The sequence below is a fragment of the Mycoplasmopsis gallinacea genome, from assembly GCF_012220205.1.
Taxonomy (GTDB): Bacteria; Bacillota_I; Bacilli_A; order Mycoplasmatales; family Metamycoplasmataceae; genus Mycoplasmopsis; species Mycoplasmopsis gallinacea_A.
The window spans coordinates 1-115,343 of record NZ_CP047225.1 but is presented as its reverse complement, the minus strand read 5'-3'; the positions used below and the strand labels follow the sequence as shown (position 1 = coordinate 115,343).

General features: G+C 30.0%; 90 protein-coding genes, 2 tRNA genes, 4 rRNA genes and 1 riboswitch (1 of these 97 running past the window's edge). Of the genes, 68 read left to right on the top strand and 28 right to left on the bottom strand.

Annotated elements, in window-relative coordinates; genetic code table 4:
* From GOQ20_RS00480 to GOQ20_RS00465, 4 genes are all read left to right on the top strand, one after another.
* Positions 1-1,256, top strand: partial view of a M17 family metallopeptidase gene (locus GOQ20_RS00480; RefSeq protein WP_167844970.1) — the 3' portion only. It extends 121 nt beyond the left edge of the window; the window shows 1,256 of its 1,377 coding nt (coding positions 122-1,377); its start codon lies off the left edge, out of view; its stop codon occupies positions 1,254-1,256.
* Positions 1,257-1,395: 139 nt separating this feature from the next.
* Positions 1,396-2,181 (top strand): hypothetical protein, encoded by a 786-nt coding sequence (locus tag GOQ20_RS00475; protein ID WP_167844969.1) that lies wholly within the window; start codon positions 1,396-1,398, stop codon positions 2,179-2,181.
* A 458-nt stretch (positions 2,182-2,639) separates the two neighbouring features.
* Positions 2,640-2,978: a hypothetical protein gene (locus GOQ20_RS00470; protein WP_129620242.1), complete on the top strand. Its 339-nt coding sequence runs from the start codon at positions 2,640-2,642 to the stop codon at positions 2,976-2,978.
* A gap of 29 nt (positions 2,979-3,007) precedes the next feature.
* The gene (locus GOQ20_RS00465) at positions 3,008-3,805 is read left to right on the top strand and encodes a hypothetical protein (RefSeq protein WP_167844968.1); all 798 of its coding nucleotides are present in this window, start codon (positions 3,008-3,010) and stop codon (positions 3,803-3,805) included.
* A gap of 69 nt (positions 3,806-3,874) precedes the next feature.
* Here the strand turns inward: GOQ20_RS00465 and GOQ20_RS00460 are convergent, their stop codons facing one another.
* Positions 3,875-5,248, bottom strand: coding sequence for a dihydrolipoyl dehydrogenase family protein (locus GOQ20_RS00460; protein ID WP_167844967.1), 1,374 nt, complete (start codon positions 5,246-5,248; stop codon positions 3,875-3,877).
* Between the two features lie 293 nt (positions 5,249-5,541).
* Between GOQ20_RS00460 and GOQ20_RS00455 the strand changes: the two genes are divergently transcribed.
* From GOQ20_RS00455 to deoC, 18 genes are all read left to right on the top strand, one after another.
* Complete coding sequence (locus GOQ20_RS00455) at positions 5,542-6,186, top strand: hypothetical protein (RefSeq protein ID WP_167844966.1); 645 nt, start codon at positions 5,542-5,544, stop codon at positions 6,184-6,186.
* A gap of 241 nt (positions 6,187-6,427) precedes the next feature.
* Entirely contained in the window at positions 6,428-6,838 is a 411-nt protein-coding gene (rpsL, locus tag GOQ20_RS00450; RefSeq protein ID WP_129620238.1) for a 30S ribosomal protein S12, read from the top strand.
* Between the two features lie 63 nt (positions 6,839-6,901).
* Positions 6,902-7,372, top strand: a complete 471-nt coding sequence (gene rpsG / locus GOQ20_RS00445; RefSeq protein ID WP_129620237.1) for a 30S ribosomal protein S7 — start codon at positions 6,902-6,904, stop codon at positions 7,370-7,372.
* Between the two features lie 14 nt (positions 7,373-7,386).
* Complete coding sequence (gene fusA, locus GOQ20_RS00440) at positions 7,387-9,477, top strand: elongation factor G (protein ID WP_167844965.1); 2,091 nt, start codon at positions 7,387-7,389, stop codon at positions 9,475-9,477.
* Between the two features lie 634 nt (positions 9,478-10,111).
* Positions 10,112-11,758, top strand: a complete 1,647-nt coding sequence (locus GOQ20_RS00435; RefSeq protein WP_167844964.1) for a hypothetical protein — start codon at positions 10,112-10,114, stop codon at positions 11,756-11,758.
* A gap of 1 nt (position 11,759) precedes the next feature.
* Positions 11,760-12,380: a hypothetical protein gene (locus GOQ20_RS00430; RefSeq protein WP_233091224.1), complete on the top strand. Its 621-nt coding sequence runs from the start codon at positions 11,760-11,762 to the stop codon at positions 12,378-12,380.
* 29 nt (positions 12,381-12,409) lie between these two features.
* Complete coding sequence (locus GOQ20_RS00425) at positions 12,410-14,626, top strand: ATP-binding cassette domain-containing protein (protein ID WP_167844962.1); 2,217 nt, start codon at positions 12,410-12,412, stop codon at positions 14,624-14,626.
* The gene (gene lepB, locus GOQ20_RS00420) at positions 14,592-15,059 is read left to right on the top strand and encodes a signal peptidase I (RefSeq protein ID WP_233091223.1); all 468 of its coding nucleotides are present in this window, start codon (positions 14,592-14,594) and stop codon (positions 15,057-15,059) included. The genes GOQ20_RS00425 and lepB overlap by 35 nt, the downstream gene beginning before the upstream one ends.
* Positions 15,060-15,459: 400 nt before the next feature.
* Positions 15,460-15,626, top strand: a riboswitch (Lysine riboswitch).
* Between the two features lie 101 nt (positions 15,627-15,727).
* A complete protein-coding gene (gene pepF / locus GOQ20_RS00415) occupies positions 15,728-17,560 on the top strand; it encodes an oligoendopeptidase F (protein ID WP_167844961.1) in 1,833 nt (610 codons plus the stop codon).
* Positions 17,561-17,597: 37 nt separating this feature from the next.
* On the top strand, positions 17,598-20,477 hold the full coding sequence (locus GOQ20_RS00410; RefSeq protein ID WP_167844960.1) for an OppA family ABC transporter substrate-binding lipoprotein: 2,880 nt from the start codon (positions 17,598-17,600) through the stop codon (positions 20,475-20,477).
* Positions 20,478-20,548: 71 nt separating this feature from the next.
* Positions 20,549-21,706, top strand: coding sequence for an ABC transporter permease (locus GOQ20_RS00405; protein ID WP_167844959.1), 1,158 nt, complete (start codon positions 20,549-20,551; stop codon positions 21,704-21,706).
* On the top strand, positions 21,706-23,130 hold the full coding sequence (locus GOQ20_RS00400) for an ABC transporter permease (RefSeq protein WP_167844958.1): 1,425 nt from the start codon (positions 21,706-21,708) through the stop codon (positions 23,128-23,130). Before GOQ20_RS00405 ends, GOQ20_RS00400 begins: the two co-directional genes overlap by 1 nt.
* Positions 23,096-24,196: an ABC transporter ATP-binding protein gene (locus GOQ20_RS00395; protein ID WP_371864741.1), complete on the top strand. Its 1,101-nt coding sequence runs from the start codon at positions 23,096-23,098 to the stop codon at positions 24,194-24,196. The genes GOQ20_RS00400 and GOQ20_RS00395 overlap by 35 nt, the downstream gene beginning before the upstream one ends.
* Complete coding sequence (locus GOQ20_RS00390) at positions 24,183-26,639, top strand: ATP-binding cassette domain-containing protein (RefSeq protein WP_167844956.1); 2,457 nt, start codon at positions 24,183-24,185, stop codon at positions 26,637-26,639. The genes GOQ20_RS00395 and GOQ20_RS00390 overlap by 14 nt, the downstream gene beginning before the upstream one ends.
* A 5-nt stretch (positions 26,640-26,644) precedes the next feature.
* Positions 26,645-27,091: a hypothetical protein gene (locus tag GOQ20_RS00385; RefSeq protein WP_167844955.1), complete on the top strand. Its 447-nt coding sequence runs from the start codon at positions 26,645-26,647 to the stop codon at positions 27,089-27,091.
* A gap of 215 nt (positions 27,092-27,306) precedes the next feature.
* Entirely contained in the window at positions 27,307-28,008 is a 702-nt protein-coding gene (deoD, locus tag GOQ20_RS00380) for a purine-nucleoside phosphorylase (RefSeq protein ID WP_167844954.1), read from the top strand.
* Between the two features lies 1 nt (position 28,009).
* Entirely contained in the window at positions 28,010-29,305 is a 1,296-nt protein-coding gene (locus GOQ20_RS00375) for a pyrimidine-nucleoside phosphorylase (RefSeq protein WP_167844953.1), read from the top strand.
* 15 nt (positions 29,306-29,320) lie between these two features.
* Positions 29,321-29,983, top strand: coding sequence for a deoxyribose-phosphate aldolase (gene deoC, locus GOQ20_RS00370; protein WP_167844952.1), 663 nt, complete (start codon positions 29,321-29,323; stop codon positions 29,981-29,983).
* Positions 29,984-30,204: 221 nt separating this feature from the next.
* On the opposite strand, the gene GOQ20_RS00365 is transcribed toward deoC, so the two are convergent.
* Positions 30,205-30,447 carry a hypothetical protein gene (locus tag GOQ20_RS00365; protein ID WP_167844951.1) on the bottom strand — a complete coding sequence of 81 codons (243 nt, stop codon included), beginning with the start codon at positions 30,445-30,447 and terminating at the stop codon, positions 30,205-30,207.
* A gap of 64 nt (positions 30,448-30,511) precedes the next feature.
* Here GOQ20_RS00365 and GOQ20_RS00360 point away from each other — a divergent pair, with 64 nt between their 5' ends.
* From GOQ20_RS00360 to GOQ20_RS00290, 15 genes are all read left to right on the top strand, one after another.
* Positions 30,512-30,781, top strand: coding sequence for a hypothetical protein (locus GOQ20_RS00360; protein WP_167844950.1), 270 nt, complete (start codon positions 30,512-30,514; stop codon positions 30,779-30,781).
* Positions 30,782-31,034: 253 nt separating this feature from the next.
* Positions 31,035-31,523 (top strand): hypothetical protein, encoded by a 489-nt coding sequence (locus GOQ20_RS00355; RefSeq protein WP_167844949.1) that lies wholly within the window; start codon positions 31,035-31,037, stop codon positions 31,521-31,523.
* A gap of 222 nt (positions 31,524-31,745) precedes the next feature.
* Positions 31,746-33,164 (top strand): preprotein translocase subunit SecY, encoded by a 1,419-nt coding sequence (gene secY / locus GOQ20_RS00350; protein WP_167844948.1) that lies wholly within the window; start codon positions 31,746-31,748, stop codon positions 33,162-33,164.
* Positions 33,158-33,814, top strand: coding sequence for an adenylate kinase family protein (locus GOQ20_RS00345; RefSeq protein ID WP_167844947.1), 657 nt, complete (start codon positions 33,158-33,160; stop codon positions 33,812-33,814). The genes secY and GOQ20_RS00345 overlap by 7 nt, the downstream gene beginning before the upstream one ends.
* Positions 33,815-33,865: 51 nt before the next feature.
* On the top strand, positions 33,866-34,615 hold the full coding sequence (map, locus tag GOQ20_RS00340; protein ID WP_167844946.1) for a type I methionyl aminopeptidase: 750 nt from the start codon (positions 33,866-33,868) through the stop codon (positions 34,613-34,615).
* A gap of 2 nt (positions 34,616-34,617) precedes the next feature.
* Positions 34,618-34,833 (top strand): translation initiation factor IF-1, encoded by a 216-nt coding sequence (gene infA / locus GOQ20_RS00335; protein ID WP_129620220.1) that lies wholly within the window; start codon positions 34,618-34,620, stop codon positions 34,831-34,833.
* A gap of 11 nt (positions 34,834-34,844) precedes the next feature.
* A complete protein-coding gene (gene rpmJ / locus GOQ20_RS00330; RefSeq protein ID WP_129620659.1) occupies positions 34,845-34,958 on the top strand; it encodes a 50S ribosomal protein L36 in 114 nt (37 codons plus the stop codon).
* Between the two features lie 12 nt (positions 34,959-34,970).
* Positions 34,971-35,339, top strand: coding sequence for a 30S ribosomal protein S13 (gene rpsM, locus GOQ20_RS00325; RefSeq protein WP_167844945.1), 369 nt, complete (start codon positions 34,971-34,973; stop codon positions 35,337-35,339).
* Positions 35,340-35,341: 2 nt separating this feature from the next.
* A complete protein-coding gene (gene rpsK / locus GOQ20_RS00320; protein ID WP_129620218.1) occupies positions 35,342-35,731 on the top strand; it encodes a 30S ribosomal protein S11 in 390 nt (129 codons plus the stop codon).
* 23 nt (positions 35,732-35,754) lie between these two features.
* Positions 35,755-36,765 (top strand): DNA-directed RNA polymerase subunit alpha, encoded by a 1,011-nt coding sequence (locus GOQ20_RS00315; RefSeq protein ID WP_167844944.1) that lies wholly within the window; start codon positions 35,755-35,757, stop codon positions 36,763-36,765.
* Between the two features lie 4 nt (positions 36,766-36,769).
* Positions 36,770-37,129 carry a 50S ribosomal protein L17 gene (rplQ, locus tag GOQ20_RS00310; RefSeq protein ID WP_129620216.1) on the top strand — a complete coding sequence of 120 codons (360 nt, stop codon included), beginning with the start codon at positions 36,770-36,772 and terminating at the stop codon, positions 37,127-37,129.
* Positions 37,130-37,264: 135 nt separating this feature from the next.
* Positions 37,265-38,341 carry a peptide chain release factor 1 gene (prfA, locus tag GOQ20_RS00305; protein WP_167844943.1) on the top strand — a complete coding sequence of 359 codons (1,077 nt, stop codon included), beginning with the start codon at positions 37,265-37,267 and terminating at the stop codon, positions 38,339-38,341.
* Position 38,342: 1 nt separating this feature from the next.
* Positions 38,343-39,062: a peptide chain release factor N(5)-glutamine methyltransferase gene (gene prmC / locus GOQ20_RS00300; RefSeq protein ID WP_167844942.1), complete on the top strand. Its 720-nt coding sequence runs from the start codon at positions 38,343-38,345 to the stop codon at positions 39,060-39,062.
* Between the two features lie 10 nt (positions 39,063-39,072).
* Positions 39,073-39,146 (top strand) — tRNA-Trp (locus GOQ20_RS00295).
* A gap of 135 nt (positions 39,147-39,281) precedes the next feature.
* The gene (locus tag GOQ20_RS00290; RefSeq protein ID WP_167844941.1) at positions 39,282-39,584 is read left to right on the top strand and encodes a thioredoxin family protein; all 303 of its coding nucleotides are present in this window, start codon (positions 39,282-39,284) and stop codon (positions 39,582-39,584) included.
* Positions 39,585-39,797: 213 nt separating this feature from the next.
* Here the strand turns inward: GOQ20_RS00290 and GOQ20_RS00285 are convergent.
* From GOQ20_RS00285 to GOQ20_RS00255, 7 genes are all read right to left on the bottom strand, one after another.
* A tRNA-Thr gene (locus GOQ20_RS00285) sits at positions 39,798-39,873 on the bottom strand.
* Between the two features lie 45 nt (positions 39,874-39,918).
* Entirely contained in the window at positions 39,919-40,650 is a 732-nt protein-coding gene (locus GOQ20_RS00280; RefSeq protein WP_167844940.1) for a class I SAM-dependent methyltransferase, read from the bottom strand.
* Positions 40,651-40,715: 65 nt separating this feature from the next.
* Entirely contained in the window at positions 40,716-41,837 is a 1,122-nt protein-coding gene (dnaJ, locus tag GOQ20_RS00275) for a molecular chaperone DnaJ (RefSeq protein ID WP_167844939.1), read from the bottom strand.
* A 52-nt stretch (positions 41,838-41,889) separates the two neighbouring features.
* Positions 41,890-42,747 carry a ribosome biogenesis GTPase YlqF gene (ylqF, locus tag GOQ20_RS00270; protein WP_167844938.1) on the bottom strand — a complete coding sequence of 286 codons (858 nt, stop codon included), beginning with the start codon at positions 42,745-42,747 and terminating at the stop codon, positions 41,890-41,892.
* On the bottom strand, positions 42,734-43,015 hold the full coding sequence (locus GOQ20_RS00265) for a DivIVA domain-containing protein (protein WP_167844937.1): 282 nt from the start codon (positions 43,013-43,015) through the stop codon (positions 42,734-42,736). The genes ylqF and GOQ20_RS00265 overlap by 14 nt, the downstream gene beginning before the upstream one ends.
* Before the next feature lie 2 nt (positions 43,016-43,017).
* A complete protein-coding gene (locus tag GOQ20_RS00260) occupies positions 43,018-43,743 on the bottom strand; it encodes a TrmH family RNA methyltransferase (RefSeq protein ID WP_167844936.1) in 726 nt (241 codons plus the stop codon).
* A complete protein-coding gene (locus tag GOQ20_RS00255) occupies positions 43,721-44,263 on the bottom strand; it encodes a tRNA (cytidine(34)-2'-O)-methyltransferase (protein ID WP_167844935.1) in 543 nt (180 codons plus the stop codon). Before GOQ20_RS00255 ends, GOQ20_RS00260 begins: the two co-directional genes overlap by 23 nt.
* Positions 44,264-44,384: 121 nt before the next feature.
* Between GOQ20_RS00255 and rpsP the strand changes: the two genes are divergently transcribed.
* Genes rpsP through rplS form a run of 3 tightly spaced genes read left to right on the top strand, consistent with a single transcriptional unit; the run spans position 44,385 to position 45,663 of the window.
* Positions 44,385-44,633 carry a 30S ribosomal protein S16 gene (rpsP, locus tag GOQ20_RS00250; RefSeq protein ID WP_129620197.1) on the top strand — a complete coding sequence of 83 codons (249 nt, stop codon included), beginning with the start codon at positions 44,385-44,387 and terminating at the stop codon, positions 44,631-44,633.
* A gap of 6 nt (positions 44,634-44,639) precedes the next feature.
* A complete protein-coding gene (gene trmD, locus GOQ20_RS00245; protein ID WP_167844934.1) occupies positions 44,640-45,323 on the top strand; it encodes a tRNA (guanosine(37)-N1)-methyltransferase TrmD in 684 nt (227 codons plus the stop codon).
* Positions 45,313-45,663 (top strand): 50S ribosomal protein L19, encoded by a 351-nt coding sequence (gene rplS, locus GOQ20_RS00240; RefSeq protein ID WP_129620195.1) that lies wholly within the window; start codon positions 45,313-45,315, stop codon positions 45,661-45,663. The genes trmD and rplS overlap by 11 nt, the downstream gene beginning before the upstream one ends.
* A gap of 51 nt (positions 45,664-45,714) precedes the next feature.
* On the opposite strand, the gene ligA is transcribed toward rplS, so the two are convergent.
* Positions 45,715-47,688 (bottom strand): NAD-dependent DNA ligase LigA, encoded by a 1,974-nt coding sequence (gene ligA / locus GOQ20_RS00235; RefSeq protein WP_187468894.1) that lies wholly within the window; start codon positions 47,686-47,688, stop codon positions 45,715-45,717.
* 313 nt (positions 47,689-48,001) lie between these two features.
* Here ligA and GOQ20_RS00230 point away from each other — a divergent pair, with 313 nt between their 5' ends.
* Both GOQ20_RS00230 and GOQ20_RS00225 read left to right on the top strand, forming a co-directional pair.
* Positions 48,002-51,145 carry a GA module-containing protein gene (locus GOQ20_RS00230; RefSeq protein WP_167844932.1) on the top strand — a complete coding sequence of 1,048 codons (3,144 nt, stop codon included), beginning with the start codon at positions 48,002-48,004 and terminating at the stop codon, positions 51,143-51,145.
* Positions 51,146-51,231: 86 nt separating this feature from the next.
* Positions 51,232-52,374, top strand: a complete 1,143-nt coding sequence (locus GOQ20_RS00225) for a trigger factor-related chaperone (RefSeq protein ID WP_167844931.1) — start codon at positions 51,232-51,234, stop codon at positions 52,372-52,374.
* A 24-nt stretch (positions 52,375-52,398) separates the two neighbouring features.
* Here the strand turns inward: GOQ20_RS00225 and ychF are convergent, their stop codons facing one another.
* The gene (gene ychF, locus GOQ20_RS00220; protein WP_167844930.1) at positions 52,399-53,499 is read right to left on the bottom strand and encodes a redox-regulated ATPase YchF; all 1,101 of its coding nucleotides are present in this window, start codon (positions 53,497-53,499) and stop codon (positions 52,399-52,401) included.
* Between the two features lie 151 nt (positions 53,500-53,650).
* On the opposite strand from ychF, the gene GOQ20_RS00215 reads away from it, so the two are divergent.
* The gene (locus tag GOQ20_RS00215; protein ID WP_167844929.1) at positions 53,651-55,597 is read left to right on the top strand and encodes a DNA topoisomerase subunit B; all 1,947 of its coding nucleotides are present in this window, start codon (positions 53,651-53,653) and stop codon (positions 55,595-55,597) included.
* 92 nt (positions 55,598-55,689) lie between these two features.
* Here GOQ20_RS00215 and GOQ20_RS00210 read toward each other — a convergent pair whose 3' ends face one another.
* The 6 genes from GOQ20_RS00210 to GOQ20_RS00185 form a co-directional block, all read right to left on the bottom strand.
* Positions 55,690-56,973: a hypothetical protein gene (locus GOQ20_RS00210; protein ID WP_167844928.1), complete on the bottom strand. Its 1,284-nt coding sequence runs from the start codon at positions 56,971-56,973 to the stop codon at positions 55,690-55,692.
* Positions 56,974-56,980: 7 nt separating this feature from the next.
* Positions 56,981-58,444, bottom strand: coding sequence for a hypothetical protein (locus GOQ20_RS00205; RefSeq protein WP_167844927.1), 1,464 nt, complete (start codon positions 58,442-58,444; stop codon positions 56,981-56,983).
* 21 nt (positions 58,445-58,465) lie between these two features.
* Positions 58,466-59,743: a hypothetical protein gene (locus GOQ20_RS00200; RefSeq protein ID WP_167844926.1), complete on the bottom strand. Its 1,278-nt coding sequence runs from the start codon at positions 59,741-59,743 to the stop codon at positions 58,466-58,468.
* Between the two features lie 9 nt (positions 59,744-59,752).
* On the bottom strand, positions 59,753-61,219 hold the full coding sequence (locus tag GOQ20_RS00195; protein ID WP_167844925.1) for a variable surface lipoprotein: 1,467 nt from the start codon (positions 61,217-61,219) through the stop codon (positions 59,753-59,755).
* 2 nt (positions 61,220-61,221) lie between these two features.
* Positions 61,222-63,291: a S8 family serine peptidase gene (locus GOQ20_RS00190; RefSeq protein ID WP_167844924.1), complete on the bottom strand. Its 2,070-nt coding sequence runs from the start codon at positions 63,289-63,291 to the stop codon at positions 61,222-61,224.
* A gap of 501 nt (positions 63,292-63,792) precedes the next feature.
* Positions 63,793-65,436 carry a hypothetical protein gene (locus tag GOQ20_RS00185; RefSeq protein WP_167844923.1) on the bottom strand — a complete coding sequence of 548 codons (1,644 nt, stop codon included), beginning with the start codon at positions 65,434-65,436 and terminating at the stop codon, positions 63,793-63,795.
* A 139-nt stretch (positions 65,437-65,575) separates the two neighbouring features.
* Here GOQ20_RS00185 and GOQ20_RS00180 point away from each other — a divergent pair, with 139 nt between their 5' ends.
* The 5 genes from GOQ20_RS00180 to GOQ20_RS00160 are packed head-to-tail and all read left to right on the top strand — an operon-like array spanning position 65,576 to position 70,272.
* Entirely contained in the window at positions 65,576-66,004 is a 429-nt protein-coding gene (locus GOQ20_RS00180; RefSeq protein ID WP_167844922.1) for a ribosome assembly cofactor RimP, read from the top strand.
* 8 nt (positions 66,005-66,012) lie between these two features.
* On the top strand, positions 66,013-67,692 hold the full coding sequence (locus GOQ20_RS00175) for a NusA N-terminal domain-containing protein (protein WP_167844921.1): 1,680 nt from the start codon (positions 66,013-66,015) through the stop codon (positions 67,690-67,692).
* Positions 67,685-67,978: a YlxR family protein gene (locus GOQ20_RS00170; protein ID WP_233091222.1), complete on the top strand. Its 294-nt coding sequence runs from the start codon at positions 67,685-67,687 to the stop codon at positions 67,976-67,978. Before GOQ20_RS00175 ends, GOQ20_RS00170 begins: the two co-directional genes overlap by 8 nt.
* Positions 67,953-69,752, top strand: a complete 1,800-nt coding sequence (gene infB, locus GOQ20_RS00165; RefSeq protein WP_167844919.1) for a translation initiation factor IF-2 — start codon at positions 67,953-67,955, stop codon at positions 69,750-69,752. Before GOQ20_RS00170 ends, infB begins: the two co-directional genes overlap by 26 nt.
* 10 nt (positions 69,753-69,762) lie before the next feature.
* Positions 69,763-70,272, top strand: a complete 510-nt coding sequence (locus GOQ20_RS00160; protein ID WP_167845584.1) for an adenine phosphoribosyltransferase — start codon at positions 69,763-69,765, stop codon at positions 70,270-70,272.
* 27 nt (positions 70,273-70,299) lie between these two features.
* Here GOQ20_RS00160 and GOQ20_RS00155 read toward each other — a convergent pair whose 3' ends face one another.
* The 5 genes from GOQ20_RS00155 to metK all read right to left on the bottom strand — a co-directional run bounded on the left by GOQ20_RS00155 (position 70,300) and on the right by metK (position 75,417).
* On the bottom strand, positions 70,300-70,998 hold the full coding sequence (locus GOQ20_RS00155) for a ribonuclease HIII (RefSeq protein ID WP_167844918.1): 699 nt from the start codon (positions 70,996-70,998) through the stop codon (positions 70,300-70,302).
* Positions 70,998-71,903: a Cof-type HAD-IIB family hydrolase gene (locus GOQ20_RS00150; RefSeq protein WP_167844917.1), complete on the bottom strand. Its 906-nt coding sequence runs from the start codon at positions 71,901-71,903 to the stop codon at positions 70,998-71,000. Before GOQ20_RS00150 ends, GOQ20_RS00155 begins: the two co-directional genes overlap by 1 nt.
* Positions 71,904-72,305: 402 nt before the next feature.
* Entirely contained in the window at positions 72,306-73,193 is an 888-nt protein-coding gene (locus tag GOQ20_RS00145) for a MurR/RpiR family transcriptional regulator (protein WP_167844916.1), read from the bottom strand.
* 50 nt (positions 73,194-73,243) lie between these two features.
* Complete coding sequence (locus GOQ20_RS00140; protein ID WP_167844915.1) at positions 73,244-74,221, bottom strand: aspartate--ammonia ligase; 978 nt, start codon at positions 74,219-74,221, stop codon at positions 73,244-73,246.
* A 59-nt stretch (positions 74,222-74,280) separates the two neighbouring features.
* Positions 74,281-75,417: a methionine adenosyltransferase gene (gene metK, locus GOQ20_RS00135; RefSeq protein ID WP_167844914.1), complete on the bottom strand. Its 1,137-nt coding sequence runs from the start codon at positions 75,415-75,417 to the stop codon at positions 74,281-74,283.
* A 569-nt stretch (positions 75,418-75,986) separates the two neighbouring features.
* Here metK and GOQ20_RS00130 point away from each other — a divergent pair.
* Together GOQ20_RS00130 and GOQ20_RS00125 are read left to right on the top strand one after the other, a co-directional pair.
* Positions 75,987-77,633: a hypothetical protein gene (locus GOQ20_RS00130; RefSeq protein ID WP_167844913.1), complete on the top strand. Its 1,647-nt coding sequence runs from the start codon at positions 75,987-75,989 to the stop codon at positions 77,631-77,633.
* Positions 77,608-78,798 (top strand): MnuA family membrane nuclease, encoded by a 1,191-nt coding sequence (locus GOQ20_RS00125; RefSeq protein ID WP_167844912.1) that lies wholly within the window; start codon positions 77,608-77,610, stop codon positions 78,796-78,798. Before GOQ20_RS00130 ends, GOQ20_RS00125 begins: the two co-directional genes overlap by 26 nt.
* Before the next feature lie 173 nt (positions 78,799-78,971).
* On the opposite strand, the gene GOQ20_RS00120 is transcribed toward GOQ20_RS00125, so the two are convergent.
* The 4 genes from GOQ20_RS00120 to GOQ20_RS00105 all read right to left on the bottom strand — a co-directional run bounded on the left by GOQ20_RS00120 (position 78,972) and on the right by GOQ20_RS00105 (position 85,412).
* Positions 78,972-80,519: an ABC transporter ATP-binding protein/permease gene (locus GOQ20_RS00120; RefSeq protein WP_167844911.1), complete on the bottom strand. Its 1,548-nt coding sequence runs from the start codon at positions 80,517-80,519 to the stop codon at positions 78,972-78,974.
* Positions 80,506-82,026: an ABC transporter ATP-binding protein gene (locus tag GOQ20_RS00115; RefSeq protein ID WP_167844910.1), complete on the bottom strand. Its 1,521-nt coding sequence runs from the start codon at positions 82,024-82,026 to the stop codon at positions 80,506-80,508. The genes GOQ20_RS00120 and GOQ20_RS00115 overlap by 14 nt, the downstream gene beginning before the upstream one ends.
* A 480-nt stretch (positions 82,027-82,506) precedes the next feature.
* Positions 82,507-83,217 carry a DUF402 domain-containing protein gene (locus GOQ20_RS00110; RefSeq protein WP_167844909.1) on the bottom strand — a complete coding sequence of 237 codons (711 nt, stop codon included), beginning with the start codon at positions 83,215-83,217 and terminating at the stop codon, positions 82,507-82,509.
* 17 nt (positions 83,218-83,234) lie between these two features.
* Entirely contained in the window at positions 83,235-85,412 is a 2,178-nt protein-coding gene (locus GOQ20_RS00105) for an MYPU_1760 family metalloprotease (protein ID WP_167844908.1), read from the bottom strand.
* 175 nt (positions 85,413-85,587) lie between these two features.
* Here GOQ20_RS00105 and GOQ20_RS00100 point away from each other — a divergent pair, with 175 nt between their 5' ends.
* The 7 genes from GOQ20_RS00100 (at position 85,588) to pyk (ending at position 91,930) form a co-directional block, all read left to right on the top strand.
* Positions 85,588-85,803, top strand: coding sequence for an MAG6790 family protein (locus tag GOQ20_RS00100; RefSeq protein WP_129620170.1), 216 nt, complete (start codon positions 85,588-85,590; stop codon positions 85,801-85,803).
* A gap of 182 nt (positions 85,804-85,985) precedes the next feature.
* Positions 85,986-86,942, top strand: a complete 957-nt coding sequence (locus GOQ20_RS00095) for a phosphate acetyltransferase (RefSeq protein WP_167844907.1) — start codon at positions 85,986-85,988, stop codon at positions 86,940-86,942.
* Positions 86,943-86,945: 3 nt separating this feature from the next.
* Complete coding sequence (locus GOQ20_RS00090) at positions 86,946-88,145, top strand: acetate/propionate family kinase (protein WP_167844906.1); 1,200 nt, start codon at positions 86,946-86,948, stop codon at positions 88,143-88,145.
* Positions 88,132-88,569, top strand: a complete 438-nt coding sequence (gene coaD, locus GOQ20_RS00085; protein ID WP_167844905.1) for a pantetheine-phosphate adenylyltransferase — start codon at positions 88,132-88,134, stop codon at positions 88,567-88,569. The genes GOQ20_RS00090 and coaD overlap by 14 nt, the downstream gene beginning before the upstream one ends.
* Positions 88,562-89,146, top strand: coding sequence for a ribosome biogenesis GTP-binding protein YihA/YsxC (gene yihA / locus GOQ20_RS00080; RefSeq protein ID WP_167844904.1), 585 nt, complete (start codon positions 88,562-88,564; stop codon positions 89,144-89,146). Before coaD ends, yihA begins: the two co-directional genes overlap by 8 nt.
* Positions 89,139-90,353 (top strand): MAG1430 family protein, encoded by a 1,215-nt coding sequence (locus GOQ20_RS00075; RefSeq protein ID WP_167844903.1) that lies wholly within the window; start codon positions 89,139-89,141, stop codon positions 90,351-90,353. The genes yihA and GOQ20_RS00075 overlap by 8 nt, the downstream gene beginning before the upstream one ends.
* Before the next feature lie 143 nt (positions 90,354-90,496).
* Positions 90,497-91,930 carry a pyruvate kinase gene (gene pyk, locus GOQ20_RS00070; protein ID WP_167844902.1) on the top strand — a complete coding sequence of 478 codons (1,434 nt, stop codon included), beginning with the start codon at positions 90,497-90,499 and terminating at the stop codon, positions 91,928-91,930.
* A gap of 95 nt (positions 91,931-92,025) precedes the next feature.
* On the opposite strand, the gene GOQ20_RS00065 is transcribed toward pyk, so the two are convergent.
* Positions 92,026-92,580, bottom strand: coding sequence for an inorganic diphosphatase (locus GOQ20_RS00065; RefSeq protein ID WP_167844901.1), 555 nt, complete (start codon positions 92,578-92,580; stop codon positions 92,026-92,028).
* 47 nt (positions 92,581-92,627) lie between these two features.
* Here GOQ20_RS00065 and GOQ20_RS00060 point away from each other — a divergent pair, with 47 nt between their 5' ends.
* The 5 genes from GOQ20_RS00060 (at position 92,628) to GOQ20_RS00040 (ending at position 100,722) form a co-directional block, all read left to right on the top strand.
* Entirely contained in the window at positions 92,628-92,981 is a 354-nt protein-coding gene (locus GOQ20_RS00060) for a hypothetical protein (RefSeq protein ID WP_167844900.1), read from the top strand.
* A 169-nt stretch (positions 92,982-93,150) separates the two neighbouring features.
* Entirely contained in the window at positions 93,151-95,595 is a 2,445-nt protein-coding gene (locus tag GOQ20_RS00055) for a PTS transporter subunit IIABC (protein WP_167844899.1), read from the top strand.
* A gap of 111 nt (positions 95,596-95,706) precedes the next feature.
* A complete protein-coding gene (locus GOQ20_RS00050; RefSeq protein WP_167844898.1) occupies positions 95,707-97,827 on the top strand; it encodes an MIP family Ig-specific serine endopeptidase in 2,121 nt (706 codons plus the stop codon).
* 23 nt (positions 97,828-97,850) lie between these two features.
* Positions 97,851-98,600 carry a nuclease-related domain-containing protein gene (locus GOQ20_RS00045; protein ID WP_167844897.1) on the top strand — a complete coding sequence of 250 codons (750 nt, stop codon included), beginning with the start codon at positions 97,851-97,853 and terminating at the stop codon, positions 98,598-98,600.
* Position 98,601: 1 nt separating this feature from the next.
* Positions 98,602-100,722, top strand: coding sequence for a Tex-like N-terminal domain-containing protein (locus GOQ20_RS00040; RefSeq protein ID WP_167844896.1), 2,121 nt, complete (start codon positions 98,602-98,604; stop codon positions 100,720-100,722).
* A 50-nt stretch (positions 100,723-100,772) separates the two neighbouring features.
* Here the strand turns inward: GOQ20_RS00040 and GOQ20_RS00035 are convergent, their stop codons facing one another.
* Positions 100,773-101,780, bottom strand: coding sequence for a hypothetical protein (locus tag GOQ20_RS00035; RefSeq protein ID WP_167844895.1), 1,008 nt, complete (start codon positions 101,778-101,780; stop codon positions 100,773-100,775).
* Positions 101,781-101,998: 218 nt separating this feature from the next.
* Between GOQ20_RS00035 and GOQ20_RS00030 the strand changes: the two genes are divergently transcribed.
* The 6 genes from GOQ20_RS00030 (at position 101,999) to GOQ20_RS00005 (ending at position 115,274) form a co-directional block, all read left to right on the top strand.
* On the top strand, positions 101,999-103,006 hold the full coding sequence (locus tag GOQ20_RS00030; RefSeq protein WP_167844894.1) for an ECF transporter S component: 1,008 nt from the start codon (positions 101,999-102,001) through the stop codon (positions 103,004-103,006).
* Between the two features lie 11 nt (positions 103,007-103,017).
* Positions 103,018-105,417 carry an MAG1360 family OppF-related protein gene (locus tag GOQ20_RS00025; protein ID WP_167844893.1) on the top strand — a complete coding sequence of 800 codons (2,400 nt, stop codon included), beginning with the start codon at positions 103,018-103,020 and terminating at the stop codon, positions 105,415-105,417.
* 245 nt (positions 105,418-105,662) lie between these two features.
* A 16S ribosomal RNA gene (locus GOQ20_RS00020) occupies positions 105,663-107,172 on the top strand.
* A gap of 287 nt (positions 107,173-107,459) precedes the next feature.
* Positions 107,460-110,345 (top strand): 23S ribosomal RNA (locus GOQ20_RS00015).
* 247 nt (positions 110,346-110,592) lie between these two features.
* Positions 110,593-112,102, top strand: a 16S ribosomal RNA gene (locus GOQ20_RS00010).
* 286 nt (positions 112,103-112,388) lie between these two features.
* Positions 112,389-115,274, top strand: a 23S ribosomal RNA gene (locus GOQ20_RS00005).
* Together the 16S and 23S rRNA genes form the textbook arrangement of a ribosomal RNA operon.
* Positions 115,275-115,343: the final 69 nt, after the last annotated feature.

Genomic DNA, 115,343 nt, shown 5'->3' with positions numbered 1-115,343 from the left:
ATAATCTTGCTTATCTTTTTGTTAAAAAAGACAAGCAATCTCTTTTTGAGCTTCATCAATTAATTAAAGATACATTTGGCGAAACAAATTATGATTTTGACCTTGATTTTGCTTCATTTGTGAAACATTTTAAACAAGAAGAGATCTTAAGAGCTTTAATTTCTAAAATCTACTTTGCTAAGGCAAATCTTTTTAAAAAATCAATCGATATTGATAATAAAAAAGATGAAGACCAAAAAGAAAAAGCTCTAAATTTAGTGCTCGGAGATTCTTATGAAGCTTTAATTGAGCAAGCTAATAAGTACGTAATTATTGCAGAACAAGTAAATAAAACAAGAAATTTACAAATCATGCCTGAAAATTTCTTAAACTCAGAAATGCTTGCAACTAAAATTGCTGAAGATTTTAGTGGAATTGAAAATCTTAAAGTAACTATTTTAACTAAAAAAGAAATTCAAGATTTAGGAATGAATTTACTTTTATCAGTAAATAAAGGATCAACACATGAACCTAGAGTGGTTATTGTTGAATATAAAGGAAATCCTGAAAATACTGAAAGTGTAAGCATTGTAGGTAAAGGAATTACTTTTGATACTGGTGGAGTTAATACTAAAGGATATCATATGGAAGGTATGAAATATGATATGTCTGGATCTGTAATTGCAGCTTATGCAGTTAAATCACTTGCTCTTTTAAAAGCAAAAGTAAATGCAAGCGCAATTATGTGCATTACAGATAATAGAATTAATAATGACGCTTCACTTCCTGAAAACGTGTATAAATCAATGTCAGGAAAATGAGTTGAAGTTGTTGATACCGATGCTGAAGGTAGATTAGTGCTCGCTGATGGACTTTACTATGCAGCTTCAATTTTAAAACCTTCAACAATTGTTGATGTTGCAACTTTAACAGGTTCAATTTTAGTTTCACTTGGAAACACTTATTCAGGTATTTTTACTGAAAATGATGCAAAATACTCAAAATTTGAAGCAGCTTCAAAATTAGCCCAAGAAAAAGTTTGAAGAATGCCAATGCATGAAGATTTTAACAAAGGAAATAAAGGTTCAAAAGTTGCAGATTTAGCTTCTTGAAGTTCAACTGTTAAACAAGATAGTTCACAAGCTGCAATGTTTTTAAAAGAATTTACTAACGGAATCGATTTTATTCACTGTGATGTTGCTGGAACTGCTGATAAATCTGGTGAGCCACAAGGTGAATTAGTTGCTACTTTAGTTGAGTTTTGCTCAAACCAATAATCCTATTTTTAATCATTAAAAGTATTTTTAAAGCAGAACATTTATTATCGATGTTCTGCTTTAATTTAATTATTTATTTATTTCATAGAAATATTAATTATCAATATAATTAATTTATCAAAAACATAAAGGAGTATATATGAGTATTGAATTACAAATTACTTTGGTTTTGTTATCTATATTATCAATATTTCCAGCAGAAAATCTTTTTTGATTTAAATATGTAAAAAACATGCGTTTTCAATGAATTCTTTTTCAACTTAATAAAAAGTTGCAAGAACTAGACTTAAAGAAAATTAAAGTAGAAATAAATACTTTATTTAAAAATGGGTGAGAAGACTTAAATAAAGAAGTAAATAAACTCAACAAACTTTTAATTATATTTATTACAAATTTAATTGTTTCAATAGTCTGCGGATCTGTTTCAATTGCGCTATTTTCAGTTTATTTAAAAGATGGCACAACTCTTAAGTGAGCTTTTTACTTCATCCTTTCTATTTTTTTAATTGGTTATTTTTTAGAATTAATTATTGTAATCTTTGTTTTATTTAAAAATTTACAGACAATTAAAAAAAATAATCAGTTAATTGAAAAACAAAAATTTTCAGGAGCATCCTTGTGCTTTGATAAGGAATATAAAGTGCAACTTTTAGATAGAGATGCAAAAGACTATGTTTTATTTGACAAGAAAATTTATTTTCCTTTTGCATCACATAACTGACTATTAGTTGAAAACGGTTCTAAAAAGAAAAAAATTAAAATATCAATTCCTAACATAATTAAACTTTTAAATAATGATCTTGAAAGATCAAAAATGTATTCATACCTTATTTTGTGAGGGATTCATTTACCAGATACAAGTTTCTTTAGAGAAAATTATCAAGATATATATCAAGACTTTATTAACAAATATGAGCAAAATTAAGAAAGGAACAAAAAGCAAAATATAGCATGAACATAACTGTACTTTTATATTTTTTATTATCAATAATTTCTTATAAATTGCTCATCTTTTCCTTTAGATTGAGAATGGACAAAACATTACCTTTCATGACTGTATTTAATGTCATTTATAAAAAAATTATTCTATTAGCAAATAACAATACAAGTTATAAAACAAACTTTATATTTATGAAAGCTTGAAATTTAATTAGATTTAACTTATTAAGGCAAAACAAAATCATTTACTCATCATTTTTATTAAGTTGATTTTGGGTCATATTTGTTACCATAATTTTTATTTTATCTTTCACTAAAATAGAGTTTTTTAGTGAGCAACTGTTATTAAATGGAATATTATTTGGAATGATTTTGTTTTTCCATTTTGTTCTTTTTCCTTTATGTTATCTTGTATTTTGAACTCAAAAAAGAAAAATTGAAAATGTGGATAAATTTTTAAACACATTAGAATTTTCTAATGATGGTTTATTTTTTGACAAGCAATATAAAGAAACAACCGATTTTTTCACTGATGACTTTATTGAATTTAAGTGAAAGCCGTATATGTCAAGATTTTACTTTAAACCAATTAAAGTTGATATAAAAGATTTTTCAGAAGGCTTTTATGGGGATAAATTCACTAATTTGTGACTCACATATTTTGCAGTTTGAGGCATCCATTTAGATATAGATGGAGTAAAAAATAATAATTATGAGCACGTTTATCAACAATTTGTAAATACATTTGCAAGTGAATTAGAAAGACAAAATATAAAATATTAAATTTTATTTTTATTCAAGAAAGGAGACTTATGAACTTTTATGCAATGATGACATTATTAGTTATTACAGGTATACTCTCTTGTTCATGAACATGACTTTACTCGGGAAAATTTCAAAGAAAATCATTTTTCCAATTCACTTTAAATCCTATTTACAAAAGGATAAAGTGAATTAATGAACAAAAATTTAACAGAGCAATTAATTATTTATTTAAAGACGCAATTGATGATCTAAAAAAAGAGATTAGATCTATGAATAAAATGGTCTTGATATTAAATATAATTCAATTTGTAAACATTATTTGTTTAACAACTATTCACTTTGCTATTTTAAAAAAATATCCTCAAGAAGAGCTCCAAGTCGTTTTTGTATACTATGAGTTCTTTGATGTTTTTCTCCTGATTTCAATTATAGCTTTTGCAGTTTTTTCAATTTGATTATTTAAGAATTTATTTAAAATGAAAAGAATTGAAGCATGAACTAAAAACTTAAAATTTACTAGATATGAATTATCTTTTGATAAAGAATACATTGCAAATGACGAAGATTTAAGTAACAAAGGATTTTCATTTTACCGTGGAAAATTTTATCTCATGGCAAATAAATATCAATGAATGGTAATTCCATACTTTGAGAAAGTCAAGGGTGGAGGAGGCAAAATCAGAATATCAAGCGCCAATCTCAAAAGACTTTTTGGAGATGATCAAGAAAAAGCTAAAAAATACTCATATTTATTCTTTTGAGGTTCTCACCTAAAAGATACAAAACTTTATAACAAGGATTTTGAGATTATTTACCAAGATTTTATGAACCAATTTCCAATGTAATTTGCACTTATAAGTTCAAAATTAGAATTTAAAAATTGTAGGAACTTCACCTACAATTTTTAAATTAAATTAAGATAAAACATCATTAAGCGCTTCTGTAAAGTTCGGATGCACATAAATAAAATCTTTTAAGTCACTAGCTTTAATTTTATATTTAATTGCTACTGAAAGCAAGTTAATAATTTCATGAGCTTCATAATTGAAGACAATAGCACCTATAATATAACCTTCTTTGTCCACAAGTACTTTGTAGTATCCTTCGGTTTCTCTAATAACATGAGCTTTTGGAATTTTTAATGAAGGCAAGTATTTTAATGTATATTCAATTCCTTTTGCCTTGGCTTCTTTTTCGTTAAGCCCTGCTCTAGCGTATGTTGGATCAATAAAAGATGCAAAAGGAACATATTTACGATCATCTTTAGTATAAGAAGTTTCTAAATTAGCAAGTTGTGGATAAATGATCCGTGAATCATCAAGAGAAATATAAGTAAATTGATATCCACCTTTAACATCACCAGCTACATAAACATTTTTGTTTGTAGTTTGAAGTAAGTTATTACTAATAATAATTCCTCTTTCATTTATCTGAATATTAGCTTTTTCTAAACTAAGTCCCTCAGTGTTTGGTCTACGACCAATAGCAACTAATATTTTGTCAAAAACAGCTTCTTTGATTTGGTCATTTTGGCTATAAACTACTTTGGTTTTGTTATTTTTTAAATCAACAAATTTAATTAAATCGATATCAAAGTCAATTTTCACTCCTCTTTTAGTTAAGCTTTCTTTAATAGCATCTGCATCACTTTGATCTTCTGAAGGTAAAAACATATTACCTTTTTGGAAAATTTGAACATTAGAACCAAAGTAATTAAAAATTGAAGCAAATTCAAGTCCAATAAACCCGGCTCCAATTACCAAAATGTCTTTTGGTAATTCATCAAGCTCTAAAAGTTGTTCGCTAGTTAAAATGTTTTTAGATTCAGATCCTTCAATTGATAATTTATTTGGAGTAGCTCCGGTGTTAATTAAAATCTTTTTAGCTTCTAAAATAATTTCTTGATTATCATGTTTTCTAACTTTGATACTATTCTCACTTTCAAACGAAGCATCTCCAAGATATAAATCAACATTAAGGTTATTTTTCAAAATGTCAAAATTAACTTTGTTTAATTTTTTGACAAGATTTTTCTTATGTTCCATAGCTTTTTTGAAAAAAGCATTATTAACTTCATGATTATTTTCAATTCCAAGACTGCGCATTTGAGAAACTACTTTTGCATCATGAACTAATGATTTAGTTGGTAAGCAACCTACATTAATGCAAGTTCCGCCATACATTTTAGGATCTTTTTCAATTAGGGCAATTTTTTGTCCTTGAGAACCTAACTTATTAGCTAGTGTTTTACCTGCTTTACCTCAACCAATAACAATTAAATCATACATATTAAAACTCCTTTATTTTTGCAATAATTACAATTTTACCCTAAAAAAGAGCAAAAAATGTACTTTTTACTTTTTTTATCTATTTTGAGAACTTTCAAAAAATAATTTTTTACTCACTATTAACCTTATATATCGAAAGGGTAAAATTAATGATAAAAAAGAATTACTAAAAATGGAAATTTCCAATTTTTAGTTCTTTAATATATTTTTTTAAAGCGATTTTTTAAATTAATAATATAATATTATGATTTGTTTTTTTAAAAATTCATATTAACAAATAAGAAAGGATCAAAATGTATAAATTTGAAACAGACAAATCTTTTATAAAAAAAGCACGCTCATTTTCATCTGAAATGCTTACAGAGATGGAAAAAATTTTAAGAAATAAATACAAAATAAATTCACAATTCTTTCTTGTAGGAAGTGGTGCTAGAAATTTAATAACAGTGAATGAAGATGGAAAAATTGACTTAGATTACAATTTAAACATTATTTCTTGTCAAGATTGAAAAAACGTAAAGAAAATTAAAGAAGATGTTAGAAATGCATTTAATAAAGTTTTACAAAAAAGAGATTTAAAAACTGTTAACGACTCAACAAGTGCTTTAACAACAAAACCAATGAAATTCTCACAACATGAAAGAGAATGAAGTATCGATTTATGTATTGTAACTAAATCAAGTACTGGAGATTGATTAAGGTTAATTCACCAAAAAACATCAAACCCTAAAAACGATACATATATTTGAAATGAAACAAAAAATTCAAGTGATTACAAAAAGAAAATAAAACAAATTAAGGAAACCAAAGGCGGTTGAGAAAAATTGAGACAAAATTACTTGAACAAGAAAAATTTTTATTTAAAAAGAAATGATCATTCACACAAATCATTTATTTGCCTTATTGAAGCAATAAATGAATTTCAAAAAATTAAATAGCTAAATATTGTTCTTTCAAAATGCTTTTTATAGGTAGTAAAAAAGATAATTTTATTTAAAATATGCCCTATTTATAGGGTTGTTTTTAATTTTTTTATTAAGTAAAAGTATTCATTATTTTCCCTATAAAAAAATTTAAAAAAATGCGATACACACGGGTATGTTGTTGTATAATAATATGGCTATCTAATACAATAGCTGTTTTTACAAGATTTATTATTTATAGAAAGGATGTATTAAAATGCCAACAATTAATCAATTGGTTACAAATGGTCGTACATCTAAGACAAGAAAGCAAAACGCTCCTGCTCTTAGTTTAAGTTACAACTCATTAATTAAAAAAGCTAAAAAAATGGCATCACCATTCAAACGTGGTGTATGTACTCGTGTTGCAACAATGACACCTAAAAAACCTAACTCAGCTTTACGTAAATATGCTCGTGTTAAGTTATCAAACGGAATGGAAGTTACAGCATATATTCCAGGAGAAGGACACAACCTTCAAGAACACTCTGTTGTTTTAATCCGTGGAGGACGTGTTAAAGATTTACCTGGGGTTAGATACCACATCGTTCGTGGAACACAAGATGCTGCCGGAGTTGCTAAACGTCAACAAGGACGTAGTCTTTACGGTGCTAAAAAAGCTAAATAATCAAAGCATAATTTAAATTATTAATTTACAAAAAACACAAATATTCAAAATAGGAGGACAAATATGTCAAGAAAGAAAAGCGCGCCTATCCGTGAAGTATTAGCAGATCCAGTTTTTAACTCTGTAATTGTTACAAAATTAATTAACACAATTATGCTTGACGGAAAAAAATCAATTGCTCAAGATATCTTATATTCAGCATTTGAAATTGTTAAAGAAAAAACACAAAAAGATCCAATGGAAGTTTTCAACTTAGCTATTGAAAACGTTACTCCACAACTTGAAATTAGAACAAGAAGAATCGGAGGAACAAACTACCAAGTTCCTACAGAAGTTTCTCCTCGTAGAAAACAAGCATTATCACTTAGATGATTAGTTCAATATGCTCGTTTAAGAAACGAAAAAACAATGGATGTTCGTTTAGCTAACGAAATCATCGATGCATCAAACAAAACAGGTGGAGCAATCAAAAAACGTGAAGATACACACAAAATGGCTGAAGCTAACCGTGCATTCGCACACTTCAGATGATAATTTAGGGTTTTATTATGGCTAGAGATTATCAATTAAAAGATTACCGTAACATCGGAATTATGGCCCACATTGATGCAGGGAAAACTACTACTACAGAAAGAATTTTATTCCACACAGGTAAAATTCACAAAATTGGTGAAACACACGACGGAGCTAGTCAAATGGACTGAATGGCTCAAGAACAAGAACGTGGAATCACAATTACTTCAGCTGCTACAACAGCATTCTGAAAAGGAAAAAGAATTAACATTATCGATACACCAGGACACGTTGACTTTACAGTTGAGGTTGAACGTTCATTACGTGTATTAGATGGTGCTGTTGCTGTTTTAGATGCTCAATCAGGAGTTGAGCCTCAAACAGAAACTGTTTGAAGACAAGCGACAAACTACAAAGTTCCACGTATTGTTTATGTAAACAAAATGGATAAAGCTGGTGCTGACTTTGCAGCTTCAGTTGCTTCAGTTAAAAGCCGTTTAGGTGGAAATGCAGTTGCTATCCAATGACCAATTGGTGCTGAATCAGATTTCAAAGGGCTTGTAGATCTTGTTACATTACAAGCTTACACATACAACGGAGAAGCTCAAGAAGAAGAATTTCCAACAGAAATTCCTGCTGATTTAAAAGATATTGTTGTTGAAAAACGTCAAGAACTTTTAGAAGCAGTTGCTAACTTTGACGAAGAACTTATGATGAGAGTTCTTGAAGGTGAAGAAATTTCTGAAGAAGAATTTAAAGATGCAATTAGAAAAGCTACTTTAACTTCAGAGTTCTTCCCAGTTGTTTGTGGTACATCATTCAAAAACAAAGGTGTTAAGAAAATGATCGACGCTGTTGTTGATTACCTTCCATCACCAATTGATGTTCCAGCAATTAAAGCTCACTTAGGTGATGAAGAAGTTAGTGTTGAAGCTACAGATGATGGGGACTTTGCTGCTCTTGCATTCAAAGTTATGAATGACCCATACGTAGGAAGCTTAACATTCTTCCGTGTATACCGTGGAGTTTTAGAAAAAGGAAGCTACGTATACAACTCAACAAAAGAACAAAAAGAACGTATTGGACGTTTATTACAAATGCACGCAAACAGCCGTGTGGAAATTGATGAATGTCGTGCAGGAGATATCGCAGCTGCTGTTGGACTTAAATATACAACAACAGGTGATACTCTTATTGCTGAAAAAACACCTAAAATTGTTCTTGAAAAAATGGTTTTCCCAGAACCGGTTATTTCACAAGCTCTTGAACCAGAATCAAAAGCTGCAACAGAAAAACTTTCACTTGGACTTCAAAAACTTGCAGCAGAAGATCCTACATTCAGAACTTACACAGACGAAGAAACAGGACAAACAATTATTGCCGGAATGGGTGAATTACACCTTGACATTATTGTAGACCGTCTTAAAAGAGAATTCGGTGTTCAAGCTAAAGTTGGAGCACCTCAAGTTTCATACCGTGAAACAATTACAAAAACAGCTGATGTTGAAGGTAAATACATCAAACAATCTGGAGGGAAAGGACAATACGGACACGTATGAATTAAATTTGAACCTAACCCAGATCAAGGATTTGAATTCGTTGATAAAATTGTTGGTGGAAAAATTCCTAAAGAATACATTAAATCAATTCAAAAAGGTCTTGAAGACAAAATGGCAGCAGGTATTTTAGCTGGATACCCAATGATTGATGTTAAAGCTACATTATTTGATGGATCATACCACGACGTCGATTCATCTGAAATGGCTTATAAAATTGCTGCTTCTAAAGCTCTTACAAAAGCTAAAGACCAAATTGGTACAGTATTACTTGAACCAATTATGGACGTTTCAGTAGTTGTTCCAAATGACCACATCGGGGATGTTATTGGTGACTTATCACGTCGTAGAGGACTTGTTAATGACCAAGAACAAAGAAACGATGGATCAACAAACGTTCGTGCTATGGTACCTCTTTCAGAAATGTTCGGATACTCAACAGAGCTTAGATCTATGACAAGTGGACGTGGAACATACCAAATGCAATTTGATCACTATGAAAAATGTCCAAACAGCATTGCTGATCCAATCATTAAACGTAGAAACATTCAAGACAAAGACGAAGATTAATAATTTATAAAGTCACCCTATGGGTGATTTTTTCTTTAAAAATTTGATAAAAAAAGCACATAAGGTGCTAATCTTAAATAACAATACATAATTTTATTTATAGTTTCATCTTTATATTTGAGGGCATTTTCATTTTTTCTATTTTTGTGAGCGACAGTAAATGAACCGCTTTCTACAAGCGGTTTTATTTCTTTTTTTGTATCTAATTATTGTTCTGACACTGCCGTGATAAAGGTTTGCAAGTTTTTTTGTTTGTTCTTTTATTTCAAAACCTTATAATACCTACTATTATTTGAGCTTTTCTTTCTTCGTAATCACTCATTTTTTCATATGTTGTAATTTTAAATACACTAATAGCCACTCCTTTTAATTAAAATTTTATCTAAGATGTAGATTTTTAATTTTAAAACTCAAGGGTGTGACATTTAGTTTGCTATTTAATACGTTTTACCTTTTATCATTATTTTTGAATTTTTCACATTAATTTTCTTATAATTGAAACATTAAAAAAGCATTGTTATTTTTTTGACACTTAACTTGCGCGTCACTTTTCAATTTTTAGTTAGTGAATTTAATAATAAAGATGGAGGTATAATCAATACAATTAAAAAGTATTGTTTTTAAAATTCAGAAAATGAAGAAAATTACAAAATATTTACTTTGATCAATTGGATCAATTTCCGCTTCTGCCACATTAGCTGGAATAACATATTATTTACTTAATAGAAAAAAAGAGCTTATGTATAAAATTCCGGTTAAAGATATGTTTAATTTAGAGAAAATAAATGTTTTAAGTGATGAATTGTCCGAAAAACAAGCAGAAATATTGAATAATCATTTATATAATGATGAAAAAATGAATATTTTTTATGATAGAAGAATACCAAAAAACATTGAATCACACTATTATATTGTGAATCTTTATAAAAAATCATTATTTCAAGAAAATAACATAGAAAAAGAAATGTTTAAATTATTTACATTTAGTGATTTATCAAAAGTACCGATTGTTATATTTGACAATTATTTATATACATTTTCTTTTAATGAAAATATGAAAAAAGAAAGTTTTATAAACGATATTAAAAGTTATTTATCAAAGAATTTAGATGATAAAAATAATTTTTTTACTATTAAAAACTTTGCAGGAATAACGATAAATGATATAGCAAATATGAATATAAAAATTTATCTTGCATTAAAAGAATTGGGTCTTAAAAATATACTTAATGAATTTGATTTTTTAAACAAATTAAATTCTCTTAAAAACTATCTTTTAAAATGAATTAGAGAAACAAAAGATGCATATGAAATAAAAAGAAGTTTAGAGTTTATTTTAAAAATAAAATTAATTTTAAATGATAAATCATTAAATCCAGAAGAAACAAAATATTTAAGCGAGATAGAAAATGAGATTTTAAAAGAGATAGAATCAGTAGAAAATTTAAGCGTTTCGCAATTAGAATTCATATGAGAGTTTTTGGAAATATTTAAGTTTTACGATTTTAAAACCAAAGAAGATATTGTATTTATTATAAAAAATAAATACAGTAATATATTCAACAATATATTAAATAAGATGGAACCTAGATATATTTTTATGTTTTATACTTTTTTTAAAGAAGAATTTAATTCTATTGATAATGAGAATAAAAGAATGTTTTTTGAAAAATATTTAGAAAAAATAAATGTTTTTTATGATTGAGATTTTTTTATTGCATATTCTTATACTTTATTTAAAGAAAGCGATATTTCATTAGTTGAAAAATCAATAGATAATTATTTAGATTTTATTTTAAATAAAAATGATATGTTTTGAGACCGAAATAAATTAATTAATCTATTTTTTATTTTAAAAATAAAAATTGAAAATAATTTGTTATTTGACCAAAAAGATATTATCAGAAACGTTTTATTAAATAATTTAAAACAAGACAAAAATATTTTTAACACTTTACTTAACGTTGCGAATTTATTTCTTTTAAAAAAAATAGATAGTAATCTCGAAATTGAAGTTCCTCAATCATTAATAAGAGAAATAGAAAAAATAATTAATAAAAATGACATTATAGAAGATATAAAATTTTTAATATTATTTAAGGATTTAGCAACTTTTTTAGATGTTGAAGTTAATTGAAAAGAATTATCAAAAAAATTCAATTTTATTAATAAATATAATTTTTTGTTTAATATAATAAGTGAAGAAAAAGATGTGTTATTAAATGATATTGATAATTTATTTGATTTATATTCTTTAATAATAAATAATGGAGGTTATTAAAATGAAATTAAAATTTAAAAAATTTTTAGCAAGTTTTGGAGTTTTATCAGCTATGATTGTTGCGCCAAGTGCAATAATAGCATCTACAGTTAATAAGAAAGAGGCAAATGCACTTTTTGGTAAGAAAACAGAGATGATTTGAATACAAAAGGGTAAGAAATATGTAGATGGAAATGAATATAAAACTTCTCATGATGGTAAGGTTTGAGCAAGAGACTATTTTTGAAGTAGTGATGAAGTATTTTGAAGCGGGGTTGCTAAGGCATCGGTAGAAAGAGTTTTATTTGATAGTACTTTCACTAATAGAGTTGTTTTAGGAGTAGAGACATGAGTTGAAGGTAGTGGTAGACCAAGCGTATCTTCTTCAGTTGGTATCAGTCAATCTAGCGGTTTAGAGGCAAGTTTAGGAATATCTTCTAATCCAACCGAAAAGGGAAGAAGTTTTAGTTATGTTTTTGAAGATACAAATGAAATTGGTGTGCATTATTCATATTCTGGACGCATATGATCATGAAGCTATGTTGGTATTTCTACAAATGCCCTTTTTAAAGAAAAGAATAAAGTAATCATTGTGGATTCTCTGACTGATAAATTCTTTGAGCATAAAAAGTATGTTTCCTAATGCTTTGAATTTAAATAAATAATTAATTTATGATTAAAATATTTAACTTAAACAAAAAAATCAATGATAAAAAGATTTTCTCAAATATAAATTTAGAAATACCAATAAATAAATTAACTTTTATAATAGGTCCTTCTGGCGTTGGAAAATCAACTTTATTAAATGTATTAGGTGGCATTGATAAAGAATATGATGGAACCATTGAATATAATTTTAATAATATCTCTATAGATCCATCAACTTTATTAAAAAATAATTATGTAGATTTTATTTTTCAAGATTATAATCTTTTTGAAGATTTAAGTGTAGAAGACAATCTAGTTTTTCCATTAAATTTTTTAGGACATAATTTAAGTAAAGAAGAAATAATAAAAGTAATTAATGAATTAGGTATAAAAGAAATTCAATTAAATGAAAAAGTGAAGAATTTATCGGGTGGTGAAAAGCAAAGAATTGCTATTGCAAGAGCTATATTAAGAAAATCTGAGTTTATTTTAGCTGATGAACCTACTGGAAATTTAGATACTGAAAATAGTGAAAATATTTTTAAAATATTGTCTAGTTTATCGAAAAAAAGAACTATTATTGTAGTTTCTCATGATTTAGAAGCGGCTAAAAAATATGGTGATTATATTTATGATTTAAAAAATAATGAATTATTAGAAAACAAACCAACTTGTAATGAGTATTTATTTAATGATATAAAAAATAATTTAGGCAAAAATAATTTTTGAAATAAATATAAACCATTACTTAAGTTTTCTTGAGTTGGAATTAAAAGAAAGATTATTTCTTTTATTTTAATGATTTTTCTTATTTCTTCAACATCTGCTTTATTATCAAATACTTATTCCTTGCATAATAATTCTCAATTTGTTTCTACAAAATATTTTAAAGAAACAAATTCTGATTTTATAGAATTAAAATATCAAACTAATTCATGAAATTTAATTGATATTAAAAAAATTGATGAATTAAATAATAGAATTGGTAATTTATCTTCAACTTCATACTATTCATATTATCCACAGATAAGAATTGCTGCATTAACTAATAGTGATAAAATATTAGAACTAAATTTTGATGAGATTGACAATTCAAGTTTTTGAACCAATAAATTAGCAAGTATGAACATTATTGGAAAAGCAAGTTTAGATGTAAATGAAGTTATTGTTTGAAAAAAAGATGCTGAAAAGTATAATTTAGATTTATACACAAATAATGAATTAAAAACAGATAATGGAATAATTTTCAAGATTGTGGGTATTGTTGATTATGATGATATGATAGATTTATCTAATTATTATTCCTATGTAAATAATTATGAAAAAATAAATATATTTGTTAGCGCAGAGACAACGAAGAAAATTTCATCAGAAATAAATAAAAATTCAAAATTTAGTTTTTCTATTCTAAAATATATTAATGATGAAATTGCTGTACAAATTGCAAATTCATCAATGATTGATTATGATGAAAATTTAAACGATAATGAATTTACATTCATATCTCCTGTAAAAAAACAGTTAAATATCGGAGAAAAATATAAAATTGATAGCGATTTTCATATTGATATGGATTTAGTATTAAATAATTTTTTAATAGATAAAAATTCTGAAAATACTAAAATTAAATTTAGTAAAAAAACATTCGAAAATTTAAAAAAAATACATTCAGAGTACATAAGTGGATATCCTAATAGTCTTTTAATATATTTTAATAGTGCTGAAAATCTACAAAAATCTTTAAATTTACTCAATGATTTAGCTAAAGAAGATTCAAAAATAGTAATTCATACAAATTTTGCTTCACTAGGTAAAATGATTGTTCAAAATAGTAAAGACACAACAAAAATTATTTTTATTTTCGCTATTTCTATATTTATGATTTCAATAATTGCCGTTGCTATTTTTTCACATTTAATAGTTAGTTCTAAATCTAAAGAAATTGCTTTACTAAAATTATTAGGATTGAATTCTAGACAAAGTTTAATCTATCATTTATTTTCATTTATTTTTGTTGCTTTAGTTTCGATTGTTTTTTCTTTATTAATAATGTATCCTATTTATTTAATTTTTACATTATTGATTAATAATTTAGCTTTATTAAAATTTAATTGATTATTAAATATAACAACATTGTTTATATTTTGATCAGCTATTTCATTTGTTTCATTTTTAATATACTTTTTTGTATCTCTTAGAAAATTTTATGCAAAAACAAATAGACTTCTTAAAGAGAAATAAAAATAAAATACTTTTATTTATTTTATTTTTATTAATATTAGTTATTGTTTTTATTTATTTTTTACTTTTTTTTCCAGTTAAAATTAATGGCAATTCAATGCTACCATTATTAAAAAATGGTGAATGAAAATTAGCTTTCAAATATGGTCCATACAATCAAAAGGATATAATTATTTTTGAACAAAATGGTGTTAATGTAGTGAAAATGATAGTCGGAAAAGAAGGTGATAAGATTATTATTGAAAATAATAAACTTTTTATAAATAATAATCTTTTCACTAGTTTATTTATGGGTAATTTTGGTGATAATATAGAATTAATAGTTCCAAAAAACCATTTTTTTGTTTTAGGAACAAATTTAAATTTTAGTGATGATTCTAGAGTTTTTGGTTTTATAAACTCTCACCAAATAATTGGAAAAATATTATTTTAACAAAATATAGGACTACCCTATATTTTAGCTTGAGTGTAATCACCAGCACAATAAAAATACCGTTCCTAACGCAATAGGGAATGGTGTTTTTATTGCCTTTTTCTTGTGTTTTTGAACCCGACCGCGTTGCAATGCAATTTACAATCGAACCGCAAACACATAGTTTTCGTTTTTTGACTTTTTCTAATGATAATGCAAATAATGCACTTGATAGATCAAAAATAAAAAAACAAAAATTTTTGTCTTTTGTTAAAAATATGTTATCATTCTTGCATGAAAAAACAGATCAATGTAGTTATTTCTAACAACATTATTAGCATGATTGTTCGTTCAATTATGTAATTTTGTTGTTAATCTGTTTTCTAGCAGGTTAGCAAAAACCTGCTAAACTAGATTATATTTGTACTATAGAGGAGCTTTTAGCATTAGTACATAGTGGAGCAGGCATGCTGGGAAACTATGGAAAGGGTATAAAAGCCGAAATCTTAGCAAAGGCATTTGCTTTGGTTGATAAAGGGTCTTAATCGAGCTTTATTCTTTGACGCATTCATTGGTGCTATAGATACACAAATTTGTTAATTATTAATAATTAAAAAACAAGTTTTGTGAATTTATAGTAAATTCTACAAGGCTTGTTTTTTCTAATTCGTTATTGTGAAAGGAGGATAATGGAAGCTAAACAATATAAAAACTATCAGGATATACCTAAAAAGTATCGCTGAGATTTAGAAGCTATTTTAGAAAATAAAACTTATCAGTATTGGGTTGATAAATATAAAGAGCTTTGAGAGCAAAAAATCGCTATTAAAAATTCTAAATTTGACAACTTAGCTAGTTATACAAAAGGCCTTAAGTTAGAAGAAGAATTAACTTTAGTGACTTTTAAGCTCCATAATTACTTATCAAACAATCTTAATACTAATTTAATAGATCCTAAATTTAATAAGCTCCAACAAGAATTTGATTTTCTAACTCAAGCATTTGTATCAAGATTTGGATCAGAAGAAAATAGAATTTATGCTCATAAAGACAAAATATGAGATTGAAAAGAAAAACCAGAACTTAAGAGCTACAAACGTTATTTAACTGATTTGCTTGATTCATTTACTCATAAGCTTAGTGATGATGTTGAAGAGTATATTAAAAAAACTTCTTTTGGTAAAGCTAATTTAAATAAGATTTTTAGCATTTTAACCAACAGCGAACTTGATTTTGGGACTATTGAGCTATCTAAAAATAAGAAAGTTAAATTAAACCCAACTAATCGCTTAAAGCTTCTTAAGCATCAAAACAAAGATGTTAGAAAGCAAGCTTATCAAAACTTCCTAAAAGGTTATATTAAGCATAAAAATTCTTTATCAGAAGTTTTATATCAGCACTTTAAAGATTTAGCAACAGAAGCAAATGTTCGCAAGTACGATTCAGTAATTTCAATGCTTACTTATGAAGATAAAGTTTCTGATGCGTTATTAAATAAATTGTTTTCTCAAGTCCAAATAAATAAAAAAGTGCTCTTTAGATATAAACGCTGATATAAGAAGTTTTATAAAGCAAAATTTGGAGAAAAAATCCAAATTTGAGATTGAAGCAGAGATTTAATTACGGTAGATTCAGATTATAGCGTTGAAAAAGCTAAAGAGCTAGTTGAAAATGCGCTTAAGCCTTTCGGAAGTGAGTATATGAATCAAATTCACAAAGCTTTAAATGAAAATTGAGTAGATTTTATGAGCGCAGATTCTAAGCGTGGTGGAGCTTATAGCATTGGATCATCTTACGGAATTGATAAAAAATATATCTTAATGAATTTTAATGGTCAATTACGTGGAGTGGAAACTTTAGCTCATGAGCTTGGGCACTCAATGCATTCATATTATTCAGATACTCGTCAGGATCTTATTAATAGTCAATATCCAATTTTCTTAGCTGAAATTGCATCAATTTTTAATGAGTTAATGCTTTATGATTATCTCCTTCAAAAATCAGATAATGACAAGTTAAAATTTAGCATTTTAACAAGTATGATTAATGGTTTTATTGCAACTGTGATGAGACAAGTTGAGTGAGCAAATTATGAATACGATTTATATAAGGGTATTGAAGAAGGAACTCTTTCAAGTAGTTTCGATTCGCTTAGCAAACTTTATTATCAAAACTCCTTAAAATACACGCTTGAAAGAAGTGTTAAGCACAATGATGAAACAACTATTTTCTCAATTTATGTGCCGCACTTTTATTATAGATTTTACGTATATAAATACGCAATTGGCCAATTAGTTGCTAGCTATTTCTTTGCACAATATAAAGCTAAAGGAACTAGCGCTTTAGAAAATTACATTGATAATTTCTTAAGCGCTGGAAATAGCGATTATCCAATTGAAATACTTAAAAAAGTAGGTGTAAATTTAGAAGATGATCAATTTTATAAACAAGGATTTGACTATGTTGAAAAACTAATTGATCAATGAGTAAAATTAGGTAAAAAAATATTTAAATTTAAATAAGTAAAGAAAAAAGAAAAGATAAAAAGGAAGAATTAAAATGAAATTTAGAAAAAGGTTTTTACTTGGAACAGCAACAGTAGTAGCGGTTCCTCTTACATCAGTTTTAGCTATTGCTTGTGGTGATACAACCAAAAATCCATCAAAAAATGGAACAACAAATAATGGAAACGAAAATTCATCTAATATTCTTACATCAAGTTCATTAGTAACAAAAGTAAGATATTTAACAGGTGATGATTCAAATTTATCAGCTTTTGCTAGACAAGGTGCATATAAATCAATTACTAATGCTACATACAACTTAAAAGATTTTAGATGAGATCGTTCATGACTTTATGGTGGTAAAGATGGTGCATATTTAGAAGATGGTACAACAGGTACACTTATTTCATTTAAAGCTATTGGACAAGCTCAATACAGTGAAGCTACAGAAGTAAATGATGAAGGTATTGAAACTAAAACAATTAGAATTTCAAAACCTTCAGGTGAGGCAATGGTTTTTGAGCATGCTGATGCAATTATTATTACAACTAATGACGGTATAGAACATGTTTATGATTCTGATGAAGCGGAAGTTCTACCTGCACCTGAAATAGATGGTAAATATTATAATGAAACAGTTGTAACACTTACTTCGAATAACTCAAAATCAATTAACTCACTTTCTTTCCAAGAAAATTTACAAAATGCTAAAAAAGTTAGTTTTAGAGTTAGACAAGGTGCTAAATGAGTTGATAAAAATGGAAACGAAACACAATATAAAGTTTCAGCTTATGATTACTGAGCAGGTCTTGTAAGAACTTTATTATTCACAGGTCAATACCGTTTAAGTCACGGTGGAAAAGAATCTCTTGACGAAAAAATGAAAGGTCTTTTACACGCACCTGGAAAATTACTTGATAGTAAAACAAGTTATGGAAACTCATATCTTTTTGACTTATATAATGTAAATTTTGAGCACTTAATTCAAAAGGATACAGCAGTGACTACAGATGCAGAAGGTAATACATATTTCAATATTGAAAAGAAAAACCTTGATGAAACAGCTTTATTTGGTGAGATTCTTAAAAATATTTATTCTACATATGAATTTACACCAATGCCTTATGAATATGTAAGTCAAAATCAAAATACTCCAATTATTTCAACTGTAAAACCTACAAGCGGAGCTAATTCATTTGATACAGAAGCATATAAAACAGATATATTAAATGCTGAAGGACTTGCTAAAGAACTTGGATTTTACTGATATGGAACAACAATTGAAAATACCTTATTCTCAGGTAAATACTATGGAATTCCATATAACGGTGACACTTTAATTGAATCAATTAAACTTAATGAACACTACTCAAATAAAGAATTCTTAAAAGATAAACAAAATGTTCTTGTTTTCCAACAACAATATCAATCAGGTGAAGTTGATCAAGATGCATTTATTCAAACATCTTTCAACGCATATACTTCTGGAGATAATGTGAGTTTAAATTATTCTGCGTTGCCAAAAAACCTTAAAGATCAAGTAGATCAAAATAAACAAAAATACGGAATGTCTTATGTTAAAGTTTTAAACACAGATGCTTATGCAAAAACTAAAATTAACTTAATGGTACCTTCACTTCCAGATGGACCTAATGCCGGAAAATACAATTTTGATAATTTAGTGTCTCAATTATTATATGGACATTCACTTAACAATGTTTATACATCTACAGATGTTGTTAAAAATTACTCAACTGGTATTTCAATTGAATTTAGAACTATTTTACCAGCAGCAATTAACTGAAAACCTGTTGTTAATGATTTAACACCAAATAGACCAAGCTCACCATGACTTTCACCTTTAGCACCAGATGCTGCAATTAAAGAGGATTTTAACGATCATTCACTTGCAGAAAATAACTTAAGAGCTAATGCTGAAGCGCTCAATACATTATTCGTTGTAGATTCACAAACAGGTGAAAAAGTTGATTTAGGTGGACAAATTGGTACAGAAATTTCTCAATCAGAAAACTCAAGTCTTGATAAAAATGAAGATGATAAATATAAATCATCAGCATTTGATTTATTATCAGAAAGAATGACAGCATTATTAGATAGATTATATACACAAACAAATACTCCAGAATCTACAAGAGTAAATATTCCTTATTTCTATAGATTCATCAACCCTAATCCACCGATTTTAATGACATTCAGAAAATTAGCTAATACAATGAATGCTCTTGATAAAAAAGGAAGATTAAACATTAGCTTTGATTACTCACAAAATGCAGATGGATGAAGAACTCATTGAGGATCAGGAAGTTTTGAAACTCTTGCTTCATGAGGATATGACTATAAAACTATTGGTTCTGGTATAGATGGAATTGGTACTCAATCACAATTACTAAACCTTTTTGCTCAACTTTCTACAGATTCTGAATTAGCACAAAAATTTGGAAGTGCTTTTCCACGTTTAGTTGAAGCTGCTAAAGCATTTAAAGCTTATGTTGAAAAAATTGAATCTGAAGGAGCTTTACTTAGTATTCCATTTGCAGATTGAGCAATATTAAGTCCAACATTACTTAGTGATTTTATATATGCTTTAGGATCAGAAAAATTAAATGAAGCTAAAAATGCTTATGTAGCCTTATCAGCAGAAGAAAAAGGAAATGGAAGGTATTTAACAGTTGCGGATATAACATCTAAATTCTGATTAAACTACAACAACTCACCTAGTGTAACTAAAAAATCATTATTAGAATTAGCAAATGAATTAGTTGTGTACTTTGGATTTACTTTTGATGCCGTAACAACAATTGGTAAAAACAACTTTACCCCAACTGTTTCAAACCCAAGTTACATTAAACCTCAAACAAACTTTGACTTCTTAGACTTTGGTTGAATTAAATTAGGAGAAGAAAAATTATCTTAATATAACTAATCAAACAAAAACAAACAGCAAAACTGTTTGTTTATTGTTTCATTTATGAAAGAAAGGAAATTATGTTTAAATATCTTTCCCAGAGAATTTTACTTGCAATTTTAACATTAATTATTATTGTTTTAGTTGTATACCTTTCTGTGGCGATATTTGCTGAAAACCCCTTTGTTAGACAACTTACTGTGTCAGCAGGGGATAAGAAAGCTTTAACAGAGAGTCAAATTAGAGATTTATTTGAAAAATCAAAAGCTTTCCATTTAACTCCAGCAAATCTTGAGTTCGCAGAACACAAAAAAGACTGAATCTATTTTAAAGTAAGTCCATTTGTTCGTTTAGGATATTGATTTAAAGACATTTTTAACAAAGAATACCCTTTTGGTAATGTTTTTGATCAAAACGTCTTTTCAGGAGCAAATGCAAAAAATATACCTGACCTTTTCTTTAAATACATTAAGTTTTCAATTATCATCACATTACCTTCATTTATTATTAGTGCAATTTTAGGTATAGCACTTGGAATTGTTGCTGGATATAAAAGAGGTACAACATTTGATATCTTTGTCAATTTCTTCTCTCTTGTTTTTATAGCATTACCTTCATTTATTGTTGCTCCTATCTTTATTTCAATTTTGTTGAACTTTAACATTCCGCCTATTTTCCAAAACCCATCCAATGAAGAAGTTGTTAAGGCTATGGGATGAGGAAAAATAATTTTATCTTGATTACCACCAATATTCATTATTGTGCTTGGTTCACTTTCTGGATATATTTCATATGCGCGTAACCAAGTTGTTACTGTTCTTACATCTAATTATGTATTAATAGCAAAATCAAAAGGCTTAAGCAGAAGTGAAATTTTCTTCAAATATGTTTTAAGAAATATTTCTATTCCACTTGCTGCCTTAATTATTCCTTCATATATAGGTCTTTTATCTGGTGGTATTATTATCGAAACATATTGACAAGTTCCAGGGACTTCAAAAGTTTTATCACAAGCGTTCCCAACTGGAGAAATTAACTTAATTATGTTTTCAACTTTCTTCTTTACCACATTAGGATTATTTACAACAATTCTTGTTGATGTTGTTTATACAATTTTAGACCCAAGAATTAAGTATGGAACAACTTCAAAATACAATTTAAGAACTTGATTTACAGCAACATTAGAAAGAAATAAACAATTTAAAGAATTAAATGAATTAGCTAAAGGAGGTAATTAATGAGTACAAGAGAATTTAATCGCAAATATGGACTAAACATTAATGCCAACTCTAACGATTTATTTAAAAGAGTTTCTAATTCAGGAAATAATTTTGTTAATGTTGCCGGAAAACCCAAAAAAATATTAATTGAGATTCTCAAGAGATTTTTCACAAACTGAGCAGCTGTTGCTTGCACAATTATTTTCATTATCATTTTAATTTTATCTATCGTTTCTACTTTATCAAGCGCTCATGATTCTACTAAAAGTATTAGTGATACAATGTTTTTCAATGTGCCAGAATTAGATACCTCAACTAACTCTTTAAAAGTAGATGAAAACGGAAACCTTTCATTCATTACAATGAAAGGTTCTCCATATGTAAAATACTTACCACCTTCATATAATCACTGAACATCAAAAACTTTATTTATTTCTGATGAAGATTATAGTAAATATATAAATGCATTCAAAAAAGATTATTTTGGTGTTCTTTATAATGATTACATTAAATCAGCAAAAGATCCAGGATCAGCTATTAGAATTATTACAAAAACAGTGATTCAAGCTAATGGACAAGCTGTAGATTCAAAAGAAGTTCAACTTAATACATATCAGTTCTATAAAGCTATGAACCTTTATATTTTCCTTGGTTCAATCTTTAAAGGTGTTGATTTAAATGCAGCTGGCGTTAGTGAAAATCAAATTAGAGAAATAATTGCTCAAATTGAAAAATTAAACCCAAGCAACCCTAACTTATACCCTAATTCAATTTTAGGTACAAATGAATTAGGAATTGATATTTGAACTTCTTCATGAGTTGGAACTTGAAATGCAATTAAATTAGCCTTAATTATTGCTACCATCCAAACAATTATCGGAGTTGCAGTAGGATGTTTTTTAGGTTTCCATGTTGGTTCATGAATTGATACAATTATTATGAGATTAATTGAAATCTTCGTAGCTCCTCCTGCTCTTATTTGATTACTTTTATTTGCTTCAACATTTGGAACAAGTGATTGAACACTTATTTTTGCTTTAGTATTTACCGGATGAACAGGAGCTGTTGGTGGAACAAGATTGTTCATAATTACAGTTAAAGATTCTGAATTTATTACAGCAAGTAAATCAGTTGGAGCTTCAAAAGCAAGATTAATTTACAAACATGCTTTACCAGCAATTATCGGTAAAATTGCAAATAGTTATGTTTCACGTATCCCAGGAATCATTATGTCTATTTCATCACTTGCATTCTTAGGGTTCTTTAAAGGTGATAATACAAACTTAGGAGCATTGCTTGTTAGTGCTGCTTCACAAGCTGGAACAAACTTCTGAATTTTACTTTTACCTTCAGTTATTTTATTATCAATATCAGTATCACTTCACTTTATGGCAATCGGACTTCATGATGCTCTCGACCCAAGAGTTATTAAAGTTAAATAAAAGGAGAATTATGTCAGAAACATTATTAAAAGTTAAGAACTTGAAAGTCAACTTTAAAACTGGTAAGAAAAAGTTTGTGACAATAGTTCGTGGAGTAGATTTACACATCAAAAAAGGTCAAATTGTTGGTCTTGTTGGTGAATCTGGAAGTGGTAAAACTGTTACATCTAAATCTCTTTTAAATATTAATGATAATGCATTGGTTTCAGCAGATTTAATGACTGTCGATGGTATTGATTTAACCCAATCAAACAAAGAAAAGTTTTGACAAACAATTAGGGGTCAAAAAATTGGTTACATTCCACAAGATCCTTTAACTTCTTTAAATCCAACTAGAAAAATTGGAAAACAATTATTAGATGCTTTAAATAAAAATGAAGATTGAAAAGATAAAAAACTAGTTGAAAAACGTCAATACTTAGTAGGTTTACTTGAAAAATTCGGAATCAGAAACGCTGATAAAATTTTCGATATGTACCCACACACATTAAGTGGTGGAATGAAACAACGTGTTGTAATCACAATGGTTGTAGCATTAAAGCCAAAGTTAATTATTGCTGATGAACCCACAACTGCACTTGACCCTACTGTTCAAGCATCAGTTTTAGCACTTTTTGAACAAATTCGTCAAGACATGAATATTTCAATTATTTTCATTAGCCACAACATTTCCGTTGTTGCAAAATTATGTGATTATATTTATGTTATGTATGCTGGAAAAATTGTAGAAAAAGGAACTAAAAAAGATATTTTCGCTCACCCAGCACACCCTTATACATGAGCTTTAATTTCTGCTATTCCTGAAAACAAAGAAGATCGTTTATATTCAATTAAAGGAACTCCACCAGATATGTCTAATTTACCACTTGGTGATGCTTTTGCACCAAGAAATGATTATGCACTTGAAATTGACTTTATAAAAGAACCACCTCTTTTCGAAATAAGTGAGACACATGCAGCTGCAACATGACTTTTACACCCTGAAGCTCCTAAAGTTGAGCTTCCAGAAGAATTACAAAATAGATTAGCAAACTTTAGAAAGGTATTTAGTGATGAACAAAAATAAAGATGAATACATTTTAGAAATATCTAATCTAAAAAAATATTTTGTTAATGGTAGCATAGTAAATAAAGCAGTTGATAATGTTAGTTTCAATGTTAAAAAAGGTGAAATAGTAGGGTTAATTGGTGAATCTGGAAGTGGTAAAACCACTGTGGGTAGATCTCTTTTAAGACTTTATGATGATTTTAGTGGTTTTGTAACATTGCATAACCAAATTATTTCTGGAAAAAGAATTTCTAGAAAAAGAAGCAAATTCATGCATAAAAATATTCAAATGATCTTCCAAGATCCAATGGCTTCTTTAAATGGTCAAAACAACATTTACACTATTTTAAAAGAACCTCTTGTTGTAAATGGGATTATTAAAAATAAAATTAAAGATATCAGTAGTGATTGAGCAAAAATTGCAGATAACTTTCACTATACTTTCTTAGAAGAAAGTTTAAAGTTAGAACTTGAAAATATAAGAGTTGCTAACCGTCTTCTTAAACCTTTTGTTTCAAAATGACAAAACGTTAAATTAGCAGATTTTTCTGCTTCTGAAAACACAGACGATCAATTTAATGCATATTTTGGTTTCCTTGAAGAAAGAGGAAAAATTAACTCTTTAATTGTTAATAGTTTTTATAAAAACATCGAACAATTAATTGCTCTTTACGATAATAAACAAAAAGACTTTAGAAACAATAATATTGACTTTGATGAAGTTGAATTAGAGCAAGCAAGAAACGAATATCAAAAACAACAAAAATTAAGATTCAAAACAGAATTGTATTACGAAAATAAAGCTCTTTTTATTGAAAGATTTAAAGACTTCAATAATGTTAGAGCGCAAAATAAAGACTTTAAAAATGTTACAAAAAATGCTTTAAGAAACTTCATACAAGAATTCAGAAATGAAGCAAATATTCACAAAAATGAAGCATATAGTTCATCATCAATTCCTTACTTTTTCCATCAATATAAGTTATATAAATTAAATTTATTTGTTAAAAAAGCGATTAAATCAAATTTAAGCAAACTACAATTCTTAAATTTAGAAGAGCTTAAATCACTTGTGGCTGATTTACAAAACTACATTAATCATTTTTATAAAGATGAATTAATAGTTGATGAAACTAAAAAAGCAAGCATCAAAGAAATTGACAATATTATTAATAATAATTTTAAATTTGATTGAAATTCTTATATTTCAAAATCACAAGAAACTCGAGAAATTCAAAGAAATGCTTATAATGAAAACAAAAATTTAATGTTAGAAAGTTTTTCAAAAGTATTTAAAGAATTCTTTAAGTTACCTAAACAAAACAAACAAGCTCTAACAGAAGCGCGTCAAAAATTAGAACAAACTCAAAAGATTTTTGATTCAGAATTAGAAAAATATATTAGCGAATATATTAAAAGAATTGAAAATTACAAAAAAGATATTGAAGAAGAAAAGAGAATTCAAAAAGAATATTTAAAATCAGAAAAAGAAGAAATGTACAAATTCTTAAATATTCATAATGAATTTAATGTCTTTTATAAAACAAACTTGATAGCTCCAATTAAAGTAAAATACAAAGAAATTCTTAACAAACGTAAATTGTTTGATTCTAAAATTGACTACACTAAAGCTAAAAATAAACTTAAAGAAGAATTAAAACAAAGGGAAATTGAATTAAAAGTATATAACACCACAGTTGCAGATAAGATTGAAAACAATAAATCTTTTGAAATTGAATTGCGTTATCTTAATAAAGATATTAGTAATATAATGCTTCTTCTTGGTATTTCTCTTTTTGATTTAAAATTCTATAACACTAAATTTAAATCTTTATTTAGAACATTAATAAGCAAGTACCGTAAATATAAATTAGCACAATTATTTACAAAAAATGCTATCTATAAAGCTTTAGAAGATGTTGGTTTATTAAAACAATTTGCTTACCGTTATCCACATGAATTTAGTGGTGGGCAACGTCAAAGAATTGTGATTGCTCGTGCTTTAATTACTGAGCCTAGTGTTATTGTTGCCGATGAACCAATTGCTTCTCTTGATATTTCAATTCAAGCCCAAGTTGTTAACTTACTTAAAGACTTGTGTAAAGAGAAAAACATCGGTATGATTTTCATTGCTCATGACCTTTCAATGATTGAATATGTAGCTGATAGAGTGCAAATTATGCACCTTGGAAAAATTGTTGAATCTGGAGATACTAACAAAATTTACTCTAAGCCAGTGCATCCATATACCAACAATTTATTTAAAGCTATTCCTAAAATTTCAAATGCAAATGAAAAATTCAAAGATGTTACTTTTGAACTTTCATATCTTCAAGAGCAACAATTCCCTAATGTACCTTTAGTTAAAGAAATTGAACCTGAACACTTTGTGTATGGAACTGAAGAGCAAATAGAAAAATGAACAAAAGATGAACATTTTAAAGCTTCTACTTTAAAATAATAAGTATGAATAAAATTAAATCTAAACTTTACTTTGAACTAACTTCCAAACGTTTTTGAATTATTCAGCTCGTTTTTGCTCTTTTTGGACTAATTCTTGGTTTATTATTTAAATTCGCAGCTAAACATCCTTATTTAACTGCTATTGCTGTAGCTACATTTATTGTCTTTTTAATTGATTTATTAATCTTAATTTTTAAATGAGGATTTCTTGAAAGAACAATTCAAAGACTAAAAGAATCGTTTGCTTCTACTGAAAAAGCTCGAAATGAGCGTAATTACAAAAAAATGAATGATGCTGAAAAAAGAGCTTTTGAGAGAATCCAAAAACAAAAAGAACTGAAAAAGCAAGCTAGAGCAAGTAAAGTAAAAACCAATTTTACCTTTTATTTCACATTATTTATTTCATTAGCAGTTGCATTAATTTTTATTCCGCTTTCAACTTATGTGTAATAAAGCTTATTTTAGCAGCTGATAGATAAAATCACTTTAACTTATCAAAAGTTAGGGTGATTTTTTTATTTTTTGATAAAAATTGAGCAATAATTGCAAAAATATCAGTTGCAAAAGTCCATTTAGCAATCTTGGTGTCCAAAAGTGCTAAAATAATATAGGTATTATTTGAATATTTTAGTTATTCAATTTATTTTTTATTTTAAGGAGATAATATGACACCACACATTAATGCTAAAAAAGAAGATATCGCTAAAACAGTAATTATGCCCGGAGATCCTTTAAGAGCAGAATTTATTGCTAAAACTTTTTTAGATCCTGGATATAAAAAAGTAAACACAGTTAGAAATATGTTTATGTTTACAGGTACATACAAAGGAAAACCAATTACAGTTGCTGGTTCAGGAATGGGATGTCCATCAATTGGAATTTATTCATACGAATTATTTAAATTCTATGATGTAGATAACATCATTAGAATTGGTTCAGCCGGTTCATATAAAGCTGATTTAGGGCTTTATGAAGTTGTGCTTGCATCTGAAGCTAAAGCTGACGCTGATGCATTTAGAAAACTTGTGCTAAATAAAGAAGGAACAGTTGCAAAACCTAGTGAAAAACTTAATGCAAGAATTGAAAAAGTTGCTAGTGATTTAAATATCAAATTAAACAAAGGAAGAGTGCACTCATCAGATGTATTTTACTCAGCTGTGCCACTTGAACAAAGAATTGCAGATACAGAAGCAATTTGTGTTGAAATGGAATCGTATGCATTATTTACTAATGCTGAAGCAACAGGTAAAAATGCAGCTTGCTTATTAACAATTAGTGATAATTTAATTACACATGAAGAAACTTCTGCTCAAGAAAGACAAGAAGCGTTTACAAAAATGATGGAGATAGCTTTAAATTTAGCTTAATATGCGTGTAGTAGATATTATTGAGAAAAAAAGACTTAATAAAGAACTTACTAATGAAGAAATTCAGTTCTTAATTAATTCTTATGTATCTGGTGATACACCAGATTACCAAATGAGCGCCTTTTTAATGGCAGTTATGTTTAACTCTATGAATTCAAGAGAGATTGCAACAATGACTAAATATATGATGCAATCTGGAAAAATTATGGATCTTTCTGCAATTCCTGGAATCAAAGTTGACAAGCACTCAACAGGTGGAATCGGAGATAAAACTACTCTTGCAGTAGCTCCAATTGTTGCAGCTTGTGGTGCTCCAGTTGCTAAAATGAGTGGTAGAGGTCTTGCGCAAACTGGTGGAACTATTGATAAACTTGAATCAATTCCTGGTTTTAGCGTAGAACTTACTGAAGAACAATTTAAAAAACAAGTTACTGAGCATTTAATTGCAGTTATTGGACAAAGTAATGAACTTGTTCCAGCTGATAAAAAATTATATGCTTTAAGGGACGTAACTAGCACAGTTGAATCAATTCCGCTTATTGCTTCAAGCATTATGTCTAAAAAATTAGCCACAGGTGCAGATGCTATTTTACTTGATGTTAAATGCGGAAATGGTGCTTTTATGAAAGATTATCATTCAGCTAAAGCACTTGCGCAAACAATGATAAATATTGGGAAAGAACTTGGGGTAGATGTTAGAGCTGAAATTACCAATATGTCTCGTCCAATCGGAAGAGAAATTGGTAATAAAAACGAAGTTCTTGAAGCTATTGAAACTTTAAAAGGAAATGGCCCTGAAGATTTTAACACTCTTGTTTTTTCTAGCTGTGCAACAATTTTAGAGCAAGCTAAAATTGTAAATAGCTATGAAGAAGGAATGGCTAAAGCTAAAGAAGCTGTATCTAGTGGAAAAGCTTTAGAAAAATTCTACGAATTTGTGGCAATTCAAAATGGGGACGTACAAGCACTTAAAGATCCTAGCTTTTGAAACCCTAAATACAAATTAGAAGTTAAAGCAACTAAAGAAGGGTATTTAGAAATTTTTGACGCTTTAACATTTGGACTTGTTTCAATGAAACTTGGAGCCGGAAGAGCAACTAAAGCTGATAAGTTAGATTTTGAAGCAGGAATTACTCTTAACAAAAAAACTAATGAAAAAGTAAGTGTTGGTGATGTGATCTTTACTTTATATTCATCAAAACCAATTCCGAATGAACTTGCTATAGAATTAGAAAATAGTTATCGTTATAACTTAGAACCAATTGAAAATAAAGTTATTTTAGATCATCTAAAATAACATAAGGAGAAATACATGAATTACAATCAAATGATTGATCATACATATTTAAAGCCAGAGGCTACAAAAAAAGAGATTGACAAATTAATTGATGAAGCAAAGAAATACGGATTTAAAACTGTTTGCGTTAACTCTTCATGAGTAAAATATGTTTCAGATAAATTAAAAGATAGCTCAGTTGGAATTACATCAGTAGTTGGATTCCCTCTTGGAGCTGGAATTACAGCTTCAAAAGCACAAGAAGCTAAATTAGCTATTGATCATGGTGCTGATGAAATTGACATGGTTATTAACATTGGCCGTTTTAAAGAAGGTGACTATGAATATGTGCTTAATGACATTAAAAAAGTTAAAGAAGCTTGTGGAAATCACGTTTTAAAAGTTATTATTGAAACTGCACTTCTTAAAAAAGAAGAAATTATTAAAGCTACTGAACTTGTTATGAAATCAGGTGCAGAATTTATCAAAACTTCAACAGGATTTAGCTTCCGTGGAGCTTCACTTGAAGATGTTCAAATTATGAAAAGTGTTTGTGGAGATTCTCTTTTAATCAAAGCAGCTGGTGGAATTAGCAATATGGACGATTTAATTGCTATGTATAACGCTGGAGCAACAAGATTTGGAACAAGTAGATCAGTTGCTATTGTTGAAAGGCAAGAATCAAAAGGTGGATACTAATTAATACCTTCTAAGCCTATTTATAGCAAATAAAGATTTAAACCACTTACCAAAAGGTACGTGGTTTTTTTAATTTTTTAATAATGCTTCAAAAAGTAAAAAAATTATCCTAAGAGGCGTTTTTAGGCTTCAAAACACATTTATTAAATATAATATTTATGTATTAAACAATCAAATAAAAAGGAGTGGCAAATGGATGAGAAACAAATAGAACAAGTCAATTATTTATCACAATTATCTATATTAGGAGCAAAATTAAAAAAGAAAGCTACAATTTCATTAATTTTACTTTTTGTTGTTTTTCCTATTTTAATCGGGATTTGTCTAGGGTTGTTTTTTGGTCTTTTTAATGGTGTTGCATTTTTTAATACTTTATTAAATAGCAAATATAAGTTTTCAAATGATATATTGCCTGAAATAATTACTCTATCAATTTTAGGATTTCTTTTATTTATGTGATTCATAACTTACATTATTGTATTAGTAATGTTATGCAGTCATATTAGTCAAATTAAAAATACAGTTTATATGCATAACGATTTTCATTTTTATGAATTAGGAACAGCAAAAGCACTTATTTTATTATCTCTTTTACCTATAGGGACAATTTCGTGAATTTTACTCCTTATCGGTTTAATAATCATTAGAAAAAAAGCAAGCTTTTTAGCATTCCAAACTATAATGATATTAACAAACTTAGCATCCCAAATAGACACTTCTCAATTCGATGACGATGATGACGATGAATTTTATGATGAAGATCTTGATGATTTAGATGAAGATGATGAATATTATTAGTAGTATAAAAAATTAAAAACAGATATTTATAAAACCGCAAGAGAAACACTTGTGGTTTTATAAATCCTTTAATTAAATTACATCTCTAAATAAATTTATTCAATTGTTTTAAAATCCTTACTGAAAATTTCTAGCAAACTAATAAAAAAGATTTTTTATGTGTATATTCAATTAATTCAATATAATAATATTGAATTCAAAGAATTCATTCAATTACAATCAAAAAAAGTTATAAAAAAATATGGAGGGGATTATGAATAACTTTGCTAATCCAGCTCAAGCAATATTTTTCTTAGCATCAATTTTAAAAAGAAAAATGACTGGAACTTTAATTTTCCACTTTGTGATTTTACCAATATTAGTAGGAGCTAGTTTTGCAATTTTACTGATTGGAGCAGGACCTGATTTTTTTGAAAAAATAGGAAAAAATAAAGATTACACCACAAGAGAACTTGTATGTGCTCTAGTTGGTTATGGATTATTAATAGTTACAGGTATAACAAATTTTGTGATGTGAATATCTGCTATGGTTAAAATATCTTCTACTTGTAATCAAGTTAGAAACATTGCTCAAATGACAGGTAATTTTCAATTAGATATTTTAGGTTCAGCAAAAATACTTGTTTTATTCTCACTTCTTTTCTGACCTTTATATATTGTAGGCTTATTTATAGCTAGATCAAAAGCTTCACAATTAATGATGATGACAGGAATGCAACAAGGTGGATATAACTCATTTTAACCTTAAACTTGATCAAAAGATCACATGAAATCCATGTGGTTTTTTATTTTTGAAAGTAAAATCAAGAGTTATAGGTGTCCAGCATCATTCAAAAGTTGTTTTCAGAGGAATAAAAAAATGTCTTTCCCCAGCCCTTAAAAAATAAACTTTTTTATATATAATATAAAAGTAATTTATACATTTTAACAAATATTAATTTAAATAATTAAAGAAAGGGAGATTGTGCTACAAAACTTATCCTTTGCAATTTCTCGGCTTATTTATAAAGCAAGAAATAAGTGGGTAGATTTTTGAAGTACTAAAGATATCGCTAAAAAGATTTTTTATACACTCTTTTTATTGATTTTCTACATCATTGGTACAACAATTACTGCTCCGTATATCAAACTCAACACTGGTGAAAGTCTTGAGTCTAACTCGTTTTTAAACACATTAAACTTAGTAGGTGGTGGAGGGCTTAGTCAGTTTTCGATTTTTGCATTAGGAATTAGTCCATTCATTAATGCATCACTTATTATGATGGTTCTTCAATCAAGAATTTGTCCACCAATTTACAAACTAAGTCAAAGCGGGCCACAAGGAAGAAGAAAAATTAACATCATTACTCGTTTTATAACAGTGTTAATTGCTTATCCACAGGCTATCTTCTTAACTAAATCACTTTCAGCTGGTAAAAACCCTTTTATAACTTTTTATGCTCATAGTAATTTTAGTGAAGGAGTTTTAGTTTATTTCTTAGTTCCAATGATTTTAGTATCAGCATCTTTATTTGCTCTTTTTATCTCTGAGCAAATTACTAACAAAGGAATTGGTAATGGAACCAGTTTAATTATCTTTACAGGGATTGCAATGAGACTTCCAAACCAATTCAAGAGTGCATTTAACATCTTTATTGGTGATTTATCTAAAGGTGGAGATGTTATTGGGATTGTCTATTTTATTTTCTATTTATTTGTTTATTTTGCAACAATTATGATTATTGCTATAGTTTATAGCTCTGAGCGTCATATTCCAATCCAACAAATTGGAGCAGGTAGAAGTAAAAGCATTAAAGAGATGGGGAAAATGCCAATTAAGCTTAATCCTGCTGGAATTATGCCTGTAATTTTCGCGATGATGGTGCTTTCATTTCCAACTATGATTGCGAATATCCTGCCTGATGATAATGCATCAAAACAATGAATTAATTTGAATTTACAATTCACCCAACCAATTGGTTTTTCACTTTTATTAATTATTACTTTTGTTTTCTCACTCATTATGGGGATTCAACAATCTCGGGTAGATAAAGTAGCTGAAGATTTTGCAAAAAATTCAACCTTTATTCCTGGGGTACGTCCTGGAGAAGAAACTCAAGATTATTTAATTGCAATTGTATTTAGATTAAGTATTTTCTCAGGAATTTATCTTGTAATTTTAGCTAGCATGCAGTTTGTGCAAATTATGACTGGAACTCTTCAGCCAAGCATTGCCTTTGGTGGAACTGGACTTATGATTCTTGTGTCAGTTGCGCTTGAAACCATTTCACAATTACAAGCTAGAAAGAAAACTACTAAACTTGCCAAAGCAAAACGTAATACTATCTCATCTATTTACTCAAAATCTAAAAAATATAAGAAAAATGAAGGTCTTTTATGATAAAAACAAATGTTATTTTTATGGGGCAACCTGGTGTTGGTAAAGGAACAGTTGCTGCTATTATTGCTGAAAAAAGCAATTTAAAACACGTATCAACAGGAAGTATTTTTAGAGAGCAAATTGCTAATAAAACTGAACTTGGTAAAAAAGTTGAATCAATTGTTACTTCAGGTGGTTATGTGCCTGATGATATTACTAACGCTATTGTTAAAGAAGCTGCTTTAAAACTTAATAGCGAAGGTAAATACTTTATTTTAGATGGATATCCAAGAACCATTGCTCAAGCTGAATTTCTTTCATCAATTAACGGATTAGACTTTGTGGTAGTTGAATTAACTGTTGATAAAGAAGTTATTTTAGAGCGTCTTGGTGGAAGAAGAAGCTGCCCAAGCTGCCAAACTGGATACCATGTTAAATTCAAACCAAGTGGTGATAATGTAACTTGTGATAACTGTGGAACTGAGCTTATTACAAGAAAAGATGATGCTCCAGAAGCTATTATCAAAAGATTAGATATTTACAATAGTCAAACTCAGCCACTTATTGATTATTACAAAGCTAAAGGTACAATGCATACTTTTGACGCTTCAGAATCTCCAGAAAAAGTTGCTGAAAAAGTTCTTAATTTACTTGAAAAAAATGGTAAAATTTAAACTACTTTATGATATAAAGAGGCATTCTAAAGTGGTTTAGTAAGGAATGATATGAAGAATTTAGTTAAAAAACCTCATGAAATTCAAAAAATCACTAAAGCATGTCAAATCTTGGCGGAAGTAAAACAAATTGTTTATGACTTTGTAAGTCCAGGGGTTTCTTTAAAAGAGATTGATCAATTAGCTTTTAAAGAAATAGTTAAGCGAGGAGCCAAACCTGCCTTCCTTGGTTTATACGGTTTTCCCGCAACAGCTTGCATATCTGTTAATGATGAATTGATCCATGGAATTCCTTCTGATTATGTAGTCAAAGAAGGTGATCTTATTAGTGTAGATCTTGGCTGCATTTGAGATGGATACAATAGCGATAGCGCTTTCACTAAAGGGGTTGGAAAAATTGACCCTAGTGACCAAAAATTAATTGACGTAGCTAAAGGAGCTTTCCAAGCTGGAATAGCCGCAATTAAAAAAGGTGCACGTGTTGGCGATATTTCACACGCTATTGGACAATATATTAAAAAACACAATTTATATACTCCTGATGAGTTTTGTGGACATGGAATTGGTAAAAGCCTTCATGAAGATCCAAATGTTCATAATGATGGTAAAAAAGGGACTGGTCCGATTTTAAAAGACGGAATGGTTATATGCATAGAACCAATGATTACTCAAACTCAAAAAATAAGAATTTTAGATGATGGTTGAACTGTTGTTAGTGATGATGGTTCAAATACATCACATTACGAACATACTGTGCTAATTAAAGACGGTAAGGGAGTAGTTCTTACGAAAGGAATTTAATTTTGGCAAAAGATGCTATCAAATTAAGAGCCGTTGTAAAAGAAGCTTATTCAACTGATCTTTATTCAGTTGAACTTGAAAACGGTGCAATTATTAAAGCTCACATTTCAGGTAAAATGAGAGTAAATCACATAAGAATATTACCTGGTGATGAAGTTGATGTAGAAATAAGTCCTTATGATTTAACACAAGGACGTATTACATATCGTCACAAATAAAAAGGAGAATGATGAAAGTTAGAGCTAGTGTTAAAGCTATGTGTAAAGATTGTAAAATCATTAAACGTAAAGGAATTATCCGTGTAATTTGTGTTCAACCAAAACACAAACAAAGACAAGGATAGAAAGAGGAAATAATGGCTAGAATTTTAAACGTTGAAATTCCTAATGATAAACGTGTTGTTATTTCATTAACATACATTTATGGTATTGGAAAAACAAGAGCAGCTGAAATTTGTGCAAAAGCAAATATCGATGTGAATGCTCGTGTTAAAAATCTTTCAGAAGAAGAATTATCAAGAATCCGTGAAGCAGCTAAAGCATATACAACAGAAGGTGACTTACGTAGAGAAACAAGTTTAAACATCAAACGTTTAATGGAAATTAAATGCTACCGTGGAATTAGACACCGTAAAGGATTACCTGTACGTGGACAATCTACTCAAAAGAATGCTCGTACACGTAAAGGTCCTAGAAAAACAGTTGCTGGAAAGAAAGGTAAATAATTATGGCACGTAAAAGTAAGAAAAAAAATGTGACAACTGGTGTTGCACACATTCACTCAACAAACCAAAATACAATTGTTACTTTCACAGATGAACAAGGTAATGTAATTGCTTGAAGTTCAGCTGGAGCAATCGGTTACAAAGGGACTAAAAAGAAAACTCCATATGCTGCAGGACTTGCTGCACAAGCTGCAACAGAAGCTGCTAAAGAACACGGAATGAAATCTGTAAGAGTTGAACTTAAAGGACTTGGATCAGGAAAAGATGCTGCTAGAAAACAAATCGAAGTTTCAGGGATCACAGTTACTGAAATTAAAGACGTTACACCTACACCACACAATGGAACAAGACCTCCAAAACGTGTTCTTAAACGTGAACGTATGAAAAAATAATTTGTAACGAAAGAAGGTAAACAATGGAAAAAATGAGAAAACTTGATTATCTTGAGATTCCAAGTATCAAAGAAACTAATGATTATGAAACAACATTTTCACTCAAAAATTTAGAAAGAGGTTTTGGTAATACACTTGGTGTAGCATTAAGAAGAGTTCTTCTTTCAAGTGTTACTTCACTTGCACCTTTTGCAGTTAGAATTGAAGGTGTTGAACACGAATTTGGTGTTATTAAAGATGTTAAAGAAGATATTCCACAAATTTTAATGAACTTAAGAAACGTTCGTTTCAATTACAATCCAGAAATTATTCAAGAAGATGAATTTGTTAAAGTTGTGCTTAATACAGAAGATTTTACAGGAACAACAATTACTTCTAGACAATTAGAAGCTGTTGATAACCCAACTGTGGAAGTAACTGATCATTCTATCCACATTGCTGAAGTATCTTCACCTGAAGCATTAAAACTTGAAATTTTCCTTCGTAGTGGACGTGGATACGTTTCATTTGAAGAAAACAAAAAATTCATTGACAAACACATAACAGAATTAAATTCACACATCAAAAAAGGTCAATTTATTGCTGTTGATTCTAATTTCTCACCAATTAAAAAAGTGAAATATGAAGTAAGTGAACTTAACTCATCTTCACCTAAAATTGAAGAAGCGCTTGATTTTACAATCACAACTGATGGAACAATCAAAGCTAAAGATGCTCTTAAAGAAGCATGCGAAATTTTAATTGCTCACTTTAAAGTTATTGGTGCTGTGGAAAACATGAACATCGAATTATTCAAAGAAGAAGAAAAACCAAAAGAAGATGATAAAGATGATGATATTAACATCAATCAATTAAATCTTTCAGTACGTTCACTTAATGCTTTAAAACGTATTGGTAAAACAAAACTTAGTGAAGTTGCTCAACTTACATATGAACAACTTGAAGCAACCAAAAACCTTGGTAAAAAATCATTAGATGAAATTGTTGAAAAACTTAATGAATACGGTTACAAATTAAGAGAAGAAGGAGAATAGTAATATGGCTAATCCAAAACAAATATATTCACGTGATACAAAATGAAGAAAAGGTGTAATGCGTTCACTTGTAAGTGAACTTTATGTTAATGGAAGAATTACAACAACATTAACAAGAGCTAAAGAAGTTAGAAGACACGCAGAAAGAATGATCCAAAAAGCTAAAAATCCTACATTACAAAATGTACGTATGATTGCAAGTTTTGTTCGTCCAATCAAAAAAGATAACCAACCAGTTTTATCATATTTAGTTAAAGAAATCGCACCTAAATACAAAGATCGTAATGGTGGATACACAAGAATTATCAAATTACCTAAACGTTTAGGTGACAACACACGTATGGCTATTATCGAATTAGTTTAATCATTTTCACATCGCTTTAATAATTGAAACTTATAAACTCTAAGTGCCTTGCATTTAGGGTTTTTTCTTACTTTTAAAGCGCTTTAGGCATTAAATTGACCCGCTAATTGTTGAATATGTTAAAATATATTAACTATGGAAAATACAATGTATAAATCATTAATGCAAATTAAAGAAAAACATCAAGAATTAGAACAATCTCTAGCTAACCCAGAGATTATTTCAGATATTAAAAAATACACTAAACTTTCAAAAGAAATTAATTCAATAGCTGATATTGTAGAAGCATTTAACCAATATTTACAAGCTGAAGCAAATCTGCAAAATGCTAAAGAAATGCTTTCAATGGACGATGAAGAAATGGTTGCTCTAGCTAAAATGGAAATTTCAGAAGCTGAATCATCAATGAAAAAACTTCACGAAGAGCTTAAAATTTTAATTCTCCCTAAAGATGAAAATGATGCTCGGGACGTTATTATTGAAATTAGAGGTGCAGCTGGAGGAGATGAAGCAAATATTTTTGCTGGTGATCTTTACCGTATGTACACTAAATGATGTGCTCAAAACGGGCTTAAAGCTACCATTCTTTCTTCTCAAGATGCCGATGGCGGAGGTTTTTCATTAATTAGTTTTTCAGTGCAAGGTGATAAACCTTATTCTAAATTAAAATTTGAAAGCGGTGTGCATAGAGTGCAAAGAATTCCAGTAACAGAAACTAAAGGAAGAGTGCATACTTCCACAGCAACTGTTACAGTTATGCCTGAAATTGATGATGATATTGAAGTTGAAATTAAATCTGAAGATATTAGAATTGATGTTTTCCGTTCAAGTGGTAATGGTGGTCAATCAGTTAACACTACCGATTCAGCTGTGCGTATTACCCACTTCCCAAGTGGAATTGTAGTTTCTTGTCAAGATGGTAAAAACCAAATTCAAAACAAAGAAACAGCAATGCGTATGCTTAAATCTAAACTTTATGATATTGAACTTCAAAAGAAACTCGAAGAAGAATCTGGATACCGTAAGCTTGCTGGATCAGGGGCTAGAAGCGAAAAAATCAGAACTTACAACTATCCACAAGATAGAGTTACTGACCACAGAATTAGTTATTCAACTAGCCTTTCACCAGTTATGGAAGGGAAATTAAACTCAATTATTGAAGCTCTTTTAACTGAAGAGCAAAACGAAAAAATCAAAGAAGCAGGTATTTAATTTGCCTACTAAAGAAGATCTTTTACTTGAGAAAAAAAGATATGGACTTTCGCAAGAAGTATCCAGTGAAGAATTAAAGATGCTTAGCGAAAATACTCCAGTTCAAAAAATCATCGGATATGTTGATTATTTAGATGTAAAAATTGATTTATCAAAAAAAGTGTTAATTCCTAGATATGAAACCATTGAGTTAGTGTTATGAGCTAATGAGATTATTAAAAAAAATAATTATCAAAGAGTTTTAGATTTATGCACCGGAAGTGGTTTTATTGCTTTAGCAATTAAAAAAGCCAATCTAAGCATAAATGTATCTGCTTCTGATATTGATTTAGAAGCAATCGAGCAAACTAAAATCAATGCAGATAAAAATGACCTTAAAATTAGCATAATTGCATCAGATTTATTCAATAGCTTACAAGGTAATAAATTTGATTTAATTGTCTCTAATCCGCCGTATTTGGCCTCTTATGAGCATTTAGACCAGTCAGTTCTAAAACATGAACCGCTTCATGCTCTTTTTGCTAGTGATGAAGGTTTATACTTTTATAAGCAAATTCTAGAGCAAGCTCCAAATTATTTAAATCCAAATGGAACACTTTTATTTGAAATTAACCCACTTCATTTAGCTTTTTGAGAATCACTTGAAAAAGCTAAGTATGATGTAGAAATTAAGAAAGATTTATTTGGGATGTACCGAATGGTGAAAATTCAGTTCAAATAATTCTTTTTACGGGGGTTTGGTATAATGGCATTACAGTAGTCTCCAAAACTTTTGATAAGGGTTCGATTCCTTTAACCCCCGCCAAATTTATATGAGTAGCGATGCTACTTTTTTTATTGTAAATATCAAAAAGTTAATTTTTTACTTATTTTTGCACAAAAAATTAACTTTTTGATATTTTAATATATAATTATTATATAAATTAAAAAGGAGATACCTATGTTAATTCATTCAACATACGAAAATATTAAAGATAAACTTGATAAAGGGTTAAAAATTGTAGTGTTTCACGCTAAATGATGTGGTGCATGTAGAATGCTTGCTCCAATTCTTGAACAAGTAGCAGAAGATGGGGAAACAATCATCAAAATTGATGTCGATGAAGATAGAGCTTTTGCTGCTGCAAATAATGTATCTTCTATTCCTTACATTTTAATTTACAAAGATGGCGTTATTGTGGATAAATTATTAGGATATAGACCATACGAGCAACTTAAAGAAGAAATTGCAAAACACAAATAATTAGTTATAGCTGCACCTTGCAGCTTTTTATAAACAAAAACCAGTAAGATGTTAAACTAGGACATGAAATATGCATATAACCATATTTATGTCCTAGTTTTTAATATTATTATTTTAGTTCCTTTAATTGCATATGTAATAGATATAATTACCAAGTATAAAAATAAAAATAGCAACATAAAATTTGCTATTTTTAAGGACATAAAAATGAAATGGTGCCGACAACTGGACTTGAACCAGCGACCCCTTCCTTACCATGGAAGTGCTCTGCCTGCTGAGCTATGACGGCTTTTGCTAATATATTATAGCAAATAAATTTTAAACACATAACCCTTTAAGGTTTTTTAATTATGTAATAAACAGCATTATCCGAGAAGATTTTTGCTTCTTTAGTTTCGATGGCAAATTCATCTCTTTTAGAAGCAAAAATAGGTTTTGGAAGATTGATTTGCTCTAACATTTGAAAAATTTCTTCTTTTTCATAATGACAAAGTACACCTAATTTATTATCAATTTGATAAGAGATATCAGATTTTCTTTCATGCTCATTACTGAAGTTGTTTTTGATAAAGTTTTCACGGTTTATATCACCAGAAATTGTAGGAGCTGTAAAAACTAAATAACCACCACTTTTAAGTGCATTATATGCATTTAAAAGTGCTTTTTTCTTATTATTATGACCTGGAATAGTCATAAGCGAATTAAAGGTAAAAAAGCATAAATTATAATAAGAAGGTTTTAAGCATCCTTTTTCAGTTAAGTCTGCTTTAGTAAAAGAAATGTTTTTCAGATTCATTTTGTTAGCTAAATCTTTACCAATTTGAATTGATTTATCTGAAAGGTCATAGCAATCAATTTGGTAAGCAGGATATAGTTTATTTGCTCCAAATGCAAATCTACCAGGACCTGAACCTAAATCAGCTACAAGTGCTTTTTTAGGTAGTTGAAGCATCTTTAAGATTTTACTTTCAGCATCTAAAATTCCTACTGATGAAATGGCGCTAGTGTAATGGATTAATGATGAATCAGTATCATAAACTTGAATATATTTTTCTGTAAGTTTCATATTAGTATTAATTATATATAAGCCTTAAGTTAAGAGCAAAATAAAAATCAAGAATTAACTTGATCTTATTTTGCTTTGTTCACCTCTTTTACAAAGTTTTCATTAGTATCATCTTGAATAGTTTCTAATACTTCTGTAATTTTCTTTTTGTCTTTTTTCCCATAATCAGGAATGATAATTCTTAAGTTAAGTTTTAAATCACCACTTCCGTATTTGGTTTTAACTCCCTTGCCAGAGATTTTAACAACTTGTGAATCTAAATAAGATTTTTTAAGTTTAATTTGTTGATCTCCAAATGGGGTTGGGACAAGAATTGTTTTTTCTAATAAAATATCAGCAAATGATACTGGGAAATCTAAGTAAATATCGTGATTATGTCTTTTGTAAAATGGGTGTGGTTTAATGCGGATTTCGATGTATAAATCACCAGCTGGTCCACCATTTTGACCTGGATTTCCATAACCTGTAAGTTTTAACATTGTTCCATCTGTCACACCTTCAGAAATAGGAATTGTAACAGGTTTGATAACTTTAACGAAACAATTTCCTCTACATTTTTTACATGCTTTTTTAATAATTTTACCTTTTCCAGAACACTTAGAACAAGTTGTGTGCACTTTTTGTGCCCCGAAAATTCCACGTTGAATTTTTTCAACATATCCTGTACCATGACATTCGTTACATTGCTCAATGTCACTTGGAGTTTCAGCTCCAGTTCCATTACAGTCTGGACAAGTATCATATTTAGGGTATTCTTCTTTTTTAACTACCCCGTGAATTGCTTCTAAAAATGGTATTGTGATTGTAGTTTTGATATCATCACCACGTTTTGGAGCATTTGGATTATGGTTTCTTCTTGATGAAAAACCACCAAAGCCTGAGAAGATATTTTCGAAAATATCACTAAAATCTCCTGAGAACCCTTCAAATCCTTCAAAACCACCAAATCCACCAGCTTGTGCATTCATTCCATCGTGCCCATACTGGTCATACATTCTTCTTTTATCTGCATTAGATAAAACTTCGTAAGCTTCATTAATTTCTTGCATAATTTCAGTAGCTTTTGGATCATCTGTTTTATCAGGGTGATACTTCATAGCTAACTTACGGTATGCTTTTTTAATTTCAGCTTCAGTTGCAGTTTTACTAACACCTAAAACTTCATAATAATCTCTCTTATTTTTCATAGTAATATAATTTTAGCATAAATTTAGCAAAAAACTAATTAAATTGCTAAATTTAATCGTATGTAACTCCTTTTAATCCTTTTACTCAATTGATAAAGTTGATTTGTGCTTTTTGCAAATCAACTTTTCCTTTTTCTTTTAAAAATCCAAATTTTTCTGCATATTCGTGAAAAAGTCCATAAATTTGCACAGTATCTTCTGATGGTGTCATACCTAAATCAATAAGTTTTTCTGGGTAGTATTTTGAAACAAGTGCTCAAAGTTGAATTGCCACAAATTCAAGTGGGAAAATGTCATTTTTAATTGAACCAATTGCAAGAAGTTTGATCGCATTTTCTTGATCATCAAATTTAGGAAGCAAAATACCAGGGGTATCTAAAAATCAAAACTCGCCATCCATTACTCATTGCTTAACTCTGGTTACTCCGGGCATATCAGCTACTTTTAATCTTGATTTTGAAGAAACAAGGTTAATTAAGGTGCTTTTTCCGCAGTTAGGAATTCCAACCACAAATGATTTAAGCCTGCTTACAAGCATACCTTTAGCTTTATTTCTTGCAATTTTCTCTTTAAGAATTTGCTTAATTTTATTTAAAATGATTTTCTTAGAACTTTTCTGCCTAAGATCAAGTCAAAGCAAGTTTTCATTACCAAAACGCTTAGCGATTTGGTCTTTTTTACTTTTATCCATTAAGTCGCTTTTAGTAATAATAAAAAGTCGAGGTTTTTGTGGTTGAATTGCATCAAAATCTTCATTATATGAACTAATTGGACAACGAGCATCTAAAACAACAACAAAAAGATCAGCTAAATTAGCAGATTCTTTAATGTCTTTCATTGCTTTAGACATGTGCCCTGGGAATCATTGAATTAAATTATTAAATTCTTCATTTATTTTATTTTGATTCATTTTTATCCTTTATATTTGTATAACTTTTTAATCTTTTGTTTTCAAAATTAAGCATTTGCATTTGATTTTTGAGTTTATCATTTTCTTCTTTAAGCTCTTCATTTTTTTCAAGCAATTCTTCAAGATGAGAATCAAGAAGTTCCATTTTTTCTTTCAAACTTTCTAAAAATGACAAAACTTCATTTTTAGAAAGTCCATTAACTGATTTAGTAAAAGAAATTTCAGATAGTTGCTGTAAAGCTAATTCCAGTATTTCTTTTTCTTTCATATTTATCCATTCCTTACTTTATTAAGTACAATTGCAGCGCAGCAAGCAACATTTAAGCTTTCAAAACTAATTGGAACATAAACTTTAGTATCATTTTCAGATACTAAAGATGGATCAATTCCGTTTCCTTCATTTCCAAAAATAATTGCAAGTTTTTCACTTTCAAAACTGACATTATTTAAAGGAAGAGCGTTTTTATCCAAAAGAGTGTGGTAAATTTTGTATCCTTTTTCTCTTAAAAGGTTCATTGTTTGATTTGCGTTTTTAGTAGCTATTAGATTAACGCTAAAAAAAGCACCTTGTGAAGAACGTAAAACTTTATCATTGTAAAAATCTAAATTTTCAATAATTACTGAATCAAAATCAAAAGCTTTAGCTAGCCTAATAATTGTTCCTACATTTCCTGGATCTTGTAAGTTATTTAAAACAATGACTTTTTGTCCTAGTTTTTGCTCATGTTTAAATTTACAAAGAGCAAAGCAATTTTGTGGATTTTTGGAAGGAAGTACTGACTCGATAATTTCACGTGTTACTTTGGTAGAACCATCAAAAAGAAACTCTTTTGAATCAATGTTTTCAAAAATTTCAATAATTAAATTTGAATCTAAAGCCTCTTTAATTAAATGCTCACCTTCAATTACAAAATTAGAGCTTTCTTGACGAAACTTTTTATTTTGTAATTTTCGGATAAATTTAACTTTTGGATTAGTTTTGCTTGTTATTTCCATAGTTGATTAAAAAATCTTTTCCTTTTTCTACTTCGAATTTAGATAAGTCTTGAAAATCAAGTTGACGCATTACTTCAAAACCTAAAATTGATACGCAATTAGCTAAGTTAATTGAACGCATTGCTGAAACCATTGGAATTCTAAGACATCTTTCTAAATTATTAAAAAGAATATCCTTATCAATTCCGGTGGATTCGCGACCAAACATAAGTCAAATTTCTCCGTTTTGTTCATAAGTTTGTTTGTAATTTACATCAGTATAAGTTTTTTGTCCATATCTAGTAATGTAGTAAATGTGTTTATCATGATACTTTTTATAAAACTGTTCATAATTAGCATGCACTTCGTGCGGAATATCTGAAAGCATTCTTCCAGCACCAGCTCTTTTAAGATATTTTGGGTGTAAATCAAAACCAAGTGGTTTAATGATATGAAGTTTTGCCCCAAGAGCAAAACAAGTACGAATTATATTTCCTGTGTTAGGGCAAATTTCGGGTTGGTATAAAACTATATTTAACATGCTTAAATTATAAGAAGAAAAAATTATTTTTTTATTTAATTTTTTAAATTTTATGTATAAAATATTATTACATACATTAATTAGCTGTCAAGCACTTTCGCTTGACATCACGGAGGAACAAATGGTAAAAATTAGATTAAAAAGAATGGGGAGCAAATTTAGCCCAGTTTACAAAATTGTAGCTGCTGACGCTAGAGCTCCTCGTGATGGTAAATTTATTGAAGCACTTGGACACTACAACCCATTAAACGATGAAGTTGTATTAAACAAAGAACAAATTTTAAAATGATTATCACAAGGTGCACAACCTACAGCAACTGTTGCTAACTTATTCAAAGCTCACAAATTAACAAGCGAATTAAAAAAATAGTTAATTATGAAAATTAATTTCCTAACCCTTTTTCCAAAATATTTTGAACCTTTTATTAATGAAAGCATCATTAAAAAAGCTCAAGAAAAAAACCTTTTAGATTTTGAAGTTGTTGATTTTAGAGATTTTAGCAAAAGTAAACATCGTAAAGTTGATGATGAAATTTATGGTGGAGGTCATGGGTTGTTGCTTCAAGTAGAACCAATTGACCTTGCCTTAGATTCACTGAAAGATCGTGGGGGTTATAAAATTTTAGTAACACCTCAAGGTAAAACCTTTAATCAAGAAATTGCAAATGAACTTGCTAAACATGAGCAAATTACATTTATCTCTGGACGTTATGAAGGTTTTGATGAGAGAGTTGTGGAACTTTGTGATCTAGAATTATCAATTGGTGATTATGTTTTAACCGGTGGTGAACTTCCATCAATGGTTATGGCTGATTCAGTTGCTAGATTGGTTCCAGGAGTTATTCGTGAAGAATCACATGTATATGATTCTTTCCAAGGAAATGGGTTACTTGATTATCCTCAGTACACTAGACCAAGAGAATATAAAGGAATGAAAGTTCCTGAAGTTCTTTTTAGTGGAGATCATAAAAAAATTGAGGAATGAAAATCAAATGCACAATATCAGAAAACTTTAAAAAATAGACCTGATATTATTGAAAGGATTAAAAATGAGAAATAAATTAATTGAATTAGTTGAGCAATCACAATTACGTACAGATATCGTTCCATTCCAAACAGGAGATAACGTTCGTGTTCACGTACGTATCCGTGAAGGTGAAAAAGAACGTATCCAAGTTTTTGAAGGTCTTGCAATTGTTAACAAAGAATCAGGAACAAGACAAACTTTCACAGTTAGAAAAATTTCATATGGTGTTGGTGTTGAAAGAACATTCCCACTTAACTCACCATTAATTGCACACATCGAAGTTGTTCGTTCAAACAAAGTTCGTAGACAAAGATTATTCTTTATGCGTTCACGTCAAGGTAAAAGTGCTCGTCTTAAAGAAATCAAAAGATAATAAATACCATCTTTCTCAAATAATAAAAAGTAGCCCAGTTGCTACTTTTTATTATTTGATCATTTCATTAAAAGCGTCTTCATCAATAATTGTAACGCCACTTTCAAGAGCTTTATCTTTTTTACTTCCAGCATTTTCTCCAGCAAGAAGGAAAGAAGTTTTACTTGAAACACTTGAAGAAACTTTACCACCATTTTGAACAATTAAATCCTTAAAGTAATTACGATCTTTTGAAAGAGTTCCAGTAATTACAAAAGTTTTACCACTTAGTAAATTTCCGCTAGTAACTTTTTGATAATTTAAAATTTGATCTAGCTCAAGTATAATAGCTCTATTTTCATCTTTAGAAATAAACTCTTTTAATGAACTAACAATTTTATCTCCAATAGTATCGATTAAAGCAAGTGAATCTAAATTAAGCTCTAATAGTTCTTTAAAACTACCAACTTTTTGAGCAATAAGTTCAGCTACTTGAGAACCAATATGCTTGATTCCTAGGGCGAAAAGAGTTTTTGCAAATGAAACATTTTTAGAATTTTCAATGCTATCAAGAATATTGTTTACTTTTTTATCTTTATAAGTAGGTTGGCTTAAAAGCAAGTCTTTATGATTATGTAACTGATAAAAATCAGTTACTTTTTTAACAATTCCTAAATTGTAAAATAATTCAACGTTTGATTCACCAATTACTTGCATATTCATTGCATTCCGAGATACAAAGTGAATTAGTTTTTTTACTATTTTAGAAGGACAATCTTCATTAGTGCAAAACTGATCTACTAAATTATCTACGTGCACTAAAACTGAATTACAGCTAGGACAATTAGTAACTTTTGGAAAAACTGAATCTGTTTGCTTAGTTACTAATTCAATAACTTTTGGAATAATTTCACCAGATTTAATGATTTTTACAACATCACCAATGTTAATTTCCATATCCTTAATAAATTCATAATTATGCAAGGTTGCATTAGATACTGTAGTTTGATTTAAATTAACTGGTTCTAAATTAGCTACATAAGTGATTTTTCCAGTTCTACCAACAGTTGCAATTATGTCTTTAATTTCAGTATTAGCAGATTCACTTTCATATTTATAAGCAATTGCATACCGAGGAAACTTGGCAGTATAACCAAGTTTTTCATATAAGAAAAACTGATTAATTTTAATTACAAATCCATCACATTCATAATCTAAATCATTCTTGATTTTTTCAAAAGCTTCGATATTAGTGATAATTTCATCTAATGAGTTAGCAATTTTATGATAATCATTTAAAGGAAACTTATGTTTACTTAGAAACTCAAGAGCTTGCTCTTGAGTTGCAATGTTATGAAGCTCAGGCTCTACTAATTGATATAAAAAAGCATCTAGTTTTCTTTGTTTTACAATTTTTGCATCAAGCTGTCTTAAGGTTCCTGCAGCTGCATTTCTAGGATTGGCAAAAGTTTTTAAACCTTGCTCTTCTAAATTATTATTAATTTCTTGAAAGACACTTTTACTTAAATACACTTCACCACGAACTTCTAGTTCGTTTTTATAATCAATTTGCTTTGGAACAGATTTAATTTGATAGATGTTTTCAGTAACATCTTCACCAATTTTTCCATCTCCTCTAGTAACAGCTCTAATAAGCTGTCCATTTTGGTAAAAAAGAGCAATTGAAAGACCATCAATTTTAGGTTCAAGTGAATATGAAAGGTTTTGATTACCAGCTAGTTTTTGAGCATTTTCACAGAATTTTTCAATTTCTTCAAATGTATATGCTTTAGCTAGTGAAAGCATTGGCTTTTTGTGAGTATATTTTTGGAACTTATTTGAGGCAAATCCACCTATTTTTTGAGTAGGTGAATCTTCTAAAATAAGTTCTGGATATTTTTGTTCTAATTCTTCTAATTCTCTGAGTGCTTTATCATACGTTTGATCGCTAACTGTAGGGTTATCCAAATTATAATATTCATTATTTCATTTGTTAATTTCAGCTACTAATTTACTGATTTTTTCTTGGATTTTGTCTTTTTCTAAATTCATGCATTTATTATACTAACTTAAGGTATGGCAAAGTGATAAAAATAAATTTTTATTTATTTAAAAATCACAAAAATATAATAAAATTAACACATATAAAAAATAAAAAATTAAGATAAATGCAGACATAACTTTTGTTTTGTTTCGTCTTAATTAAATAAAATTAAGATATATCAACCTGTTAAGCCTATATTTTGTATAATTAAAGCAAGATTATAAAAATATACTCGCTAATAATATATGGAAAATATAATCTTAATAGTTAAAATAACAAAGCAAAATTATTTCAATTCTTATTAGGAGAAAAAATATGAAATTAAAAAATAAAGTATTAGTTGGTGCTAGCGTTGCAACAACATTAGTTGTTCCTGCAGCTTTAGTAGCAGCAAATTCAGAAGAAACAAAGTCAAAATCACTTGTTTCAGGATTTGCTGAAGGTGAAGCTCCTGCAGCAGAAACAAATAATGGTGGTGAAACACCAACAAGTCCAGAAGGAAACGGAGCAAATCCTGCTGACTCAAATTCTGATTCTTTCGCTGCAGCTCAGTCATTACAAGAATCTAAAAAAGATGCTATTAAATACATTAATAGTGTTACAGTTGTTTCTGATGAATTAAAACAATATGCTGTAACTAAAGTTCAAGAACAAACAACTCAAGAGAATGTTTGAAATGAACGTCAAAAATTCCAAATTTTAGTAAATAAAATTAATAATATATTATCTAAGGGATCAGCTGATAAAGGTACAGGATTATCTTCTACACAGAAATCAGTTTACAATAAACAATTAATTGAAGTATATAAAGCAGATAATCAAGATGATAAAGAAACAGCATATAATGCAATTATTGAAAAAGCTTCTCAAGCAAGTAGATTAATGAATGATATTGAAGATTTTAAAAATTCAACAACAGGAGTTAATTTAGGAAAAGCAAATTATCAATGATTATTAACTTACAATAAAAACGAAGATCCAGAAGGTGTAATTACAAATTCTGATGATTTCAATACATCTGTTGCTGCTTGAAATGCTTTAATTGATAAATTCAGCAACATTAAGTCAGACAACAATGAAGAAACAGCAAAAGCATCTTTAGACACTTTAAGTGAACTTAAAACATCTTTTGAAACTGCTGCTGCTGATTTAGATACAAAATTAGCTCAAGTAGAAACTGGATCAAGTGCAAGATTTAAATCTTTAGTAGATCAAGCAACTTCACTTTCTGATACAGTAAAACAAATTTATAAAGCTAATAATAATGCATTACTTCAAAGTTTAAAAAATAATTACTATAATTCAGTAAAAGCAACAAATGATGCTACAGCTCAATTAGTAACTGAATTAAAACAAAAAATCACAGAAAACGATGTTCAAAAAGAAGTTGTAGATTCAATAACATATAAAAACGCTGAAGGAACAAAAAAACAAACTTACGATGAACTTGTAAAACAAATTAAAGGTCTTTTAGAAGAAGATAAGTTAAACAACCCAGACAAAACAGCTGAAGAGTTATTAAAATTAAAAGAAGATCTTAAAGCTGCTAGAGAAGCTCTTAACGGAATAGGAAGATTAGAAGAAGTTCGTACAAGAGTAAAAAATGAAATTGATGGATTAGAATACTTATCAGCAGAAATCAAAAAACACTTTAAAGATCAAGTAGACTCAAAAGAACTTACTGAAGAGATTGAAGGAAGACTTAAAGAAGGAAGCGATGAAGAAAGAGAAGGTGGAATTTTACAAGAAGCTCAAGCCTTAAATACATCAGCTGAAAAACTTGTTGATCAAGTTAAAAAAGCTAAAGAAGTTGAACCAACAATCACATATAAATTAGCTACACAAGGATTGAAAGATGATTTTGATACTGATTTTACAGCGGGAAAAAATCTTTTAACTTATACACCTGCTAGTGAAGGAACACCTGAATCATATGTTTTAACATCTAAAGAAACACAAAAAACAGAAGTTGACACAAAAGCTGAAGAACTTAAAAATGCTATAGATGCTCTTGATGGTAGAACAATTTTAGATGCAGAAATTACAAAAAATAAAAACAAAATTGATTCATTAAAATATCTTTCAGAAAATGCAAAAACACAATACAAAAACAAAATTGATTCATTAGAATCACTTGTTGAACCAACAGAATTAATTAGTGCAATTGAAAAAGTTGCTGAAGTGGCAAGTGATGTAAACGATGCAACTGGTAAATTGGTTGAAGAACTGGATGATGATAAAACAAAATACGAAACAAATCCAAAATATACAGAAGCTGATGAAAACAAAAAACAAGCATTTGTTACAGCTATGAATAATGCTTTAGCTCTTTTAGAAGATGGTAAATTAAGAGAATGAGTTGAAACATTACCAGAAGGTGAAAATAAAACTGATATTTTAAATAAACTTGATGTTTCAGTTAAGAAAGATGAAGTTCACAGAACTTACGAAGAACTTAACGGTTTAACAAAACTTAAAGAAAAGAAAGCAGAAGCAACCGCAGCAATTGAGGGATTAAACTACTTACCACAAGAATACAAAACAGAAAAAACAAAAGAAATTAATGATGCAACAAGCATTGCTAAAGTTAATGAAATTAAAGATGCAGCAGTTGCTTTAAACAATTCAGTTAGAGAACTTGTTGAAGCTGTTACAGATGGTGAAGCGTACAAAGCAGATTCAAACTACACAGAAGCTACACCTGACAAGAAAAAAGCATTTGATGATGCTATTACAGAAGGTAAAGCATTATTAAACAACAATGTTCTTGCTAACAAAGATACAGCTAAAAGAGAAATTGAAACTGCAACTGCAAACATCAGAAAAACAAAAGAAGCTCTTGATGGATACAAAAAAGTTGCTTCAGATAAACTTCAAGCATACAAAGATGCTAAATTACTTGTTAACCTTTCACAAACTGTAATTGATGATTACAAAACAAAAATTAACAGCAAAAACAAAAAAGATGAAATTGAAGCTGTATTTAACGAAGCTATTGAATTAAACAAAGTAGCTGGTGAACACATTAGATTACTTACAGCTGCTACAACTTTAATGACAGAAAACCCTGACAGAATTAAAAACGCTACAGAAGAAAAAAGAAATGCGTTTGTTTCACTTGTGAATGAACAATTAAAATTATATTCACCTGTTAAATCAGAAAGTGAATCAAAAGCTGCAGGAAATACCGTTAGAACAATCGAATCTGAATTAGTAGATACAAACATCTCATTAAGTGCTTTAAAAGACAAATTTAACACACTTAGTTCAGCATTCAATTCAAACAACCTTAAAGCTACAGAAGCTGCTAAACCAGTTGTAAACAACAATGTTGAATCAAAATCAGATAACGATTGAAAAAAATGATTATGAATTCCAGTTGCTTTATTAGTAGTAGGAACAGTAATTATTGCTGCAGGATTACTTAGAGTTTACTCAAAGAAAAAATCATCTAAATAATTAAATAATTAATACGAAAATAGAACCACTTAGGTTCTATTTTTATTTCTAAATTGGTATAATGTAAATTACAATAAGGAGTAAAAATGAGACTTGAAAAAAAACATTTTACAGCAGAAAAAGAAACATGAATTAAAATCCAAAATGATGTATACAACAACCTTGTAGCGCAAAAAAAAGAAGTAAATCAAAAGATGATTTTAGATCATAGCATTGAATATGCTTCAAGAATATGAATTGATCAACAATGAACCTTGTTAAATAATCAAGCAAATGGCCAAAAGATTTACTTTAGACCAGTAATTAGCAACATTGTTGCTAATGTAGAAGAATTTAGTTATGATCTTTCTTGATATGTTATCGAGGATTTAAATTTCATCAAAATGGATTTAACACCTTCAGAACTTGAATATGATTTTGAAAATAATTTTAGCCAGGTAAGTGAAGAATTTATTAAGCACACTTTTAAAAACTATAGATTTAGAGTAGATAAGGACACTAACGTTTCAGTTGGAGATATTATTGAAGTAGAAATTACAAGCACTAAAACTAAACAATCAACTAAAACAATGCTTGAAGTAACTCCAAATAGTGAAAACCCAATTATAAGATGAGCTATTGGTAAAGACAAAGGTGCTGAAGATGTTTTAAAAGATAAACAAAATGATCTTAAAATTAAGATCCTAAACATAACTGAATTTGTAACTAAAGAATTAAATGAGGAGACTTTACCACTTTTACATAAATATGGTATTCATTCTCTTCAGGAAGCTAAAGAACAAATTTTAAATATCATTAGAACCGAGAATTTAAATGCTGTAATGTTTGCTTATGGTAAAAAGCTTCTTGATTTAATTATGCAAAAAAACAAAGATGTTTCTTTCCCTATGGAATTATTAGAGCTTGAAGCTTCTTCAAGCAGATATAATAATCTTAAAGATAACAAAGATGCACTTTATAAAAAAATCAATATTGATTTATGAAACTATTTCTGAGATATGTTTATTAGAATTAAATGTAATTTTGATATCTCTAAGCAAGAAGTTGAAGAAACAATTCAGTTCGCGCACCGTTTTTGAGCTAAGTTAGAAAACCAAAACAACTTAAATATTACTGCTATTCATAATGTTTTAATTTGTCAAAAATTAGGGCTTTTCTACCTTAAAAAAGTTGATCCTGCTTTTTATGAAAAGAACAAAAAACTATTTTATTTTGATAATTACAAATAAAAAAAGAAAGTGCAAACTTTCTTTTTATTTTCCAAATTTAAAGTGGCAAATATCACCATCTTTCATAATGTAAGTTTTACCTTCTGAACGCAATTTTCCAGCGTTTTTAGCTCCAAGCTCACCACCAAATTCAATATAGTCTGAATATGAAATCACATCAGCTTTAATGAATTTTTTCTCAAAGTCAGTATGAATAATTCCAGCACATTTAGGAGCAGCTCATCCTTTGTGAAAGACTCAAGCTCTCACTTCAATTTGCCCAGCAGTAAAGTAAGTTTCAAGTCCAAGCAGATCAAAAGCTTCTCTTGTTAAAATATCAAGTCCTGAAGTTTCAATTCCATATAAACCAAGAAGTTCTTGTTTTTCGTTTTCATCTTCAATGTTGATAAGTTCAGATTCAAGTTGGACGCAGATCGGAATTACTCTTTCATATTCTTTAAGTGAATTTTTTAATTGTAAGTAAAGAGGATCGTTTTGGTATGATGCAAATTGTTCATTACTTAAATTTGCTACATAAATAATTGGTTTAAAAGTTAATAAATGATATCCTTTAATGAATTTAGCTTCATTTTCATCAAGAACAACTTCACGAGCAGGGATTTCTTTTTCAAGCGCTTCTTTAATTTTTAAAGCAGCATTTTGCTCAGTAATTCCTTCTTTATCACCGCTTTTAGCTTTTTTTGCCACACGGTTTAAAACATTGTTAATTGTATCTAAATCAGCAAGAATAAGTTCATAGTTAATAACATCTTTATCTCTAACTGGATCCACTGAATTAGCAACGTGTAAGATATCTTTATTTTCAAAACATCTTACCACGTGAATAATAGCATCCACTTCACGAATATTAGCTAAGAATTTATTTCCAAGTCCTTCACCTTTTGAAGCTCCTTGAACTAAACCAGCAATATCAACAAAGTCAAAAGTTGCATAAATTATTTTTTGTGGATTAATGATTTTAGCAATTTCATCTAATCTTTTATCCATTAATGGAACTGATGAAATATTAGGTTCAATAGTTGTGAAAGCATAATTAGAAGATTCTGCTTCTTTTTTGGTAATAGCACTAAAAAGAGTGCTTTTACCAACGTTTGGAAGACCAACAATACCAGCTTTTAATGACATTTTTATTCTCCTTTTCTGAGTTTAAAAGTTATTAAATTATAACTTATTCGCTCAAGTATTTTACTTCTTTTACTCTTAGAAAGTCAAAAATTTAATATAATTTATAAACAATAACATATTTATAATATGTTATGTTTATATGGGGGTTAAAATGAGTGAAAAAAACCAAAGTTATGATGCAAGTAATATTAAGTTTTTAGAAGGTTTAGAGCACGTTAGAAAACGTCCTGGAATGTATATCGGGAGCACTTCAAAAACTGGACTCCACCACTTAATTTGAGAGATTGTCGATAACTCAGTCGATGAAGCAATGGCTGGGTTTGCAGATAAAATTTACATTACAATTACTAAAGATGAGCACATCATTGTTGAAGATAATGGGCGTGGAATTCCAGTTGGAACTCACCCAAGATTTGGAATTAGTGCCTTAGAAGTTGTTTTAACTAAACTTAATGCTGGTGGTAAATTTGAATCAAATGCTTATAAAGTTTCTGGAGGACTTCACGGGGTTGGAGCTAGTGTTGTTAATGCACTTAGTGATTCGCTTAAAGCTTGAGTTAAAAGAGATGGGAAACTTTACTTTGCAGAATTTGCTAATGGTGGTCAAACCGTTAAATCAACTGAAGTAATTGGTGAAGCTAAAGAAGGTGAAACAGGAACTAAAATTGAGTTCCATCCAGATTACAAAATTATGGAACAAGTGCCTTTTGATAAAGAGCTTATAATTGACCATGCTAAACAAATTGCCCACTTAAACAAAGGGCTTTACATTAGCGTCACTGATTTAAGAGATGGAACAATTGAAGAGTTTCAATATGACAATGGGATTATTGATTATGTTAAAGAACTTAACGAAGGGTATAACCCAATTAGTGATATTATCTTTGCTAGCGGCGATTATGTAGTTAATGAAAATGATCCTGAACACAAAAAGACTGTTAATATTGAAGTAGCTTGCCAATACCTTAGCGACTTATACCGTAGCAATATTATTTCTTATACCAATAATATTGCTACTCATGAAGGTGGAACTCACGTTTCAGGGTTTTATGATGCTTTAATTAGAATTATCAATAACTACGGAATTGAAAAAGGACTTATTAAAGTGGAAAGTGATAAATTCACTCGTGATGATTTAACTGAAGGTCTTACTGCAGTTATTTCAATTAAATACCCTGATCCTCAATTTGAAGGACAAACCAAAGGTAAATTAGGTTCTAAAGATGCTCGGATTGCAACAAATAAAGTGTTTTCAACTTCATTTGAAAGAATGTTAAATGAAAACCCAGATATTGCTAAAAAGATCATTGATCGTGCTTTAATGGCGCGTAAAAGTAGACTTGCTTCAGTTGCTGCTAGAGATAATGCACGTAGAAAAAGTGCTTTTGACAATGGTGGACTGCCAGGAAAATTAAGTGATTGTTCATCAAAAAATGCAGAAATTAGCGAACTTTTCATTGTCGAAGGGAATTCAGCTGGTGGTAGTGCTAAAATGGGACGTGATCGTAACATTCAAGCCATTTTACCGCTTAGAGGTAAGGTAATTAATGTCGAAAAAGCAAGACAAGAAAGAGTGCTTGAAAATGAAGAAATTATGTCTTTAATTACAGCACTTGGAACAGGACTTGGTGATACTTTCAACATTAACAAGTTAAGATATCACAAAATTGTTATTATGACTGACGCTGACGTGGATGGTGCTCACATTAGAACTCTTTTACTTACTTTCTTCTATCGTTATTTCAAACCACTTATTGAATATGGTTTTGTTTATATCGCTCAACCTCCGCTTTACAAAATTCAACAAAACAAAACTGTTGAATATGCTTACACAGATGAACAAAAAGAAAAAATTATTGCTACTTTAAATCCAAACCAAAAAATTAACATCCAACGTTATAAAGGACTTGGAGAAATGGATCCTGAACAACTTTGAGAAACTACAATGGATCCTGAAAAACGTAAAATGTTACAAGTGCAAATCGCCGATGCTTATAAAGCTGATCTTGCCTTTACAACCCTTATGGGAGAAAATGTTGAACTTAGACGTGAATTCATTGAAAAGAATGCAAAATTTGTAAAGAATATTGATTTATAATTGTATGTTAAAAGTCACATGCTTTTTATAGCACGTGACTTTTAATTTACCTTTTATAAGGCCTTATAAGGCCTAATTTGCGAGCTTTAAGATTAAGATAGCTCTAATCATTTCTCAAGGATAACAAGCTCATTATCGGTTAATTTTTGCAAGGTTTGAATTTTATTAAAGAAAGCAGAAGCTTCATTAAAACTTAAATTCATTTTGTATGCAAAAAGTCTTAAGAAATCATTGAGGTTTTCCTGTTCATTTATTGCAACATTATAGTTAGCCCCATTTATAAAATGATCTAAGTAAACATAGAAGAAATTATCAAAGTATAAATCAGAAACATAACCAGCAAGATAATCTTTTAATTTCCCACCTTTAGCCTTATTATCTATTATTGTGCCAAATTCTCTATCAAGATCTAAGATATTAGGATTCTTACTTGAAATATCAGGAGTATCAAGATAGCTTAGGTCATAATTTAAAGGAACAATTAATAAATTGAATTTAGATGAACCTTCTTCAAAAAACGCGTTTAAGTAATTTGTTCTAGCAATTAAATTTAAATTGTTTTTATCAACAAAGATGTTTCTAAGATAGAAAGAATTATTTCGAGCTGGGATAATAGCCACCCTGAAATTAGGGTTATTTTCTGCGTCATAATCTTTAAACATTTGTTCAATTACAGGCAAAACATTGTCAAAAAATTCATTTTTGAATTTAAAAATACCAAAATGATTGACATTCCTTTGTATTGAATATGCATATGATTCAATTTCTTCAAAGTTTTTAAGCAAGAGTAAATTAGTTCATTGAGAAGACAAATACTCTCTATTTGGTATATTTTTGTTTATTGTAAAAAGAGTTTTGATATTTACATCCCGAGGGTCATTTTTAAATTCATATTTATAAACACCATAAAAATTATTGTTTAAATTATGAAAATTCACTTCATTTTTACTATATTCAGATAAAGGTTTGGTTAAGTATTTTTGAAAATGCGAAAGTTTTTGAGCATATGAGTTATCAATTTCTGATATATTCTCTAATCTTTTTGCATTATGATCTTTGAAAAACATTTCTTGTCAATTATTTTTCTCTCAAACTTGTCCAGTGCTACCTAGAGGTAATTTAGCAAATAACCATTCGCTTTCTGTCTTTCATCATCATTCTGGACCTTCTAACGAATTTTTCTCCTTACTTGCTTCTTCAAGCAATTTAAGAATAAATGTTTTTTTAGGATCAATATTGTTATTAGGTGCAGAAGCATCTTTTTCTACAATTACTGGTTTATTTTCTTTGACTATTTCATTATTACAACTAGTTATACCGATTAAAGACAAAGCGGAAATAGTAGAAACTAAAAGCGTATTTAATTTTCGTTTCATTTTTATCCTAAAATGTTTCTTTTATATCAATTTCTTTGTCATAGTCTTTAAAATCTTGCATAACTCATTTTTTCAATAATGGAATTTCCAAATAATTTAGCTTTTCTAAATTTTGAATTTTGTTAAAGAAGTTTCTTGCATCTAGCTCGTTAATTCTTAATTTATAGCTTAAAAACTTAATAAATTTGTTTTCAGCTTCTTGATCTAAAAAGTTTTCAAAAGTGTATGATTGACCATTAATAAAGTGATCTAGATAACAATAAAATAGGTTGTCAAAATATAAATTAGCAGTATAAGTAAGTAAGGTTCATTCAAAAGTTTGATGATAAGGTATGTTAATTCATTCATTTTCATTGTATGAATCATCTAATATGAAGTTTAAGGTTCTTTTGTTTCTAATTATAAAGTTGTCAATGTTAGTAAACTTTGAACTTAACTTTCTAGAATAATAAACAGTTTCATCAACTGGAAAACCAAAAGTATCATATGTTGGCTTTAATTGTTTTCAGGGCTCAAAAACTATATGGAATTTAGGTTTGTATCAAATAGGTACAATAAGCAAGTTTAATTTATCACTAATTTGTTCGCTATTTAAAAAGCTCATTTTTGCAATTAGATTACCTTTTTCATTATCATAATACATATTTCTTATAAACATGTTTTCATTATAAGTAGGGATTATAGCTACTGAGAAAAACATATCTTTTGATTTATTATTTTCAAATAATGATTGGATTTTTGGAAGAAGATTTTGTCTTAGCTCTTTTTTAGCTGCTGCTGAATCCATTCCTGATACATATTCTTCTAATTCGCTGTACTTATTAACAAAAAAGACATTTGTTCAAATATCATCCAAATATTCAGGTGAATCTAACTTGACAAAATTTACGAAGAAATCATTTGCATCATATATAGTGTTTTCAAGTTTGTACTTAAATACACCAAAGAAAGAATCTTTGGAATTGGAAGGTGTCAACTTTTCTTCTACATTTAAGCTATTAAAGTCTTTTACTAAATAATTATCAAGTCATTTTAAGTAATCTTTATAATTATCATCCACAGTGACTTTTTCATTGTTTTTGATTATTCTTCCATATTTATCTTCATAGATCTTTTGACTTGATCAAGGTAATAAATTACTAATTTGTTCCTTATCAAATCTATCAATAAATAAGTTAGCTCAGCTATGTCTTTTTGTTATTGAATTTCATAACTGATTTAAATCTAAATCTCACTCTTTTTTAACATTTCTTACCAATTTTTGCAATTCATATTGCTTACCTTTTGAAAAGTTAAATTCATTTAAGTCATACTCAACTGAGATACGATGTTCATCAGAGTGATTATTTGAGGCAACTTCTTTTTTAGCATTTATTGGAGCTTCTTGATGGCTTTTACAAGATGAAATTGCAGGTACCAACAAAAACGGTAATAAAGAAGAAATAGAGAGTAATTTTTTCTTATTTTTCATAATTTAGCTATTTTTGTGCTTCTAATTAAAAGCTTGCTCTAATCATTTCTCAAGGAGAACAAAGTCACTATCACTTAATTTTTGCAATGTTTGAATTTTATTAAAGAAAGCAGAAGCTTCATTAAAGCTTAAATTCATTTTATATGCAAAAAGCCTTAAGAAATCATTGAGGTTTTCTTGTTCATTTATTGCAACGTTGTAGTTAGCACCATTTATAAAATGATCTAAGTAAATGTAGAAGAAATTATCAAAGTATAAATCAGAAACATATCCAGCAAGATAATCTTGTAATTTTTCACCCTTAGGTTCATTTTCTTCAATAGTTCCAAATTCTCTATCAAGATCTAAGATGTTAGGGTTTTTGCTTGAATGATCAGGAGCATTGAACTTGCTAAGATCATAATTTAAAGGAACGATTAATAAGTTTAATTTATCAACTTCACCTTTATTTAAGTAATTCATTCTAGCAATTAAATTTAAATTATTTTTATCAACTAAAATGTTTCTAAGATGCATTGTGTTGTTTGTGGTAGGGATAATTGCCACTCTAAAGTTAGGATTATTTTGTGCATCATAATCTACAAACATTTTCTCGATAACGGGTAAAACATTTGTTAGAAATTCATTTTTAAATTCTTCATTTTGAATTGCATTTGCATATTCATGAATTTTTTCTGTGTTTTTAAGTAAAAATAAATTTGTTCATTCATATGATAAATAATCTGCATTTGGGATGTTTTTATCGATAACAAATGCTTTTTTAATAAAACTAAAGTGATCTTTAATAGAAGAATTAAATTGATATTTAAACACGCTGTAAAAATTATCATTTATACTGTCAAAAGAAGATTCTTGTTTGCTGTATTGATCTAATGATTTATTTAAATACTTTTTAAATTTCTCTAATTTTGAAGCATATTCAGAATCAATTTCAGTACGAGTTTCTAATTTTGATATTCCATGTTCAGAAAAATAAATTTCTTTATCTTCATGAGCACCATATTTTGGGCGTTCTTTTTCGCTACCGGCTATAGGTAATTTCATTTTATTTCATTCTTTTTCACTTCATCATCATCACTCGTTATCTTTACTTGGGTGGTACTTTTCACGAAGAGCTCTATCAACTAAATTAAGGATAAAAGATTCTTTTGGACTTTTTTCAGGAGCTGAAACAATTTTTTCTTTTTCTACAACTACAACTTCAGATTCTGGTTTTACTTCATTTTTACAACTTGTCATTCCGAAAACAGAAAAAGCTGATAAAAGAGGCAAACAAATTTTATTTAATTTTAATTTCATATAAACTCCTTAATATGTTCATCATAAATTGATTTCTGAATCATAATCTTTAAAATCTTGAGTTACTCATTTTTTTAATAAAGGAATTTCATTTTCGTTTAATTTTTCAAAGTTTTTAATTTTATTAAAGAAATTTTGAGTGTCTAACTCGCTAATTTGAAGTTTGTAGCTTAAGAATTTAACGAATTTATTTTCTAATTGTTCTCCAGAAAGATTTTCTACAGTGTAAGATTGTCCGTTAATGAAATGATCTAAATAACAATAAAAAAGATTATCAAAGTATAAATTTGCTGTATACGTTAGCGTTGTTCATTCGAAAGAACGCATATATGGTCTTTCGAGTCAAACATCGATATTGATTTCTGAATCATATCCTTCAAACTTTAGGTGTCTTTTATTTTTAACAACAAAATTGTCAATATCTAAGAATTTAGAACTTAAATGTCTTGAATAATGTACATCATTTGCAAAACGATAAGACTGATATTGAAGATTATCAAATAAAGACCATCTTGTTCAAGGGAAAAATGCATTCATATACTTTGGCGCATATGAAACAGGAACAATTAATAAGCTAAGATTTTCACTAATTTCATCATTATTTAAAAAGCTCATCTTTGCAATTAAGTTTCCTTTTTCATAGTTGTAATACATATTTCTTATATACATATTATCATTGTAAGTAGGAATTATTGCTACAGAAAATGTACCCATGTCATCTGCATTATTATCAAATAAAGCCTTTATTTTTGGTAAAAGATTATTCATTAATTCATCTTTTGCATTTGTTGATTCCATTTGAGATACATATTCTTCAACTTCACTATATTGATTAGCAAAAAATACATTTGTTCAAATGTCGCTTAAATATTCTGGAGAATCTAATTTAACAAAGTTCACAAAAAAGTCATTTACATTTCGAATTGGGTTTTCAATTTTGTATTTAAATGCTCCAGAGAATATGTTATTAAAAGATTCTTTAGGTAATTTTTGATCTACATCTAAATCATTAATATTTTTAAGCAAAAAGTTATTTAAAGACATTAATGTTTCTTTATAATTATTATCAATTTCCACTTTTTCAGGATTTTTAACAATTCTACCTTGCTGATTTGAATTTACTATTTTACTTGATCAAGGTAATAGTTTTTCTCTTTGCTGTGGATCAAATCTATCGATGAATATGTCCGCTCAAGTGTGTTTTCCTGTAATAGAGTTTCAAAGTTGATTAAGATCTATATCTCAGTCTCTTTCTACTTTTCTAACTAGTTTTTGAAGTTCGTATTGATTACCTTTACGTGATACGTTTCCAAATAACTCTTTATCAAAAGAATGTGAAGTTTTACTTGAAGAAATTTCTAAATTTTTTTTCAAAATTGATTCATCGTTGTTTTTACACGAAACCGCAATTGTAGGAAATGCTGCAAAAGAAGAAAAAGCAAGAAAATAATTGAATATTTTTATATTTTTTTTCATTTTTAGACTCCTTTATCAACGGATTCGTAAACTAATGAACCTTTAGCTTGGCTGTCCATATTTTCGAAAACGAAACGAATGTAACCGTTTTCATTAATTGAAATATCATCTAGTTTTACATATTCAGATACTGCAAAGTTAACATCTTTTATTTTTATTCATTTGCCATTAACTAACTTTTCAATGTAAATTCTAGGTATTTTAAATTCATTTACATATTGTAAATATTCATTTTCATAATTTTTTCTTCAATCATAAACATATTCAAATTTATTTTTATTAACACCTACTGTTTTTAAAAAGGCAAGTGAAAATCTTATTTTTTTATCATTTCCAACAAAAATTTTGTCAGTAACATTTTTATTTGAAATTCTTTCAAGGTTTTTTAAGTCAATAACTTTATCTGATAATTCATACATTTTTGCGAAGTTGAATAAACCAAAACCTTCTTTATCAAATCCTAAGTTGTTTAATTTATCAGCAGATAAAGCTATCAATGAAAATAATTTAGATATATTTTTATCATTAAATAACTTGGAATTTTCTGAAAATAATTTCCCCAATAGAGAAGCAACTAAAGGAGCAGAATAACTAGTACCACTACCGTTTTTTTGTGAATTATTTTTCAAGAAACTAAAGTTATAATTTTCTCCAGGAGCTAGAACAATTGGAGCTAATTGATGTGGTAATTTATAGTTATTTTTATAACCACTAAAACTACTTCAAACACTATTTTTATTGATTGAACCGATGAAAAGAGAGTTTGCTGAATTTTTATAATTATTATCGAAAAACTCACCAGTAGCTATAGTGCTTTCATAACTGGCATTATTATTAGAAGAAAACACGTTTACAACACCGAAATTATAAGCAATATAATCTAAAAATTCTTCTTGTCCTGAATAAAAATCAAATGAGTTGCGGTTTGATGAATAACTATGGTTTATTATTTTTACATCATTATTTAATAAATATTCCATACTTTTAAATCATTCTTTATAAGAACTTCCAGAAAATGATCATTCTTTATTGGTAATGTTATTATCACCTCTTAAGGTTCTAATAAAATATGAATTCTCATCCTCAACAAAACCACCAAAATTTGCATACACCAATTCAACGTTGCTGTAAGTTGAAAGAGTGTTTTTGATTATAGATGTTACATTTGCAGAGTGAGTAATATTTTTGTTCTCACTAAAATCAAATTGTTGTCTCTTTTCTTCATTATCCGAAAATCAATTTCTTGTTTTGATATATTTATTAAAATAACTATCTTCACTTGGTTTAAAATAATTTGTTGTTGTTATTTTAAATTCATCAGTTTTGTCGCTAGAAAAATCCTTTCTGTAAAAAACATTGTTAACTTCTAAAACACCAATTTTAAAATTTGGTTTTTCTTTAAAATCAGCAGGTTTAGTTTCTATTGTTTTAGGTTTAGGTTTTTGACGATAATATGGAAATTCAAAACCAAAATCATCAACTTCCATTTCCATTTTATGCATTTTGTATACATTCTCTTCAAAGTATGGAAATTCTAAGTCTTTTACCATTTTTAATTGTTCACTGAAATAGTTATTGTCTGTTCTATATTTTTTTACTCATTCAATATGCGTATCAAATAAATAATCAGGAATTCAATTTTTTTTCAATAAATTCTTATATGGAACCTTAGTATTTTTTATAAAAAATAAATTCTTAAGTTTTTGATAATAGAAATCAATATTTTGATATTCTTTCTCAGAACTAAAATTCACTCATATCTCTGGGAATATAGGGTTAATTTCTAAAGAAATTCCAGATAAATTTAACTTTTGTATTTCTTTTAAGTAAAAATTATTTTTTTCTTTCACAAATAAAGAATATTGGTTAAAATTTTCAAAATTAGGAATTTCATATTTTAATTCCAAAACAAGAATCTTATCTCTTGAATCTAAATCATTTAAAAAAGGTGCAACCGAGTCTTCTTTCTCATTAACCTGAATACTTGGAGAAGGACTAGCAGATATTGCGATAGGAGCTAATGCTAAACTAAAAATAGATGACAAAAAGCCAAATTTTCATTTCTTTTTCATAGTTTTTATTTTTCCTTTATATTTAATATTTATATTTATTTATATTTTTTGCAAAAATAAACCTTTATCTTTGCAGTTTTGATAGAAAATATCATATTTACATTTACTATCGACAAAATTTTAAGTATTTTGAATATTTTGAATATTTTTTTGAATATTTTTTTTAATTTTTATACAATAATTCGTCATTTATTTTGAATTATTAAGATTGTTCATTTCTATATTTGTAAATTATTAAACGAATTGTCACTCTTGTTTGTTTCTTTTAATATAATTATATTGAATTCTTAAGAATTCAACACAAGCAATTCTGATATTAATTATTGAAATAAAATTTAAGTATTGAATTAATAAAATCAATTAATTTTGTATGTTAGTTTTTGGTTTTACAAATTCAATATTTGTCCTACAGCACGGGCCTTCTTTTCTTTCGAAGAAAAGAACCAAAAGAACTTCAAAATTCATAAAGAAATTGTTGATTATAAAATATGTTTTGTGATATTAGTTGTTAATGAATGCAACTTTATCTTTTCACTCTATATCTTTTTCAAGTAAGTTATAAAGTTTTAACAAAATCTGTTCACTTCTTTCAAGTATTTTGATTATCTTTTGTGCGTTTTCATTTTTAAGAATTTCGTTGGGGAAATGTCTTAATTGTGACTGTGCTAAAGTGAATTTTCTAGAATTTACAATTGCCTTTGCAATCACATGTACTTGTGGGATAGAAATATCTCACCCTTTAGCTAAAGCATAAATTTCGGTTTCATTTAATTCGGATTCTTCAACAACTTTTGCAATATATTTCTTATTATTGATTTCGAAATACAAGTTTTGGTTTACATCTAAACATAAATTAATATCTTTTCCGTTTTGTGAAAAAAACATTAATCTTTTATTATGTTCGTCGTAAGGGGCGAGCATTTTATTTTTATACATAACAACCCCATTATTTACTCTTCTTCTAATTCTTAAAGAAAAATCATAAATGTTTGAATTATGATCATTTTTGATAAATTTGGTTTCTTTATTACCTTCTGTTTTTTGAAAATGTTTGTTATATTCGTCAATAATTTCTTCGCTTCTTTTATTTAATTCATCAATAGAATCAATACCTTTATTTTTAAATAAATAAGGGTAATAATTTTGAGCACTAGCAAAAGATCTTTCCACATTTGGCTTATCTTTAGGATTAGATGACACAAATAAAGTAATTCCTCTATCGATTAAAGCCTCTTCAAACATTGTGTATGTTTTTTCTGAACCTCAAAAAGTTCTTCTGCGATCTGTTGTTATATTTGAAGGAAATCCATATTTTTTAAAGAGTTTATCAATTAGCTTTTGGTAACCCACATTTGTTTCTTGCTCTTCACATTGAAGTTCAAGTAATTTACCTGTAGCTGAATCAATTGCGTGGTAAATGAAAACTTTTTTATCCCCAAAAAATATTTCTTGACAAGCATCTAATTCAACATTTTCACCAAATTTTAAATGTATATTTTTAGCTTGATAAACGCTTTTTCTTTTCTTCTCACGCTCATCAATTTCTAAAGAACCAATTCTTGTGAAAAGTGAAGTTTTTTCACCAATTTCTTGTTTAAGCAATCTTCTAATTTTTCTAGATTCTCTTTTACCTTTTCTTGTCATTTGGATGTTAATGAAACCTTGCTTTTTAACTCTTCTAAAAGCTTGTGAATAACTAATATTAAAATTTTGTTTTACTTTTTCATAATAATAAAGTCAAAAAGGAGCGGTATTAATAGTTGCATTTTTAGGGAAAAATTCTTCAGAAAAATCATAATAATCACACATAATTTTATTTATAGTTTCATCATTATATTTGAGTGCATTTTCATTTTTTCTACCTTTGTGAGCAACGTTAAAAGTACCATTTTCTATAAATGGTTTTATTTCTTGTTTGTATCTAATTATTGTTCTGACACTGACGTGATACATCCTAGCAAGTTCTTTGTTTGTTCTTTTGTTTCAAAACCTTATAATACCTGCTATTATTTGAGCTTTTCTTTCTTCATAATAGCTCGTTTTTTTATGTGTTGTTATTTTAAAGACACCCATAGTCACTCCTTTATTAATTAAAATTTTATCTAAGATGTAGATTTTTAATTTTAAAACTCAAGGGTGTGACATTTCGTTTGCTATTTAATATTTATTTTGAATTATTAAGATTGTTCATTTCTATATTTTTTTATGTGTTATAATTAAAAAGATTTCCATATATTTTAAGGGAGTTGCGCAAGCAACTCTTTCATATTTTTAAGAGGTAAAAATGGATTATAAAAAAATTTTAAATGAACACTTTGGTGACCTAATTTTAGATGCCAAAATGGTTTTTGATCCGGAAAGTAGTTTAGAAATTACAATCAATACTGATTCATTAGATGTAGTTACTGAACAATCGAGAAAAATTGTTGATTTTCTTGAAAGTCAAACATGATTTAAAGATTCATGAAATGTTATTGTGCTTTCAAAAGGGACTGATTTAAATGTTAATTTAGACAATGTAACTAATTATATAGGTCAAATGGTAACTTTTAATTTACATAAAAGTTTTGAAGGACAAAATGTTTTCAATGTGGAAATTTTAGAAGATCTAGGTGATGAAATTCTAGTAAGATGAAACAATAAAGGTAACTTTAGAAAAATCAAATTAAACAAAAGCAATATTACTAAAGCAGAAAAATACATTAAATTTTAGAGGTATTTATGAGTAAAATCCAAAACGATTTATTAAACCCAAACCCAAATAGAGATTCAGAATTTTATCAAGTAATTGAAGGGTTTGCAAGAAACAACAAATTAGAATTTAAGGAAATTTTAGAAATTTTCGAATCAGAAATTAACAAAACAATTGCTAAAAACATCGACCCTGAAGTTGAAGTTCAATTAGTAGAAGATGCCGAAAACAAGAAAGTTTACATTTACAATGTTAATGGTTCAGTAGTTGAAGATTCATATGAATTTGACGATGAAGAAAAAATTAATGGTGATGAAGCATTCGAACTTGATCCTACTAGAATTTCATTTATTAAACTTTCAGAAGCTCGTGATCTTTACGGGAAAAAATTAGAAGTTGATGATGTTGTTTCTATTAAATTTTCACTTGAAGCACTTCCTGAAAAAAGTAGAAATGCAATTATGAGTGGATTTAATATGTCTTTAAGAGCTCAAATTAAGTTAAAAACTTATGAAGCTTACAAAGATCTTATTGGTTCAAAACTTAGTGCAAAAATTCTTTCAAAATACAAAAATGGTTCATTTAACCTTGAATTTGAAGATGGTGTAACAGCATTTTTATTCAAAAACAAAGTTAACACAAAATCAAAAATGGAACTTGGAAGCTACATTGATGTTTACTTAGAAAACATCAATTTAGAAAACAAATTAAGTATTTGTGAAGTAACAATGATTTCTCCAAAAGAAATTGAAGATGCAATTAAAAGAGAAATTCCTGAAATTGCTAATGGAGATATTTTAATTGTTAAAATCCAAAGAAATGTTGGTATTAAATCTAAAATTGCGGTGCAACCAAATCCTGAAAGAAGCTTTGATTATGACGTTATTTCATCGATTTTCGGTGAAGGTGCAAGACGTATTTTAGCTGTGTCACAATCACTTAATGGTGAAAAAATTGATATCGTGCGTTATAGTGATAACAAAGAAGAATACATTAAGTATGCTTTATCACCAGCTAAAGTAATTGACGTACTTTACCAAAAAGGAACAAATACATATCTTGCAATTGTGCAACCAGAAGAAGTAGTATCAGCAATTGGACGTGAAGGAAATAACATCAACCTTGCTGCTAAACTTGTAGGTGCAAAAATTGAAGTTAAAAGCACTGAAGATGCTATTAAAGATGGAATTGAATTTAATAAAAGCAATATGTATGAAAAACCATTATTTAAAGCAACTGCTAAAAATGATAGAACTAAAAAAGCTCGTTCACAATACTTTGACAACATCGAAATTGATCTTCAAGATTTCAAAGCTGATGTTCAAAACTTCATGGAAAGTTTCACTGATGAACTTGTAAATGAGCCAGTAAAAGAAGTAAAAGCTAAACCAAAAGCTCAAACTAAATTAAATGAAAATGAAATCGAAAACTGATTTAGTCCAGAAAACATTCAAATTGAAGTTGAAGACGAAGATGAATACGATTTCATTGAACAAATTGACTTTGAAGAATTACTTACCAAAGAAGAAGAAGAAACTGAAGCTAAAGCAGAAACAGCACAAGAAGCTCCTACCGCTAAAAAACCTGTTGAAAAATACAAGAAAGCTAAAGTTGAACTTAAAGGTTTCAAAGTTGATAATGATTTAGCTAACTACGGTTTAGATGGAAATTTAGACTTAAGGGAATTCGAAGATGAATGAGATGAATAAAATTTCATACACCCGTAAATGCATTATCACAAACGAGATCGTTAATCATGAACTTTTAATTCGTTTTGATTACAACAAAAGTAAAAATGAAGTGAATCTAGATTTAGATCGCACTTTAAAAGGGCGTGGTTGCTATATGCTTTTAAATGCTGAAAATTGAGCTAAAGCTAAAAAAACCAAAGCCTTAAACTGTGCTTTTCGCACAAATGTTTCAAAAGAGACATATGACAAAATAGACACAATCATTCAGGAGGTACTAAATGAGCAAGAAAAATACAAGAATTAGTAACGTACAGGATGTTAAAGAACAACTATCTACAACTAAAACAGAACTTAAAGATGGAGTTTTTACATTTACTGGAAAACTATCAATTAGTGACTTTGCTGAAAAAACCAAAATTAACGCTAATGAAATTATTAAAAAATTCTTTTTAAAAGGTCAAATGTATACCTTGAACCAAATTTTGGAAGAAGAGGAAATTGCTGAGCTTTGCTTAGAATATGGATTTGATTTTAAAAAGGAAACCAATGTTGATGGTACAAACTTTTTAGATGAGCTTGTAATTATCGATGATGAAAAAAACTTGGTCAAAAGAGCACCAATTATTACTGTTATGGGACACGTTGACCACGGAAAAACAACTCTGATTGACAAAATTAGAAATTCAAATATTGTAGCTAGTGAAAGCAGCGGAATTACCCAGCATACTGGAGCATATCAAATCAAGCATAAAGGAAATAAGATTACCTTTATTGATACTCCAGGGCATGAAGCTTTTACAATGATGCGTGCTAGAGGTGCTAAAGTAACTGATATTGTTATTTTAGTAGTGGCAGCTGATGATGGAGTTATGCCTCAAACTAAGGAAGCTATTTCACATGCTAAAGCAGCCAATGTTCCAATTATTGTCTTTGTTAATAAAATGGATAAACCAAATAAAGACTTAGATAGAATTAAAGGGGAACTTGCTGAAAACGAAGTTGTTATTGAAGAATATGGTGGTGATACACAAATTGTTTATGGATCTGCACTTAAAGGTGAAGGTCTTAATGAGCTTTTTGATGCCATTATGCTTCTTAGCGAACTTTTAGATTTAAAAGCTAACCCTTCAAGATACCCAATTGGTACAGTTATTGAATCAAAAATTGATCGTGGAGTTGGTTCAGTTTCTACCATTATTGTAGAAAATGGAACCTTAATGAAAGGTGATTTCTTACTTGCTGGTTCTAAATATGGTCGTGTTAGATCAATTCAAGATAGCTATGGAAATACCCTTGAAAAAGTTGAACCAGGAGCACCTGCTAGAATTAGTGGTTTAAATTATGCTCCAAATGCTGGTGATCGTTTTATTGGTATGTCTGATGAAAAATTAGCTAAAAGACTTGCTAGTCAAAAAGAACAATTTGACAAAATTAACTCAATGAACTCACGTGCAAACATGAACAACTCAGGTAAAAAAGTTATTAATGTAATTATTAAATCTGACGTTCATGGAACTAGTGAAGCTATTAAAGGTCAAATTCATGGACTTGAAAATGATGAAGCTATGGTTAATGTTATTTCAGCTGCAGCTGGTGATGTTAACGGAAGTGATTTACTTTTAGCTCAAGCTTCTAATGCAGTTATTTTTGCATTTAACTTAAAATTGCAACCTGCAATTAAGCAAAATGCTTTAAACCAAGGTGTGCAATTAATTGCTCATGACGTTATTTACAAAATTGTAGATGATATTCAAACTACGCTTGATGGAGAAAAAGCTCCAGTTTATGAAGAAAGAAAAATTGGTGAAGCTCACATTATTAAAGTATTTTTCTACTCAAAAGTTGGAAAAATTGCAGGGTGTCTTCAAGATACTGGTGTAGTTAAAGCTGGTTCAAAAGTTAAAGTTTACCGCAAGGGCAAAATGATTCATGAAGGTGTGCTTGACTCACTTAAACGTGAACTTAATGATGCTAAAGAAGTTGTTAAAGGTAAAGACTTTGGATGTCATATTAAAGGATTTAATGACATTGAAGAAGATGATTTACTAGAATTTTATGAAGATGTACGTGTAAATTAGAAGGTAAATGATGGATATTAAAAAATTAATTAGAGATGTAAAAGATTTTCCAAAACCAGGAATTTTATTCAAAGATATTTCTCCACTCCTTGCAAATGGGGAAGCACTTAGTTATACAATTGACCAAATTGCAAGTCATTGTAAGGATGTTGATGTAATTGTAGGACCAGATGCTCGTGGATTCTTATTTGGTACTCCTACAGCTGCTCAATTAAAAAAACCATTTTTAATGGTGAGAAAACCACATAAACTTCCTGGTGAAGTTATCTCAATGAATTATGATTTAGAATACGGAAGCAACATTTTGGAAATCCAAAAAGGATTTATCCAAAAAGGGCAAAAAGTAGCTATTGTAGATGATGTTCTTGCAACTGGTGGAACAACTAAAGCAATTATTAAACTGCTTGAATCTCAAGGTGCAATTGTTTCAAAAATCATTGTTTTATTAGAACTTAAAGAACTTAAAGGTCGTGAACTTTTAGGTAAGGAAACAGAAGTTATTTCTTTAATTGAAGTTTAAAAAATAATCTAGGTTAACAGGCCTAGATTATTTTTTAAAATTAAGTTTTGCAACCTCTCCAAGAGCTTTCTCACCAAATTTTAAGGTAAATTCACTGACAGCTTCTTTAGTTTTAGAAGAAGCTCCAAGAGGAAAGTTAAAGTTTCATTTTTGAGATTGCTCTTGCATTTTTAAATTTAATGTGTAGCGAGCAATAATTGAAGCACAAGCTACAGAAAGATGAACTTCTTCTGCTTTATTAATAAGTAAAGTGTCAATTTCATAATCTTGCAGCTTAGCTCAATTGTTTAATTTTAAGATCTTATTATCATATTTAAGAATTGAATTAGTTGTTGAATATTGATCAATGATAATTAAATCAATATCATGATTAACTCTAAGGTTATAACGATCAACGAGCAAATTGATAGCTTTTTGATGTGCAAAAAACTTCATTTCATTAGCGTTATAAACCTTACTTAAAGAGTTATAACCACTTTGTGTAAGTGTATATACAGAATGTGGAATGGTATTAATTAAAATAGGAGCAATTTCATTTATTTGTTTTTGTGATAGTTTCTTTGAATCTTTAACACCAATTTTTTTAGCTCACTCAGTTAAATGGTTAGGTAAAAATGCTGCTGCAGCAATTAGCGGCGTAAAATAATCGCCTACTCCAGTTTCATCTACTCCTACTACATTTCTAGTAGCTAAATTTAGGTGATTAAGATTGTCAAAATATTTCATTATTCAATTTCTACTGATTTAGATAATTTTTGTTTAAAAATGCTACTTTTATTAATTTCAGCTTCTGGGTTATCTAGAAACTTATTAATATATCAACCCACTCCACCTTCTTTGTTAGTTTTACTTATTTTAACACTAGCATATTTTTTAACTTCTTTTGTTGCATTAGCCATAGCCACTGAAACGTTAGCCACTTTAAACATTGGAACATCATTAAATCCATCACCAATAGCAACTGTGTTTTCAACTTTGATATCGTAATATCTAATAAGCATACTCAAAGCTTTACCTTTATTAGCTGTAATGTTAGTCATGTCAAATACTGGTGAAAGCCCTTCGCCTTTTGATCAATATGAAAATTCAGCTAAATCTCCATAACGAGCTTTAAGGTATTTTCTAAGTTTTTCAACATCTGTTGTTTGTTTAACGTCAAAAATGATTCCTGTAGGCATAAGGGGGAGCTTGTGAAAATCAAGTCCTTCTTTAAATTTAGGTGTATTTTCAAATCCAAACACTTTTTCTAAATTTGGATCACGGTGTTGAAGTTGTACTCAGTCAGGTCCTTCAATAGCGATATTTGTAAGTTCTGCTTGAACTTTTTCATCCCCAAGAATATATAATGCTTCATTTAAGTTTAAATATTTAATGTATGGAATGAACTCATATTCATAAGGGTGGTGAATGTGAGCTCCATTGTAGTTACTTACGATAGTTTTAAGCCCAAGTTCATCATAAATAAATTTAGTACTTCTTCAAGGTCTACCAGTTAAAATACAAACAATATGTCCTTCAGCTGTTGCTCTTTTAATTGCATTTACTGTTGTATCGTGAATTTCACCGGTTTGACTTGAACGCAAAGTAGTTCCGTCAAGATCAATTGCAAAAAGATATCTTTCTTTTTCCATTATGTACTCCTTTAATTAAATTGCTCTCTATTTTAAAAAATAAGCAATTTCAATTGAAAGTGCTTATTTAAATTATACTATTTTTTAGGCCTATTTGTTTTAAAAGGAAATTGTTCCACATCCGGGCGAGAGTTAAATAGCAACTAAAAACATATAAATTTGAATTGTGTCAACACTGTTGACACTTTTTGAATTTTGCAAATAAACCATATTCTATCATTGTAATAGGCTAGTGCAAATTTACCAAAACTTCTTATTTATAGGCATATTTATAAATTTTTGTCTTGCAACTTGGAAATAAGTTTGAATAAAACAAATTGTGTCAACACTTTTGACACTTTTTTGTAAGAGATTAAATTAAAATTCGAAATACCAATTTCAATATTTCGAATAAGGGTTTAATTATTTTTTTAGGTTTATAAAATCGATTCATAATGAATGCATATCTTTTGACTTTTTGTATTTTTTTTCAATATCGCTATCAATTGAAACCAGTGCATCAAAAAGCAACTCAGCAATTAATAATTGTGATGCTTTGTTGCTAAAATAAATTTTATTAATAGGATTTTGAATTTTTGAATAAATAATTTTAGTTGCTACCCGAACATCTTCAGGAAGAACATTATCACTTGATAAAGTGATTAATTTAGCTCCATTTTTAAGTAAATATTTAGAGATAAATTGAATTTGTAATGAGTCAATAACATCAGAAAAACAAACAGCAACATCATTTTTGCTCGCATTAGCAAGAAGGGGTAAAAAGATGTCAAAATCACTTGAATAAATAACGTGTTTTCCTACTTTTTGGAGTAAATAAGCAAATTCAGAACTAATCACTTTATCTTCATTGCTTGTTAAAATAAATACTTTTTCAGCTTTATAAAGAAGCTCTGCAGCATATTCAATTGAAGCGTAAGTTTTATCATTAACAATACTATTAACCGCAAAATTATGACTTAAAAGTATTTCTTCCCTGCGAGTAATTTGGTTTAAATTCTCAATATTATTCTTTAAGTAATTGGTATAAAAATCTTTAATTACTAAGTTAATATGAGCTATAAATTCACGGTAGCTTTTAAATCCGATTTTATTAACAAATCTAGAAACGCTCCCTTCACTTACATTTGAATAACGAGCAAGTTCTTTTTGTGAAAGATCAAAGATTTCTTTGTCATATGAATTGATAAAATCATGCAATTTAATGTCTGAATTAGTAAAGGTATCATGAAGTTGAACAAACGGTTTTTTGAAAAAGTGTGCGTTTTTCTTATTTTTAACAATGTTATTCATATTTTTATTATACTAATTTAATTTTTGAATTTTATAAAGAAAAATTGAGTCTAAAGTAGCTCAATTCCTTCTTTTTTAGCTTCGCTTATTACTTCTTCTGATCAAATTCCAACTTGAACTTCACCAATGTGTTTTTTCTCTAAAAGAAACATTGAAAGTCTACTTTGTCCAATTCCACCACCAATTGTAAATGGAAGAGTTTCATCAAGAATTTGATTGTGGTAAGTAGCAACTTTATCTTCTTTTTGATCAAAAATCATTTGCTTAGTTAAAGCGTCTTTATCAACTCTAATTCCCATTGATGAAATTTCTAAAGCTTTTTCATTCACTGGATCATAAACAATTAAATCACCATTAAGTGTTCAATCATCATAGTCAAATGATCTTGCTGAATGCTTTACACCATCAGGAAGTGGATATCCAATTGTATATACAAAGAAAGCTTTTACTTCTTTAGCAAAAAGGTTTTCTCTTTCTTCTGGTGAAAGGTTTGGGTATTTGTTATAAAGTTCTAAAGCAGAAATGAAAGTGATATTTTCTGGTAATTTTTTAGTTAATTGTGGAAAGTCAAAAATTAATTTGTGTTCTACAAAACGGATTGTTTTGTAGATTTTTTTCACAACTTCCTTAAGAAAATCTAAATTACGATCCTCTCTTTTAATAATTAATTCTCAGTCTCATTGATCAACATAATATGAATGCTTATAATCAATATTTTCTTGTTGTCTAATAGCATTCATATCAGTTCAAATTCCTTCATAAACATTGAAATGATATTTGTAAAGCGCTTCTCTTTTTCATTTAGCAAGAGAGTGAACAATTTCTAATGTTTCATCAATTTGAGCTGGTGAGAAAGTAACAGGAGTTTCTCCGTTTAATCCGTCATTAATTTTAGTTGTGCTACGGACAAAAAGAGGAGCAGAAACTCTAACAAGATTTAATGCTTTAGCAAAATTCTTTGAAAAGTTGTATTTTAAATCTTGAATTGCTAATTGAGTCTCTTTAACTGATAATTTACTTTTATACATATTTTTCTCATTTCTTTATTTAATCAATTTAATAATTAAATTTTAAAGAAAAATGGAAATTATTTGCTTAATTTAGCAACTTCTTTTTTAAGTTCTTCAACTTTGTCTAATCTTTCTCAAGTAAAGTCTAAATCATCTCTACCAAAGTGTCCATAGTATGCAGTTTTTTGGTAAATTGGTTTACGTAAATCAAGCGCATCAATAATTCCTTTTGGTGAAAGATCAAAAATGTTTTGAATTGCTTGTTCAATGATGCTATTATTAACTTTATTTGTTCCAAATGTTTCGACCATAATTGAAACTGGTTGAGCCACTCCAATTGCGTAAGCTACTTGAATTTCAACTCTATCTGCAAGATTTGCAGCTACTACGTTTTTAGCAATTCATCTTGCTGCATAAGCTGCTGAACGATCCACTTTAGTTGCATCTTTTCCTGAGAAAGCACCACCACCATGTCTTGATGCTCCACCGTAAGTATCAACAATAATTTTTCTACCTGTTAACCCAGTATCACTTGAAGGTCCTCCGATAACAAATTTACCTGTTGGGTTAATTAAAATTTTTGAAGGAACTTCTAAGTTATATTTGTCAAAAACAAACTTAATAATATTATCTTTAATGAATTGTTTAAATTCTTGTTCATTGAATTTTTCATCATGTTGAATACTAATTAAAACTGTATCAGCAGTTACATTTTTTGGATCTGTATAATCAAGAGTTACTTGACTTTTCATATCAGCTTTAGCTCATTTAAATTCTCCGCTTACTCTTAATTCTTCAGCACGACGAACAAGTTGATGCGCAAGAGTAATAGCAAGAGGCATGTATTGAGGTGTTTCATTTGTTGCATAACCAAACATAATCCCTTGGTCTCCAGCCCCAATTTCTTTATCTAAATTAACACCTTGAGCAATGTCAGGACTTTGAGTTTTAATATCAACAATAAAGCTAGTTTTGTGTGAGTAATATCCTAAACGTTTTAAAATGTTTTTACAAATTTCAATAACATCGATATCAACAATTGACCCAACTTCACCAGCAATGAAAATGTTATGTCCACTAGCCATAGCTTCAACAGCGACTTTAGCATGTGGATCAAGAGCTAAATAAGCATCTAAAATAGCATCTGAAAGTTGATCACAAACTTTATCTGGGTGCCCTTTACCCACTGATTCACTTGAAAATAATTTTCTCATAAAAAAACCTCTCTTTTGCGCGATAACAAAAAAGAGGTTAGGATTATTTTTGCATGCTGGAAATTCCCTAACTATCCACCTTGCAACTAGCAGGTTGGCAATGGTCATCGCTGTCAAGCTACCATACTCTTTATGCATCACGAATATTTTGTATATTTAACACTTAATTAAATGTGCTCAATTATTATAAACCAAAAAAGTTAAAGGCAAAACTTATTTTTTGTTAGCAAGGTAAAAAATCACTTTTTATATTTATATAAATAATTAGTTAAAAATTATTAATTTAAACAGTTTTTTTGTCAAAAATTGACAAAAAGAACTTTGATTTTGATAATTAAAGGAATATTTATTTATCATTAAATTAAGTGAAGAAAAATAAGCTAAATAAAATAGCTTTTTAATTTTTCTAACAAAGAATTATAAGGGAAAAAATTTATAAAAAATTTTATAAAAGCACTTTTTAATTAATTGTGGAAACTTTAATGAAATTTCTTTTTTGCTATTTTTTTACCTTTATAATACTTGGGAAATTCAAATAAAAAATAATTAATAGGAAGGGAATATATATTATGAAAAAATTTAGGAGATTATTTTTATTAGCACCACTTGCAGTAGCTCCTGCTTTTATGTATTCATGTAATGATACAGCTAAAAAAGAAGGGGTAAAAAACGAGGAAAGCTCTGCGAAAACAACAAATAATACAGAAACTACAAATCCAAACAATACAAATAATTCTGATTCATCAGCACCAGCTGATAATTCACAACCAAACCAAGGGGATAGCAATCAAGGAACTAACGCATCAAATTCAGATTCAAGCGTAGCACCATCAAATAATTCACAACCAAACCAAGGAACTAGCTCAGAAGGGGATGGAACAGCTAATTCGGATTCATCATCAACAGATAGTGCACAACCAAATCAAGGAAATAGCGATGCAAGTTCTGATTCTTCATCAAATACATCAGATCAATCAGAAGGAAATGCTCCAGTTGAAAATACCCAGTCAGCTCCACAACCAGCTAGTGGAACTGTAGAACCAGCAACTGAAAATAGAGAAGAACAAACTTTAACTCCTTCTCAGAGAGTTAACTCAGATAACAACAACATTATTTCATTAAAAGAAGGTGTTGATTATTCAGATTTTTATAAATACATCGATTTTTCTAAAACAACTGGTAAACCAAGTAGTCTTATTTATAACTACCAAGATGGTACAATTACTACAAGTAACAGCGGAAAAAATGGATATACAGAAAAAACATGAGAATTTAATTTAAATAGAGCTAACTTTGATAATTCTTTAGATTACAAATTAGCTACTCATGAAAACCCTCTTTGAAATCCAAGTAATACTCAAAAATATTATGTTAGCAAGTTTTTAAACTTTACTTATGATGAAGCAAACAACACAATTACTGTTTCATATAAAGTAGTTTATTCAGAACCAAACCAAATTGAAGAAAGTTCTTACATAATTTCAGATGCTGTTTTCACTTCTGTTTTACAGTTACCAACTCAAGCTAAAGAAACTGCAAATACTTCAAATACTGAAGCAGAAAATAACACTCCTGCATCTGAAGAGAATCCACCTGTATCAACAGATACAGGTTCAAATTCAACAGAAAATACAACAGATCCAGAATCAAATGATTCATCTAACACAGATACAAATGTAGAAGAAACAAGAGAATTAACCATTGAAGACAAAGTAAATGATGAAAACAATAATAATTTAATTGTTCTTAGAAATGGTCAAGATTATTCTGATTTTGAAGCATATATTGAATACTTAGAGTCAAATTCAAAAGATAAAACATTAGACTTTAATATTGAAAAAGGTTACGATATTTCTACATATTCAAAATATACTGGTACTAAAATTTACTTCGATTTCAATTCAAGCAAATTTAATGACGAACACTTTAGATTAACAATTCCAAGCCCTCAATATAAAGAAACAAAATCAAAAGCTGGAATTAAATATTATGTAGATCGTAAAGTTGCGTTTGAGTACAATATAGAAACTAGAACTCTTCTTCTTTCTTATAAAGTTATATATTTTAATGCTGGACCAACAGAGAAATCTGTTCCTGAAAAAAGTGACATAATAATTTCTGAAAGAGTTTATACATCAACAATCGTTCTTCCAAATGGTATTGCAACTGTAGAAAATACAGAAACTCCAAGTGAATCAGCTGAAGCTAGGAACTAGTGAAAATTTAGACAATAACAACTTAAATAACGTCGAAGATAATAATCAACCTTCCGTAGAATATGCTGTTAGACATGATTTAAGAATAGCACATTATAATATTAAAAATTTCGGTATTCTCGAGGAAAGCGAAGCAACAAACGAGTATCGTTATAAAATTAAATCATTAGCATATAACATCAGTGAAATTAATCCTGATGTGATTGGAATTACTGAATTAAATTACAATAAAGAATATGAAGTTTCAAAAATTGTAGACCAATTAAATCTTTATAGTAAATCTCGTTCTAGAAACTACAAATTTATTTTACAAACACCTGAAGAAGCAGACAACCCAGAAGTAAATTCAGATACAGTTGAACAAATTGCAATTGTTTATGATGCAAATAAAATTGATCCTAGTCTTTTTTCTAATAATTCTAGTTCAGCAAGTTTTCATGGCTCAATTCAATTAATTGGTGAAAATGGAACTTTTACTAATAAAAGAAAAAGATACCAAAGACCTCCTTTTGGAGCAAGGTTCAAATTAAAATCAAACAATAAGTTTTTTACAACTATTTTTGCTCACTTTGATTCTCCGGGAGTGAAATTCAAATATGGAGAAATATCTATTAAAAAAGTACCTGATGGAAATGGTGGAGCAATTCCATTAGCACAAAACCAAGGTAACTTTGAAATTAGTGAAGCTTATGGACTTACATATGTTATTGACTACTTTAAAAATTTAGGTGCAGAAAAGATTATTTTTGCTGGTGACACAAATATAAAATCAAATAATGAAAAAGCTTTTATAACTTCATTTCAAAGAGGATATTTAGCCGGTTGAAAAGATTTTAATCAAGATAAATACTTAACCTCTTTCGGTCAAAATCAAAGTATAGATGCATTTTTAAGTAATCGCAGATCAACTGGTTATTCACAACCGTATGACAAAATGATTTATGACACAGCATATTTTAGACAATCTGAGAAAAACAAAGATATATTTAAATTAGATGTGCTTAATATGTACAAAAACTGAAGAGAAAATAAGAAAAATGAAACTTATAAATCAACAATAGAAAGTATTTGAAATGAAGAAGTTGGAACTTCAACAACCCCTTCTAACTACTTTTCAAAAACATCAGATCACCTTCCTGTTTATATTGATTTAGAATTTATTTAAGATGTTAAATATTGCTCAGAATATGAAATTTCATATTCTGAGTTTTTTATTTCCTCTTTTAGTAGCGTTAAATTTTGATCTAATATACCTAGAAAATAGGTGTATTAGAAAATCACTCCTTTGAACTCTCTATTAGTAGAATTCAAAGGAGTGATTAATTTTGATTCGCAAATTTACTTGCTTAAATTTGTCACCTTATCCATTTTTGAGATCATTTGCTCATCAAAATGGTGTGAGATGAAAATGATTGTTTTATCTAGACTCATTAAGTACTCAAAGATTGAATTTTGTTTATCTTTGTCTAAATTACTGAGTGATTCGTCAAAAATATAAATTTGTTTATCTTGAGATAAAACTTCTAGAAGTTTCAATCTTTGTTGCTGTCCAAGTGAAAGTTGATTGGTATCTAAATCTTTTTCAAAATCGACAAAATCAATATGTAAGTTTCCAAGTTTCTCTTTAACACTTTGATTATTTCAATATGAAGTAGGAATCATTTCAGGTAAGACATTTTCTTTATTTAAAACTGAAATGTTTAATGATAAATCATCATCACTTCCAACTTTATAATCATTTAAATATAAATGACCAGAATAATCATTTATAATGTTGGTTAAAATGTTTGTTAAAGTAGTTTTTCCACTACCACTTTTCCCTATAATTAAGTGCTTTTTGTTTCTAGCAATTTCTAAATTAAAGTTATTAAAGATTTGTTTATCTTCATAAGCAAAATTTAAGTTATTAAGAACTAACTTTTCAAATACTACTTTATTTAAGGTGTTTTTGATTGCAAAACCACCAAAGAAATGGTTAACTTTATTATTGTATTCTTTAATTGTTTTAAAATCTTGAACTGTTGAAAGCACCATAGAAGTAGTTGAGCTAAATTCTTGGTATTTCACAACAAAAATTAAGAATAAAGCTAAGTTAATGTAATTGTTATTAAGAAGAACAATTCCCACAACTAAAGTGCATAACAAGCTAGCTCAGTTAATCATTTGATTAATAAATGAAATAAGTTCACTTTGAGCGCTATATTTAGCTTCTTTTTGATAAACTATGTCAATTCTTTTGACAAATAATTTAGCTAGCAGCTCTTTTTTATTTGCAAAAACGAAATTGCTAAAGTTAGAAATGTAGTTTCCAATTTTGACATATATATCGTTTTGAAGTGACTGCTTTTTAACTGTGATTTTGCTTTTTAAAGTTACAATTGCTAGGTTTAAAAGTAATTTTAAAGCTGTTAAAGCAAGCAAGATTAAAAGAATGCTTCAAGATAAAATTCCATACAAAATGATGTATCCAATTAATAACGAAAAATGTCCAAAGATTACAACATGAATTAGTGCATATTGAGCAATGTAATGCGAATCAGTTTCTAAGTTATTAAGTAACATTTCATTTGATTTATTAAGAAACTCTCTTGGGTGAAATGTAGAATATTTATTCATGAAAGCATTCCGTAAGTTATTTTGAGTTACATAAATTAACTTCATGAATTTTTTCTGGTTCTCAAATTCAATGTAAATACCTACAATTTCGCAAGCAAAAAATCCAAGAATGTAATATAAAGAAGTATTAACATTATCAGCATAAAGATTTTCGATTGCTTGATAAAAACATCAAAGACCTAAAATGGTTAAAAAAGAAGAAAATACTCTAAATAAAACTGCAATTATAAATAGCTTTCGATCTTGAAAAATCAGTCTATTTCATTTCATGAAGTACTCCTTTTTCTACTTTTCAGATTTTGTTAAATAATTCTTTATGCTCAGGTGTATGGTTGTGAGATACCACAAGTACTGTTTTGTTTAAGCTTGCTAAATATTTTAAGATTTCAGTGGCTGTTTTTTCATCTATATTGCTTAAAGATTCATCAAAAAATAAAATTTCTTTGCCTGAATTAATAGCTTTAATGAGCAAAATTCTTTGTAATTGACCATGTGAATATTGCAAGTTTTCAATGTTTATTGCTTCATTTAGATCTAGTTTTTCTAGGTCAAAGAGTTTTACTAGCTTTTTAGTTTCATTAACTAAAGTATCATTAAAGAAAGTTAGATTTTCAAGTAAGGTTCCTTCAAACAAACTTTCTTTTTCATTAGTTAAATAGCTTTGATTTAATAAATCTAAGTTATTAACTTCTTTGTTATTAATGAAAATTTGGCTTTCATTAATAACTGTCATTGATCCAGTTAAATTAAGCACAAGCGAACTTTTTCCTCCACCACTTTCACCAAAGATGAGGATTTTGTCATTTTTATTTACGCTAAGGCTAACATTTTCTAAAATAGTTTCGTTAGTTTCTTTAGAGATAATAGTTGCATTAGCAAGAGTTAATTTCTCAAAATTTAATGGTGCCTCTTTTGGAGCATCACTTAAATTAGCAGCTAATTCACTTTTTGAATATAAATCTTCTTGCATTTGTTTAAAGTGCATTTTGCAAATATAAACATTTAAAAACATTCCTAAAGTTTCCTTAATAAATGATTTAAATGAAGGCAATTTAGTTAAAATGGTTCCAAATAGCGCAATAGCAAGTAAGTTAGGTGTAAATAAAGCAATCATTAAAGAAATCACAATTACTAAAGCTGAAAAGATAATTGAAATTAAGTCTTGTCAAAAGACAAATGAACCATAAATCTTGCTAAAAAGATCAATGTTAGTAACAACTTCTTGATTTAACTGATCTTTGTAACTTTTTTCTAAGTTTTCAAAAGTACCATTAATTGAGTGGGTGAAAATTTGCTTTGTAATACTTGAAGAAATTTTCTTCGGATTTATCATTAATTGATTATTTAAATAAGATAATTGATCTCCTTTTTTATGAGCAAGCATTGGTAAAATAAGTGCAACAATTATCAGTGGCAAAATATATGCAAGTACAATTGGACTAATTATCGCAAGAGAAATTAAAGTAGCTAAAAATGAAACAAGTTGAATAAACCCATTAATAAAGCTTAAATAGTATCCCTTAGATAAAAGATCTGGTGAATTAGCAAAAGCAACAAGCTTATTTTGTTCAGGAACAAATGCTCACTTAGCAAAGTTTGTTGAAAACAACTTATCAATCATTTCTCTTAAAATAGTCTTTTTGAGTAAGTAATTTGAGACTAAAAAGAAAAATTCATTAATTAAATATGAAATTGTTGCAAATAAACTTATTAAAAGAAATGCGATTAAAACATTTTTCACTTCAGGATCTTTAGAATCAAGCTGTAAAAAAGCCAAAAACTTATTAAAATAAGATACTTGTAAAAAGTTGATTGCAAAAATGGTTCCGGTAAAAACAATTGCTAAAACCGCTATAAACCAATTCTTTTTCAAAACATTCTGCATCTATAATTTTCCTTTCTATAAAATTTATCCTTTATTTTCTTTTCTTTTATATTAATATCGCTATGAACATAAAAAACCACAAGATCTTTAGTATTGATCTTGTGGCCTTATTTTCAGTATTTCAAACTATTTCTTAATTAGCAAATTCACAAAACAATACAAAAGACAATTATTGAGCTCCAATAACTGATTTCTTGATGTAAAAACGTTCATTTGCATTTACTCTGTTCATAACAGGGTAATTATATACGATAATTGACATTTTTTGAAGGAAAAGTGGGCAAAATAAGGCCAAAATCTAGTAGTTTAATATAACCAATTTTGCTAGCGAGCTATATACGCCCAAATTCAAAAATAAAAAGCCATAAGGATTTACTTATGACTTTTAGGACTATTTTGCAAGTTTTTTGGTTTATTTTGCCTTTGTGGTTTATTTTTATTGTTGTTATTATTTTTGACTACTTTCTTAGCTTTTTTAGGTTTGCTTGAAGAAATTTCTTGACTTAAAGCATAGTTATAAAAGTTTTTACTAATAAGTTTATCTTTAAGGAGTATTTCCAAATAATAATCAATAATTTCATCATTAAAAAAGTAAGAAAAACTATTGTAATCTTCGATAATGTTTTTTATCTCTTCATATATCTTGGTTTTAATTTCATCACTATAGTTCATAAGTTTTGAATTTTGGCTAAATTCTTCACGATCAACTACTTGTAAATTCTTACCAGGATAGCATTTAATATCTAAATCATAATCAATAAACTTGATTGTATTATCTTCAAAAATAGGTTTTGAAGCCATGTTTATATAATAATATTTTCCAATGTTTTCTTTAAAAAGAACAATAGCATTATAAAAGGAGTTTTTTGGAAGAAATCAAATAGCATTTTCATTATATTTTCACCCATTGTTTTCGCGATTAAATTCAGTTACTTTAGTTCCATATAAAAATAAAACAATGTGTCTTTTGTTTTGAAAAATTACTTTAGCACCATTTCACTGGCGATACAAGAATCCATTGTGTTTATAGGCCTGAACGTTAATCATTGAACCAATTTTTAATTTTGAAAAATCTCATTCCATATTCCCTCCTTTCATAATTAGTTTTTAACTTGAATCTTAGTTTGAGAATCTATATTATTTATAGTAATTTTAAATGTATTTGAATTTTTTTCTGAATTTTGACTAGCAAGTGATGATTTTTCTGTTGAAACCCATCTTTGCGATGGAAGCGAAAGCTCTTTTTTAACAATTTCATCACCAGCATCATAAATTCCATTTTGGTTAAGATCTTTTCATAAAGCAATCACTGAATTATTTTCTAATTTTATAAAATCTTTAGTTACATAAGGATAATATTTTTCCTTTGGATAAATTCTGCTTCTAATTTGCTCATTTCTAGCAGCAGGATCTCAAAGTGATGCCCCTGTGTCTATTTTTGATTTACCAAAGAAACTAAAAGTGTCTTGGTATTCAAAAGGAGTAACTTGAATATCACCTGAGCTTTTAATAATTGCAAAACCAGTGTATTCTTTGCTTGGCATATAACCAATAAATTTAATATCTTGAGTGTAAGCATCTTCGCTTTCAATAGCGGTGTGATACTTGTGATTTTCATTTAATGAATCACCTCATTTTCATTTATTATCTGAGAAGATTTGAGCAATTTCTTTTCCATATCCCATTGTATTTAAGAACAATTGGTAAAATTCTTCTGATCTATTTTTAGTTCTTTCCTTCTCAAGAATATTTCCATTTTCATCAATGAATTTGGAAGCATCAAAAATGTTATTTGGATAAGCAAGGTATGCAGGCTGTTTTTTTGAAACTTTTAAAATTTGATTAGATGGCTTAATATAGAAAGTTTTTCATCAATCTTCAACGTTAGCTGAAGGAAGATAGTTATATGTTTTTCTATTTTCTAAGTTTGTAAAATAAAGCCCGCTTCATGAAACATATGAACCATTATTTTTTAAGTATAAATCTCTTTTTTGAGCATTATTATCATCATTGATATCAAAATATGATTCAAAAGCATATTTTGTATATTCACGTGGAACAAGTTCAGTTAATGAAAAGTAATATTGAATTGTATTTAAACCAATTTCAAATTTAATTTCCGGTTTATTAGTATCGCTTTGATTTACACCATAAATTAATTGGGTATCATCTACAGTTGTGAATTTGTTTGTAATATCTGCAGTGTTTGTTTCGTTGGCTAATCTTCAAATTTCATTTAAAGATAAAGTTGTAAATAAGGTGTTTTCAGCAAGATCTGGACTCACCTTTAGTGTAGTTTTAATTGGGTTATTATAAAGAGCTTTTTTATCAACATCATAATTTAGAAGCTTTTTAAAATTGCTTGAAAAATAACCATTTCAATATTGAGTAAGCGAATGTTTGTGGCCACTAGCTAAACTTGAAACTGAAGAATCTTTGTAATAAAGAAGCTGCTGAGTTTTAATATCTTTATTATTTAGATCTGTATTTTGATCAGATTTTTTTCCAGTTTCAGCATAAAATGTTGCTCAGTGGTGCATATATTCGTGAAATAAGGTGGTTGTCATATATTTAACAATTGAAAATAAGTCTAAACCTTTTTCAGCTAAGCTAGCCCCATTTAAATAGATGTTTTGAAGTTCTTGAATGTATAGCCCCTTAGTTTTAGGTGGTGAGACAAAAAAGTTGTTAATATTAACTTCTTTTAATGCAAAAACTTCAGGACCAAAAGGTATTTTACGTTTAAATTCAGTAGCTAGTAATTTTAAACCTTCTTCGCCAAGCAAGTATCTTGGTATTTTATAAGTTGTAATGGACCCATCTTCATTAGTTTCGGTTATTTCATCTTCATAGTAAGCAAAATCTACAAATCTGATTTTAGTTACTGGATCCACATATTCGCGATACACTTGATTATCAATGTTTTTATCATCTTTAATGAATCTATCTGCACTTTTGTAGTAATTTTCAACAATTTCTTTTTTGGATTTACCTGGATCAATTTGAAGTGTTTCAAGATCATAATCTGTAACTAATTTGCTCATCAGTGCATTATATTGCTCTGCATCTTCCTTATAAAAAAACGGAGGCTTGTATTCTTTGCGAATAGCAATATCATCAGTAATGTTTTTAATTGTTGGAGCAAAATATTGATTTGAAGAGCTATTTAAAAGGCTTTGAAGCATACCAGAAGCATATATTCCATACCCTGCAGCTCCAGCTGCAGTAAGCGAACCTAGAGCGACAATTGGAAAAAGTCATTTAGTACTTTTTTTCATGATTTTTCTTTCTTTTTACTATATTTTACTTTTTAATTATACAATTAAAACTATTTTTTTACCACCTGGTTTAAGGAGAATTTTTATGAAAAATTACCATAAAAGCGTCCCCTTTCCAGCTTTGAGCCTCCAAAAAATAATATAATTTAATTGTAGTAATAATGGAGGTACTTATATGTATAAATATAAAGCAAAATTACTTTCAAATGGTGAATTAGTAGCTCAATCAAATTCACTTGAAGATCTTGAAGGGCAAATTAAAAGCTTCCGCCGTAAACAAAAATACGGATTACACACTAAACAAAATGAAAAAATTCAAATTCTTCATGTAGAAAGAAACAACCTTGAAGGTGCTAGTCACTCAAAAGAAGTTGTTCTTAAAAACGTTTAGACTTTATTTTAACCAAATTATGAAAGTAGCCAGATTGGTTACTTTTTTGATTGTTATGGAATAAATTATGAAAAAACTTTATAAATAGCAATATTATTGTAAAAAACTTATAAAATAAGACTATATTTAACTAATTATTAGTTAATTAGTAATATTTAATTAAAAATAACTTAGGAGTTAGTATGAATATTGAAGCTTTACTTGAAACAAAAGTAAGTAATTTGAAAAGTGTTAAAAAAATTGTATTAATTGATGGTGATGACAAAAGAATGCAAAAAGCTGCAAAGCTTCTTGCACAACATAAAAACATCGAAACAGTGCTTCTTGTTGAAGAAGATGTAAAAGGCTCATCAAACCTTAACTTTTTAAATATTAATGCAGATAATAAAAAGATGGAAGAATTAGCTCAAAAATACTTTGAGATCAGAAAAGGTAAAGAGTCAATGGAACAATGTATTGAATCTTTATCAACTAGACCATTTTATGCAATGATGCTTTTAGCTAACGGAGAAGCTGATGGTGTTGTTGGTGGACTTAAGTATGCTACAGCAGATATTTTAAGAGCTGCTTTTAAGGCAATTGGGCCAAAACCAGGAACTAAAACAATTTCTTCAGTAATGCTTATGCACAATGGAGAAAGCAACTACATTTTCTCTGATATTTCAGTTAATGTTAAACCAAATGAAGAGCAACTTGCAGATATTGCTCGCAATGCTAATGATTTTGCTCTTCAAATGGGATTTGATCCAAGACTTGCCTTTTTATGTTTTTCAACTTCAGGGTCAGCAATTACTGAAGAAAGCAAGTTAGTTAAAAAAGCAACTGATTTATACAATGAAACAACTACAGGTAGAAAAGCTCTTGGTGAAATTCAACTTGATGCTGCTATCGACTTAGAAATTAGAAAAGCTAAATACAAAGGTGAATCATACAAACACAGTGCAAATGTTCTTATTTTCCCTGATTTAAATGCTGGAAACATTGGATACAAACTTGTTCAAAGATTTGCTAATTATGGAGCAATTGGTCCTATTGTAGTTGGAACCAAAAAACCAGTCAATGACCTTTCAAGAGGAAGTACAATCGAAGATGTTTATAACACAGTGTTAATTACTGCACTTCAAAGCGAGGAGAAATAAAATATGGAACATAAAATTTTAGTTATTAATGCAGGTAGCTCGTCAATTAAGTTAAGCTTATTTAGCAAAGATTCTTTAGAACTTCTTGCAAGCGGAATTGCTGAAAGAATTACTCTTCCAATGGGTAATATTTCAATTAAATTCAAGGATGAAAAATTCGAAAAAGAAGTAGCTATGCCAAATCATGAAGTAGCTGTTGAAGAAGTATATAAATTAATGCAAGAAATCAAATTAATTGAAAACAAAGATGAAATTCAGTACATTGGATTTAGAGTTGTGCAAGGTGGAACTTACTTTAGTTCAACTTCAAAAATCACTCAAAAAGAAATTGATTTAATTCAAGAGTGCTCAATTTATGCACCTTTACATAACCCAGGAGCTGTTCAAGCTATGCATGGGTTTAAAAAAGTTTTCCCTAATGCTCTTTTAAGTGCAGATTTTGATACTGCTTTCCATACTACAATTGATAAAGTCAATAGCACTTATCCAATTAACCGCGAACTTGCTGAAAAATTAAAAATAAAACGTTATGGAGCTCACGGAATTAGCCACCAATATATTACTGAAAGATTAAGTCAAATTCTTGGCAAAGAAAAAGTTACTTTTGTTAACTTACACCTTGGAAATGGTGCAAGTTTATGTGCTGTTAAAGATTCTCGTTCATTTGATACTTCAATGGGACTTACACCACTTGCCGGAATTATGATGGGAACACGTAGTGGGGATATCGATCCTTCAATTCACCAATTTGTTAAAGCACAAACTGGAATGGATGTTGAAGAATTTACAGATTTACTTAACAAAAAAAGTGGTCTTTTAGGTGTATCAGGAATTTCAAGCGATATGCGTGATGTACGTGATGCAGCTCTTAAAGGTGATGAAAATGCACAATTTACACTTGAGTTATTTGCTCAAAGAGTAGCTGATTATACAGCAATGTATGCTAATAAACTTGGCGGAAACATTGATGCAATTGTCTTTACTGCTGGTATTGGAGAAAATGATAAAAACATTCGTAGAATGATTGTTGAAAAATTATTCTTTAAAAACATTAAGCTTGATCCAGAACTTAACCAACTTAGCCGTGGTCCTGAATACCGGGTAATTTCAGCTCAAGATTCAGAAGTTCCTATTTATGTAATTTCAACTAACGAAGAACTTGTAATTGCTAAAAACGCAAGAAAAATTTATGAAAACAGATAAAAAAGCAATTTATGCAGGATCTTTTGATCCTTTTCATGATGGACATTTTCAAATACTTCAAAAAGCCGCTCGGCTTTTTGATTTTGTTTATGTAATTGTTTCAATTAACCCAGATAAACCAGATGCTAGCGATATTGATATAAGATATAATAATACAAAGAAATTACTAAGTAATTTAACTAATGTGCAAGTATTAAAAAACAAAGACCGCTTTATTGCTGAAATTGCTAAAGAATTAGATGTAAAATATTTAGTAAGAAGCGCAAGGGATGTAATTGATTTTAATTACGAGCTTGAACTTGCAGCAGGGAATAATAGTTTAAATAATGAATTGGAAACTGTTTTATTAATCCCAAGTTATGAATACATAAAGTATTCATCAACTTTAATTAGACATAAGGAGAAAATGAAAAAAGATGTTTAAGTTTGTCAAATCTAGCACTGAAAAAAGCAATTGATACGAGCATAGCAATAAAGAAATTGCTTTTTGAGGTCGTTCAAACGTTGGTAAAAGCTCACTTTTAAATGCCATTGTCAATAATAAAAAATTAGCTAAAGTCTCTAAAACACCAGGAAGAACGCAGCTTTTAAACTTTTTTGAAAACGAGCATGGAGCTGTCTTTGTGGATCTTCCAGGTTATGGATATGCAAAACTGTCACAAAGTCAAATTCAAAAAATGATGAAGATGATTGAAAATTATCTAATTGAGCGAGATAATTTAACTCATTTATTCTTGCTTTTAGATTCAAGAATCCCAACAACTAAAAGTGATAAAGAGGTAATGGAATTTTTAACAAGAATCAACTTACCTTTTACTGCAGTTTATACTAAAGTTGATAAGTTAAATCAAAAAGAAAAGTCAGCTTTACTTAAAAGAATTAAGCTAGATATGCAAACTTACAAATTTGACAAATACTACATTGTTTCTTCTGAAACTTCTTATGGAATAGCAAATTTAATCAATCAAATTAATGAAATATTTGGAGAAAATCATGAGTAAAAAAAGAATGTCAAAAGGTCTTAAAAGCGCCCTTGCAATTGGTGGATTTCTAGCTTCAGCTGGATTTTTAGCTGGAACAATTACAATGGTGCATTATTCAAAAGCTACCAAAGAGCTTACCTTAAGTGATTTTACATTACTTCAAAGCGATGCTTTTAAAAAGAGAATTAAAAATGAACTTGCAAGTGATTATGCAACTTACCAAAATACTTTTTCAAAAGCAAAAAGTGCTTCATATTTTGAAGATAACTTCATTTTTAGCTCTCTTAAAAACCAAAATCAACTTGCAGCTCAAGATTTAGCTCTCATTGGGCCGAAAGGTCAATTGCTTAATGTTTTTAACAATGGCAAAGTCAATTTTTACTTTGATTCATATGCTAATAATATAGAAGGTAAATTATTTATTGTTGTAACTATAGCCCCAAAAACTAAAACAGAAGAAAATAAACAAGTAGCAACTTTTGAAGTTAGCGGATTTAAAAAAGTTGCTCTTAGCGACATTGAGGATAATATATTTATTTCAAGCGTAACTGAAAAAGTTACTGCATTAGAAACATATGAAAACTTTGAAGCATTCAAAAATGCATATGAGAGCTTAGAAACTGAAAAGCAAAAAGAAGAATTTTTCAATAAACACTTTGATTTTGTAACTTCAAAATTTGCTTCTGTTAATTTAGCTAAATCAAATTTAGTTTTTGTCTCTGAAAACAATGTAGCGTTTAATTTAGTATTAAATGCTAGAGTTGATGCAGCTCAAGATAATAAACTTATTAATGTTGAAGTTGATAAAAATATGAGCACAATAGCAACTTATGAATATGCAATTCAATTCTTTGTTGTAAAAGATTTATTTGCTAAATTTAATGGGTCTGTAGCAACTAAAGAAAATGGTGACAAAATCACTATTGATGATTTTAAAGCTTCATATGTTAAAAATAGCAAGAAATTCTCTAAATTAAATCTTGAAAATCTTCCTGAAAATTATGATGCTTCATTTGAAGCGGAAGTTACTGAAGATGAAAATAACTACATTTTAAGTTACTCTGTATACAAAAATCCTGATGCAAAAACTGTCCTTTATATTTCTAAATTAAAATTAGCTAAAGATTTATTTGCTTCAAAAGTTGCTAGCGATTCAAATGCTGCAGCTGATAATGCTAATGCGGAAAATAGCAATTCATCAGAAGCAAGCTCAACAGCAAACTAAAATATTGATATGTAATTTTTTCCTTTTCAAACGTTTAAAAATAGTCATTTCTATGGCTATTTTTTAATCAATGTGATAAAATAGAACTACTTAAAGCTAAATTTTTAAGAAAATGAGATTTAACTAATAAAATTAGGAGAAAAATGAAACTTACAGAAAAAAGAACAAAGTTAGTTGCGACAATTGGACCTTCAAGTGATAATTACGCAACATTACGTTCATTAGTAGAAAATGGGGTTACATGTGTTAGAGCAAACTTTTCACACGGTGATCACGCTGAACAATTAAACAAATTTCTTATTGCAAAACAAGTATCTAAAGATTTAAACATCCCTGTATCATTAATGCTTGATACAAAAGGGCCTGAAATTCGTGTTGGAAAAATGACTGATGGTGCTCAAGTTATTAAAGCTGATACAGAAATTTTAGTTCACACAACACCAGAAGCTTTTGCTAACCACCTTGGAACAGAAAACGAATTATCTGTTTCATATGACATGTCACAAGATTTAACAGTTGGAAACCAAGTACTTTTTGATGATGGTAAATTATCAACAGTTGTTACAGAAGTTGGAAAAGGATACGTTAAAGTTAAAGCTGAAAACAACCACAAACTTAAAACAAACAAACGTATTAACCTTCCAGGTGTTGACTTTACTCTTCCTTTCTTAGCTGAAAAAGATATTAACGACGTTAAATTTGGAATTGCAAATGGAATTAACTATGTTGCTGCTTCTTTTGTTAACTCAGCTAAAAACGTACAGGAACTTAGACAATTACTTAATGAAAACGGTGGATCACACGTTCAAATTATTGCTAAAATTGAATCACACCTTGGTGTAACAAACATCGAAGAAATCGCTGAAGCAGCTGATGGAATTATGGTTGCTCGTGGAGATTTAGGACTTGAAATTCCTTACTATGATGTTCCTTACTACCAAAAGAAAATGATTAGAGTTTGTCGTGAAGCAGGAAAACCAGTTATCGTTGCTACACAAATGCTTGATTCAATGGAAAATTCACCACACCCAACACGTGCTGAAGTAACAGATGTTTACTTTGCTGTTGAGCTTGGAGCTGACTCAGTTATGCTTTCAGGTGAATCTGCAAACGGAAACTTCCCACTTGAAGCTGTTAAAACAATGACAGCAATTAGCAAAAGAGCTGAAAAAGAATTCTACTCAAAAAATTACTACGATGTTCAACTTGAAAAAGTTAGACAAAATTCAAACGACATGGATGTTCGTTCACTTATAGCTTACGATATTGCTAACCGTGCAAGAAGAGGGGATTACAAATTTGTTGTTGTTCTTTCAAGAACAGGAAAACTTCTTAAAGAAGTTGCTAAATTCCGTCCAAATACATTAATTATCGGTCTTTTAGAAGATGAAAAATTAGTAAATGGATTCGGAGTTTACTCAAGTGTATTTACTTCTCTTGATTCAAAAACATTATTTAGCGAAGTTAAAGCTGATCATTCAAAAGGACAAGATGCTCTTGCTCCTTACGGCACACAAAAAGGTGACAAATACCTTGTTGTGGAAAACCACCAAATTACAGAATACGTTGTTAAATAATTAAACGCATTCACAAGACATAGCTATTGCTATGTCTTTTTTTGCAAAAAATAGGTGCAAAAAAACTAAAGCCATTTGGCTTTAGTTACTTAAAATTAAGCTGTATATTTTTCTGGGTGTTCTTTCATCATTTTTTCAATGAATTCTTTTTTATCCATTGATCCGTATTTATCCATTAATTCAACACATTCAGCATATTCTTCTAATGCTCACTCAACATCTTCGAATCCATTAACTGATGTAATTCCTGGACGTTTTCAGTTTTTGTATGTTGAAAAGAAAGTTCTTACTGTATCAATAAATGGAGCTGGAAGATCTTCAAGTTTATTAATGTGATCTAAACGGTAATCATCGTGGTGCACAGCAATTAATTTTGTATCTGTTTCACCATCGTCAATCATTTTCATAGCACCAATAATACGAGCATTTAATGTAGTTCCTGGCATAAATGTTTCTTCTGAATAAACAAGTACGTCAAGTTCATCACCATCTCAGTCAAGTGCATTAGGAATAAAACCGTAATTTGCAGGATATTTAAAATCTCCTCTTAAAATACGATCAACTTCAATTTCGCCTGTTTTACGGTTATATTCGTATTTAATTTTTGAATCTTTTTGAATTTCAATTTTAACTTTAATTATATTTTTCATATTTTAATAATATACCAAAATATTGTTTTTATTGTAAAATTATTTTTATGAATACACTTTTAAATTTCTTGTTAGAAGCTGAAAATAATGCAACTATTGCTTCAACTTCACAAACTGATAATCGCACAAAAATTGTTTTAATAATAATGGGAATTTTACTTTTGCTTCTTGGGATTACTGTGTTTCTTTTTTATACAGTTACTTCGAGAAAAATGAAAGAGTTTAAACAAAAACAACTTGAACAATACAGAATTAATCACCCAAAGAAAAAACACCTTTCTTACGATCAAACTGGACTTTACGTGCCTTCATGAGAAAGAGCTAAATACCAATCTCCATTAATAATTGGGCTTGTATTTTGTATCATCGGAATTTCGTTTATTAGTAGTCAACTTGTGTAAAATTTCCACAAATGTGGAAATTTTTTATATTTATGAAATTTTTATCATTTTATGCTCCATTTTTGTAAAAAAATTTTCAATTTTGATATAGTTAAAAAGTAAAATTTTTACAATTTTTTACAATTTATAAATTAAATTTAAATTTAAAAAGTATATAGAAAGGACGTTAATGAAGTCTTTATTTCAAAAAGTTTCTTTTTTTTCAAGAAAAAAAGAACCTAAAAATTTAGATAATAGCTCTTCAAAGAATGTTCGTAAGGTACTTTCAAAAATTTCAGGTGCATTCATGTTGCCTATTTCTGTTATGGCTATTGCCGGATTTTTCCTTGGAGTTGGAGCTGCAATTGCTAGTGCAGGAACAGGAACTGGATGAGAAACTTTTGGGAAATTCATTACCCAATTAGGTGATCCTGTTTTTAGTGCTTTACCACTTCTTTTTGCTGCCGCATTCGTTATAGCTTTCACTGATGAAGCTGGAGTTGCAGTCTTTGCAGCAATTATTGGATACTTTGTATTCAACGCTATTCAAAGCGTATTTATTTGAGATTATATGGTTGAAGAAACCAAAAATGTAAAAGGGATTCTTGAGGGTACAACCGATCAAGAAGCTACAGTTTCAGTTAAAGAACATGTTCTTAAAGGTTACACAATTCTTTTTAGCGGTGCTGGAAGAAATCCTGAATCTCTTAAAGCATTAGTAGGTACTACTTTAGGTACTAAATCATTACAAACATCAGTATTTGGAGGATTAACAGTTGGTCTTGTTGTTCAATGACTTTACAACCGTTTCCACCAAATTCAATTACCACAAGTTATTTCATTCTTTGGAGGAAAACGTTTTGTTGCTATCATAACAATGCCTTCAATGATTGTTTTAGCATTTGCTTATCTTCTTTTATGACCATGAGTAGGGGTTGGTCTTAGCGCTTTTGGTAATGCGTTAGGAAAAGTTCCTTACGGATTTGAATCATTTATTTTTGGATTTGTTGAAAGAGCACTTGTTCCATTTGGATTACACCACGTGTTCTATGCTCCGCTTTGATATTCAAATGCCGGTGGAGATCTTAGTGAATCATTAAAAGTATGACAAGATGGTTTTGTTACAGCTAAACAAACAATGGTTCCAGGAGAAAGTTTAACTGAACTTATTAAAACTGTTTCTGCTGAACCTACAAAATATGTTGGTGATTCAACAACTTCAAATGCATTATTAAAATTCCCATTCAACACTATTACATGAACAGTTAATGGGCAAGAACATTCATTACCATTATTTGAATTTGTTTCAAATGAGTTAGGATTCAAAATCGGAAGATTTATGGATGGTAAATTCTCATTTATGATCTTTGGACTTCCAGGAGCTGGTCTTGCTATGATTTTAGCGGCTCCAAAAGAAAATAGAAAAGTTGCATTAAGCACAGTTCTTCCTTCTGTTGTTACATGTATCGTAACAGGGGTTACAGAACCTATCGAATTTACTTTCTTATTCTTAGCACCATGATTATTCTGAGGAGTACATGCTGTTTTATGTGCATTCTCATTTATGTTTGCTAACCTTGCTGGTGTGCACGTTCCAATGGCATTCTCAGGAGGATTATTAGATTTAACAATTTACGGAATTATTCCAGTTCAAAAAGGAACACACTTCTGATGATCACTTGTTATTGGACTTGGATACTTCCCAATTTACTTTGGATTATTCTTCTTCTTTATTAAACGTTTCAACCTTGAAACTCCAGGAAGAGGAAACAACACAAAATTATTCACTAAAAAAGATTTCTTAGCTAAAAAAGATGGTCTTTTAGGTGAAGTTGATCCTAAAGCTTTAGCAGTAGTTCAAGCTTATGGAGGACTTTCAAACATTACTGCATTTAACAATTGTGCATCAAGACTTAGATATGACGTTGTTGATGCTTCATTAGTTAATCAAGATGCTCTTAAAGCAGCTGGTGCAGCTGGTATTAAAGTTGAAGGTCAACACCATGTTCAAGCTATTTTTGGACCTGTTGCTGAGCAATTAAATTCAAAAATTAAAGGACAAAGAGAAATCATTGCTAAATGAGAAGCAGAAAATAAAGATAAAGAAGTTGCTTTTGAACAACCTGTTGCAGAACAACAAGAAGAAGTAGCTTCAGAATCTTCAAAAGTAAATGTTGAAATTAAAACTCCTGCAAGAGGAAAATTCTTAAACATCGAAGAAGTTAATGATGGAGTATTCTCTGCGAAAATGATGGGTGATGGTTTTGCTATTGCCTTTGAAGCAGATAAAGTAGGAAATGTTCACTCTCCAGTTGAAGGTGTTGTTGATTTAGTATTTGATACAAAACACGCATATGGAATCACAACAAAAGAAGGTGTAAAAATGTTAATCCACATCGGAATTGACACAGTTACACTTAACGGAGAAGGATTTGAAGCTTTAGTAAAAGCTGGTGATTCAATTAAAGCTGGTGATTTAATTGCTAAAGTAGACCTTTCATTACTTAAAGAGAAAAATATTCAAAGTGATGTAATTGCTGTAGTTCTTTCAGAATCAACACACACAAATGTGGAATTCGTTGCACAAAGTGGTGATGAAATTGCTTTAGATACAGTAGTTGCTAAAGTTCATTAATATTTTCTAAACATTAAACACATCAAGCATTTGGTGTGTTTTTTACATCTTTATTTCTTTTTTTCGTTAATTCTTTATAATTTGTTTATATTAATATCGGAAAGAGTTCTCATGATAATTCAAAAGTTCAAAAAATTGATCTTAATTTTAATTTCACTAGTTTTTGGAGCTGGTGTAGTTTTGAGTTGCAATCCACCAAAGTCAAATGCTTTAATTAGTGAAAAATCCACAAATAAAGAATCGTCTAGTAACCCTTTAGAAAGTGAGAAGTCATCTAATAATAATGCTGAAAAACCTACTGAAAATACTCAACAAAATAATTCTAATAATGATCAAACAAACGAAAATTCTGATTTAGATAATGAAAGTGCAGCAAGTGAATCGCAAGAAACTGCTCATAATCAAAATAATGAAAATGACTCAAATTTAGCAAAAAAAGAAACTATCGATGAAGACAATCCGAATTTAAAGGAAGAAAATAACAAAGAGATTGACGGAACTTATAATACTAATAATAGTGAAAATGATAATAATATTTCAGAAGATAATGCTAAGCTTCCAAGTATTGAAAACATTGAAGAAAATAATTCTAATCCAATTAATGAACCAAACCAAAATGATAAAAATTCACATATTCTATCAGATCAAGAAGTTGATTCTCACGATGATGAAAGTCAATCTGGTAACAATGCAGAATCAAATGACGAACACACTAATGATCGATCTTTAGAAAACAACGCTAATGATGATCAAACAAGCAACGAAAATTCAAACTTAAATAATAATGGCGATCAAACAAATGAGGATGAAAATGTAGTAGATAATTCATCTGAAGAAAGTTCTGCTAGCGAAGATGCAAGTAGTTCTAAAACAGCTGAAGATTACTACAATGAATTTCCAAATGCTTATAAATATAATGACACGGTTCCTAATTACTATAATTTAAGTACAAATAATGAGTATTTAGATCAAATTAGAAAACGTAGTTTTTCACTAGTAACATACTTTGATGATGGAACTTATACTGCTGGAACTCTTTGATTACTTGATTATAAAGTAATTAAAGAAAAAGATGAATACAAGCTATTTTTTGGAACAAACTATCACGTTGCTGTTGAACTTTTTAGCGAATTTGATTATCCAGAATATAGACAACCAAATAGAAATAAATCTATTTCGCATCTGTTTATCGCAATAGGAAATAGTAATTCTGTATCTAACGGAAAGTTAGAATATATGGAAATTTCACTTGATAATTTACCTAGAACTTTCTTTTTAGCTCGTAATTTTATGAAGCAAGAAGCTTATCCAGATTATGCTGAAAATAAAGTTTATTACACTGATTTTGCTGTAATTGAATGAGATTTAAAAGTAAGTAAATATTCAAAAGTAAAGAAAAATATACCTATCTTAAAACAATTAGTTAGTGAAGCTCCAAGACTAATTGATGAATCAATTAATAAAGTTAAAAATAATGATATTTCAATGTTTAATAATGAAATTCCTTATTCAAGTTACGATTATCGTTCATTTTGACAAGCAAGAGCAAATATGATTGGAGTTGATAACTTGGGCAATTTAAATGAAGTAAATACTTATGAAAAAGCACAAGAGATTTCTAATTTTTTAGGTAATATTTTAAAAGATAATAGAGACTTGAAATATCGTTATCGGCCAAATTCGCTTTTTGTGTATGGATTTCCTTCATATTCATCTCAACGGCAAGGAATTTTTTCTAATGTTTTAGACAAAGATTTAAATTCTTTAAATCGAAGTGATTGATACAGCAAAAAAGAAGTTCCTTTTCTGCCACTTGACGAATTTCACAATAAACAAATAGCAGATCATGGGGCTAAATTTAATGGAGAAGATTTACCTTATTTTTATGGAGTAGCTTATCGAAGTGATCAAGCAAACAAAAGCGTTGGAGGTGTGAGTGGAAGCTTGGTTATTAACCAAGATGCACTGCCAATTGGTGTGTTATTTGGAGCATTAAAAAATGATTCTGTAGTTTATTTAAATGATGAAAATAAATATGTTACAAATCACACGATTCTTTTTATTCAATTTGTCCAAAGTGCTAAACTTTGAAATGAAAATGGAACAATTTATCCTTACAATTTAATTGATGGAAGAGATAAAACAAAATATCCACTTCAAATTAATTCATATAAAGAACAACTTGATAAAATTTATGGAAGTGAATATAAAACCACTATTTTTAATGTTTAAATATCGATTGAAATGAGAGAGAAATGGATTCAACAAATAATAATATTGAAGTAGCTAACAGTGAAGCTACTGCTGAAAAAGCTAAGCAAACAGCGCAAGCTGTATCTAAAGTAATTGATTCAAATGCAGTTATTGCGCTTATTGTCATTTTTACTTTAATCATCTTAGCAGCATTTGGTTATTTCCTTTATTGATACTTATGAAAATATCGTAAAAACTTAAATATTGGGTATCAATTTGAAGAGAAAATTAACAACTTAATCAAAAATAACTTAGACATTCCAGAACTTAAATTTAAAGAAGGTGGAATGTACTCATATGATTCAAAAATGTATGAGCTTGATTCTTTTATTATTAGCGATAAATTTGCGATTGTTTTAGAATACAAAGCTTACCAAGGGACAATTAATGGTGACGGAAATAAACCCGATCTTTATTTATCTAATTCAAAAAGCAAGAAAATTAAGATTAAAAACCCAATTTTGCAAAACGAAAAACACCTTGCTCACTTTCAAAAAACAATCGGAAAGAAATTCCCTAAAGTTTCAATTATTGTCTTTCCAAAAGATACTAAAATTGATGTAAGCAATGTTCAAAAACACGTTTTATTAGTAACCGAAGATAAGTTAATTGAAAAAATTAAATTAATTCACAAACAAAGCGATAAGCTTCCTGTGGTTTTTGATACACAAGATGTGATGAATTTACTTGATTCAATGAGAATCAACAGTCAAAAAGAACACCGTAGATTTAAAAAGATGATAGGTAAATAAAATGATAGAAAAAGCAATTAAAGATACTTCAAAACAACTAAATATTTCAACTAAGCAAATTGAAATAGTGCTTAATTTCTTAAGTGAAGGGAACACAGTTCCTTTTATTTCAAGATATAGACAAGATGCCACTGGTGGACTTAATGAAGAGCAAATTTACCAAATTGAGTCAATTTACAAATATAACCAAGAGTTAAATAAAAGAAAAGAGAGCATTCTTGCTATTTTAGAAGAGAAAAACATTTTAACTGAAGAACTTGCAAGCAAAATTAAAAATGCAGCTACTAAAAGTGAAGTGGAAGCAATTTATGAACCATTTAAATTAGGAAAAATCACAAAAGCTAGTGAAGCTATTAAAATGGGTCTTAAACCTTTTGCAAAAACTATCTTAGAAAACAAAAACCCTAATTTTGATATCAAAAAAGAAGCCCAAAAATACATAAATGAAAAAGTTACTTCAACTGAAATGGCAATTGAAAATGCTTTTTATATCATTTCTCAATGAATTAGTCAAGATCCAGATGTTCGCCAGCAAATCAAAAACAACATTTTAACATATGGAAAAATTCAAACTTCCCTTAAAAAGGGTGCAAATGATGAAGAAAACAAATTCAAAATTTATTATGAATTTATTATTCCAATCAAATACATTAAAAATCACAATGTGTTAGCCATTAACCGCGGAGTGAATTTAAAAATCTTAAAACTAGATTTTGTTTATCAAGACGAATTTCTTAAAAATATCATCGCAAGAAAGTATATTAAGCAAAAATTCAACCATAAAAATATTATGGTAGCAATTGAGGATTCATTAAAAAGATTAATTCTACCAAGTATTGAAAGAGAAATTTTTAATGATTTATTTGAAAAAGCAGAAAAAGCCTCAATTCAAATTTTTTCAAACAACGTTGAAAAAATGCTTTTTGCTCCAGCAACTACTAATCATGTTGTTTTATCAATTGATCCAGGTTATGCAAATGGATGCAAAATGGCAGTGTTAAATGAAAATGGTGATTTATTAAAACTTGCTAAAATGTATCCACATGAACCACAAAAACAAGTAGATAAATCTAAGAAAATTATTTTAGATTTAATAAAAGAATTCCAAGTTTCTATTATCGTAATTGGAAACGGAACTGCTTCAAGGGAAACTGAAGAATTTGTCGCTGAATTAATTTCAAAAAACAAATTAAATGTTAAATATACAATCGTTTCTGAAGTTGGAGCTAGTGTATATTCAGCTTCAAAAATAGCTTTAAAAGAATTTCCTGATATTAGTGTTGAAGAAAGAAGTGCTATTCACATTGGCAGAAAATTCTTAGATCCACTTAATGAACTTATTAAAATTGATCCTAAATCAATTGGGGTCGGACAGTACCAACACGATTTAAATCAAAAAGAATTAGATGAATATTTAGCATTTAAGGTTTCCAAAGTTGTTAACCAAATTGGGGTAGATGTTAATACGGCTACTGAAGAAATTCTTACTCATGTTTCAGGGCTTAAACCAAGCACTTCGAAAAATATTTTGGAACTTAGAAGAGAACTTGGGAATCTTGAAGATCGAAACCAAATTAAAAAAGTTAAAGGCCTTGGTGCTAAAACTTATGAGCAATGTATTGGTTTTTTAAGAATTTTCAATTCTAAAAACTTTTTAGATAAAACCTTTATTCACCCTGAATCATATAAACTTGCTAATGCAATTATTAAAGATTACAAAATTACACCAAATGAACAAGGTGTGGATTTATCATTTTTAGATGCTAACGAACTTGCAACTAAATATAATAGCAATTTTTATGAAATAGACTTAATTATCAAAGCTTTATCAAATCCGATTAAAAATATTGACCGTAATAAGACTGGATTTATTCTTAAAAAAGATATTACCAAAATGGAAGATCTTCACATCGGAACAGAAATTGAAGGAACTGTTGAAAACATCACAGACTTTGGTTTATTTGTGTACATCGGTATTAAAAAATCACTTTTTATTCACATCAGTAAAATCAATTTAAAAGATAAAACTATTTACGAATCATTCTCCCCAGGTGAAGTTATTAAAACTAGAATCACCGAAATGGATAAAGAAAACAACCGTATTGGTGGTGAAGTTATTTAAGTTTGCAAAGAAAACGACACAGCAATGTCTGTGTCGTTTTTTATTAATTATTATTCAGGAGATATGATAAGTTTAAGCGCTTCAAAACTTGATAGGTATAATGGGAGAGTTTCTGCGATTTGTTGTTTCATTAATCTCATAAATTCTAAAATTTTAGCTTTTTCGCTTGAACTTAATTGTTTTACTTTTTCACCATTATTAATTAATAAATCAAAAATTCATAATGATTCGTTAGGAGCACCTTCTTTAAATAAAGCATCCATTAATTTTTGCACTTCTTTTTTGTCAAATCAATCATTTTCATTTTTAATTTCTTTATTTTTAAGTAAATCTACAATCTTTTTAAATTCTTCTTTTGAATTCATGAGCACTGGAACAACAACATTAGTAATTTCATTTACAATATCCTCTTCACTAATTTGGCCTCCAGCTAATTTTTCAACAAGAATACCGATATTTGGAATATTTGCGACAGGAAGTTTTAATATGCTAGGTAAAGCTATGGAGATTATTTTAGCAAGTTCTTTATCTGAAGTAGGAATTGAAGCAAAGAAGTTTTGCATATTTTTGAAAGTATTATCTTTTCCAAAAACATATGTCATATATAAACGAGAAAATGCTTTTACTTTGTTTTGAATTACTGATGTATTTTCATCTTTAGCAATGCCTTCAATAACAGCAATAAAATTTTTATTAAGTTGATTTATTTTCGCAAGGTAATTAACTCCAAAAAGTACTTGACTATGTTTCTTTATCAACTCTTTGTATTTTTCAAAAAAATTCAATTCACTTCATTTATCAATAAAATGATTCAAATCTTGCTCATTTTCAAATGCATTGCTTGAAATCTCCTCATTTATTGCTTTAAAAATAGCAAGTAATTGACCTCAAATTTGAATTTGAGTTGTTTTCATTTCTTCAAATTTAACAACATGATTATCAGCTTGTTTTTCTTCTTCGGTAGCTGCTTTTGTGTTGTTGCATGAAGTAAAAGCAAATGCTGAAGTCACCCCGCCAAGTGGAAGTAACAATAATTTGTTTTTAAAAAGTTTTTTCATCTCTTGATCCTTTTTTAATATTTTTAATTAACTAAATTATATATATTTGTGTAAATGTTTATTAATTAAAAACCCTTTTTAAACTGGGACATGAAATATGTTTTTGTGCATATTTCATGTCCCAGTTTATATAATTTATTTTGATTGCATATAAAATGAGGAGTATTTAAAATAAAATAATAAAACAATTCGAAAATATTAATATAAAATATAAAAATATGAAAAAGGTAATTGGTCAATTGTCATTTTTTAAATGAATAAGAGATTTAGGGATTATTCAAAAATGAACCATCCGCAAGATGGTTTTTGTTGCTATCTTGATTTCTATCTCTGTTGCTTTTACAATTATTTCAGCACAACTTGTTCCAATTATCGCCCTTCCTACCTACAAGGTTTCTTTTTTAGGGCTTCCAATTAAAATTACCGGATTTATCTTTGGACCACTTATTGGCGGTTTTGTTGGTTTAGTTTCTGATTTACTTTCGCTAATTTTTATCCCGCCAGCTACTTATAACCCTCTTTATACTCTTGCAGCAACAATTAACGGAGTTGTCTCAGGAATTTTTGGATGATTCTTTATTCGCTTTTTAAATTATGCTTTTGGAGTTGAATTTAGGGTTAAAGTTTATAGTGCAAAAATTCAATATTATGGAGATAAATATAAATTAGCTGTAGCTAAAAATGACGAAAAGCTTATCAATAAATATGCTTCCAAAGTTATTTACTTTAACAATAAAAGAACTTATGCAAAACAATACGGAACCATTTCAATGCTTAAAAACATTAATATGATTGTTGGAATGCTCTTTTTATTAATTATTATTGCAATTATTGTATGATACATTGGTTTTGTGGTTAAAGATGATTTAATTCAAAGAAGTTTAATTAAAGACCGAAGAGGAATTTTAGCTCTGATGCTTGCTGGAATTTCAAGTCAGTTTTTCATGATCACAATTTCAAGATTTAAAATGAAAAGTTCAACTTATTTAAAAATAGTTCCAATTATTATTTTCTCAGGGTTCTTAGAACTTATTAATGTTCCAATCCTTTCTTTTGCTGACTTATATGCACTTGGAAGTAATGATAATAGTGAAATATTACTTTGAATCTTACAACACGTGATCTCTTCACCGCTTAAAATTTGATTCAACATCTTTGTCATTTATTATTCATATACAATCATCTCTAAGTTAATTAACAAAAACAAAAATTTATCATATAAATAATTGGAGTTTGTATGGACAAAAAACTTTTTATTAAACTCGAAAATTTATTTATTTATGATCAAAATGACCCTGTAAAAACCCTTTATATTCCTGAACTTGAAGTCTATAAAAATTTAAAGACTGGTTTTTATATTAGTGAAAAAAATGATGTTTTAAATTTTTATAATCTTTACAACGGAATTTTAAAAAACAAAGAAGTACTTTTATCTCTTTTTGAATACGAAAGTAGCAGCTATAAAATTAGGAATGTGCTTCATAATAAAAAAGATGTCTTTGATGAAATTTCAGTTTTTAACCTTAGCGACATTATCAAAGAAAAAGATAATGATATCCCGCTTTTTAGTATCTGAAACATCTGTAGCAAGATGAAACCATCAAAAAAAGAAAAAGACATTTTTAAGCTCCTTTCAACCAACTTAAAAATTACTTTAAAAAATGTCTTTTTTAACATCATTGCCAGCCAAGCTGAAAAAATCATTGCTCTTAACAATGATTTTCTTAAAGAAATTAACATCCATTATTCTAAAATCAAAAACAAGCAAGTTGTTATTAAAGATGAGCTAATTCAAATCCATACTCATTTAACCGAAATTACTCGTGAATATCAAAACAATTTATTTGAAGTTTACATTGGGATTATTAAAGATCTTTTTGAAAAATATTCTTTACTTCAAGAAAATTATTTTAAAACAGAAGTGTCTAACCAAAAAGATGTTATTAAGCACTTAGAAAAAGAGCTTTATTATTTAAAATTAATTGACTCTAAGTCAATGCAATACGTAATTAATGATATTAAAATTAAAAACTACCAATATGATCTTTATTTTTTTAAAGATTATGCAAAACAAATTAAGTATAAATCATCCAAGTTTTTAAAAAGAACCTTAAAAGATATTAAAGTTAAAATCTCAACACTAAAATTTAAGCAATCATTAATTATTAATAAAAAAGGAAACAAAGAATTTGAGTTTCTTGAAAAGCAAATTTTAGCATATGAAAAAATTGCCCATACTTTTAAAACTAATTTTAAAAAGATTGCTTTTCTTTCTGAAAATGATTTATGAAATCTTAAAAATATTATGGAACAAGAAGCTGACTTCTTTGTTCAAAATATGAACTTTAGCTATAAGAAAAATTTAACCATTTCTTATAAAAGTGCTCTTAAGCTTTTTATCTTCAATGAACTTAGCTTTTCATTAGATAAATGAATCATTCGTTCATATAATAAAATGCGTAAGATTCAAAAAACCATCAAAGATACCGAAGCTCAAATTAAAGAATTAAAAAATAAAAAAATTGAAAATAAAATCACTCAACAAAATAAGCTTGATATTTTAAACACTCAGGAAAAATTAAATTTAGCTAAAGCTGAATATAAATGATCTGAAGATAACCAAAAGAAACTTTTTAACAACTTAATCAAAAATAAACAAAATCGTTTAAAAAGATTAGTAACTAATGTTAAAAAAACTAAAAAAGAAATCTTCTTTATTTTGAAAAAATTCACTTCAGCCCAAATTGTAACTAAAAACAATTTTCACAAGCACCAAAGTAATATTTTCGATGAATTTTCTAGCTCGCTTACTAAATTTATGCAATTTAGTTTTTATGAAGAGCTTCTTACTAACTTTTATAATTTCACCTTAGATAATCTTGAAAGTGAAAAATTCAATAAATACTTTTTAACTCTTCAAAGATTTTATAAATGTCATGATGCAGTTTCAGTTGCTAATGCTAACTACTTAATTGCTTATAAAGAGCAAAAAGAAGTTGATAAAATCAAACTTAAACTATCTCAGTTTTATTTAGATGAAACTTCTTTATTAATTGTTAAAGATTCAAATAATATTAATGAGTATACCCGAAACGAATTTATGCGGGCACTTTCTAAAATCATGGACATGAATGATCTAACTCCTGTATTTATTAGTGACAATTTAGATTTTATTTTAGGAAATTTTGACCTACTTTATATCTTTAGTAATAACACCATTATTGAAAAAGGACCAATTGAACTTCTTTCAAGAAGACAAATTCACCCCTTTTCACAAAAATTATTTATTCAAAAGCATAATAATGCACTTCCTTTTACAAAAGAGTTTTGAATTCGAAATATTCAAAATCAAATTGACCATAAGTTTCATAGCGTGTATGGAAACTCAGATGAGATAGTGCGTTGATCAATGAGCAGTTCTAATTTAATTAAAAAAGATATTTTGCAATTAGATGAAAACGTAGAAAATAATTCAACAAATGAACTAATTAGTTACTATTATGGGAAAGAAATTAATATTAGTAATATTGACCCAAATGTTATTAATAAAAACGCCAATCCCAAAATTTTAGAAGATCTCATTGAAGCTTCTTCTAAAATCGGTGAAATAGACTTTAATAACGAAGATATTTATTAATATAAAAGTGTCAAAATTTAACTTAAGCGCAAATTCAAAGAATTTTGCGTTTTTATTTTGCAATTTCAAAAAGCAGTGTTATAATAATAGCACGCAAATTTAAACAAGTACTTTTAAAAATCATTCAAAAATAATTTATAAAAATTGTTTTTATTTCAAAAGTTTATGCTATAATAATTTAGCAACATTTGCGAATTAAAAAGTTCTTTGAAAACTAGATATATACAATGTACATGACAGTCAATTTTTTCGAGAGTTTGATCCTGGCTCAGGATGAACGCTGGCTGTGTGCCTAATACATGCATGTCGAGCGGAGTTCTTCGGAACTTAGCGGCGAATGGGTGAGTAACACGTACTTAACGTGCCCCCTTGATTGGGATAACGCTGAGAAATTAGCGCTAATACCGGATACTTAAATATCTCGCATGAGGTATTTATAAAAGGAGCCTTTAAAGCTTCACAAGGGGATCGGGGTGCGTAACATTAGCTAGTTGGTGAGGTAATGGCTCACCAAGGCGATGATGTTTAGCGGGGTTGAGAGACTGATCCGCCACACTGGGACTGAGATACGGCCCAGACTCCTACGGGAGGCAGCAGTAGGGAATTTTCCACAATGGGCGAAAGCCTGATGGAGCGACACAGCGTGCAGGATGAAGGCCTTCGGGTTGTAAACTGCTGTTATAAGGGAAGAAAAAGTCGAGGAGGAAATGCCTTGACCTTGACGGTACCTTATCAGAAAGCAACGGCTAACTATGTGCCAGCAGCCGCGGTAATACATAGGTTGCAAGCGTTATCCGGAATTATTGGGCGTAAAGCGTCTGTAGGTTGTTTGTTAAGTCTGGTGTGAAAACTTGGGGCTCAACCCCAAATTGCATTGGATACTGGCAAACTAGAATTGTGTAGAGGTTAGCGGAATTCCTTGTGAAGCGGTGGAATGCGTAGATATAAGGAAGAACATCAACATGGCGAAGGCAGCTAACTGGACACATATTGACACTGAGAGACGAAAGCGTGGGGAGCAAACAGGATTAGATACCCTGGTAGTCCACGCCGTAAACGATGATGATTAGCTGATGGGGAACTCATCGGCGCAGCTAACGCATTAAATCATCCGCCTGAGTAGTATGCTCGCAAGAGTGAAACTTAAAGGAATTGACGGGGATCCGCACAAGCGGTGGAGCATGTGGTTTAATTTGAAGATACGCGTAGAACCTTACCCACTCTTGACATCTTCTGCAAAGCTATAGAGATATAGTGGAGGTTAACAGAATGACAGATGGTGCATGGTTGTCGTCAGCTCGTGTCGTGAGATGTTCGGTTAAGTCCTGCAACGAGCGCAACCCTTGTCCTTAGTTAAACGTTCTAGGGAGACTGCCCGGGTAACCGGGAGGAAGGTGGGGACGACGTCAAATCATCATGCCTCTTACGAGTGGGGCAACACACGTGCTACAATGGATGGTACAAAGAGACGCAATACGGCGACGTGGAGCAAATCTCAAAAAACCATTCTCAGTTCGGATTGTAGTCTGCAACTCGACTACATGAAGTCGGAATCGCTAGTAATCGTAGATCAGCTACGCTACGGTGAATACGTTCTCGGGTCTTGTACACACCGCCCGTCACACCATGGGAGCTGGTAATGCCCGAAGTCGGTTTTGTTAACTACGGAGACAACTGCCTAAGGCAGGACTGGTGACTGGGGTGAAGTCGTAACAAGGTATCCCTACGAGAACGTGGGGATGGATTACCTCCTTTCTACGGAGTACACCTTTCAGTTTAGTGCTGAAAAATACAACAAAAAATTATTAAATATTAACGACAAATAATAGGTCATGTCATATATCTAGTTTTGAGAGAACTTTCTCTCTTTGTTCTTTGAAAACTGAATAGTAAAGTAAAGATATTAAATTAATATAACAACGACATCAAAAAATAAATTAGTCAATTTGTTTTGTGATACCGAGTTAATTATTATTCTAAAAATAATAATTTATTGAAATGTCTTTGAATACATCAAACAAATAGGTAAATATTGTTACAACTTTTAAATAAGTAAGAGTTTGTGGTGGATGCCTTGGGTCTGGAAGTCGATGAAGGACGTGATTACCTGCGATAAGCCTCGTGGAGCTGGATATGAGCTACGATACGGGGATTTCCGAATGGGGAAACCTAGCTAGAGTAATTTCTAGTTGCTGTATAATGAATCAAATAGTTATACAGACGAGACACGTTGTGAACTGAAACATCTTAGTAGCAACAGGAAGAGAAAATAAATAATGATTCCATTAGTAGCGGCGAGCGAACGTGGAAGAGCCCAAACCGACATTAGTCGGGGTTGTAGGACTATCTACATGAAGTTACAAATCTTTATCATAGCAGAATAGCGTGGGAAAGCTAAGCAAAGAGGGTGATACTCCCGTAAGCGAAATGGTAAAGACTTCTGATAGTATCCTGAGTAGGGCGGGGCACGTGAAACCCTGTCTGAATCTGCCGGGACCATCCGGTAAGGCTAAATACTAACCAGACACCGATAGTGAACTAGTACCGTGAGGGAAAGGTGAAAAGAACCCCGGGAGGGGAGTGAAATAGATTCTGAAACCACTTACTTACAATTAGTCAGAGCCCATTAAAGGGTGATGGCGTACATCTTGCAGTATGGACCGGCGAGTTATGATAACATGCGAGGTTAAGTGGATAAAAGCGGAGCCGCAGAGAAATCGAGTCTTAATAGGGCGTTTAGTATGTTGTCATATACCCGAAACCATGTGATCTATTCATGAGCAGGCTGAAGCTTGGCTAACCCCAAGTGGAGGGCCGAACCGTAGTACGCTAAAAAGTGCCCGGATGACTTGTGAATAGTGGAGAAATTCCAATCGAACTTGGAGATAGCTGGTTCTCCTCGAAATAGCTTTAGGGCTAGCGTGTGATGTTAAACTTTGGTGGTAGAGCACTGAATATGGAATGGCCGCGCCTAGCGGTACTGACTATAATCAAACTCCGAATACCATTGTGTATTGTCATGCAGTCGGAACCGGGGTGCTAACGTCCCGGCTCGCGAGGGCAACAACCCAGATCGTCGGCTAAGGTCCCAAAATTGTGTTAAGTCAGAAAGGTTGTGAGATTTCATAAACAACTAGGAGGTTGGCTTAGAAGCAGCCATCCTTTAAAGAGTGCGTAATAGCTCACTAGTCAAGAGATCTTGCGCCAATAATGTAACGGGAGTAAAACACAATACCGAAGCCACGGGTACGAAAGTACGTTAGAGGAGCGTTCTTAGGGCGGTGAAGTCAGACCGTGAGGACTGGTGGAGCGCTAAGAAGTGAGAATGCCGGTATGAGTAACGATTTGAGGTGAGAATCCTCAACGCCTATTGGGAAAGGTTTCCTGGGGAAGGTTCGTCCACCCAGGGTTAGTCAAGACCTAAGGAGAGGCCGAAAGGCGTATTCGATGGATAACAGGTTAATATTCCTGTACTGGCTGTTATTAGTGATGGAGTGACGGAGAAGGATAACATTACCCATTATTGGATTTGGGGGTAAATGCAAACTGGTGAGTGTAGTTAAATGCGCACTCTATAACCGGGATGTATGATGCATAGCTCATTTGAGCGAATTATGTGATTTCATGCTTCCAAGAAAAGCTTCTAAACGTTTAAAATAACGGTCACCTGTACCGAGAACGGACACACGTTCCCAAGATGAGTATTCTAAGGCGAGCGAGAAAACTAGTGTTAAGGAACTCTGCAAAATGACCCCGTAAGTTCGCGAGAAGGGGTGCCAACTTTGAGTTGGCCACAGTAAATTGTGAGGGGCAACTGTTTATCAAAAACACAGCTCTCTGCTAAACCGTAAGGTGATGTATAGGGGGTGAAGCCTGCCCAGTGCCCGAAGGTTAAGTGGATGCGTTAGCTTATGCGAAGCGTTGAAATGAAGCCCGGGTGAACGGCGGCCGTAACTATAACGGTCCTAAGGTAGCGAAATTCCTTGTCGGCTAAATACTGACCTGCACGAAAGGCGCAATGATCTCTCAACTGTCTCAACACTAGACTCGGTGAAATTATGGTCCCAGTGAAAACGCTGGGTACCCGCATCAAGACGAAAAGACCCCATGGAGCTTTACTACAACTTCGTATTGGAACTTGGCCTAACATGTGTAGGATAGGTGGGAGACGTTGATCTTAAGGCGCTAGCCTTAAGGGAGTCGCCGTTGAAATACCACCCTTGGTATGTTGAGTTTCTAACCTGCCGCCGTTATCCGGTGGGGGGACAGTGCGTGGTGGGTAGTTTGACTGGGGCGGTCGCCTCCTAAAAGGTAACGGAGGCGTTCAAAGGTACACTCAATATGGTCAGAAACCATATGTAGAGCGCAAAGGTAGAAGTGTGCTTGACTGCGAGACCTACAAGTCGAGCAGGTGCGAAAGCAGGACTTAGTGATCCGGCTGTACGTCATGGAACGGCAGTCGCTCAACGGATAAAAGTTACCCTGGGGATAACAGGCTTATCTTGCCCAAGAGATCACATCGACGGCAAGGTTTGGCACCTCGATGTCGGCTCATCGCATCCTGGAGCTGGAGTCGGTTCCAAGGGTTTGGCTGTTCGCCAATTAAAGCGGTACGCGAGCTGGGTTCAGAACGTCGTGAGACAGTTCGGTCCCTATCTGATGTGGGCGTTGGAATATTGATGAGAGCTGCTCTTAGTACGAGAGGACCGGAGTGGACGTACCGCTGGTGTTCCAGTTGTTCCGCCAGGAGCATAGCTGGGTAGCTAAGTACGGAAGGGATAACCGCTGAAAGCATCTAAGTGGGAAGCCTCCTCAGAGATGAGTATTCCCTTGAAATTCCTTGTAGACTACGAGGTTGATAGGATGGAAGTGTAAGTGTAGTAATACATTCAGCTGACCATTACTAATAAATTGATAGGTTTAAAAGTTAAGATGTTATTCAAGACATTTTAATGAATTATTATAAAGAATTTACTATTCAGTTTTCAGAGGACAAAATAATGAAACTCCTTTTTTAGGAGTTTTCTTATAAAATTTTTGCAACTCTGAAATTTAAAAAATTTTTCAAAAAAATGTTTTTTAAATTAAAATGTTTATGCTATAATAATTTAGCAACATTTGCGAATTAAAAAGTTCTTTGAAAACTAGATATATACAATGTACATGACAGTCAATTTTTTCGAGAGTTTGATCCTGGCTCAGGATGAACGCTGGCTGTGTGCCTAATACATGCATGTCGAGCGGAGTTCTTCGGAACTTAGCGGCGAATGGGTGAGTAACACGTACTTAACGTGCCCCCTTGATTGGGATAACGCTGAGAAATTAGCGCTAATACCGGATACTTAAATATCTCGCATGAGGTATTTATAAAAGGAGCCTTTAAAGCTTCACAAGGGGATCGGGGTGCGTAACATTAGCTAGTTGGTGAGGTAATGGCTCACCAAGGCGATGATGTTTAGCGGGGTTGAGAGACTGATCCGCCACACTGGGACTGAGATACGGCCCAGACTCCTACGGGAGGCAGCAGTAGGGAATTTTCCACAATGGGCGAAAGCCTGATGGAGCGACACAGCGTGCAGGATGAAGGCCTTCGGGTTGTAAACTGCTGTTATAAGGGAAGAAAAAGTCGAGGAGGAAATGCCTTGACCTTGACGGTACCTTATCAGAAAGCAACGGCTAACTATGTGCCAGCAGCCGCGGTAATACATAGGTTGCAAGCGTTATCCGGAATTATTGGGCGTAAAGCGTCTGTAGGTTGTTTGTTAAGTCTGGTGTGAAAACTTGGGGCTCAACCCCAAATTGCATTGGATACTGGCAAACTAGAATTGTGTAGAGGTTAGCGGAATTCCTTGTGAAGCGGTGGAATGCGTAGATATAAGGAAGAACATCAACATGGCGAAGGCAGCTAACTGGACACATATTGACACTGAGAGACGAAAGCGTGGGGAGCAAACAGGATTAGATACCCTGGTAGTCCACGCCGTAAACGATGATGATTAGCTGATGGGGAACTCATCGGCGCAGCTAACGCATTAAATCATCCGCCTGAGTAGTATGCTCGCAAGAGTGAAACTTAAAGGAATTGACGGGGATCCGCACAAGCGGTGGAGCATGTGGTTTAATTTGAAGATACGCGTAGAACCTTACCCACTCTTGACATCTTCTGCAAAGCTATAGAGATATAGTGGAGGTTAACAGAATGACAGATGGTGCATGGTTGTCGTCAGCTCGTGTCGTGAGATGTTCGGTTAAGTCCTGCAACGAGCGCAACCCTTGTCCTTAGTTAAACGTTCTAGGGAGACTGCCCGGGTAACCGGGAGGAAGGTGGGGACGACGTCAAATCATCATGCCTCTTACGAGTGGGGCAACACACGTGCTACAATGGATGGTACAAAGAGACGCAATACGGCGACGTGGAGCAAATCTCAAAAAACCATTCTCAGTTCGGATTGTAGTCTGCAACTCGACTACATGAAGTCGGAATCGCTAGTAATCGTAGATCAGCTACGCTATGGTGAATACGTTCTCGGGTCTTGTACACACCGCCCGTCACACCATGGGAGCTGGTAATGCCCGAAGTCGGTTTTGTTAACTACGGAGACAACTGCCTAAGGCAGGACTGGTGACTGGGGTGAAGTCGTAACAAGGTATCCCTACGAGAACGTGGGGATGGATTACCTCCTTTCTACGGAGTACACCTTTCAGTTTAGTGCTGAAAAATACAACAAAAATTATTAAATATTAACGACAAATAATAGGTCATGTCATATATCTAGTTTTGAGAGAACTTTCTCTCTTTGTTCTTTGAAAACTGAATAGTAAAGTAAAGATATTAAATTAATATAACAACGACATCAAAAAATAAATTAGTCAATTTGTTTTGTGATACCGAGTTAATTATTATTCTAAAAATAATAATTTATTGAAATGTCTTTGAATACATCAAACAAATAGGTAAATATTGTTACAACTTTTAAATAAGTAAGAGTTTGTGGTGGATGCCTTGGGTCTGGAAGTCGATGAAGGACGTGATTACCTGCGATAAACCTCGTGGAGCTGGATATGAGCTACGATACGGGGATTTCCGAATGGGGAAACCTAGCTAGAGTAATTTCTAGTTGCTGTATAATGAATAAAATAGTTATACAGACGAGACACGTTGTGAACTGAAACATCTTAGTAGCAACAGGAAGAGAAAATAAATAATGATTCCATTAGTAGCGGCGAGCGAACGTGGAAGAGCCCAAACCGACATTAGTCGGGGTTGTAGGACTATCTATATGAAGTTACAAATCTTTATCATAGCAGAATAGCGTGGGAAAGCTAAGCAAAGAGGGTGATACTCCCGTAAGCGAAATGGTAAAGACTTCTGATAGTATCCTGAGTAGGGCGGGGCACGTGAAACCCTGTCTGAATCTGCCGGGACCATCCGGTAAGGCTAAATACTAACCAGACACCGATAGTGAACTAGTACCGTGAGGGAAAGGTGAAAAGAACCCCGGGAGGGGAGTGAAATAGATTCTGAAACCACTTACTTACAATTAGTCAGAGCCCATTAAAGGGTGATGGCGTACATCTTGCAGTATGGACCGGCGAGTTATGATAACATGCGAGGTTAAGTGGATAAAAGCGGAGCCGCAGAGAAATCGAGTCTTAATAGGGCGTTTAGTATGTTGTCATATACCCGAAACCATGTGATCTATTCATGAGCAGGCTGAAGCTTGGCTAACCCCAAGTGGAGGGCCGAACCGTAGTACGCTGAAAAGTGCCCGGATGACTTGTGAATAGTGGAGAAATTCCAATCGAACTTGGAGATAGCTGGTTCTCCTCGAAATAGCTTTAGGGCTAGCGTGTGATGTTAAACTTTGGTGGTAGAGCACTGAATATGGAATGGCCGCGCCTAGCGGTACTGACTATAATCAAACTCCGAATACCATTGTGTATTGTCATGCAGTCGGAACCGGGGTGCTAACGTCCCGGCTCGCGAGGGCAACAACCCAGATCGTCGGCTAAGGTCCCAAAATTGTGTTAAGTCAGAAAGGTTGTGAGATTTCATAAACAACTAGGAGGTTGGCTTAGAAGCAGCCATCCTTTAAAGAGTGCGTAATAGCTCACTAGTCAAGAGATCTTGCGCCAATAATGTAACGGGAGTAAAACACAATACCGAAGCCACGGGTACGAAAGTACGTTAGAGGAGCGTTCTTAGGGCGGTGAAGTCAGACCGTAAGGACTGGTGGAGCGCTAAGAAGTGAGAATGCCGGTATGAGTAACGATTTGAGGTGAGAATCCTCAACGCCTATTGGGAAAGGTTTCCTGGGGAAGGTTCGTCCACCCAGGGTTAGTCAGGACCTAAGGAGAGGCCGAAAGGCGTATTCGATGGATAACAGGTTAATATTCCTGTACTGGCTGTTATTAGTGATGGAGTGACGGAGAAGGATAACATTACCCATTATTGGATTTGGGGGTAAATGCAAACTGGTGAGTGTAGTTAAATGCGCACTCTATAACCGGGATGTATGATGCATAGCTCATTTGAGCGAATTATGTGATTTCATGCTTCCAAGAAAAGCTTCTAAACGTTTAAAATAACGGTCACCTGTACCGAGAACGGACACACGTTCCCAAGATGAGTATTCTAAGGCGAGCGAGAAAACTAGTGTTAAGGAACTCTGCAAAATGACCCCGTAAGTTCGCGAGAAGGGGTGCCAACTTTGAGTTGGCCACAGTAAATTGTGAGGGGCAACTGTTTATCAAAAACACAGCTCTCTGCTAAACCGTAAGGTGATGTATAGGGGGCGAAGCCTGCCCAGTGCCCGAAGGTTAAGTGGATGCGTTAGCTTATGCGAAGCGTTGAAATGAAGCCCGGGTGAACGGCGGCCGTAACTATAACGGTCCTAAGGTAGCGAAATTCCTTGTCGGCTAAATACTGACCTGCACGAAAGGCGCAATGATCTCTCAACTGTCTCAACACTAGACTCGGTGAAATTATGGTCCCAGTGAAAACGCTGGGTACCCGCATCAAGACGAAAAGACCCCATGGAGCTTTACTACAACTTCGTATTGGAACTTGGCCTAACATGTGTAGGATAGGTGGGAGACGTTGATCTTAAGGCGCTAGCCTTAAGGGAGTCGCCGTTGAAATACCACCCTTGGTATGTTGAGTTTCTAACCTGCCGCCGTTATCCGGTGGGGGGACAGTGCGTGGTGGGTAGTTTGACTGGGGCGGTCGCCTCCTAAAAGGTAACGGAGGCGTTCAAAGGTACACTCAATATGGTCAGAAACCATATGTAGAGCGCAAAGGTAGAAGTGTGCTTGACTGCGAGACCTACAAGTCGAGCAGGTGCGAAAGCAGGACTTAGTGATCCGGCTGTACGTCATGGAACGGCAGTCGCTCAACGGATAAAAGTTACCCTGGGGATAACAGGCTTATCTTGCCCAAGAGATCACATCGACGGCAAGGTTTGGCACCTCGATGTCGGCTCATCGCATCCTGGAGCTGGAGTCGGTTCCAAGGGTTTGGCTGTTCGCCAATTAAAGCGGTACGCGAGCTGGGTTCAGAACGTCGTGAGACAGTTCGGTCCCTATCTGATGTGGGCGTTGGAATATTGATGAGAGCTGCTCTTAGTACGAGAGGACCGGAGTGGACGTACCGCTGGTGTTCCAGTTGTTCCGCCAGGAGCATAGCTGGGTAGCTAAGTACGGAAGGGATAACCGCTGAAAGCATCTAAGTGGGAAGCCTCTTCAGAGATGAGTATTCCCTTGAAATTCCTTGTAGACTACGAGGTTGATAGGATGGAAGTGTAAGTGTAGTAATACATTCAGCTGACCATTACTAATAAATTGATAGGTTTGAAAGTTAAGATGTTATTCAAGACATTTTAATGAATTATTATAAAGAATTTACTATTCAGTTTTCAGAGGACAAA